A 115,343-nucleotide genomic window follows, 5' to 3' on the forward strand; every position below is an offset into this window, starting at 1 on the left:
ATTCATTTTGTTCTGCAAGTTGGTCTCGCGCGGACTTAAGTGAAAGGTGGTTCTTAATCCTTTGCTTTAAAATCGTCGGACAAATCGGTTTAGTGATGTAATCCACCGCGCCTAATGCTAACCCCGTGGTTTCGTTGACCTCTTGTGATTTAGCCGTTAAGAAGATAACAGGGATATCTTGGGTTTCTGGGCTGGCTTTCAACTGCTCACACATTTGGTAACCGTCGATATCAGGCATCATTACATCCAACAAAATAAGATCAGGCTTTCTTTTGCTGATAATTTTGAACGCCGTCTCCGCTTTGGTTGCGGCCTGCACTGTGTATTCATCAGATAAGATACTTTTGACGATATCAATAACCGTTGGTGTGTCGTCGACAGCTAATATGGTGGCTCGATTGACTTGATGCATACTTCTATCCCCCTTACACCTTCTCTTTATCCTGATGATTAAATCGAAGAGTCGCTTGTTTTATTAATGGCACGGCTGACTCAAAGTCATAGTTGTTGAGTGCTTGTGAAGCCTGTGCGGCTAACGCTGAATCGAATTTGCCATTTGAACTTGCCAATAGTTGGTCAAATGTTTCCACCGCAGCACTATCAAAATCGTCCATCTGAACGTAGAGTCGTTCAATAAGTTGCTGGCACAATACGTCATCGACTCCTTCCTGACTGACTGGCTGCGCGTCCTCGGCTAATGCAACCTGTATTGCGGCGATCATTTGGCAGACCCGTTGATCAATTTGATTCAATAATTCCTGCTCGCCAGCCCCTATTTCGCATCGACGTTGCTGCTGTTGAAGCGCTAGCGCATGTTCAAGTTGCTCTGCAGGTTTAACTAAATCAACAGCGCCAATATTGCCCGCAATTCCCTTTAGAGAATGGGCAGCAATCACCGCCAATTGAATCTCGCCATTGGCAACGGCATGAACCACACGTTGCACCACATCCGCTTCAGATGCCGCTACATTGGCGAGGGTCTTTTTATACGCTGCCACGTTGCCCCCCATACGCGCCAATGCGCTGGCAGTATCGAACCCTTCAATCCGTAACTCTGTCGTTGGCTCAGTGGCAATGTACTCCATCAGGCGCGGCGCATCCGAAACCACACCGGTTGGTTTAATCCAATTCGCCAATGCTTGGAATACTTGATTTGGGTTTATTGGTTTGGATAAATGCTCATTCATACCGGCAGTGAGGCACTTTTCACGATCTCCCGCCATCGCATTGGCAGTCATTGCGATAATAGGCAATGATTGTTGGTCATAGGTCTCACGGATTTTGATCGTCGCTTGATAGCCATCCATCACTGGCATTTGCACGTCCATCAATACAATATCGAACGTTTCACTCATGACTCTCTCAACCGCTTCCTGACCATTGTTTGCGGTCACTACTTCAACACCAATTAGATGCAGCAACTCCGTTGCAATTTGCTGATTGATCGCATTATCCTCGACTAAAAGTACTTTTGCGCCGGCGATTTCAGGGGCGATATTCAGATCAATCTTGTCACAAATTACCCGCTGACTGACGGCGTGATCTTTGGTTATCACACTTAGCAAAGTGTCCAATAACGTGGAAGCGCTGACTGGCTTAGTCAGACATGCGTCAATCTTGGTGCTTCCTGCTTGGCGAATTAGCTCATCTTTGTCATAGGCAGTTACGAGAATCATATAAGGCTTAGCGGTTAGCGCCTTGTTTTGTGCGACCTGACAAGCCAACTCTAAGCCGTCCATATTGGGCATCTTCCAGTCGGTTAGAACCACATCAAATGGGCGACTTTGCTGTTGGGCAAAGGTGATTTTCTCCAATGCCTCCTCCGCCGATGAAGCTAAAGCGGCATCAATTTTCAATGTGTGGCATAGGGTGTGCAAAATCTCACGGGCGGTGTCACTGTCATCGACAATCAATACTGAGATATTGCTAAGCTTTCGAGCAGCCTTGAGCGGCTCACTCTTTTGGTTCGAGCGTTCAAACTGCGCAGTGAAGCAAAAAGAACTGCCACTTCCTGTCTCACTCGTTACCCAGATTTCCCCCTCCATCAGTTCTACCAAGGTTCGAGAGATAGTCAGCCCCAAGCCCGTCCCACCATATTTACGCGTCGTTGATGCGTCTGCTTGGCTAAATGACTGGAATAGGCGTGATATCTGCTCTTGAGTCATGCCGATGCCCGTATCGCGTACGGTGAACTGAGCAAGCACTTGCTTATCAACAATGGAAACCAGCTCCGCTTTGACGACTATTTCGCCCTGCTCAGTAAACTTAACAGCGTTGTTAGTAAGGTTTAGTAGCACCTGACCTAACCTCAGAGGGTCGCCGACTAACTGAGTGGGTAGATCGGGATCAAGGTCAATCAAGAGCTCCAACCCCTTTTCTTGGCATTTATGCGCCACTAACTGCACCAAGTTATCGACACTCATCTGCAAATCAAAGTCGGTCTTTTCTAAGTCCAATTTACCTGCTTCAATTTTCGAGAAATCGAGAATATCGTTGATGATGCCGAGCAGGTTTTCAGCAGAGACTTGAATTTTGCCAACATAGTCAGCTTGTTGTGGATCTAATTTCGTTCGCATGGCTAAGTAGCTCATACCAATAATCGCATTCATCGGTGTGCGAATCTCATGACTCATATTGGCGAGAAAATCACTTTTGGCTTGCGTCGCTTCTTCCGCCTTTTTCTTCGCGAGTTTTAACTCTCGCTCTGCCACTTTACGCTCCGTCACATCACGCACAATCGCGGTGTAGAGTACCTTTCCAGCCAACTCTGACTCACTCACAGATATCTCAAGATCGACTGCATCCCCCGTGTTGCTGTAACCAACAAACTCACCAACCAAGTTATGCTGACTGAGGGAATTAGGAGTGTTTTGCTGATAATAGCGATGAAATGGCGGTGAAATCATTGAATCGATAACACTGCCGTTAGACAACACCTCTGCTGCACGGTAGCCAAATATCGATTCTGCTGCTGGGCTAAACTCAACTATCGTGCCTTGGCTGTCGACCACAATGATGCCATCGGAAGCATGATCGATAATATTCCGTGTCCGCTCGGAATGTATTTGCAGTTCAATTGTCCTTTGCTTGACTTGCCGTTCCAACTCAACTTGTGTCCGTGCTAATGCAGCGGTTGCTCGCGTACCAACCCGCATGGTGAAGACACTTGTACCCAGCATCAAAACCAATGCAACCGTTAGCATCGACCAAACCGTCATCTTGAAGGTACTCAAAAGTGAATACGCCTCTGCGACATCCATTTCTGCTGTGATACCAATATTAAGCACGTCATCCCACACCCATTTGCCAACAACCGGAACACCGCGATAGTCGTTATATCCTTGCAGGTTGCGCCCGGAATTACGCTCTGAAATACTTTGAGCCATCAAAGTCAGAGGCCAAGTTGGGTCGGCCGCTTGTGGCTCGGAAGATAAATCGATACCAGGGTCGGCAACGCGAATATTTAATGAAGAACGCTGTTGTTCACCTAGCAAACCAATCTGCTTAAGCTGCTGCTCAAAGCGGACGTTTGATAGCAACAAGCCGGATTTATCGATGGCATAAGTTTCACCACTCTTCCCAATAAAGCCCGCTGATAACACATTGGAAAAGAACCCTTGAAAGTCGACACGCTTAGTCAGCACAGCGATAGTCTTACCATCAGCATTAATCACTGGTACCGCAAAAAACATCGTTGGAGGGTTGGTTTCACCGTCATCTTGCAAAGTCACATCGGATTGAATTGGAGGCACAAACACTCTGCGACCATTGAGTGCGCTCGCCATTAAGTCTGGACGCTGACGCTCAATCAAGTTGACCGTACCAATGTTGGTATCTCGCCGTGACGAGACACTAATATGGTCAGGAGAAATGATAAAGTAACCAAAAGAGCCAGCAATGCCGGTTCTTGACTCAATAAATTCGCGGATCTGCTGCTGAATGGGTGAGCTCACCAAAGTTGAAGGTTTCCGTTCAACAGTGAGCAACTGTTCCACCATCGCCACTAATTGTGGGTTCTTACCCAACTGGCTCAAGCTGTTCAACTCAAGATCTACCCAATCCCCTATCCGTTTGTGTGCCGATTCCAGTACGGTCGATAGATTATGATTGATCGACTCGACGCTTTTGCGCTCGGCATAGCGGGTGACGATTAATGCCGTCGCAATTAGTACTCCACACAACACCACCTGCACAGCCAACATCGAACGTTTAAAGCTTTTATTGCCAAATTTTGCTGCCAGCAGTTTATCGTTGATTTTAAATACACGAGAAATCAACAACATTAATACCGCAGTAAGAATAACGGCGACCACAATAACGTACTTAAGTGACTCAACCAGGTTGAGTGGCGTTTTTGCTGGCAAAACAGGTGTCACCGCTTGCGCCCAATCATTTTTACTCAAAATGACGCCGCGCAAGTCCAGCGAATCTAAACCTTTTTGCACAATTGAGTGCAGTTCAGAAGCTTGACTGTTTGACCACAAATGGAGTGCCGAAGGTGACAAGACATCTTCATCGATGGCTCGCAAACCAGAAATTTTATGCTCAGCGAGCCAATTGAGTACGACCATTTCCGCATCAAGTACCGCATCCGCTCGACCATCGAGAACGGCGGTAATCGCCTCTTCAATACCAGCGGTCTCTAACACCTGTACATTTGGGTAGAGATCTTTAATTTTATCGATGGTGGTGTAACCCGCCGAAATTGCAATCGTCGCATCAGTAAGGTCGGCAACCCGAGTCAAGTCGCTTCGTTCATCCGGCACAAAATAGAGTTCTCGGATCAAAAAGTAAGGGGTCGAAAAATCGCCATAGGTCTTTCGCGCTTCGTTTTTGTAAGCATGAGGTAGAAGGTCAATTTGCCCCTTCTTAAACAAACTCAATAGATTTCGCCAGCTCCCCGTGACAATTTCTATCTTCATCCCTGTATCAAGAGCAATTTGCTTAACGATATCGCCAGACACACCAGCCAGTTCACCCTCACTATCGACATATAGCATTGGTGGCCAATCCTCAACGCCCACACGAACAACGTTCTCTTGCAGCCATTGTTGCTCTATTTGGGTTAGATTGAGAGGGTTTTGCTGTCGACGGTCCGCGACACGCTGCTCGATTCGTTTGGCTAGCGCCATCAATGCCGTCATATACCGCTCTTTATGCAAGTGGTATTCGGTTCCATTAATTTGCGCCATCGCTTGGTCAAGACGATTCGCTCTGACACTGTCAATCACGCGCATTTCTATCGCCACAAGCTCAAAATGCGCGGTCTCTAGTTCTCTGATCACGGGCCAGTCGCTTGAGTCCTGACTCGCGAGCAGCGCACCAATGAGTGCAGTTAACCGAGTTTCAGCATCAAGATATCGGTCACGCCATTTTTCATCTGCAGAAAAGGCGTAACTTAAGATCGATGATGTGAGTACCTCGTCGAGGTACTTAAGCTCTACTGCGATATTTTTTACTTGGTCTTGGGTCAAGTCACCACGTAGAGACGAAGGATTAGCTTCAAACTCATTCGCACTGCTCCCGCTCGATACTGAGCACATCAGCAGCATGAACGCCACGATCACGCTAATCCATTGTATGCGTGCTTTGCTTTGTATTTTAGTTGCACGCCTGCCTAGCCATAGCATTTACTCATCCTTTAACAGGTCACTATAAAAACTTAGGAGACGGTTGAAAATACAGCAAATTATTTCATAGCATTAATCTGCATAATCTCGAGCAGATCATTCAATACGACGGCAAGGTAATGGGCCATGTGGTGACAGGAAGGCATAAAAAAAGCAGCCACTTAATGGGCTGCTTTTTCAGTATTTACATCATCGAACGCTTAACGTTGACCTTTTTGAGGTTTGTTACGTGAAGCTTGAGCACCGGCTGCACTCTTTGGCTTACGACGTGAAGGATTGTTGCTACGACCTTTCGGCGCATTAACACGTTCTTCATGACGTTTAACCGCACGACGGATCTTTTGGCTACGAGAACGTTCACGCTTACGTGACGTTGCATCTTTACTCTCATCCAGCATGGTTTCACGTTCTGGGCGTAGTTCAACTAGCTCACGTAAGTAGTTCACTTCTTTCAGTGGCAATTCCATCCAACCACCACGCGGCAGTTTTTTATCGAGGTAAATGTCACCGTAGCGAACACGCTTTAGACGGCTAACTGTTGTCTCTTGTGATTCCCACAAACGACGAACTTCGCGGTTACGACCTTCGTTGATAGCAACGTAGAAAGTATGGTTCATACCTTCGCCACCAGCGTAAACTACGTCTTCAAAACGCGCCATACCGTCTTCTAGTTCCACACCACGTACTAGGTTCTTAACTTTTTGCTCTGTCACTTCACCAAATACGCGTACCAGGTACTCACGTTCTACTTGGCGACTTGGGTGCATTAAGCGGTTAGCTAACTCACCATCAGTCGTGAATAGCAGAAGACCTGAGGTGTTGGCATCTAGACGACCAACAGAGATCCAACGAGAACCACGGATTTTTGGCAGACGATCAAATACTGTGCGACGACCTTCAGGATCGTGACGGGTACACAGTTCACCTTCCGGTTTGTAGTATGCCAACACGCGACAAACCACTTCTTCTTGTGCCTTTACTGACACAACGTGGCCGTCGATACGAACAGTCGCGTTGTCATCTTCTAGACGCTCGCCTAGCTTTGCAACCATACCGTTCACACTTACTCGTCCCGCTTTAATCAACGCTTCCAATTCGCGTCGAGAACCGTGACCAGCACGTGCCAATACTTTCTGAAGTTTTTCGTTCATCTATCTACCTATGTGTCGTCTTCTCAGACGTCGAATGAAATAAGCGACCTAATTTCGCGGTCGCGTAATATAACAAACACTCAGGCTGAAATCACCAAATTTTAGCCGTTTAGTGACAAGGTTTTTACGACTCAAATGGGACTGGATCCCCTGAGCCAATACGAACAATTTTCGCTTCATCGTCACTAAAATCAACCACTGTCGTTGGCTGCTCGCCAAGGTAACCCCCATTAAGGATTACATCCACAGCGTGTTCTAACTTGTCACGGATATCTTCAGGATCCGATTCGGTAAAATCATTCCCCGGAAGAATCAAAGACGTTGACATTAATGGCTCGCCCAACGCTTCTAATAAATCTAGCGCAATACGGTTATCTGGTACACGAATACCGATGGTTTTACGCTTGGAGTTCATTAGACGACGTGGCACTTCTTTGGTTCCTTTAAAGATAAAGGTGTAAGGCCCCGGCGTGTTGTTTTTTAACAAACGGAATGCCGTGTTATCCACACGAGCATAGAGTGACAGCTCCGAAAGATCACGGCACAGCAACGTAAAGTTGTGTTTTTCATCCAAGCGACGGATCTGACAAATACGCTCTAACGCTTGTTTATTTTCAAGTTGGCAGCCAAGTGCATAACCAGAGTCAGTTGGATAAACAACCACCCCCCCGTTACGAATGATTGCTACCGCTTGACTGATCAAGCGAGCCTGTGGGTTTTCGGGATGCACATAAAAAAACTGGCTCATGGTAATTCCTCATTAATAGAGCTTAGCTCTCTGGAGTATCGGAATGTGAAGGCTCAATACCCCAATCTTTCCACACGGGTTCAACCCCTGACGGTAACCAGAGATTGCGTCCCAACTCCATCCAAGGGGATGGATAATGAAAGTCACTGCCTTGGGAGGCTAATAGTTTGTATTGTATAGCATAATCAGCCAAGTTGCGTCTTTCTTGTTGTCCTTGTTGTGGCTGGGCGACTTCCATAGCGTCACCTTTGGCCTCAACAAACGCAGAGATTAAGCGCTTAATCCATTTCGCGGTCAAGTCATATCGGCCGGGATGCGCCAATACGGCTTGTCCACCAGCGGCATGAATGGCCATTACCGCATCCGCCATTGAGCACCAGTTTGGTGGTACATAGCCGGGATTATTTCGCGTTAGGTACTTCTTGAACACCTGCTGCATGGTTTTGGCATAACCATTTTTTACCAACCACGCGGCAAAATGGGCGCGAGTAATTGGTGCATCACCAGCCAACTCTCTCACTTCTTCCAAAACACCTTCTCGAGTGGCTTTACTCAATCGAGTCGCTATCAGTTCGGCACGGACGATACGGTGCTGTTGTTGCTCTTCAATCAAAGTTTGTAACGCTGAGTTAGTCGGATCGATATTCAAACCAACGATATGGATGTCTTTGTTTTCCCACACCGTTGAGATTTCAATCCCGTCTATTATTCTCAGATTCAAATCTTGGTCAGCGACATACTGCTTCGCTACGGCAAGCGCATCTACCGTATCGTGGTCAGTAATGGCTAACACATCCAAATTAAAACTCACTGCGCGGTCAACCAGCTCTTGTGGAGTAAACCGACCATCTGACGCGGTCGTATGGCTGTGTAAATCAATTCGCATAATTTTTTCTTTAGGGTTGACAGTGAACAAAAATACTAGTTAACTAGTACGCAATTACAAACTAATTCGTAAGACACGCTATGTTACAAGAATTTAACCAAAAGCAGAAAACAAAAGTCGCACTGACTTCACCTGAGCGTGAAATGTCAGAGCTAGCTTGGTGGCGCACTTGGACAAGTTCTTGGTGGGCTAACGTGTACTTTTGATTTATCGCTAGACAGATAAATACTGAATCGCAAAGCCCGCTAATTTAGCGGGCTTTTTTGTTTTGTTGCACATCTCACGCCTAACTGTTTAAGGATTGAACGAATCAACGCCAACAAGGTTTGGGAGAATGTTAGCTTTATGCGAGACTGTGTGACAGGAAGTAATACAAGTTATGAAAAAGGAGGTCTTGTGAACAAGGCCATTACAATCAAGACACTAGCGAAAGTGGATGTGATCCATACTGACGTGCCGTATGCGGCGGATCCTACCCAGCTCTTTCACACGCTGTGCGAAGGGAAAACCGATAGTTTGCTGCTTGAGTCCGCAGAAATCGACTCGAAACAAAATCTCAAGAGCTTACTGGTGGTCGACTCGGCAGTGCGCATTGTCTGCCATGGTCATACGGTGACGATGACAGCTTTAACGGTGAACGGACAAGCCCTGCTTAAACACCTGACTCACAATATCAACGACAATATCGCTTTCACTTATTCAGTCGACACACTGCAACTCACATTTAATCAACCCAGCTCTACCCTAGATGAAGACTCGCGCTTACGTGAAGCCTCTTCTTTTGATGCGCTAAGACTGATCCAGCACAGCTTCGATCTGAGACATCAGGACAAACACGCTATTTTTATTGGCGGTCTATTTGCCTACGACCTTGTGGCAAACTTCGAACCGTTAGGTGAAGCGCCATCAACCAACCAGTGCCCAGACTACGTATTTTATGTCGCAGAGACATTGCTGGTCATTGACCATCAAACCCAAAGCTGTCAGTTACAGGCTACGCGCTTTGATGCAAAAAGTAGCGCAGCAGAAATTGAGAAACGCTTGGTGGATATCGCTCAAGCATGTGGAGAATTAAAAGCATTACCTAAGCCGAAAACCCATCCCACACTAGAGCCTGTACCTAGCATTTCCGACCAAGATTTTTGTCAAACCGTTCGAGACCTAAAACAGTTTGTCGTTCAAGGTGATGTGTTCCAAGTAGTGCCATCACGTCGTTTTACCCTGCCATGCCCCTCACCTCTTGCGGCATATAAAGAGCTAAAACGCAGTAACCCAAGCCCTTATATGTTTTACATGCAAGATGAACTCTTTACCTTGTTTGGCGCTTCACCAGAAAGCGCGCTGAAATATGAGACATCAACAAATCAAGTTGAGATTTACCCAATCGCGGGCACTCGTCGCCGTGGTAAACGTGCTAATGGTGACATTGACTTTGACTTAGATAGCCGTATCGAACTCGAACTTCGTGCTGACACTAAAGAAAATGCCGAGCATATGATGCTGGTTGATTTGGCCCGCAACGATGTCGCGCGCATATCAGCGGCGGGGACACGTCATGTGGCTGACTTGCTAAAAGTGGACCGCTATAGCCATGTGATGCATCTGGTATCCCGAGTTGTTGGGCAATTACGCGATGATCTTGATGCGCTGCACGCCTATCAAGCCTGTATGAACATGGGCACGCTTACTGGCGCACCTAAAATCCGTGCGATGCAACTTATCCGCGATGTCGAACAGGCCCGTCGAGGCAGCTATGGTGGCGCAGTTGGCTACCTAACTGGAGAAGGCACCTTAGATACTTGTATTGTGATTCGTTCCGCCTATGTTGAAAACGGCTTTGCTCAAGTACAAGCTGGCGCTGGCGTGGTTTTCGACTCCGATCCGCAAGCTGAGGCAGATGAAACTCGCGGCAAAGCGCAAGCGGTCATCTCAGCAATCCAAACCGCGCACGGGGAGTAATTGACTATGGCAAATATCGTATTCATCGACAACTTTGACTCGTTTACATATAACCTCGTGGATCAGTTTCGTTCCTTAGGTCATCAAGTCACTATCTATCGCAACCACATTGCAGCTGACACTATCGAACAGGCTGTCTTAGCACTCGATAATCCCCTGCTCTTGTTATCTCCAGGTCCCGGTGCACCCTCTGCTGCGGGCTGCATGCCTGAACTCATCCAGCGCTTAAAGGGCAAAGTACCAATGATTGGCATTTGTCTTGGTCACCAAGCGATTGTCGAAGCCTATGGCGGCACGGTCGCCGGAGCTGGAGAAATTGTTCATGGCAAAGTATCGATGATGGCGCATCAAAACCACACCATCTATCACGGACTACCTTCGCCATTAGCCATTGCACGATATCACTCGCTCGTTGCAACCAAAGTGCCCGATAGCCTAGCAGTGACCGCTGAAGTCGATGGTTTGGTTATGTCGGTGGTTCATGAGCAAGACAAAGTCTGCGGGTTTCAATTTCACCCCGAGTCAATTATGACCACCTATGGAGCGACACTACTTGCCAATGCTATTGAATGGGCATTAGAGCGAAAGAATGGATAAGGAAAAGATCATGGAACAGATTATTAATAAGCTTTATGACCAAGAGTCGCTCACCGAACAAGAAAGCCAGCAGCTTTTCGATATTATTATCCGCGGCGAACTCGACCCAATTCTGATGGCTTCAGCCTTAACGGCGTTGAAGATCAAAGGCGAAACGCCCGCGGAAATCGCTGGCGCAGCAAAAGCCTTACTCGACAATGCAAAGCCATTCCCGCGACCTGATTATGACTTCGCGGACATTGTTGGTACCGGTGGCGATGGGCACAATACAATCAACATTTCGACCACCGCCGCGTTTGTCGCCGCTGCCTGTGGACTCAAAGTCGCTAAGCACGGAAACCGTAGCGTCTCGAGCAAATCCGGCTCATCGGATCTTCTTGATTCATTCGGCATCAATTTGGCAATGAGCGCAGATGACACTCGCGAAGCGGTTGATGAACTCGGCGTTGCTTTCTTATTCGCGCCGCAATATCACGGCGGTGTGCGTCACGCGATGCCTGTACGTCAAACAATGAAAACTCGTACTATCTTCAATATCTTAGGCCCTTTGATTAACCCGGCTCGTCCTAATATCGAGTTGATGGGTGTCTACAGTGAAGAACTGGTTCGCCCAATTGCAGAGACCATGCTCAAGATGGGAATGAAACGCGCGGCAGTCGTACATGGCAGTGGGTTGGATGAAGTGGCGATTCACGGTGAAACCACTGTGGCTGAAATTAAAGACGGTCAAATTCACCAGTACACCTTATCTCCGGAAGATTTCGGTGTTGAACGCTTTCCTCTCGAGGCGATTAAAGGCGGCGATCCCGAAGAAAACAAATCCATTATCACTAACATTTTAACGGGCAGCGGCAGTGATGCACAATTAGGCGCGGTCGCGGTAAACGTCGCCCTGCTGATGCGTTTGTTTGGTCATGAAGATCTCAAAGCAAACACTCGTAAAGCGATTGAAGTGATGAATTCCGGTAAGGCGTTTACCTTAGTTGAGCAACTTGCAGCACGCGGTTAAGGGCAAATTATGACACAGACATCAGACAAACTTTCTCAGCATGTATCGAAACAAGAAGCGCAAATGGCGGAAGTGTTAGCCAAGATCGTAAAAGACAAATATCTTTGGGTTGATGCGCGAAAGCAAACGCAACCTTTGGCTGAATTCAAAGCACAGCTGCAACCGTCGGATCGCAGCTTCTACCAAGCGTTATCAGGTCAACAAACTGCGTTTATTCTTGAATGTAAAAAAGCCTCGCCGTCTAAAGGCTTAATCCGCGATGATTTCGATCTCGACTACATTGCTGCAACTTATGATCGTCACGCCAACGCAATTTCTGTACTTACTGACGAAAAGTATTTCCAAGGCAGTTTTGAGTTTTTGCCACAAGTACGCAAACAAGCTCGCCAGCCGATCTTGTGTAAAGATTTTATGGTTGATAGCTACCAAGTGTACCTCGCTCGTCACTACCAAGCGGACGCAATCTTATTGATGCTCTCGGTACTCAACGACGCGCAATATCAAGAGCTTGCTGAGGTCGCACACGCGCTAGAGATGGGCGTATTAACCGAAGTCAGTAACCAAGAAGAACTTGAGCGTGCGGTACAGTTAGGCGCAAAGGTGATTGGCATCAATAACCGCAATTTAAGAGATTTAAGTACGGATTTAACTCGCACTAAGCAACTTGCGCCTCTTATCCGCCAGCTTGCTCCAGATGCCACTATCATCTCTGAGTCAGGCATCTACACCCACCAGCAAGTCAGAGAGTTGGCTGAGTATGCCGACGGTTTTCTGATTGGCAGTTCATTAATGGCGGAGGAGAACCTTGAGCAAGCCGTTCGCAAAGTGACACTGGGGCAAAATAAAGTGTGTGGTTTAACCCATCCTGACGACGCAGCAAAAGCCTATCAATCGGGCGCGGTATATGGCGGTTTGATTTTCGTCGAAGCATCAAAACGCTACGTTAGCCCAGAGAATGCACGTCTAGTGATGAGCGGTGCGCCGCTTAACTATGTCGGGGTTTTCCAAAACCACCCAGTCGAAATTGTCGCCGAAATTGCTAGCCACTTAAATCTGTCCGCAGTACAGCTGCACGGCAGCGAGTCACAAGAATACGTTGACGTATTACGCATTCAATTACCGCAAGACATTCAGATTTGGAAAGCTTACGGCGTGAGCAACAAACAAATACAACGACTTTCACGCCATATCGACCGTCATTTACTTGATGCCCAAGTCGGTAGTCAAAGTGGTGGCACAGGAAAAGTGTTTGATTGGTCACTCATTGGTTGTACCAAGGAAGTGATGCTAGCGGGCGGTTTATCCGCAGAAAACGCTCAGCAAGCCAGCGCATTGGGCTGCCTAGGTTTAGACCTCAATTCTGGTGTTGAAAGCGCACCAGGTAAAAAAGATTCAACGAAGTTGCAACAAGCGTTTGCTGCAATTAGAGAGTATTAAGGAAGAAAGCAATGGCGAAATTAAATGCCTATTTTGGCGAGTACGGCGGTCAGTATGTTCCGCAAATATTAGTGCCTGCGCTAGAGCAACTAGAGCAAGCGTTTATTGATGCACAGCAAGACCCTGATTTTCGCAGTGAATTTATGTCTCTGCTGCAAGAATATGCGGGTCGCCCTACGGCGCTGACACTCACCCGTAATCTGACGAAGGGTACCAAAACCAAATTGTACCTGAAACGTGAAGACCTACTGCACGGTGGTGCGCACAAAACTAACCAAGTTTTAGGACAAGCGCTGCTAGCCAAGCGCATGGGTAAAAATGAGATCATCGCAGAAACTGGCGCTGGACAGCATGGCGTAGCAACGGCGCTAGCCTGTGCGCTACTGGGGCTAAAATGCCGCGTTTATATGGGCGCTAAAGATGTCGAACGTCAAAGCCCTAACGTGTTTCGCATGAAATTGATGGGCGCAGAAGTCATTCCCGTTCACTCAGGATCTGCCACCCTAAAAGACGCATGTAATGAAGCGTTGCGCGACTGGTCTGGTAGCTATGAAACCGCACATTACTTACTTGGCACAGCAGCGGGGCCTCACCCATTCCCAACGATTGTGCGCGATTTCCAACGCATGATCGGTGAAGAGACTAAAAACCAAATTCTCGCTCGTGAAGGCCGCCTTCCGGATGCCGTTATCGCTTGTGTTGGCGGTGGTTCAAACGCCATTGGTATGTTTGCTGATTTTATCGATGAAGAGCAGGTACGCCTTATTGGTGTTGAACCTGCCGGTAAAGGGATTGATACCGATCAACACGGGGCACCATTGAAACACGGCAAAACAGGCATTTTCTTCGGTATGAAAGCGCCGTTAATGCAAGATGCCAATGGTCAAGTCGAAGAATCATACTCGGTCTCGGCTGGTCTTGATTTCCCATCTGTAGGTCCGCAGCATGCGCACCTTAATGCGATTGGTCGAGCAGAATATGACAACGTGACCGATGATGAAGCCTTAGAAGCGTTCCAAGAACTGGCACGCAGCGAAGGGATCATTCCCGCTCTTGAGTCCTCTCACGCGTTAGCTCATGCCTTACGCATGGCGCGAGAAAACCCAGAAAAAGAGCAGCTACTGGTTGTAAACCTATCCGGTCGTGGTGACAAAGACATCTTTACTGTCCACGCCATTTTAGAAGAAAAAGGGGTGATGTAATGGACCGTTATCAATTGATGTTTGACCGTCTAGGCGAAAAGAAGCAAGGTGCATTTGTTCCGTTTGTGACCGTGTGCGATCCCAACCCAGAGCTCTCACTAGAGATTATGCGGACTTTGGTAAAATCAGGGGCCGATGCACTTGAGTTGGGGATGCCATTTTCCGACCCGTTAGCGGATGGTCCGACAATTCAAGGTGCCAATATTCGCGCGCTAGACTCAGGGGCAACTCCCGATATTTGCTTTGAGTTAATCAGCAAAATTCGCAGTGAGTTCCCTGAATTACCGATTGGTCTTTTGATGTACGCGAATCTTGTCTTTTCACGCGGCATCGAGAATTTTTATCAACGTTGCGCCAATGCAGGGGTTGATTCTGTGCTGATCGCTGATGTCCCAACCAACGAGAGTGCGGAGTTTGTCGCTGCGGCAGAAAAGTATGGCGTTCACCCAATCTTTATTGCGCCCCCAACCGCCAGTAATGAGACGCTAAAATCCGTTGCAGAGCTTGGTGGAGGTTACACCTACCTACTTTCACGCGCTGGGGTAACAGGGGCAGAGACGAAAGCCAACATGCCAGTTAACGATATGCTTGATCGTCTTAACCAATTTGACGCTCCACCCGCTTTACTTGGTTTTGGCATTTCTCAACCTGAGCAAGTGAAGCAAGCACTAGACGCTGGTGCTGCGGGGGCCATTTCAGGCTCCGCGGTGGTCAAGATCATTGAAAGCCATCAAACCGAGCCTGAACAACTGCTCACTAAACTTAGCCAGTTTATCGCGCAAATGAAGCAAGCTACTCATCGATAGTGGCAGAGAAATGCCTTTGAACCACTTTGTCAGTTAAAAAAAATCCAGCTCAAAGAGCTGGATTTTTTTGCAACCGTTAAACGATTATAGGAAATGGAACGTTGCGTTAAGTGTGAAGTTTTTAACGTCTTCTTTTTTCATTGAGAACACGCTGTAACTTGCACCTACTGACACAGGGCCTAGTAGGAAGTATTCTGCGCCCACGCCGTACATCACATCAACGTCATCTTCTTTGAAGTTGGTTCCTTTCAGCTCGTAAGAGTGAACCCCTGCTTTGGCGTAAAGGTGTAGTGGACCAAGATCAATACTTGGCTTCGCTGCAAAGTAAACTGATGAAGCTTCTAGGTCACGCACGACACCGTCATATTTTACGTTGTCGAAATCACCGAAGTTTTGGTAACCCGCTTCTAGGCCAATCAGAGGCAGAATACCTGTACCAACGTGAACGTTGTATGAGGTTGATGACTCACCGCCTAGATCAGCTTGACCTACACTCGCACCACCGTAAATCCATGAATCCGCAGAAGCTGTCGCTGATGCACCTAAAAGTGCCAAAGCGAGTAGTGTCTTTTTCATAATTACCCTTCTCTTATAATTTTATCAGTTCGGCAATAGATTGCCGGAACTCTGACAGTTGTCTATTTTTGGCTAAAATAAAGCAAATTACGTACCGCTGTGTAAGCCGTAAGTAAAAATAAACCCCACCAGCCCAAAAATGCTAGTGGGGTTAATAAGTTAGATTAATCAACAAGCATCAATAGCATTTTTAACGCGTTTATCTGATACCGGATATGGCGTTCCCAATTGCTGAGCAAACAAGCTAACTCGCAGTTCTTCAAGCATCCAACGTATTTCTTTGACGTTTTCTGGCACCGCCATCCCTTTCGGGATCTTGTTTAGTAGCTCTTTGTAATCGCTAGTGACTGACTCAACCTTTAGCATATGTAGACGATCTTTGTTCGGGTCAATCGGAAGTTTCTCCATCCGACGCTCAATCGCACGCATATAACGTAGAATGTCCGGCAAACGTTTCCAACCACACTCAGTCGCAAAACCTTTGAAAATCAAACCTTCTACCTGTGCTTTAATATCCGACAAGGCGAAAGCCATCGTGAAATCAATCTTGCCTTTAAGCTTTTTGTTGATGTTAAACGCAGTCGTTAGAATCGTCTCAACTTGCTGAGCGATATCAACCACAGTATCACCGAGTTCACCACGAACATGCTCTTTAAGTGCTTCAAACTTGTCAGCTTCCCAAACAAGTCCGCCCTGCTCTTCAATCAGTTTATCAACACCGCAAGCAATACAGTCATCAATCAAGTCCATGACCTTGCCATACGGGTTGAAATAAAGACCCAGCTTCGATTTGTTTGGTAGATTGGTGTGCAAGTATTTAATAGGCGAAGGCACGTTAAGTAACACTAAACGACGCTGGCCTGCACGCATCGCCGAGATTTGCTCTTGCTCGGTTTCATACAGTTTGATCTCGACACTGTCTTTGGCATCAACAATAGCTGGATAGGCTTTAACATCATACCCGCCACGTTTTTGCTGATACACTTTAGGCAACTCACCAAAGCTCCAGGTATGAAGCCCTTGTTGCTCGATATCGTCATCCGCGACTTTCGATAGCGTCTCTTGCACTTTATCTTTCAAGCTGTCTTTCAGCTCGTGCAGATCTTTGTGCTCTTTGAGCTTGCGATTGCGATGGTCAACCGCGCGGTACGTCACTTTCAAGTGCTCTGGCACCTGCTCAAGATTCCAATCTTCACGTAGCAGCTCGACACCTGTCATGCGACGCAGTTCTTTCTCTAACGCATCAAGCAACGGCATTTCTAATGGCGTGGCTCGCGCAAGAAACGCATCCGCATAGTTTGGCGCTGGCACAAAGTTTTTGCGCAAGGTTTTAGGTAGCGATTTGATCAAACTCACCACCAACTCATGGCGAAGGCCCGGGATCTGCCAGTCAAACCCAGCGGTTTCCACTTGGTTTAAGATCGGCAGTGGCAGATGCACCGTGACACCGTCACTGTCATCACCCGGTTCAAACTGGTAGCTCAGTTTGAGTTTGATGCCATTCTGGTACCAGAAATTCGGGTAATCTAAGTCAGTAACATGACTCGCATCCCCTCTGAACAACATCTCTTTTTCGAAATTAAGCAGTTCTGGGGTCGCTTTTGATGTCTTCTTCCACCATGTGTCGAAGTGCTTGCCAGACACCACTTCCGTGCCCACTCGCTGATCATAAAAGTCAAACAACTCGTCGTCATCGACCAAAATATCACGACGACGCGACTTATGCTCTAGCTCTTCCACTTCCTGTAAAAGCTTGCGGTTTTGCTTAAAGAAGGCATGCTTGGTTTCCCATTCACCTTCAACCAACGCACTGCGGATAAAGATCTCACGGCTGATGCTCGCATCAATGTTGCTGTAATTAACCAAGCGTTTAGGCACGATGGGTACCCCGTACAGCATCACTTTTTCATAGGCCATAACGGCGGCGCGTTTTTTCGACCAATGTGGCTCACTGTAGCTACGCTTAATCAGGTGCTTCGCCAGTGGTTCAATCCATTCCGGTTGAATTTTGGCGATAATCCGTCCCCACAAGCGAGAGGTTTCGACCAACTCAGCCGACATAATCCACTTCGGCTGTTTCTTAAACAGACCCGACGCTGGGAAAATGTGAAAACGGGCATTACGAGCGCCTTGATAGTCATTTTTCTCTTGGTCTTTGATACCAATATGCGATAGCAAACCAACCAAGATGGCACTGTGTACACCCTGATAACTAGCAGGCTCTGTGTTGAGCTTAAACTCCATCTCACGCATGGATTGGTGAATTTGGAAATACACATCTTGCCACTCACGCACGCGCAGGTAATTGAGATAATCTTGTTTACACTGTTTGCGGAATTGGTTGCCAGACAGTTGCTTCTGCTGCTTTTGAATGTAATCCCATAGATTCACAAACGTCAGAAAATCCGACTCTTCATGGAAGAAGCGACGATGTTTGTCATCCGATGATTGTTGTTTGTCACTTGGGCGTTCACGTGGGTCTTGAATCGACAAGGCTGAAGCAACAATCATCACTTCTTTGAGCGCACCGTATTTAGGCGACTCAAGTACCATGCGCGCTAAACGAGGGTCGATTGGCAAACGCGCCAACTGACGACCAACCGGAGTTAAACGCTTCTTCGGATCCTTCGCGTCTGAGTTGATTGCACCCAACTCTTCTAGCAGGCGCACACCATCAAGAATATTGCGTTTGTCTGGCGCTTCAACGAATGGGAAAGCTTCGATGTCTCCCAAGCCAAGAGCCGTCATCTGTAAGATAACCGAGGCTAAGTTGGTACGAAGAATTTCTGGGTCAGTAAACTCAGGACGAGAATTGAAATCTTCTTCTGAGTACAAACGAATACAGATACCTTCTTCAACACGACCACAACGACCTTTGCGTTGGTTAGCACTCGCTTGTGAGACAGGTTCAATCGGCAATCGCTGCACCTTAGTTCGGTAGCTGTAACGACTGATACGCGCCGTGCCCGGATCGATAACGTATTTTATGCCAGGTACCGTCAGAGACGTTTCGGCAACGTTGGTCGCTAGAACGATGCGACGTCCTGCGTGAGGTTGAAAAATCTTATTCTGCTCACCCGCAGACAAGCGCGCATAAAGCGGCACAATCTCGGTGCTCTTAAGGTTGCGTTTTGCCAACGCATCAGCGGTATCACGAATTTCTCGCTCACCGTTCATAAAGATCAGGATATCACCCAAACCTTCATCACACAGTTCATCAACCGCTTCAAAAATCCCTTCCAACTGATCACGATCATCATCCCCTTCTCCACTGAGTGGTCGATAACGCGTTTCAACCGGATAGGTACGGCCGGAAACTTCGATAATGGGCGCATCACTAAAGTGTTTAGAAAAACGCTCTGGATCGATGGTTGCTGAAGTAATGATCACTTTAAGATCAGGGCGACGAGGCAGCAGCTCTTTTAGATAGCCAAGAATAAAGTCGATATTCAGGCTACGCTCATGCGCTTCATCGATAATGATGGTGTCGTATTGGTTTAAGAAACGGTCGTGTTGAATTTCAGCCAGTAATATACCGTCTGTCATCAACTTAATTTGCGTGTTCTCAGAGATTTGATCGTTAAAACGAACCTTATAACCAACAAATTCACCGAGTTGAGTTTGCATCTCCTCGGCGATACGATTTGCCACCGAACGTGCTGCTAAACGACGCGGCTGAGTGTGGCCTATTAGACCAAACTTACCACGGCCTAACTCGGCACAGATTTTAGGAAGCTGAGTGGTTTTGCCCGAACCCGTTTCACCGGCAACGATGACAACTTGGTTCTCTTCAATGGCTTTGGCGATATCGTCTCTTTTCTGACTCACTGGCAGAATATCTGGGTAGTCGATAGTGATAGGCTGAGCAGCACGCTGCTCTACTTCCATCATCGACTTGGCGATATCCAAAGCAATTTCATCAAACACGGCATTGCGTGCCGTCTCTTTCTTAATTTTACTCGCACCTGCAATTCGTTTACTTAAACGAAAACGATCACGCAACATGCATTGTTGCAAAGCCTTGCGCAAAGACGCAGGCGTATTCGCTTGCGCATGCTGCTCTTTAGGCGCGTTGTTGTTCGGCTGTGACGAAGTCAAAGCGTGTCCTATTTTCTACTTTTCAAAACTGCGCGAATTGTATCACAAAAAAGCCCATCAACATGCTCTGCTGATGGGCGCTTAAGGAGATTAATTTACCGTTGGCTAAAAGTTAAACTGGACGTAGAGGGTATTGTAGTTACTGCCCCCTTTAATTCGCCCAAACTGAGACGATTGCTCAAAGATTGCGCTCCGGTGATGCAATGAGTATCCAACCCAAACATGTTTCCAGTCTGATTGGTTAAACAAGTCACCTACGTTCACATCCAAAGAGACATCCAAGTAGTTGAGCAAACGGCTTGGTGTGTAACCTTTGCGTTCCATTTCGCTGGCTTCAATATGGGTAATATTATCAATGTAAGACATCCCCTCCGCCACACCTAAACGCCAACGAGTTGGCCAATCAAAGTTCAAATATGCCTTAATTGCAGCAATGTACTCCGTGCTGTGATCTTGAACTTCAGAAGACCAGTGGTGTGCGATACCGGGCGTAAAATAAATATCAACCGGCCAACCAAACAGTTCATCAGTTAAAGGATGACCATAGAAGAGTGATGTCATTTGGTTGTTATACGGGTCTTTCTCACCAGAAAACGTCAGAATGTCGCCCATATTAGAAGGTGTGGCAAAACCGTGGGCAATGCGCAAATAACGCTTGTTGCTCAATTCGGACTTACGCGGTTTGGTTTTGTCGGTAAAGAAACCAAAGCCAACTAACACTTCACCTTCATATCGGTCATTGACCGCTTCGGTGTGGTAAGCATTGTGATCTAAACGTGTCACGCTGGTTGAACCAAGCAAATAGAGATTCGAAGTCACATGATAGCGTGCGCTCACGCCAACATTAACATCCACCCCTGCCCCTGTAGTTTGACCAGTAAAATTGCGAAATGCGTAGTACTGGCTGTTGAAGTCAGCATCTTTGTAACGCACTGTCACGCTGGGTTTCACGTCCCAATCACCAAACTCATACTCTGCGGTAGCACGTAAATTTGAGTGCAGACGGGTATCCTTGTCGGCCATCAACTCCCAGTCAAAGCGCCAAGTCTCATCCATTTGATAACTTAACTGTAAGCCAAAGTCGGCGGTATCACCTTGCTGAGCGTTTTGTACTGAAGCAGGTAAGTCAACAAAACGCATCCGAGTTAAGGCGTTGAGCTTTAACTTGTCGTCTTGCCATTTAGCGAGATGCGCGCCACCTTCAAGACCATCAACAAATACGTAGTCATTGCGAAAGTACATCATCGGCACAAAAGTCGATACCGTTTGATCGCCAGCTCCGGTTTGAAATGGTACCGTTGCGGTGCGATACATCGCGGCAATTCCCCAATCTTGTTCGGCTTGTGTTGCGTTTGCGCCGGTCGACAAAGCCATACTGGTGGTTAAAATTCCGGCAAAAACTGGGCGCGGATAGAAAATTGTCATTTTTTTATTCAAAATCGTTATGAATTTATTAGGATCAGCGACATTGTTCTTATAATTCACTGACGTTCGACGTTAATATAAGAACATACAACCTCTTATTGCAAAAAAAAGTGAAAGTTTCTGAACTGAAGAGTTTACTCAACACCCTACCCGACGAGCTAGATGTCGTCACTGGCGATGAATGGCTACCTGAACAACTTATCTCGACGAGCGTGGTCGACGATATGCTGCATCTTGAATTTGACAACGCCCCTGAAGAGGTTCAAGGCGAGGAAGCGCGTGGTTTTGTCGAACACGAAATCCAAATGATTCGCGATAAGTTCGAGTTAATTATTGCCGAAGCAAGCGATGCCAAGAGTAAAGCCGACGCTATTTTAGCGATCTTTTTAATGGGACATGAGCTAAGTAGCTGTGAAGTAATTGAAATCTTAGAGCAGACCGAGCACACTGAACAGACCGAGCCTCAACAACTTGAAGCGCCATTAACTGCCGACGTTGTTTAACGCTTTACTAAAATTTACTAACTTGAGTCACTCATGCGCGACAAGCAAACTTTGCCGCTAGTTTTAGCGGGTCCTATTTTACGAAAAAGCACCCAAGATGAACTGGTATTGTGGTTGGTGACCAGCGAACCGTTAATCGGCTCATTCCAACTCTATGCCGATACTGATGACGCGATAATTTTCGACGCGCCACTAGAAAGCTGTAAGCAAGTTGCGGTGGGAGAACGAGCTTATGTCGTGCTTGCCCAGTTTAAGGGCAAGTTCCCCGCCAATGTGGCGCTCAGTTATGAGTTTGACACCCAACATGGCAAACTGTCGCAACTGCAAACAGAGCTCCTCTATCAAGACGAGACTCGTCCAGTTTTTCGTATTTCTAACCAGGCCAATTACATTCTGCATGGTTCTTGTCGTAACCCGCATCACCCGTGCAAAGATGCCTTAGTCCAAGCCGACCTTAAGGTTGCTCAACAGACGTTGCAAGACAGACCCGATCTTTTGATGATGAGTGGCGATCAAATCTACGCAGATCATGTCGCCGGCCCAATGCTTGATGCCATCCACCAAGTTTGCCAATTGCTGGGTTTGCACAATGAGCACTTTGTTGATGCGCCATTCAATTCAAGCCAAGCTTTGTTTGAGCATCCATTTTGCTACTATCAACGGGATAAACTATTACCCAGTTATCAAGATCGCAACCATTGGCTCAACCGCCTTATTTTACCCAAGCACACGCCGATTTTTAGCTCTCGCGAGTGTGAAAACCATTTGATCACACTAAGCGAATTTATCGCGATGTATCTGCTGGTATGGTCACCTGCTCTATGGCGCTGTATCGATTCCTATCGCCTCGAGCAACAGCAGTTTACCCATGGTGGACAAGTCGTTTCAGCTAAGCATATTCAGCATTGGCATGACGAGAAGCGCGAGATTGAACAGTTTGTAAAAGGGCTGGTCAACTCTGCGCGTTTGATGGCGCATATTCCTACCTACATGATCTTCGATGATCATGACATCACTGACGATTGGAACCTCACCGTAGGTTGGGAAAAAGCCGCGTATGACCATTCCTTTGCGAAACGCATTATTGGCAATGGCTTGGTCGCCTATTGGCTTTGCCAAGGCTGGGGAAACGAACCAGACCGTTTTCCATCGGAGCTTTGGGATCTCCACCAAAATTACTTACAAGCAGCCACGGACACCCAATCTCATATCATCGCCCACGACGAACTGATTCAGTATCTCTATCGATTTGAACAGTGGCACTACACTATCCACAGTTCACCAAAAGTGGTGGTATTGGATACCCGTACTCGTCGCTGGCGCTCTGAATCTCGAATGAATAAGCCTTCCGGTTTGATGGATTGGGAAGCATTAATCGAATTCCAACAAGAGTTGATGAACCAAGATAAAGTCGTGGTTGTCTCGGCAGCACCGATGTTTGGTGTTAAGTTTATTGAGGCGCTGCAAAAAAGCATGACTTTACTCGGCCAACCGCTGCTAATCGATGCCGAAAACTGGATGGCACATCCCGGCAGTGCAAACACTCTGCTGAGTATTTTTACCCATACCAAAACACCGAGTAACTTTGTAATTTTGTCCGGTGATGTCCACTATTCCTTCGCCTACGACATCAAACTTAGATTTAGAAAATCTAGCCCTAATATTTACCAAATCACCTGCAGTGGCTTTAAGAATCAATTTCCTGAGCCTCTTTTGGCAGTTTGTGACCGCATCGATAGAGCCATTTACTCGCCGCGCTCACCATTAAACTACCTAACGAAACGTAAGCGCCTAAAGGTGTTTAAACGCGATCCCGACACTGTTGGCTCAAAACGTTTGGTTAACCGCAGCGCGATTGGCGAACTCAAGCTCGATGACCATGGCAAGCCTTGTGAAATCGCTATTTTAACTGGTGAAGGTGATACCGTTCGCTTTCCACCTATAGAAGAAAGCTTGTGATCTAAGTCAAATGCCACTATGTATAGAACTATAACGTTCAAATAGTGGCAAAGCCTATGCTCAACTCAATCACAAAAATGTTCAAACAACTGCTCGAAGGTAATGATCTCGGCCAACAGCACAAAGCGGATCCCAACTTGGCGATTGCCTGCTTACTGTGTGAGGTTGCTGGTGCAGACCACCAAGTTGACCCGCAGGAAGCGCTAGCCAAGCAGCAACTGGTTGGACGCCTGCTCAATTTAGACGCATCGCAAACAGAAGCACTGCTTAGCCGTGCTGAAACTCAAGCCAAGCAAGCAGCCTCTCTTTACGAGTTTACTTCTCAACTAAGAGAACTGAGCCAAGAGACTCGCTATGACCTTATCAAAGCGATGTGGGAAGTGGCGCACGCCGATGGTGAAATCGACCCACTCGAAGATGCCGTGATCCGCAAAACGGCTGAGTTATTGTATGTCGACCATAGTGAATTTATCCGCGCCAAACTCTCGGTGACAGAGAAAAAATAGTATAAAAAAAGCGAGCTTATGCTCGCTAATTTAATCAGTTTGCTTCAAAACATGGTCAAAGCCAGTTTCGCCAAGTTGTACGCATCAACGTACCCGGAGTGCTGGCGCCCTTCCCAGGCGATGTTTTTCGCTTCTTGCGCTGCCTTGTGACCAATGCGCTTATCTTTCAATCGATTTTGAATACGGTACAAAGTCGCCAGATTAATGTACTCATTAAAAGGCATCTCTAGCCCTTTCGCCTGACACTCTTGCGCAAGGACTCGATCATCTCGCCCCCAAGCTGCATAGATTTTGTTGGTGCCACCAAAGTTTTTAATCATCGACTTAAGGACTTCGCCAAGCGGTCTGCCTTGCTTCTCTATCTTCCGTGGCGTAATGCCTGTGAGCTCGGCACAAAACAGAGAGACTTCATCTTGCTCTGGCTTGACATAATACTGGGCGCGCTTGACGATTTCACCTTTGACTAGATCAATCTCTGCCAGACCAATTTCAATGATTTCGCCGGTTGTACCGACACCATTTTCATTCCAGCAGCACATTTCTAGATCGAAACAAACGATACGGTTGTGATTCATGACTCGCCCGATTAGGTTCTAACTAAAGCGCAAAATTCTACCGTAAACCTTAGCTTAACCCAAGCACCGCTATACAGGTTGACTGACTGTTCGTTGAGTTATTCAGCAATCGTCACGCGATTTCGCCCAGCTTTCTTACTGTTATACAGTTGAGTGTCTGCTAACTGCAATATCTGCTCCGCGTCTTCGTCACGGCGAATCGCCGCCCCAATACTCAAGGTACAAGTGACGCATTGCCCGTTTATCGTCACCATGTTCTCGCACATGGCTAGCCGAATTCGTTCTAGGTAACGCTTGAGTTCGTCCCGTTCAACCACAGAGCTTATAATGCAAAACTCGTCACCACCTAAGCGAACAAAGTCATCCCCTTGTTGTAAACAACCTTTAATGGTTTCTGCAACATGACACAGCATTTGGTCACCGCCAGGATGACCATAGAAATCGTTAAACAATTTGAACTTGTCAATGTCGAAGCCAATCAGTGAAAAGCGCTGATCATTGGCAATAATTTGTTCCATAAGTTCATTATAGGCGTGGCGACTTAATAACCCAGTCAATGGATCATGGTTAACTAAAAAACGCAGCTCTTCGGTACGAGTTTGCAGCAATGACTCGAGATGAGATTGCGCACGTACTTGCAAGAACACGATGTAACTCAGCAAGATGGCAATCACAAAACCGCCAGAAGTAATCGCAGCGAGTACAAGCTGATCGTTAACGGTAATGTCTTCTGTTAAACGAAAGCTGATCGACCACTTGCGATTCGGCAACTCTATGATTGTGTTGATTTCATAGCCATCAGACTGCTGCCAATTTTTACTTTCAAACAAAACAGGATCGTCGTCAGCTTCGAAGCCAAGATCAACCACTCTTACTTCCAACTGCGTTTTTGCCGCCGTTCGCGTCATCAAGCCGTTAAAGTAGTGGGAAGTACGAATGACCCCAATCACTACCCCTACCAACTCTTGGTTGTTGTGACGGTCAAACACCGGATGATAGACCAATATTCCGTCTTTCTTAATATCATGCCTCAGCCCGTCTTGCAGCAAGCGAACCTTATCAGACACTGTCACCTGATGGTGAACCCGCATGTTGTCGAGCATCAATTGGAAACGCATGCGAACATCATAAAAACCAAGCACTTTGTTATTGATGGGATTGACGGGATATATATCGCGGGCGACAAAAATGGGTTCATCGTTCGGCATGTGATAGCCGTAAGTCAGCGGTTGGTCTTTGGGAATGGTATAAATATCGAAATGGGGATGCAGTTGGCGCATCTCGGTCATAAACTTCGGCAACTCTTGCTTACTCACCTTCTGCATCCACTGCAAAGTAATCAAAGTCTGCGAAGACGCAATGACTTGGTCGGCAAAGGTACCAAACTGACTCCACTGCTGAGGATCTACCGAGTAAAAGAAATTTGCCCCAGTGCCAATTTGGTCCAAATCGTTATCAATAAACTCTTTCAAGATCTGAGTCTGACGCTCAGCAAGACTTTCAAATAAGCGTTTACCGTAATTGAGCTGCATCTGGTAAGAATAAAATGCGACAAAAAACGTGACTAGCATGGTCAATCCAAATACCACTGCACTGTACAACCATTTTCTATCTAGTTTTGTTTTCATTTAGCTCGTTTTTATTTTGCTCAAATTGCACGCCCTATAGTAACGCTTACTGCTTTAGGACTAAAACTTTTCTTGCACGCAATTCACCCGAACTAACTAAAATTTCAATTTTCTTACCTAACGACCGATTCCCTTGGTCAAAAACAAATCAACCAGTGCTGTCTATACTGTTTCTTATGCGTTTTCTGCAAGATTCCGCACTTGAATATGTTACCATCCACCCCAATTTACTTATGATTACTGGCGAATAGCCTAAGTATTGTTCAAGGCTAAACTTGAACTCTAACCTACAAAGAGAATTGTCATGACGTTCGATTTACAAATGATTCCTCAAACCTTCGATATGCTGCACGCGGGTCTTGCTGCATCTACTGTTCTATTGCTTCTCGTTGCGGTTTCGCGCAAATCCAAAGTGATTGAGAAAGTGGTCGAAAAACCGGTTGAGAAAATCGTTGAGGTTGAAAAACCAGTCGAAAAGATCGTTGAAGTAGAAAAAGTGGTCGAAGTTGAGAAAGTGATTGAAAAAATCGTGGAAGTGGAGTCAAAACTGACCACGGCAAACACAGACTCAGCGATGCAACTGCTTTCTCTAATGCAACAAGAGGCGCGTTTGATTGACTTCTTGAAAGAAGATCTTACTTCATTCTCAGATGAAGAAGTGGGTGCAGCGGCTCGCGTTATCCATACTGGCGGTCAAAAAGTACTGGCTGACTACGTTACGCTTGAGCATATCCGCAATGAAGAAGAAGAAACGCGCATTACGGTTGAAGAAGGTTTCAACCCACAACAAATTCGCCTAACGGGCAACGTAACAGGTCAAGCACCATTTAACGGCACTCTAGTACATAAAGGCTGGAAAGCATCAGAAATGAAGCTACCAAAACTGGCTGAAAACTATGACGCATCGGTTATCGCACCAGCTGAGGTGGAGTTGTAATGGAGCACCAACAAGCAACAACAGAACAAGCACACCCAGCATTTAGCGTTGGTATTGACTTGGGTACCACTCACTGTGTGATGTCTTTCTTAGACACACGCAATGAAGATGCGCACGTTGAAGTCATGGAGATCCCACAACTTACCGCGCCGGGCACGGTTGAAACACGCAGTCAACTTGGTTCATTTCTGTACCAACCACACGAGCATGAGATGAATGCTTCGTCGCGAGTGCTTCCTTGGTCAACAGAACCTAAAGCTTTGGTGGGCGCAATTGCACGTAACCTTGGCTCTAAGACGCCTATTCGCCTAATTGCCAGCGCAAAATCATGGCTTTGCCACGGTGGTGTTAACCGTCGTGATGCCTTTCTTCCTGCTGGCAGCCCTGAAGAAGTTGAAAAAGTCTCACCACTTCGAGCGACTGAGCTTTATCTTGAACACTTAACCGCTGCTTGGAATCACACTCATCCAAACTTCCCTCTTCAAGAGCAGGATGTGACGATTACAGTGCCTGCGTCATTTGACCCAGCCGCCCGTGATTTAACCGCAGAAGCAGCGCGTAATGTCGGTCTTGCTCACTTGACTCTGTTGGAAGAGCCTCAAGCGGCACTGTACAACTGGATTGATAACAGCGGTGACAAGTGGCGCGAACAAGTCACCGTTGGCGACATCGTTTTAGTCGTCGATATCGGTGGTGGTACCACTGACCTTTCTTTGGTTGAAGTCACCGAAGAAGATGGCAACCTAACGCTAAACCGCATTGCAGTAGGCGAACATATCCTACTCGGCGGTGACAACATGGATCTTGCCCTTGCCTACCGCCTAAAAATGAAGCTGGCGCAAGAAGGCAAAGAGCTACAACCATGGCAAGTGCAAGCCATGACGCACGCATGCCGTGATGCAAAAGAAGCACTGCTCAATGACGCAGAACTTCAATCGGTGCCGATTGTTGTTCCTAGCCGCGGCTCAAAACTGCTGGGTGCCACGTTGAAAACTGAACTGACTCAGCAAGAAGTTCAGCAAACATTGGTTGATGGCTTCTTCCCAATCGTCGCAATTACTGAACACCCAGTGCAACGCAACCGTGGCGCACTGACCCAAATGGGTCTGCCGTACGCACAGGATGCTGGCATTACCCGTCACATTGCGGCGTTCTTGTCTAAACAAGCCCATGCGCTCTCTGGCGATTCAGCACCTGCTCAGGAATATAACCCATTTGCGGGTATGCCGGGCATGGGCGCTGAAACCCCATCAGCAGACTTTATCAAACCTACTGCAATCTTGTTCAACGGTGGTGTACTCAAATCAACCCTGCTATCGAATCGCCTTGAAGAAACGATTGGTGAGTGGTTAATTGAGGGTGGCGCTGAGCTACCGAAACGCCTAACCGGAACTGACCTTGATCTTGCCGTGGCAAGCGGTGCATCTTACTACGGCTCTGTTCGTCGTGGGCAAGGTGTTCGAATTCGTGGCGGTATTGCATCTAGCTACTATGTCGGTATTGAAAGCGCAATGCCTGCGATTCCGGGTATGGCACCACCAATGGAAGCACTATGTGTCGCGCCATTTGGTATGGAAGAAGGCTCAAGCGTTGATGTACCAAGCCAAGAGTTTGGTTTGATTATTGGTCAGCCAGTGAACTTCCAGTTCTTTGGTTCAACAGTACGTCGTGACGACTCAGCTGGCACGCACCTTGATTACTGGGCACCGGAAGAGTTAGAAGAGTTGCCAGAGATTCAAGTGACTCTACCAGTATCAGAAGGACGTCGTGAAGGCGAAGTCGTTCCGGTCACGCTGGCTTCTCGCGTCACCGAGCTTGGCACACTCTATCTTGAAGCGATAGCGGCCGACAATGGTCAAAAATGGCATGTTGAGTTCGATGTGCGCGAAGACGCGAAGAACGATAACCAACAAGCATAACCGGATAACGGCACCTTCGCGGGTGCCGTTATTCTATTGCCGCTCTTTTCTCACTGTTCGAGTGACCTTGAGCGTCGAATAAGATGGCACTGGGTTGATTCCCGTCTCAGCGGCTAATCACTAGGGAATGACAACAACTATAATTCGTCATCACTTAAGCAGCATAAGGTTTTGTAATGGCATCTCCTCGTTTTCTCGTCGGTATTGACCTAGGCACCACCAACACTGTGGTTGCGTATTGCGAAATTACTGACAACCTACAGCAATCTGAAGTCTCTCTGTTCGATATCGATCAGTTAATTGGCGCAGGCGAAGTCGTGCGAAAACCGCTACTGCCTTCATTCCGTTACCACCCAGCGATGGGGCAAGTTTCTCCGAGCGACCTTACCCTACCTTGGCAAAACCAGCCTGTCGCAGGTGACATTGAGCATGTCATTATTGGTGAATGGGCCCGTGAGCTTGGCGCTAAAGTCGAAGGTCGCCAAGTTTCGAGTGCTAAAAGCTGGCTTTCGCATCAAGCGGTGGATCGTAACTCGGAAATTTTACCGTGGGCGGGCGCGACCGACGTAGATAAAGTATCTCCGGTTATCGCCAGTGCCAGTTACTTAAACCATATCCGCCAAGCGTGGAACTACCGCAATCCAAGTAATAAACTTGAAGACCAAGATGTGGTGGTCACCGTTCCCGCTTCATTTGACGAAACCGCTCGCAAGTTAACATTGGAAGCTGCCGCGTTGGCTGGTTTACACAAGATTGTCTTGCTTGAGGAGCCACAAGCCGTCTGCTATGACTGGTATGCACGCCACCAGCAAACCGCAGCGGATGAACTCAAGTCGTTACCACTTATTTTGGTGTGTGATGTTGGTGGTGGTACCACCGACTTAAGTTTGATTGAAGCGAAGTTTAAAGGCGAAGAGTTAGCACTTGATCGTATTGGTGTCGGTGAGCATTTAATGTTAGGGGGTGACAACCTTGATCTAGCGCTCGCACACCTAGCCGAAAGCCGCTTTAATCAAAGTAAAAAACTCAATGCCGCTAGCTTGACCAAGCTCATCCAGCAAACACGCAAAGCCAAAGAGAATTTACTTTCATCTAATGCCCCTGAGCAGGTCAAAATTACCATGCTTGGTAGTGGTTCTAAGTTGTTAGGTGGCACAAAGAGCATCGATCTCACTAAAGCGGAAGTGCATCAAATCGCCCTTGATGGTTTCTTCCCAATCAGCGAATTTGATCAACTACCAGATAAACGTCGCAGTGCCGTTGTTGAGTTTGGTTTGCCTTACGTCGCAGACCCGGCAGTAAGTAAACATGTGGCGGAGTTCCTAACCCAGCACCAACAGGTGTCACGAGCAGCATTAAACCTCGAAGACGAAAAACAACACGCGATTCCAGTTGGCTTATTGCTAAATGGTGGGGTATTTAACAGCGAGTTAATTACCGAGCGAGTCACTACCCTGCTAGAGAGTTGGCGTGGCGACAACATTACGGTTTTGGACAATCCACATCCCGATTGGTCTGTTGCCCTTGGAGCGGTGGCATTTGGTAAAGCAAGACGCGGAGCACAACTCAAAATTGGCGGCGGTGCGGCGCGCTCTTACTTCTTACACTTACAAGAGAAAAACAAATTAGGCAAAGCATTGTGCCTACTTGCAAAGGGCACAGAAGAAGGGCAAGAAATCCGTCTTAGCGGACGCCGTTTCTCACTCACTTTAGGTGAGCCAGTGCGCTTTAACCTGCTGACCTCCACCCATGATACGTTAAGCAACCAAACCGCAGTGCAAAACGGAATGATGGTCAATGTAGACCCAGACTTGTTTCAACCACTGCCGTCGTACATCTCTACACTTGATAGTGAAGGTGTTGAACTGCACGCAAACCAAAAAGAACGCGTAGAAGTCTTGCTGGCATGTCAACTCACCGAGGTTGGTACACTAAAAATGGAATGTGTCTCGACTCAAGATGAGAACAAGCGCTGGGCCCTTGAGTTTGAAGTTCGCAATCAACAAGCGGCTGACGAAGAGCTCAATCTTCATCCCCGCTTGGCTGAGTGTAAAGAACTGATCAGCCGAATCTATAGTGCCAATAAAAAGAGTGCGGACAGTAACGAGATAAAAACACTCGCCAAAGATCTAGAGAAACGATTGGGTCAACGGGATGAATGGGACTTTGTTACCCTTCGTCAGCTGTTTGACACCTTCGCGACTGGTCGTAAGCGCCGTCGTCGCTCTGAAGCGCACGAGAAAAACTGGCTGCGTTTAGCCGGCTTTGCCCTGCGCCCGGGATTTGGCGATGCTACTGATGGTTGGCGCATCGAACAAGTGTGGAGCCTCTATCAACAAAGCATCCAGTTTAAGAACCATCAAGGTTGGACGGATTGGTGGGTATTTTGGCGCCGCATTGCCGGTGGCCTAAATCAAGATCAGCAAGAAACCATCTTAGCGGATATTGCCAAATACCTTCACCCGGGGGCGATGAAAAACCCACAGTCAGCGAAAGCGGCACAAGAGATGGGGTATGAATCCATGGTGCGCTTATCGGCCTCGCTAGAACACCTTGATGTCGAGGATAAGGTACTACTCAGCAGTTGGTTCCTGAGCAAAGCTTTAAACCATAACCAGTTCCAACAAGCTCACTGGTGGGCATTGGGTCGATTGGCGTCGCGAACACCTTTATATGGCAGTCAACACAATGTGGTTAGCCGCGAGCAAGCGGAACAATGGTTACCCAAATTGCTTGAGCAAAATTGGCAAAAAGAGCCGATGATCGCCTTTGCGGCAGTGATGATTTGCCGTAAAACCGGCGACCGTTTGTTTGATATTTCCGACGACTACCGCCAACAAGTGCTAGAGAAACTTAAGCAAAGCAGAGTTCCAGACTCATGGTTAGAATTGGTAGCTGAAGTAAAAGCGCTATCAGCCAACGAATCTAAACGGATATTTGGTGACGCACTGCCAAGTGGACTAACGTTAGTCAATCATTAGGCAGATAGAGCCGCCTTTTGACAAAAGGTGGCTTTTGCTTGTTCATCAGGTAAGATGGCGAAGGATGAAAAAGAGACCGCATTGATGCACAAAACAAATCGACAACTGCTGATCGCCCTGTTTAGCGCGTTTTGTCTATTATGGCTAAGCGCCATCAATGCCGTACAAGCGAGCACTCAGCTCCAACTTGATGCTCCCCTCCCCGATATTACTTTGGTTGACGACACACCATTTCCTTGTCCAAAGGACGAGCCAGCGCATTCCTCTACCAAGCATCATGCCAAAATGGAACACCAAAATTGCTCCTCTGTCTGCGTGATGAAGTTACCATTTGAGCCGGTACAATACGCATTACAACTTGCACCCAGTTCCATTGCACCAATTGGGACGGATAGCATCGGTAAAGCTGTTAGCCGCATTCAAACCCTATTCCGCCCTCCAATTGAGCAGCCCCTGATTGACTCACTTCGTGCTTAGCGCACGCGATTTAAATATAAAGTTATAGATTAGGAACGATTTCAATGAACAAAATTTTTGCCCTTGTGGCATCGCTATTGATGGCATTTTCAGTCCAAGCGACCACTTTCACTGAAGGCGACTACTACACAGTCATCGACCAACCAAAAGCAAGCAAACCAACAGTCACTGAGTACTTCTCATTTTACTGCCCACACTGCTATCAATTTGAATCAATAGTTAAAAATCTAAAACCAGCTTTGGCTGATGATGTCACTTTCGAAAAAGTGCATGTTGGTTTTATGGGCGGTGAGATGGCCGAACCTATGGTCAAAGCCTACGCGACCATGCAACAGTTGCAGGTCGAAGACCATATGATCCCAAAAATGTTTGAACAAATTCATATCCTGCGCCAAGCACCACGCAACGAAGAAGAGCTGCGCAAAGTGTTCACCGACAATGGGGTCAGTGCCAGTGCCTTTGACCTAGCGTATAACAGTAAAGCCGTCGAGATGAGACTAAAAGAATACGATAAACGCTTTAAAAACAGCACATTGCGCGGCGTGCCAGCAATTGTAGTCAACAACAAGTACATCGTGGTTGCGAGTAAGATCAAAAGCTTTGACGAGTACAATCAACTTGTGAACTACCTACTCACCTTGTAACAACACAATTAAGTGAGCCAGGGCATTTTGCTCTGGCTTTTTTACGGATAACCAATATGAACTTAGAACACTTCGATGCCATCTACCAACGCGCAGCCGAGCGTAAAGGCGGCGAGTTAGCACTCGAGTCCATGCTGTCTACTCCGCTGACTCAGCAAGAACTCTTGTCGATTACCGATGATCGTTGGCTGTCAGCTTTTTCAATGAAAGTTTTTCAAAGTGGTATGAGCTGGAAAGTCGTCAGAAACAAATGGCCCAACTTTGAAGAACTGTTTTTTGGCTTTAAAATTGGGCCGCTACTTATGCTCTCGGATGAGCAGTGGGAAGCGAAGTCGATTGATAAGCGTATTATTCGCCACCACAGTAAAGTCATGTCGATTGCCGCCAATGCACAAATGATCTATGAAGCGGGAATCAAACATGGTTCATTCGCGCAGATGGTTGCCCAATGGCCAAGCGACGATATAACGGGGTTGTGGCTCTACCTTAAAAAGCATGGTCAACGACTTGGCGGAAACACTGGCCCTTATGCGTTGCGCCAAATGGGTGTCGATACCTTTATCTTGTCACAGGATGTCGAAGCTTACCTGCGCAGCTACAAAATCATTGAAGGTGGACGAGACACTAAGCGATCATTGGCTCAATGTAATCAGGCGTTTAGTTTTTGGCAGCAGCAAAGTGGCCGTAGCCTGACTCACATTAGCCAAATCATCGCCTTCAGTTGCGGTGATAATCGGATGTAAGTGGCTATTTTGCAGTAAGCTTTGCACTTTTTACCGCGTCAGTTCCAAATTAGCCACCTAGGTTTATTTTTCGTTCGCAATTACCCTGTATACTCAACATCGGTATCATTTAGTGTTGATGGATAAATGCGAACGAAACTAGCTTTACTGCTCCCCTTGATTGTGACGGCTTGCGCCTCAAGTGACAATCACCCACTTTACACCCAATCTCAGGTACAACCTGTCACTCAATATCACTCGTTTGATCAGTATGTTGATCTCACTAAGCAGCAACTCCTCGATAATCGCTATTTTCTAACCGACGATAAAACGGCCGAATTGCGTGCCAACATGCCAAGCGAGCTAAAACCCAACACTCAAGAAAGACCGCATAAAGGCGTACTACTTATCCATGGTTTAGGTGATTCACCCTACTCTTTTACGGATTTATCACGTTCGCTGCAGCAACAGGGCTTTTTGGTGAGAACGATACTTCTGCCTGGGCATGGCACACGCCCTGCCGATATGCTCGACGTTGATTCAGAACAATGGAATGAGTTGGTTCAAAAGCAAGTAGCACTGTTGAAACGCGAAGTCGATCAAGTGTATTTAGGTGGCTTTTCTACTGGCGGTAATCTCGCCTACTCTTACGCAGCAAAAGACAAGTCAATTAAGGGCTTGATGCTCTTTTCTCCCGGCTTTGTCTCTAATGAACCACTCACCTTCGCAACCCCTTGGCTAAGTTGGTTTAAACCTTGGTTAATTGAAGTCGAACCTAAGAACGTTACAAACTACACCCGTTATTTTATGGTACCAACCAATGGGTTTGCGCAATATTACAACACAACGAAGCAAGTGACAGAACTGCTCGAAGAACACCGTTTTGAACGCCCAGTGTTTATGGTACTCACCCAACACGACAGTGTATTAAACGCGCGAGCAATCAAAAGAATGTTCAATACTCAGTTTACTAACCCCAACAATCGATTGATTTGGTTTGGTTCACATCACTCGACCATTGAGGGAAAAACGCGTTATATCAATAGCTATGACAAATCCCTGCGGATTAGCAACATGTCTCACATGGGCGTACTCTTCTCTCCAGACAACCCTTACTATGGCATCAATGGTAGTGAACGTATTTGTCGTAACGGCTCAAACATGAGTGATGCCGAAATTCAGCGCTGCAAGGCTGGCGAGGAAGTTTGGTATAGCGCATGGGATGGAAAAGCCAATAGCAACATCCACGCACGATTAACCTTCAACCCTTGGTATGACCAAATGGTCGAAGATCTCAATGCCACTTTCTCACTGAACGTAGCAAAGAACTAGCAAAAACGGGCTATTAAGCCCGTTTTATCGTTGAGAATTACTCATAGTCAGACGCATAAGTCTCTTCGTAAGTGTGCGAGTACAGTTCGAACAGATTACCAAATGGGTCTTCCATGTAGATCATTTGTGCAGGTTTGCTGTCATCTTCTGGATGGTAACGCATAATATCCATACGAGCTTTACCACCAAACTCTTCGACACGCTTAATGACACCCTCAAAATCATCTGTTTGCAGACAGAAGTGGAAAATCCCTAAACGAGAGAAGTTCACCTCGTGACGCTCCTGACGTTCTTTCATTTCGAATAATTCGACACCGATACCATCTGTCGTGACGAGGTGAGCAATATTAAAGCCTTTAAACCCTTCACCAAAAACTGCGATACACATACGACCAATCGCAGTTTCGCGTTCTTCAATCACTTTGGTATTACCCATTACTACGCGTAAACCTAAAGCGTTGGTGTAAAATTCTACTGCTTTATCCATATCTCCGACCATGATACCTACATGATTCATTTTCATAATTCTGCTCCACAATGTGTTATTAGTGACTGAACTTGTTTCGATGTGGAGAGTATAGGGAGATCAATTAATCACATGAAATTATCATTTATTATTTAAACAATAATAAAACGTTATTAAATTAAAGTGTGCACTTAAGCAACTTGGACGGGCTTGGTTTAGCGGCCGCAATGAGAGGCAACTAAGTTGGGGTATTTGGCTGCAAGTGCAGCCAAGGTAACAGCACGCGTTTCGCGAGCGAAACGTTCAGGTTGGAAACGCTATCGATCTAGCTCTGACGGACGTCATCATAGATCGCGCAAGAGAGGTTGTAGTTGTGCTGTCTGGCGATTCTTTGTGAGTAAAACAGTTGGGGTAACTCGTAGATCACCAGTAAGCCAATGATAATTAGGGCATACATATTGCCCATAATTAAACCAATCACACTGACGATAAGGAGCACGAACTCGATAGCAAACAGCGAATATTTACCTAAATAGCAATGATGAATACCACCGAGGAAAAACCAGTTTAAGCTGGCATAGGTGTCGGGGTCTTTTAGCTCTTTTGTTTGACGGGCATAGAACGCTTTCTTCTGAGCCTCGGGGAGCGCATTAACTCGCTTTCTCAACTCTTCTTCTTTTTGCTCTAACTCTTCAATTGATTCGCGCAAACTCATTACGGTACCTCATCATGAATTTTCCCGACCAAGTCCGGTTGATTGCATCGCTTAATTCGAGCTAAACCAAGTCGCCAACCCTTAAGCGCGCCATATTTCGCAATACACTGCTTGGTGTACTCAGAGCACGTTGGCTCAAAGTTACACTCAATGTTCAACAATCGTTTAGAACCACCGCTCGCTTGGTAGCGGTGGATCAATTTTAGTGATAAATACTTTATCAAACTTAACGACCGAGCGTCACAATGACGGCTTCACGCTTCCAAAACAGCATGTAACGTTTTTGCTCAACAATTTGAAACACCACTTGCCAGCCGTCTTGAGCATACATGTTTAGCTCTGCTTCCATTTTCTGTAATGGTAGACCGCTTGCACCGAGTAAAAGAGTACCGCAACCACCTTCTACAATATGAACTACTTTATATTCTGTAAACTTTGTCATTTCCCTAACCAAATATTGCAATAAAAACAGGATGTTACAATATGAAACAAAGTGTAGCAATAACAGACAAGTAAAAAGTATCACAGAAAACAGTGACTTATATTCCACTAACTCATGTAACAAGCTTGACACAGAGAAGTGTATTGCAGGGATAACAATCAAGATAGTGCGCCACAGAAATGGGCGCGTAATTGCAGTATTGATCGATGGAGTAGAAGGAAGACTCAAGGTGCCAGATGTACCTTGAGCCTGTCGTGAGTAGCGAACCCGCTTACTTACCTTTTTTCATCATTGCAGCAAGGTCAGCAAATGGGTTGTGCGTTGCCGCTTTGTGCTCATCTTCACCGGGCTTTACTTCTGAGCCGTATCGTTCATGTTCAAGATATTTGCTGTGCTCATGGTCATGACAATAGAGACACAGTAGCTCCCAGTTACTTCCGTCTGCGGGATTGTTGGTATGATCGTGGTCTTTATGATGGACGGTCAGTTCACGTAGGTTTGAATATACGAACTCTCGTGCACAGCTGCCACATACCCAAGGGTATAATTTCAGCGCGCGCTCTCGATAGTCGCTCTCTTTGCGTTTATATGCGGCACTACTTCCGTAGAAATCTGAAGACATTGCTCTTGCCTCTCATTGTATTGATATGTGCCGATGCTAGCACAGCCGAAACCATGCAATCTTGCTTAATCACAACTTCCTTGATGTTGGTGGCACAAAAAAGCCGAAGTATGACAACTTCGGCTTTGTGATGTTGGCAGCAAATTACGCGCAGTAATGTTTTGCGATGTCTGCGCCCAAACGTGCGTTGTTGAGTACAAGTTGGATATTCGAATCCAAGCTATTGCCACCAGTAAGTTCACATACGCGAGCCAATAGGAATGGCGTTGATTCTTTACCAAATACGCCTTGCTCTTCCGCTTCTTTCAATGCAGTTTCAATTGCCGTGGTGATCACTTCTGGTGCCATAGCAAACTCTTCTGGAATTGGGTTCGCAACCACAACGCCACCTTTTAGGTTCATTTCCCATTTAGCTTTAAGCGCTAGAGCAATTTCGTCAGCGCGGTCAAAACGGTAGTCAATCGCGTGTTCACTTTCACGAGTGTAGAACGCAGGTAAGCTATCCGTTTGGTAGCCAATCACTGGTACACCTTGTGTTTCTAGGTATTCACGAGTCAAAGCAAGGTCAAGGATAGATTTTGCGCCAGCACACACAACCGCTACGTTGGTGTTCGCTAACTCTTGTAGATCTGCAGAGATATCAAACGTCTCTTGCGCGCCGCGGTGAACACCGCCAATACCGCCTGTCGCAAACACTTTAATCCCAGCCATTTCAGCAAGAATCATAGTCGCAGCAACTGTCGTCGCACCATCTTTCTTACCAGCAACAATAAATGGAATATCACGACGGCTGACTTTTGTTACCGCTGCGCCCGCTTGACCAAGATGACGAACTTGCTCCTCATCAAGACCAACTTTTAGGCGACCACCAATAATCGCGATAGTCGCAGGCACAGCACCTTGCTCACGAATAGTTTGCTCAACCAGCAATGCAGTTTCAACGTTACGAGGGTAAGGCATACCGTGGGAGATGATCGTGGACTCAAGTGCCACTACTGGACGGTTGTTTGCTAGTGCCTCAGCAACTTCTGGTTGAATATCTAGGTAGTTCTCTAACATCTTGAGGTTTCCTCTATTAAACGTTGTACTGCGTGTTCAGACATAGTTGAGTTAATTGTTTTTTCAGCCTTGAGTGCCAGACATGCTGCCGCAAGGGCAAAGTCAACACTGAGTGACCAAGACCAGTCGCTCATAAATCCATGAGCCAAACCAGCCATTAATGCGTCCCCTGCTCCAGTTACATTGTTAACCTGCGTCGCTGAAGGTGGGATAAATCTTTGTTCTGTTTCGTTGCTGGCAAACGCCCCTTGACTGCCCAAGCTAATTAACAATCGCTTCACCCCTTTCTGGTGCAGCGCATCGGCAACTTGAGGTAATTGATCAAGTGACTCAATCTTGATTCCAGAAAGCAGCTCGGCTTCGATTTTGTTTGGTTTAAGGGTATGAATACGATCCAAATAAGGTGCTAGCTTACGCGCTTTAACTGATGACACTGGGTCGACAAAAATCGGCTTATCACTATGGACACTAAACAAGTAATCCAGTGCGCTTTCAGACAAGTTGGCATCGATAACTAGCGCACCACAGCGGCTTAATACGCCATCACGAGCTGCGAGCGTTTCCGCGTTCAACTCTTCAATCAACCCCATATCATTAAGGGCGATTTGCATTTCACCATCAGGCCCATGAATGGATAGATAACTACTGGTCGTCGCACCTGTGATAATCAAACAGTGGTCGACACCTACGTTGGCAAGATTACACGCCTGTTTAAGTTGCTCGCCCCACTTATCATCACCCATTGCGCCAATAAACTGGACTTGGCTGCCTAAACGCCCCAAGTTGTCGGCAATATTTCTTCCGACTCCACCAGCGCTACTGGTCAATACTCCGGGGTTTGAATCGCCCAACACCAGCTCATCAATCGAGCGTCCACAAAGGTCCATGTTGGCTCCACCAATCACCACCGCATAACGCTCAGGCGCGATCACATAGCCTTTCCCTTGAATAAACCCTTTACGAGTCAGGTTCATAATATGACCTGCTACAGCGCTACGGCTTAGACCCAACTTATCCGCTAGCGTCTGCTGAGCAATCATTGGATCTAACTTAATCAGCGCCAGAATCTCATTCTCTCGCTCTGTCATGGTGACCTCATCAAATCGAGTGCATCTTGCGCACAACCAAACATTTGTTGGCAATATAAACTTGTGTTTATTTGATGCAAACGTTTGCGATTCAATTTGTGAAACTAACCACAGAAATCCTGCCAAATCGTTTTGTTTTATAAAATCAGGCAATGAGTTAACAGGCTTGTAACCCAACTGACCAAACTCAAGATGCGCAGGGTCGAAGCCCAAGGCCGACCATTTATCTTTCTCTACGACCACTTATCCATCGCAATCACCGTTTGTCACATCATCATGCAGCGTTTCCAATCGCTCCTTATTCTCAACAACATCAGATAGGAAAAAGGAATGCATCAATGAAAGCGAGTAAAACTCTCTGCGCCAGCGCGCTAATCACTGCCTTAGCGAGCTTTAACCTCCACGCCAATCCAACTCCAGAAATGTTGGCTAACTACAACCTCGCAGCGCAAGGTGATGAGGCATTAGTTGATACCGTTTATGAACAGTTACATGCACTGATTGAGCAGCAAGGCGCGAAGCCAGTGAGCTTGGTTTATCTCGGCAGTACAGAGACTCTGCGAGGACGGGACGCATTTCTTCCTTGGAACAAAATGAAGTTTACTGAACAAGGCTTGGCGACTATCGCCAAAGGGGTCGCGTTAATCGAAACACTGCCACAGGACACCAATCAACAACAACGTATCCAAGGACTTCCTGAAGCCCATCTCACTCAGGCAATGGCAGCGGTCACCTATACGTCTTTGCCCGATCTATTTAATCACTTCGAACGCGGTTATGACCTGTACCTCAACCTACTTGCGGATCCCAACTTCACTCAGCAGCCATTTGCCGCCACGGCTTGGGTCTACAAAAGTGGTATCGACGCAGCGCTGCGAGCCGACGATCTCGAACAAGCCAATCAATGGCTTGTAACAATGCAACAAACAGATGCCAGCAACCCGCAAACCCAGTCTGCGCAAGATTTGCTGGCCGAACAGAACTGAGGTAACAGCATGATTGTCTTTGATCACCTTCAGCGCCACTACCAACTTGGTGGACAAACCGTACCTGCGCTCGCCGATGTTTCAGGCCGAATAGAGGCCGGAGAAATGGTCGCGCTTTGCGGCCCTTCAGGTAGTGGTAAAAGCACCTTACTCAATATTCTTGGTCTGCTCGATATGCAGTATCAGGGAGAAGTATTGCTGCATGGTACTCCGTTACCAAAGCATGCCAAACAAAGTGCGCAACTTCGTCGCAGCCAACTTGGTTTTATTTTTCAACGTTTTAACCTCGTTCCCGTGATGAACGCGCTTGAAAATGTCGCCTACCCTCTACTGCTCAATGGCATGAGTAAACAACAACAAAGAAAACAAGCGCAACAGATGCTGGAAATGGTTGGATTGGGCGACTATATCCACCATCGCCCTGACAACCTGTCCGGTGGTCAGCAGCAGCGCGTCGCTATTGCGCGTGCTCTTGTTCATAAACCTTCTCTTGTCATAGCCGACGAACCGACAGCAAGCCTAGACAGCAACACGGCTAACTTGGTTGTCGATATCATGCGTCAACTCGGTCATGAACTGAACACAACATTTGTTGTGGCAACCCATGACGCCCGCATGGCATCACGCTGCGACCGAACCATTGAACTTCTCGATGGCAAACTTAATCCCTTTGACTCTCAGCATGAGGTGATTTCATGGGCAAGTTAATCAACCATATCGTTCCAGACTCAGTTCGCCTTGCATGGCTCAACCTAAGACGGAATCAACGCCGCACATCACTCTCTGTGCTTATTATCTCAATTACCGTGTTTGCCATGACCAGTACTGGCGGCTTTGGTTTGTACACATACAAAAGCCTGAAAGAGGCCACTGCGCGAGACATTGGTCATATGATCATTTCTACGCCGGGCTATTTTGAAAAAGAGGAAGAGGTACCACTAGCCAATGGCTTCAAACCATCAGCGACATTGATTCGTCAATTAATGGCATTCGACACCGTGCGAGGTGTACAACCCAGCGTTGAGTTTACCGGATTGATCTCCAACGGCAGTAAGTCCTCAATCTATATTGGACGAGGGGTTAATGATCGAGAGTTCGATATGAAAGGCCCTTTTATTGATGTAAAAGAAGGGCGAACGTTATCAAACATTCGCTCACCTCGTTATGATGTCACTGCACCTGAGGTTATGCTGGGTGTCGATCTTGCACGCAACCTCAGTGTCACCATAGGTGACTGGGTAACATTGCTCGCCACCACCACAGACGGTGCACTCAATGCATTTGATTTTAAAGTGCGCGGGATCTACTCAACCGGTGTACCTGAGATCGATAAACGTCAACTTTATATTCATATTGATAGTGCGCAAGAACTATTAAACAGTGACAAAGTCAGCACGATTTCTGTATTTCTGTTCGATCTGGAACAGACGGCCTCTGTACAGCAACACGTGAACCAACTCATCCGAAATAGTGAACAAGACCTACAAGTCACCCCTTGGCATCAACGGGCGTTTTACTACCAAAACGTCAAGAGCCTTTATGATCGCATCTTTGGCATTATTGGCAGCATCATGGCTTTAGTCGTTTTTGTTTCGCTGTTTAACACCATGACGATGTCTGTCACAGAGCGGACTCGTGAAATTGGCACACTAGCGGCGCTAGGAAGTTACCCCAACGAGATTATCGCCGGGTTTATGCGTGAGTCTGGGTTACTCGCCTTAATTGGTAGCCTGATTGGTATCACTGCCGCTGCGCTGTTGAGCGTATTTCTGATGGTGTTTGAGTTTAATATGCCCCCTCCCCCTGGCATGAACCAAGGCTATCCACTCACGATCTATTTCTCGTACCCACTGGCTATCTCTGCCGCTATTGGGGTGCTCTTGGTCTGCTTAACAGCCGCTTACTTTTCGGCGCGCAACGGCGTCAATAAACCTATCACGGAGGCACTTATCCATGTTTAATTATCTGTTTAAAGTTACCACAACGCTGCTACTGATGATTGGTGCCATTGGTTGCGCAAATGCCGCACTGAATCGCGAACAAGTCGACCAGCTTATTGCCCAAGCCGATGCCTACCGTCTGGACCAAGAATCGGCCAAAGTGGTTTCGTTCGTGTCGCTTTATAAAAATGGTCAACTGGATAAAACTCGCGAATACCATGTTTATTCGCGCCCAAACCGTCAGTCGCTCGTGGTGTTTAAATCCACAGTTGAAGCAGGACAAAAGATGTTGATGCTGCAAGATAACTTCTGGCTACAAATGCCCAAAAGTCGTCGTCCTATTCGAATCACTCCAATGCAGAAACTCCTTGGGGAAGCCTCTGTCGGCGATATCAGTTCATTAACGTGGAGCGAAGATTACCAAGGCACCTGGCAAGCAAGTGAAGAGGCTTTAGATGAAAACGGACTGAGCTACGCCACTGAACAGTTACAGTTGATGGCGAAAACAGGCAGTGCCAGCTATCAGAAAATCAATTTGTGGCTAGAAAAAGAGACCGGTTTTCCAGTTAAAGCCGATTTCTATCTGCGTTCTGGCAAGCTAGCAAAAAAAGCCTATTTCACTCGAGGTGTACGCGATGGTCAACTTGCGGTCACCGCCATGACGCTATTTGATGCAATTCAAGCACAGCAAAAAACCGTCATCGACTATCGCTCAGTCACCCCTTGGCATCTGGCGGATAAGTTTTATAACCCCAGCTATCTGGCACGCAACAAATCAGCGGAGCTCTAATCATGCGCAGCCTTCCACTTGCCATTGTGCTCAGCGCAATTGCCACCAAGGTGTCTGCCGATGAGCTGCAAATCAACTGGGATTGGGCGCTATCAGCGACTCATCATCAGCTTGCAGAGACCACACTACTTGAGGCAAAAAACAACTCCCATTCGCAGTTAGATGGGCTACTTGATGTCGCGATAAACTATGCCAATTGGAGCAGCCTACTGGCGCTGTATAGTCGCGACCTTTATCAGTCTGGCAGTCACTCGTGGTTTGATGAGACCGACAGTCGCGTCATTGTTCGTGAGTTAGCATGGCAAGGTTCCGTGGATTGGGGTGATCAAGTGGTCGATTTATCCTTCGGGAAGATTCGCCTCGATTACGGTGTAAGTTACGCTTATCGCCCACTGGATATGTTTAAGCCCTACCGACAAAACCCGATAGGTCTGAGCATTGAAGAAGGCGCGGTTGTCGCTTCCGCCTCATCATTTACAGCAACGGGTGAATGGACATTGCTCTATACCAACTCACATTGGACCGACAATCAAGTCAGCCAGTTTGAGATGTTGAATCAGCAGCATGGCGTTGGTATACGTCGCTTTGGCTTAGCTGGGGATGACGAATACCAATGGATTGCCTATTACGATGATGTTCGCCAAGGTGCTATTGGCGCGAGTTGGGTGACGGTGCCAACGTCAGCGTGGGAAATTCATAGCGAGCTATTATGGCAAAACAAAACGCCACAATACTCGCTGCCAAGCAACCACACTAAGCCCGTCACCAACACAGAGGCAGGCTCAGCATGGCAAGCCCTTGTAGGCTTCACCTATACCACACACAGTGGACATAGCTTTATTGGAGAATACTGGTTTGATGGCCGAGCATGGAGCGGCGCGGAGTGGCAACAAGCTCGCGTACAAGCAGAATATCTCAAGCGTTCAGTAGTCACTCAACCCTTGGCGGCGTCTTATGCGCAAGGGCTACAGCATGACAACCTCATGCAGCATACCTTGATGCTCCATTGGAGTTGGGATCCACAAACCTGGTTACAGTGGCAAGGTCGCACAAACTGGCAATGGCTTGAGAAAATCACACCCAAGTTTGATCTGCTCATTTCCCCTCAAGATGGCGGAGTCATTGCAACACAGTGGCTCACCTATCAATGGCTTGATAACGGCAACCAAAGCGTAGACTTGGAATTTACCGCACGATTTTTGACCGGCAATGACGATTCTGCTTACGCTCAAATCAATCAAAGCCATACACTTACCTTTATGATCAAAGGGAAATTCTAATGGACGTATCCAACACCATCCTCTGCCCAAGGTGGCGTAATTTTATCATTACCACCCTATTTTGCTTATTGGTCTCCGCGACAACCTACACTGTTTGGACTGATGCAATTTATGTCCATCTGATGATTAGTTTAGGGTTTGGTTACTCCGCATTGGGGGCATCCCTAATTATCAGCAGCGTTTTCCCCAAGATCAGCGGACTGGTAGAGACGATGATATCGTTGACCTGCTCTGTCGTTTTAGGTTCGATCAATGCTTGGTTTTGGTTAAACACCTACTTTGGCTCAAATCTTTCTGAGTTCCTACCCGTGGTAATGCTTGGCATCATCTTCTCTGGCATGTGCTTCTATTACTTTTACAACCGTGAGCAGATGGCAATTACCGATAAACTGGTTGAGGAGACAAAACGCAAGCAAGCAGAGCAAGAAAAGTCTCTGATTCAGAGCCAACTCATGCAGATGCAAAGCCAAATTGAACCGCATTTCCTATTCAATACGCTCGCCAATATTAGTGCGCTAATGAGCCACGATGTGCCCAAAGCGCGTACTATGCTGGACAAACTGACCGAGTTACTGCGCGCATCGCTGGCTAACTCACGCTTAACCGAAGCCACTGTCGAGGCGGAAGTTCGCCATACACGCGCCTACCTCGCCATTCAACAGATACGCCTTGGAGAACGATTGAGTTACACCATCAATGTCGCCCCGCATTTAGAACAGGCGATCATTCCCCCCATGCTGATTCAACCTCTGGTCGAAAACGCCATTGGGCACGGCATTGAACCTAAAGCCGAAGGCGGTAGTATCTCGGTGGAAATAGTCGCTCATGAGAACAAACTGGTTATTCGTGTCACAGATGACGGTGTGGGTTTTGCCGACACTCCAAGCAAAACTGGACATGGCGTGGGGTTAAGTAATATCAAACAAAGGGTTAAAGGTCTGTTTGGCCAGCAAGGTAGCGTTGCGATTACACAACCCAAGCAAGGTGGGTTTAGTGTTTCTATCTCAATGCCGTTAAAGGAGCATAACCAATGATGACGAACGCTATTACCGCAGTTATTGCCGATGACGAACCCCTTTTGCGCCATCATCTCAATAACAGCTTGGCAGATGTGTGGCCAGACCTAGAGATCGTCGCGATTTGCAGTGACGGCCAGCAAGCGCTCGATAACATCATTGCGCTAAAACCAGATATCGTCTTTCTCGATATTCGTATGCCAGAACTGGATGGAATGGCCGTAGCAAAAGCATTAAAGCAACATGAGAAAGCGCCACTAATTGTTTTTATTACTGCTTATGATGAGTATGCGATTCGCGCTTTTGAGCATAATGCCATCGACTATCTGCTCAAACCCCTCAATGACGAGCGCCTTGCCGCGTGCTGCGATAAAATTCAAACAAGACTCAAACAACACCAGCCTTCGAGCACACCAGAACTGAGCCATATACTCTCGCAGTTAACGCAACTCTCGCCAGCAAAAAGCTATTTGCAGTGGATCAAAGCAAGCCAAGGGGAAGATATTCACCTTATCGCCGTAGCAGACGTACTCTATTTCAAGGCCGAAGAAAAGTACGTTTCTGTTTATACGGAAGATAACTGTGAGTATTTGATTCGAACGCCTCTAAAAGAGCTGATGACTCAACTCGACCCGCAGCAATTCTGGAAGATTCATCGTTCAACGGTGGTACAAGTTAGTGCGATCGACAAAGTCAGTAAGGATTTTACCGGCAGGATGTTCGTAAAAATGCAGCACCACAAGCTGCCTGTCAGTCGCGCACAACAAGGGTTATTTAAAGGTATGTAGCCGAAAGTAATCATCCATTTTGTGATTTTTAACAACCCGAACACTGCACTCTCTCTGCATAAAAGATGGAATCTCTGCTTTCATTTGTCGACGTTATTTGTGCACTTACTCCAATAAACAGCGGTTTAATAGCATTGTTAAACCCCCAAACCACTTTCACTCATCGCAAAACGAAAGATTGCAGAATCGCAAAGTGCAAAATCAAACTTGTGATCTTGCTTTTATATTGATTTTACCCGCCTGACATAATAAGCATCGCAACCAATAGTAAGTCTAATGTGTGCATAGCAATTCATAAGTTTACCAACCATGTAAAAATAGCCAATGCTAGCGATAGCATCTGAGGACTCGTTATGAAAAAGACATTACTTAGCGCATTAATTTTGGCTGGGATACATTTCAATTCAGTTGCATCCGATCAAGCCAACTTTAAAGTTAACCCTTATTTGCAAAATCCAACCCCCACCAGCATGACTATCATGTGGGTAACCACTGACGACAAAGCTGGCGAACTCACGGTTTCGGCAGAAGGCTTTACGGAAACGCTAAAGTCAACACCGACAATAGCCAAAGAACTCGACTACTATCCTACCGAAGTTGAAAAATACTTTACCAATCAGGCGGAAACCCAAACACCTTATATCCACCGCATCACTATTGATAGATTGAAGCCTGGTACCCAATATCAATACGAAGTTGCACAAGGGAGTGAAAAGTACGCCGCTCACTTTACTACCGTGCCAAATAAGGATAGTAGCGTAAGGTTTGTCGTCTATTCAGATTCAGAAACAGAACCTGAATCAACCGGCAAAACTCGTCGCTGGTCAGAACCGTATGGGGACTTTGATCGCCAGTACTTGGTCGATCAAACCGTTGGCTATCAAGAAAATATTCGCGTTATGCTTGAACGTCAGCCTAACTTTATCGCTATCGCTGGTGATCTGGTTGAGTCTGGCAACGAGCAACGTGACTGGGATGAGTTTTGGCGTCACAACGCCGGTGAATACAACAACATCGCCTCTTATATCCCAATCCTGCCAGCACTCGGTAACCATGAAAACTACCCGGGGCCAGATGGCGGGATGAAAGAATACAATACCGAACTTGCTCTGCAGGCGATCGCTCGATACAAAGCCTATTTTGACGTTCCTGATAACGGCAGCAAAGTCGACGCATACAAAGATCGCTTCTATCGTGTCGACTACGGCCCTATCACATTTATTACTCTCGACACGTCTGATGGCAAAGAAGATAAAACAGACAAAGATACCAACTGGCGTCTCCCAGGCGTTAACGCCCCAGACTTTAACCCTGGTTCTGAGCAATATGAATGGTTGGAGAAACAACTCGCTGATGCACAGAAAAACAGTCAGTTTACCTTTGTTCAGTTCCATCATGTCCCATACTCAGTAGGCCCTCACGGATTCCCGACAGGTAATGGCGGTTTTGATAATGGTCAAGACAACCAGTCTGGCGTACCAGTGCGCATTTTAACCCCTCTATTTGCCAAATATGGTGTTGATGCGGTTTTCGCCGGACATGACGAGATGTACGAACACTCACTTGTTGAAGGTGTTCATTTCTACGATACCGGTACCGGCGGGGATGGTTTGCGTGGTCCTTACTTCGGTAAAGATGGTAAGTACAAAATTGACTTAGACAATCCATATCAACAATTCCTAGCTCATCTTGACGCACCAGAAGTATGGAAAGATAAACAACTCGTTAGCGGCGGTAAGCACTATGGCCATATGGAAGTCAACGTATTCCAAAACGACCAAGGAGTGTGGACGACAGAAATATCACCTGTGTATGTTTTCCCAATAATGGATAAAGAAGGCAAAGTCACCGGGTGGGAACGTCGTGTATATCAAGATGTTGTCACCTTAACTGCTCAGTAAACCCAATCGCTCTCCAAAATAGATAACGCCCCGCAATGCACAACACAATGCGGGGCGTTTTATATGAGTAATCGGCACTAGCTTAAAGGTCGAAGGTAGGCTAAGAAACGTTTTTCCGCGAACTTAAACGCCCACAGAATCAAGAACGTTAATGCCATATAGAACAGGCCTGCGGTTAGAAAAGATTCAAACGGCGCGTAGTAACGTGAGTTCACTAATCTTGCCGCCCCGGTCAAATCAAGAATCGTCACGATCCCCGCCACCGCACTACCATGCAGCATGAAGATCACTTCGTTACTGTACGCAGGTAGGGCCCTGCGCAATGCGCTTGGCAGTATAATTCGACGATAAGTCATAAAGGTACTCATGCCATATGCTTTGGCCGCTTCAACTTCCCCTTTGGGTAAACCGTTAATTGCGCCACGGATAATTTCAGCAGTGTAAGCCGATGTATTAAGTACAAAGGCGACCAGCGCGCAGAACCAAGCGTTTTCCCATAAAGTATCTTTCACTGGAAAGAACTGATCCATACCGTAGTAAATCAGGTAAAGCTGGACTAGCAGCGGTGTACCACGGAAAAAGTAGATGTATCCCCAACTTGGTAGCATCAAAAGATAGTTACGGCTATTGCGTGTAATTGCCAAAGGAATCGCGACCATTAGCCCAATAACCAGAGCCAAGCCGACTAACCAAAATGTGGTCCATAGGCCTTCAAGGTAGACAGGCATGCTTTCTATGATCAATGAAAAGTCCATCTGTTACCTCGCATGGATACTGAACTTACGTTCGACCAACTTAAGTAGGCCAGTTGAAACGCTGGTAAAAAATAGAAAGATGATTGCGACAGCCATATAAAAGGTAAACGGCATTTTCGTTGACCCTGCAGCCAAAGCACTCACCCGCACCATATCCTCTAAACCGATAATAGAAACCAATGCTGTCGTCTTTAATAACACTAACCAGTTATTGCCAAAGCCCGGCAAGGCATGGCGAACCATTTGCGGAAACAAAATGCGTCGAAACGCGAGGGCGGAGCTCATACCATAAGCTTTGGCAGCCTCAAGTTCCCCTTTATCCACGGCCATAATTGCGCCACGAAATGTTTCGGCCATATAGGCTCCAAAAATAAAGCCAATCGTCAACACGCCGGCAATAAATGGACTGACATCAATATAGTCTGGCAGATAAGAGACCCATTCATGATCAGGATTACTGGACGTAAACCATTCATTGAGCCACTCATTGATTGAATAGAGACTGTTGTTGAGAAGAATTTGCCCGCCGAAGAAAATCAACATCATCAACACTAAATCGGGTATACCCCGGATAATAGTGGTGTATAACGTTGCAATCGCCCTAGCCCAGCGATAAGGGGCAAGCTTAGCTAAAGCGCCCAACATTCCGAGCACGACGGCCAGCAAAAGTGATAGCAATGCCACTTCTATAGTGACAAGCGCGCCTTTTAAAATCGAGGCTTCATATCCTTGAAGATCCAGCATAGGTGAGTTCCTTTCCCTAAACTCAAACTCGACCGTTGGCGACTGCTAGGAACAAGCCAACGGTCGTCATCTATGATCTACTTACCGTAAACATCATAGTTGAAGTATTTTGCTGCAATCTCTTGGTAGATTCCTTTTTCACGCAGCGAAAGGATAGCGGCATCAAGTTTGGTCGTAAGATCTTTGTCTTGTTTACGCACTGCAATACCAAAACCTTCACCGAACCATTGTGGGTCAGTGAGAGAAGGACCTACAAACTCGTAGCCCTCGCCACCTTTCGCATTCAGAACACCTTCTTCAAGCGCTGAAGCGTCACCCAGTACCGCGGCGATGCGACCATTGGCGAGATCAAGGTACGCCTCGTCGAAAGAACCATAACGAACAATCTCAACTTTATCGTAATTGTCGGTTAGGTACTTGTCGTGCGTCGTCGCACGCTGCACACCGATCTTCACGCCATCTAGGTTGTCAAAGTCTAGACCCGCGCCTTTCTTGGCAATAAATTTGTTTGGAATCAGGGCATATTTACCCGTGAAGTCCACTTTCTTTTTACGCTCTTCGGTAATCGACATCGCGGCAATGATTGCGTCGTACTTGCGCGCTAGTAGAGATGGAATAATGCCATCCCAATCTTGAGGCACGATCTTACATTTCACGTCCATTTCTTTACACAGCGCATTGGCCATATCTACGTCAAAGCCTTTCAAAGAGCCGTCTGCTTCTGTCCAGCTAAAGGGAGGATAAGCGCCTTCAATACCAAAGCGAACTGTCTTCCAATCTTTCGCTTGAGCCATGCCTGTCACTGTTGTAGCTGCAAGTGCTGCTACTACTAACCACTTTTTCATTTCCATACTCCTGTGATTTATAGTGTTTATTTAATGTTGTGTTGTGCCGCCTTGTTTCAAATTGAACTCAGGCTGTTAATAAATAGATGATATAAACTGTTGCAATCGTTCTGATTCTGGTTGGGTAAACAACTTGGCCGGATCACCTTGCTCTTCCACCAAGCCTTGGTGCAGGAACATGACGTGATTGGAAACGTCGCGTGCGAAAGCCATTTCATGTGTAACCACCAGCATTGTGCGCCCTTCTTCGGCAAGGTCGCGCATAACACCTAGCACTTCACCAACCAGTTCGGGATCCAGTGCAGACGTCGGCTCGTCAAACAGCATCACCTCTGGATCAACCGCCAACGCCCTAGCGATAGCCGCTCTTTGTTGCTGACCACCAGACAAATGTCCCGGGTAATAATCTTTACGCTCGTACAATCCGACTTTTTTTAACAGTAACTCTGCATTTTCAATCGCTTGAGCTTTTGGCACACCTAGCACATGAACTGGGGCCTCGATCACATTTTCAAGCACAGTCAAATGAGACCAAAGATTAAACCCTTGGAATACCATCGCTAAACGCGAACGAATACGCTGAACTTGTTTTTCGTTGGCAGGAACCGCCTCACCTTGACGATTGGCTTTCATCTCAATCAACTCACCGTTAACCCAGATGTCGCCTTTTGTAGGAATTTCAAGAAGATTGATACAACGCAAGAAAGTGCTCTTGCCTGAACCAGATGAACCGATAATGGAAATCACATCGCCTTTATGCGCTTCTAAAGATATGCCTTTTAATACTTCGTTCTGCCCAAAGGTCTTGTGCAAGTTATTGATATTTAGCGCCGGTACATCTGTCATGCGCTGTTACTCCCTGTCGTGTTGTCTTAATCGTACACTTTGTGCCAAGTGCTTGATTGCATGGGCTCCTCCCAATTTCAATCAAACTAGCACTTAGCTTAAAAACATGCAACAAATTATTAACCTATTCATTTTCAATATATAACTACTTTATATGACTATTCATTCACTATTTAGTTATTACTTCTTAAATGCATGCATGTAATGACACTTAGAACAAAACAATTGGGACAAAAATTAACAAAAGAGACACACCTCAATCAGTTTGATTTTTATGGGGATATATTTCGTTAGTGTAAATTCAATTGAACACAGAGTTTATTTAACGTTACAAAATGAAATATAATTACAGCCATTAACACCACGGCAAGCTATTCCTTGCGCAGACTGGGTAGTTTTCTTTCACATTCTTTCATAAAGTGATCTAAATCAATCACTCTTAAGGGTTAGCACGTTAAACTCCCGACGGATAAAAGCATCAATAGAGACCTTTTGTCCGCTTCTTCGTCTATCTTAAAGCACATACGTTTCGTGCTGCTTGACGGGCAAAAAGGATTTCTTGTAAGAAGCTTTAAACAGACGTTTTTACGCAGTCGCTTAAACAACAACTAAAGAGCGACTTAAAATAAATCACTAACATTTAATATGAGGAATCTATGTCAGACGCAGTCAATAAGCCGCACTCTGATTCGGATATCGAAAACAAGAGCTATCGCGAGCTGCATCGTCCGTCATCGGAATTTGCATCACGTTCCGATTACCTAGATCACGAACTTCAAATCATGAAGCCACGCCGTTTTGGTTTAAACCTACCTGGTCGTGACTTCCGTTTCGAGCTTGAGGACTTAGTTCCAGCTCTAGCGGGTACCATCGGCATCATCGCGATGTACTCGGCAGTAATGATGTCTTGGGCAGAAGGTCTGACAGCTGCTTGGGACCACGTAAATCTTGGTAAAGATTTCGCGATTGAAGTTGCACGTGTAGAGATGCTAATCCCTGCATTACTTTTCTGTGTTCTTGCTTCAGGTTTTATTAACCCTAAAGCAAACCTTGCTGGTAACCATGGTCCGATGATTCCACTTATCGCGACTATCGCACTAGCAGGTGCTCACCCTCTTGCGCTTGCAATTCTTATCGGTGTATTCGGCCTGATCCTAAGTTTCTTAAAAGGTGGCTCGAAACTGGTTAACCTCACCTCTGAGGGTACCGCCGGTGGTCTACTAATATTCCTCGGTCTAACTGGTACGGTAAGTCAGATTACTTCTATCCAAGAATGGGCAGTTGGTCTTCAGTCTGACACTGTTGCTGCAGGTAGCATGGGTTATGTAGGTCTAGTAGTACTAGCAGTAACGATTGTTCTTTACGCATACCTTGCGAAAGTGAACAAACGCTGGCTAGCGATCCCTGTATGTGCGTTTACTGGTCTTGCAATTGCATTAGCATTTGGCGCAGGTTTCGATATTAAATTCGAAACAGAAATGGGTCTACCAAACCTAAACCCTATCTATTGGTGGGGCAGCACTGAAGAAGGTTGGATGCTAGGTCTACCAACTGTACAGCACTTTATTGCATCTCTACCATTTGCAATTCTTGCTGTAGCAATGTGGTCTCCTGACTTCCTAGGTCACCGTATCTTCCAAGAACTAAACTATCCTAAGAAGACTGAAAAAGTACTAATGGACGTTGATGACACTATGACTATGTGTTCATTCCGTCAAATGGTTGGTACTGCGGTTGGTGGTGGTAACATCACTTCTTCATGGGGTACATACATGATCCCAGCAGCAATCGCGAAACGCCCAATCCCAGCAGGTGCGATTCTTCTTGGTTCTCTATGTATTATTGTTGCGATTCTAGGTTTCCCAATGGACGTAGCGGTATGGCCACCAGTAATGCGTGTAGCACTACTAGTAGGTGTATCTCTTCCTCTACTTGAAGCTGGTATGCAGATGGTTAAAGACGCAAAAGACTCTCAAGCGGCTGGTATCTGTATCTTCGGTTCTGCGGTTGTTAACCCAGTACTAGCATGGGCACTAACCATGCTACTAGACAACAACGGTTTGATCGGTGACAAAGAGCGTGCTGCACGTCTAAGTTTTGTCGATAAAATCGTTATCCCAGTAGGCGTTCTAGTTATCTGTCTAGTTGCAATGCTTGCTGTTGGTATGCTTGAAGACCAATTCGGTATCCCTGCATTCCTATAATTTTTGAGCTATAAATGAAGGGGTCGCGTTTAACGCGCCCCTTTTTATCAAAATTTTTTAGTATTTGTTGATTTAGTTTAAGGTTTCAAAATTTTTTTAGTGTAACCTTGAAATTGAACTGGTAAGATTCCATATAAAGAGTAATGACAATTTTTATAGGTTTTTGATCGAATACAAACAACGATCAGTAAAGGCTATACATATTGTTATTTATATAAGAGTGTACTGTTCCTTGTGAAAGAGGATAGCTGACTCAGCAGCGAAACCAGTACGTGTTTTTACTACTAAAAAGGTAGGTATGTCATGGCAGAGCAATTTGCTAAAGCTTGGGAAGGTTTTGCACAGGGTGACTGGCAAAACGAAGTAAACGTACGTGATTTCATTCAGAAAAACTACACTCCGTACGAAGGCGATGAATCTTTCCTAGTTTCTGAAGGTACTGAAGCAACTAACAAGCTTTGGGCTAAGGTAATGGAAGGTATCAAAATTGAGAACTCAACTCACGCACCAGTTGATTTCGATACTGACCTTATCTCTACCATCACTGCTCACGATGCAGGCTACATCGAAAAAGATCTAGAGACTATCGTTGGTCTACAAACTGACGCTCCTCTAAAACGCGCTATCATCCCTAACGGTGGTATCCGCATGGTTGAAGGTTCTTGCAAAGCGTACAACCGCGAGCTAAGCCCTGAAATCTCTAAAATCTACACTGAATACCGCAAAACACACAACGCTGGTGTATTTGATATCTACACTCCTGATATCCTAGCTTGTCGTAAGTCTGGTGTTCTAACTGGTCTTCCAGATGCATACGGTCGTGGTCGTATCATCGGTGACTACCGTCGCGTTGCGCTATACGGTATCGACTTCCTAATGAAGGACAAACTGGCTCAATTCAAGTCTCTACAAGAGCGTTTTGAGAACGGTGAAGACCTTCAAATGACTATGCAGCTTCGCGAAGAAATCGCTGAGCAACACCGTGCTCTAGGCCAAATGAAACAAATGGCTGCGAAATACGGTTACGACATCTCAGCTCCTGCTGAAACTGCACAAGAAGCTATCCAATGGACTTACTTCGGCTACCTAGCTGCTGTTAAGTCTCAAAACGGTGCTGCAATGTCTCTAGGCCGTACTTCTACGTTCCTAGACATCTACATCGAGCGTGATATCGCTGCTGGTAAGATCACTGAAGAACAAGCTCAGGAAATGATCGACCACTTCGTAATGAAACTACGTATGGTTCGTTTCCTACGTACTCCTGAGTACGATGACCTATTCTCTGGCGACCCAATCTGGGCAACAGAATCTATGGGTGGTATGGGTCTTGACGGTCGTACACTTGTTACTCGTACGAACTTCCGTTTCCTAAACTCTCTATACACAATGGGTCCTTCTCCAGAGCCAAACATCACTGTACTTTGGTCTGAGCAACTACCTGACGGCTTCAAACGTTTCTGTGCTAAAGTATCTATCGATACTTCATCTATCCAGTACGAAAACGACGACCTAATGCGTCCAGACATGAACTCTGACGACTACGCAATCGCATGTTGTGTATCTCCAATGGTTGTTGGTAAGCAAATGCAGTTCTTCGGCGCTCGTGCAAACCTTGCAAAAACGATGCTTTACGCAATCAACGGTGGTGTTGATGAGAAGCTAAAAATGCAAGTTGGTCCAGTAATGCCTAAGATCACTTCAGAAGTACTAAACTTCGACGAAGTGTGGAGCAACCTAGACCACTTCATGGACTGGCTAGCTAAGCAATACGTTGCTGCACTAAACGCAATCCACTTCATGCACGACAAGTACAGCTACGAAGCTGCACTAATGGCTCTACATGACCGTGACGTTTTCCGCACAATGGCATGTGGTATCGCTGGTCTGTCTATCGCAGCTGACTCACTTTCTGCAATCAAGCACGCGAAAGTGAAACCAATCCGTGACGAAGATGGCATCGCTATCGACTTCGAAATCGAAGGCGACTACCCTAAATTTGGTAACAACGATGCTCGCGTAGATGACATTGCTTGTGAACTTGTTGAAGTGTTCATGAACAAGATCCGTAAGCTTAAGACTTACCGTGGTGCTGTTCCTACTCAGTCTATCCTAACTATCACTTCAAACGTGGTATACGGTAAGAAGACTGGTAACACTCCAGACGGTCGTCGCGCAGGCGCTCCATTCGCACCAGGTGCTAACCCAATGCACGGTCGCGATGAGAAAGGTGCTGTAGCTTCACTTACTTCTGTAGGTAAACTACCGTTTGCACACGCTAAAGATGGTATCTCATACACATTCTCTATCGTACCAAACGCTCTAGGTAAAGAAGAAGCTAGCCAACGTGCTAACCTTGCTGGTCTAATGGATGGTTACTTCCACCACGAAGCTGGCGTAGAAGGCGGTCAACACCTAAACGTGAACGTTCTTAACCGTGAAACTCTAGAAGACGCAGTTAAGCACCCTGAGAAATACCCTCAGCTAACAATCCGCGTTTCTGGTTACGCTGTACGCTTTAACTCTCTAACTGCAGAGCAACAAGCTGACGTAATCGCACGTACTTTCACTGAGTCTCTATAATCCTCAGTTGAATGAATAGATTGAAGCCTCGCATTTGCGAGGCTTTTTTTATACCTCTTTACTCACCATCAAATCCCATCTAATCGTCAAAACCTTGAAGTTTGGCAGTTACCCGCCCTGCTATTTCTCTGTATGCTGAACAAATGGAAGTTCAACATCATGGATTGGGAGCGCGTATGAAGACCCGAATGACTTTGCTTCTCAGCAGCCTCATAGCGTTCAATAGCCTTGCTGCAGAAAGCGCCACTTTTTCCCTAAGTATGGATAATGATGGACTGTTTGCTTATGACCAAGAGTACACCAATGGTTTGTTCGCTTCTTACACCACCAGCGAACTGCCATCACAACGCCGACTATCTTGGCTAAGTCTCTCTTCCCACTCGCTCGATAAATATGAGTTTGTCCTTGGGCAGAAAATGTATACACCCCGAGATCTCAGCGCTGAAGAGCCGTTAGCCAACCAACGACCTTATGCGGGTGTACTGCTTGGAGAAGTAAACTATATCTCGATTCTTCCTCAAAGAGTCGCTCGCACAAACTTCACCCTAGGAACTGTCGGTGAACACTCATTAGCCGCTAAAGCACAACGATTAGTCCACGATATTACTGATTCTGAATTTCCCAACGGTTGGGATAACCAAGTTGAAGAAGGCATTGTGGCCAACGTTGGCTACCTCAACCATCTCGCTTGGTATCGTTCCGCGCCTAGTAATGACAACCAATTTGAAGTTGCCAATATTTCAGAGGCCAATCTCGGCACTTTACGCAGCGACGTATCAAGTGGATTTATGTTTCGCTGGGGAGAAAACTTAACGAGCAGCTTTGGCTCAGCAAACATCGACAATGAAATGCCATTTCGTGCCAGTTTATTAGGAAGAGGAAAAGAAAGCTGGTTTGCCTATACAGGTGCAGAAATTCGTTATCGGTTTAATGATGTGACATTGGAAGGAGACCGGCCAGAAATTTTACACCCTGAACGTTACCCGATCACACTCGAAAAACTGCAGGCGACGGCGGTCGCCGGATTCGCATGGTATAACGAAAACTTTGGTGCCAGTCTCACCGCAGCCATTGGAACAATTGAATACCAAGAATCACAGGATAACTATCATGCTAACGCGTCGTTTTCCTTATTCTTTTTCCTCTAACCTCACGGCTAATTGTTAATCGTTATCAACAACATACAGCGTTTACAAATCTTGCCGTATTTATTGCCTTAGAAGCACGTATAACTCTATTTAATCGGGGTGATTTGTAATAAAATACCGTACAAATAATTGCTAAAGAGATGAGCTCATGTCAACAATTGGTCGTATTCATTCTTATGAATCATGTGGCACTGTCGATGGCCCTGGAATTCGCTTTATTGTCTTCCTTCAAGGCTGCTTAATGCGTTGTAAATATTGTCATAACCGCGATACGTGGGATACGCATGACGGAAAAGAAGTGACCGTTGAAGAGATCATTAATGAAGCAAAAAGCTACCGTCACTTTATGAATGCATCCGGTGGTGGCATCACCTGTTCGGGTGGTGAAGCGATGTTGCAACCAGAATTTGTTCGCGACTTGTTCAGCGCAGCTCAAGCAGAGGGTATCCACACCTGTCTAGATACCAACGGTTATATCCGTAAGCACACAGATGTGGTTGATGAAGTGCTTGAAGTCACGGATCTTGTTATGCTTGACCTTAAGCATATGAAAGATGAGATTCACCAGGATTTTATTGGTGTATCTAACCGTCGTGTGCTTGATTTCGCGCGCTACCTGCACAAAATCGGTCAAAAAACTTGGATTCGCTACGTGGTTGTACCTGGCTACACAGACGAAGAAGAAGCTGCGCACATGCTTGGCGAATTTATCAAAGATATGGACAACATTGAGAAAGTTGAACTGTTGCCATACCACAAACTCGGCGCGCACAAATGGGAAGCGCTAGGATTCGAATACCCTCTTGAAGGCGTGAACCCACCGCCAAAAGAAACCATGGAAAAGATCAAATCTATTCTTGAGCAGTACCACTCGAACGTTAAGTACTGATCGAATTCAGAAGGGGGATGACATCATCCCCCTTATCTATATTTGTAAAGTCTAAATCCACTCAATCCGATTCAAATCATTGAATTTTCACATCTTGATAATGGAAACGTCCTTTATCCAACGGCTGTTTATGCTCCGTTTTGGCGTTAAAGTCTAACTGCCCCAAATCGACGCGACGAATCGTGCTGTCGTGCATCGTTTTATAAAACAATAAACCATTACTTTGATCGATCACTGATGTCCATTGCGTTGCGCTGGGCAAGTCTGGAATATGAGATTTGTCGTTAAATTCACTACCAATCGGAATATCAAAGTTATTCAAAATATGAAACGCTTGTGCCACTGCCTGAGAAGAGCTACGAAGTTCAGGTGCCGTGTTGACATAGAATGCCGCTCTAACAAACCGCGATGGTGGCGAAATATCACCCGGTAACCCAACGAACGCTGAACCCACACCAAATGACTGTGCGGTCACCCCATTGATCTGCTGCTCACCACTGGTGCCAGGATGCAGATTGATGTAGTTGTTTAGATTGGTGACATGCCATGCGTAGTCTGGTGAGTTGGTCAGTACCTTAGCGCTATTTTTATGGATATGAATCTGACCATGATCCATAATCTCGATCACGATACTGTTGCCATTTTTGTCAGACACTCGCCAGTGTGCGGTGGGGCTTGGATTGCCCTGCTGATCAAAGTAAACCGTCACAATTTTAATCTGATTCAACGCGGCTTCTACTTGTTCAACGCTTTCAAACTGACTCAACATCCAACGAACAAAGTCCATATCGGTAATGTTGTTGGCCGTTTCATTTGGGTCATATTTCGCGAGTGAGCCATAGTTGCGGAAATAAAATAGCCCCGCACTCAGCCCCTTTTCATTCACCCCTTCCGCGATAAACTTGTCATCACTAACAGAAATACCGACAAAGCCATACTGACTCTTCCATTTTAAACCTTGCTTTTGATCTGGCAGGGTTGATGTGTAAGAGTAGTTTCTTGGTGAAATAATTAGCTTACTGTTTAAGTCGCTGTGCCCCCACTCGATCGTTCTCGCTTGAATGTAGTCGTGGTCGGTCGTGGAGAGTGAAATGCCTGTACAGGCATTGGCAGAAAAGTTGAAGCATGCTGCGAAAGCTAATGCCAATATCGATTTTTTCATAGTTAAACCATACTTGATGTTATCGATGCGATGCCTGCCCATAGAGTGAGTAGGCGAGCCTTGTAAACTTTACGCCTCTCAGAGCGTATACTCAAGCGACTTCAAGAGGCAGAATTCAGAGCATGGTCACTGGTTCTAATACAAGGAAAACTGCGACGCGGAAAAGGAACTTAGCGCGTGGTGAGGACAAAGAAATAGGAAGGACAACGTGCAACTCAGCTACCTTTGGATGTGGGGATTTGCCCTAATCGCTTTGGTTCCGTGTATCAGTGATGCGCGAACCATTTTCATCCCAAAGCTAAAAAGTGAGCCCAGTTTTCAACATTTAACCTGCGCGGTTTGTTTCTCACTCTTTTTGCTCTGGTCTGCTGAAGCAGGCATAAAGCCGGGCTTAGACATCCATTTTCTCGCCCTAACGAGTCTGTGCTTGATGTACGGTTGGCGAGTCGCTTATCTACTATGTGTGCCCATCGCCTTATCTCTCGCGCTTTTTGGCACGTTAACCCTTGAAGCGATGGGGCAATATCTACTGCTTTCGTGTTTAATTCCCCTCTTAACCAGTTACGTCGTTTTTCTGTTGAGTTATCGCTATCTGCCGCGCAATATCTTCGTCTATATCTTTGTTGCAGGCTTTTTTAACGGTGCTATCACCGGTAGCGTGCATATCCTGAGCACCAGCTTTTTCCATCTTGTGATGGATTCTCATGACTGGGCGACAATTGTTGACAACTATCTTGTATTTATTGTGCTATTAGCATTTCCTGAAGGACTACTAAATGGTATGGCTGTCGCCGTATTGAGTGTGTTTAAGCCCGAGTGGTTGCGCACATTTTCCGACCGAGATTACATCTATAATCACTATCACAAAAAATAAGTAAAAAGTTTTCATTTTTGCTCATAAACATGTGTTGAGATCATGTTTCAAGCCACAACAACAAGCTAACCTAAGCACATTAAAGATGTACTAGATTTAAAGAGGTCACCTAATGGAAATGACAAACGCTCAACGTTTGATTCTGTCGAACCAGTACTACCTGATGTCACAGATGGATCCAGAAAACGCTCAAAAATACAAACGCTTACAGACTATCGTTGAACGTGGCTATGTATTGCAAATGCATGAGTTGAGCAAAGAATTCGGCTGTATTGAAGAGAACGAATGCCGCGAAATCATCGACATTATGGAGATGTATCACGCGATGCAAGAGTCTAACAATATGCTAGAAGAGCACGAGCGCAAAGACGTTGACCAACGCCGCCTGCAATTCCTTGGTTTTGATTGCGGCACCGAATGTAAGTTGGTTCATTATGTGCGCTTCCTTGTTGACTCTGAAGGCTTATATCCTCAGTTCGATAAAGGCGATCACCACTTTAACGCACAAATGCCGATGTTAGATAAATATCGTCGCATGCTTGCAACATGGCGTAACTGTCCACGTCAATACCACCTATGTGCTAACGAGTTAAAACAGATTTTCAACGCGTAACAGTCAAGCTAAGTAGATAAAATCTCAGCAAAGGCTTCTGATAATTCAGAAGCCTTTTCTATAAGCGTTAAACCCTAACTCTGCTTCTTCATAAGCAACTCAAGTGGCTAAGACGTATCTAAAACAAATACACAGCCGTCACGGTTGCAGTCGTGTTAACGCCCGATTCTATGATTGGGCTCTTTTCAAGATCCCCCTCAAGGTTGGTATAGCGCACACCGCCCCCAAGCCTTAAATTAGGCGTCACATGCATATAAGCTGAGAGGCCGATAAAGTACTGTCCATCCTTATCGGCATCAAAAGCCTCTAACCCACTTCGTTGAGCTTCTTCTTTGCTTACACCATAAAGATGGTTATTGATCTTATCGCTGTTATAGGCGTAACCCAGACTTGGCGTGAACCCCCAACCGTTACGACGAATAGGTAAGCGCCACGCGGCCTCAGCATAGAGACCGTTGTGTTTACCGCCAATATCCGTGCCTGCTGTAGTTTCAAATAGACCAACCATAGTCAACAACTGATAACTCACCCCACCAAACACCGTTGACTCTCGTTCATCAAGTAAGCGTATTGAAGCATTGTCAGAATCATCAGGCTTTAGCGTTCTTGGGTCATAAACGGCGCGAAAAACAAAATTGTGAGTAGACCCGAGAGGGTTGAGACGATAACCCGCACTAAACCCGCGCATAAAAAAGTGTTCACCTTCATAACCGACAATCGGTATCACGGTTTGATTTGAAGGCGTATCTTTGTATACCGCTGGAGAATAGGATGCCCCTACCCCCAAAGACCACTGATTGATGCGCGCATCCGCGGGACTCGACAGCCCTAACGGCAACAGCAAACCAAATAACAACCACTTATAGTTCACGATTAATTCCATTTGTCAAAATGATAAAAAACCAATTATAAGGTACGCTATATTGTTTATCAATGAGTATACCTCAGCGAATTTCTCACTTTAAACCACACCAAGTTTTTGAAAATTCTGGCGGATGAATCTCTCCTTCGCGCCAGTCCGTATAAAAGGTTGTCTGCAGACACAAGGTGAGTTGAGTAGAGACAAAGCAAAGATAATTTTGCAAATAAACACATATTTTTTAAGCAAAAGTAGAAATCCACACTAGTCTTAATTAATGAGGGATCCGTTGTTTTTTGCGAGTTATTTGTCAGTTTGACAGGTTCAGAGGGGAAATCATTATGAGCATTTTCGACCATTTCCAAGCGCGCTATGAAGCGTCCAAGGATGAGGAATTATCTTTACAAGATTTCTTAGCACTGTGTAAGGATGACAAGAGCGCTTATGCGAATGCCGCAGAGCGACTGTTGATGGCTATTGGGGAACCAGAGGTGATAGACACCGCTCAAGACCCACACCTCAGCCGGATTTTTTCAAACCGCGTCATTTCACGTTATGAAACATTCAAAGACTTTTACGGCATGGAAGAAGCGATTGAGCAAATCGTCTCGTACCTCAAACATGCCGCGCAAGGTTTAGAAGAACGTAAGCAAATTCTTTATTTGCTTGGCCCTGTTGGTGGCGGTAAGTCATCCTTGGCTGAAAAATTGAAAGCTTTAATGCAACAACAACCAATCTACGTTTTGTCCGCTAACGGCGAACGTAGTCCGGTCAACGACCATCCATTCTGTCTATTTGATATGGCTGAAGATGGCGAACTTCTCAAGCAAGAATACGGCATAGAGAAGCGTTATCTGCGCTCAATTATGTCGCCTTGGGCAGCAAAACGTCTCCATGAGTTTGGTGGCGATATTTCCAAGTTTAAAGTCGTCAAAGTACGACCTTCAATTCTTGACCAACTAGCGGTTGCCAAAACAGAGCCAGGTGATGAAAACAACCAAGATATTTCATCACTGGTCGGTAAGGTCGACATCCGTATGTTAGAACACTACTCTCAAGACGATCCAGACGCATACAGCTACTCTGGTGCACTATGTAAAGCCAACCAAGGCTTGATGGAATTCGTCGAGATGTTTAAAGCGCCTATCAAAGTTTTGCACCCACTGCTTACTGCAACTCAGGAAGGCAACTACAATGGTACGGAAGGGCTTTCTGCGTTACCGTTTGATGGCATGATCCTCGCTCACTCCAATGAGTCAGAGTGGCAGACATTCCGCAACAACAAGAACAATGAAGCATTCCTAGACCGTGTGTATATTGTCAAAGTGCCTTACTGCTTGCGTGTTTCTGAAGAGGTGAAAATCTATCAGAAACTACTCGACCACTCTGAGTTGTCGAAAGCGCCATGCTCACCAAGTACACTCGACTTGCTGGCACAGTTCAGCATCCTGTCGCGCTTAAAAGAGCCAGAGAACTCGTCTATTTTCTCTAAAATGCGTGTTTACGATGGCGAAACGCTGAAAGATACTGATCCAAAAGCGAAGAGTTACCAAGAGTATCGCGACTATGCAGGGGTTGATGAAGGTATGTCGGGTCTCTCTACCCGATTCGCGTTCAAAATCCTATCAAGAGTCTTCAACTTTGATCAAAGTGAAGTGGCAGCCAACCCTGTTCACCTATTCTATGTGATTGAGCAGCAAGTGGAACGCGAGCAGTTCCCGCAAGATGTTGCTGACAAGTATCTAGAGTTCTTGAAAGGCTACCTAGTTCCACGCTATGTCGAATTTATCGGCAAAGAAATTCAAACCGCTTACTTAGAGTCTTACTCAGAGTACGGTCAAAACATCTTTGATCGATATGTCACCTATGCCGACTTCTGGATTCAAGATCAAGAATATCGCGATCCAGAAACCGGTCAGTTGTTTGACCGCTCAGCGCTCAACAATGAGCTTGAGAAGATTGAGAAAACAGCGGGCATTAGTAATCCAAAAGATTTCCGTAATGAAATCGTTAATTTTGTCTTACGCGCTCGTGCTAACAATAACGGTCAAAACCCTGTTTGGACCAGCTATGAGAAACTACGCACTGTGATTGAGAAGAAAATGTTCTCTAACACAGAGGAGCTTCTTCCAGTTATCTCCTTCAACGCGAAAACCTCTTCTGAGGATCAGAAGAAGCACGACGACTTTGTCGCGCGTATGATGGAGAAAGGCTATACAGAGAAACAAGTGCGCTTGTTGTCTGAATGGTACTTACGCGTACGTAAATCATCTTAGTAGCAGCTAACTAAATCCCTCTTTTTACCGAGGGGTTGCCCATGGAGTACCTACCAGAGCCTTGTGCTCTGGTAGGAGATTGGAAGCGATTAAACACATATGCCAGCGTATATGTTGCGAATAAGGGGTGACTCATGGCGCAATTTATCGACCGACGACTGAATGGCAAAAACAAAAGTGCCGTCAATAGGCAGCGCTTTATTCGTCGCCATAAAGAAAAGATCAAGGAATCCGTAGCTGATGCGGTCAATCGCCGCTCTATCACCAACACCGAAACGGGTGAAGATGTTTCGATTCCACACAAAGACATCAATGAGCCTATTTTTCATCAGGGACAAGGGGGCGTAAAAGAGCGTGTCCACCCTGGCAATGATCAATTTATTCAAGGTGACAAAATCGAACGTCCGAAAGGCGGTGGCGGCGGAGGTGGTGGCACCGGCGAAGGCGACGCGAGCGCGGATGGCGAAGGCCAAGATGAGTTCGTGTTCCAGATCTCAAAGGATGAGTATTTAGATATTCTGTTTGAAGATCTTGCACTACCGAACCTTGAAAAAACGCAAATAAACAAAATTACTGAATGGAAAACCCACCGAGCAGGCTATCAGACTGCGGGGGTTCCAGCGAACATCGCCATCGTGAAATCTCTCCAACAATCGCTTGCTCGACGAACTGCAATGACTGCAGGTAAGCGTCGCATGATGCACGAGCTGGAAGAAGAGCTACAACGCATTCAAAACCAAGAACCAGCCCAGTTGATTGAAGAGCGTCGTCTTAAAGAGGAAATTTCCTCACTTCGCAAAAAAATTGATAGCGTACCGTTTATCGACACATTTGATCTTCGCTTTAAAAACTATGAACGCCGCCCTATCCCATCCAGTCAGGCTGTTATGTTCTGCTTAATGGATGTCTCAGGGTCAATGGATCAAGCAACAAAAGACATTGCTAAACGCTTCTACGTTCTACTCTATTTATTCTTAACCCGCACCTATCAAAACGTCGAAGTGGTGTTTATTCGTCACCATACCCAAGCCAAAGAAGTCGACGAACACGAGTTTTTCTACTCACAAGAGACAGGTGGCACCATCGTTTCGAGCGCACTCAAACTGATGAACGAGATCGTTGCCGACCGCTATCCTGTCGGGCAATGGAACATTTATGCCGCACAAGCCTCCGATGGGGATAACTGGGCAGACGACTCGCCCCGTTGTCGAGAATTACTGCAGGAAAAACTGTTGCCGAAATGCCAATACTATTCCTACATTGAGATCACGCGACGCTCCCACCAAACCCTTTGGCACGAGTATGAAAAACTTGAGAATGGGTACTCTAACTTTGCCATGAAGAACATTCGTAGCGTTGATGACATCTTCCCTGTGTTCCGGGAGTTGTTTAAGAAAGAAAACGCATAGGGAGGCACCATGACAACAAAATCTGAGACCAAACCAAATAGTAAGCTGTTGCCAGATGGTCCCGACTGGACATTTGCTCTGCTTGAGCGCTATCACGTCGAAATCAAACGGGTGGCAGAACATTACAAACTCGACACTTACCCCAACCAGATTGAGGTGATTACGTCTGAGCAAATGATGGACGCGTACTCAAGTATCGGTATGCCAATTAACTACAATCACTGGTCGTTTGGTAAAAAGTTCATACAGACAGAGCAAGGGTACAAACATGGTCAAATGGGGTTGGCGTACGAGATTGTGATCAACTCCAATCCCTGTATTGCCTATTTGATGGAAGAGAACACCGTCACAATGCAGGCGCTGGTGATGGCTCACGCGTGTTATGGCCACAACTCTTTTTTCAAAGGTAACTACCTTTTCCAAGCATGGACCGATGCAGGTTCGATTATCGATTACCTCTTGTTTGCAAAGAAATATATCGCTGAGTGTGAAGAGAAATACGGCGTAACAGAGGTCGAAGAGTTGCTCGATTCATGCCATGCGTTAATGAACTACGGTGTCGACCGCTACAAACGCCCAGAGAAAATATCGATCGCAGAAGAAAAAAGCCGTCAAGAAGAGCGCGAAGCCTACCTACAATCTCAGGTTAACGATTTATGGCGCACCGTTCCTAAATCAGCCGACAAAGAAGAGAGTGAAAAGGTCCGTTTTCCTAGCGAACCGCAAGAAAATATCCTCTACTTTATCGAAAAACACGCGCCGCTTCTCGAGTCTTGGCAACGTGAAATTGTGCGCATCGTGCGTAAAATCAGCCAGTACTTCTATCCGCAAAAGCAGACCCAAGTCATGAATGAGGGCTGGGCAACGTACTGGCATTACACCATCTTGAACCATTTATATGATGAAGGCGTTGTATCAGAGCGTTTCATCTTAGAATTTCTCCACAGCCACACCAGTGTGGTGGCGCAACCAGCCTATAACAGCCCTTATTTTAGTGGCATTAACCCTTATGCACTTGGCTTTGCCATGTTCCGCGATATCCGCAGAATTTGTGAAGAACCAACCGACGAGGACAAAGAGTGGTTCCCTGAGCTTGCGGGAAGTGATTGGCTAGAAGCGGTCCATTTCGCGATGCACAATTTCAAAGATGAAAGTTTCATTAGTCAGTATTTGTCACCAAAGCTGATTCGTGACTTCAAACTGTTTTCCATTGTCGATGACGATAGAAAAAACTATATCGAAGTGAGCCATATTCACGATGATATGGGCTATCGCGCGATTCGAGAAAAGTTAGCGGCGCAATATAACCTCAGCAACCTTGAACCTAACATTCAAGTGTTTAACGTCGATGTGCGCGGTGATCGTTCAATGACGTTGCAGTATGTCCCCCATGACCGAATCCCTCTACACGAAGGCTACAATGAGGTGTTGAAGCATTTATACCGTCTATGGGGCTTCGATGTTATTTTGGAAGAGGTGAAAGAGTCGGGCCGACGTGAAATCATCGGCACTTGCCCGCAACGTAACAACTACGATTCTGGGATCTAGTGTTAGCAACGCGCTAGAGACTTGATGTGTAAGCTTAGGTTCATCTCCCTCCCCCCGAGGCGATGAACCTTTTTTGTGTTAACGTTTTGCAATTACTTGCTATCGCCGTAACGCTCTAAGTAAAGAACCGTCGCAGCCGTACGCGATGGCACCACCAGCTTTTTAAGCAAGCTTTTCATATGTACCTTGACCGTCGATTCTGAAATAAACAGATTATCTGCAATCTGTTTGTTTCTTAGTCCTTTCGCAACCTGACGCAGTATCTGCATTTCTCGGTCGGTTAAAGTGTCAAACACATCGTCTTGATTCTCACGCTCGGCAAGATATTGCGCCACTTCTTTGCTGTAGGCTTTATCACCGTTCAGGCTGTTTTTGAGCACTTCAATCAGCTCATCTGGCTCAGTATCTTTCAGCAGATAACCATCTGCACCTGCTTTAACTAACGCGTCAATATCCGCCGCACTGTCAGAGACAGTCAGGATCACGATATTGGCATCGCAGTTGTCTGCTCGGAGTGCATTTAGCGTGTCTAAGCCAGACATGCCTTTCATATTAAGATCAAGCAAAATTAAGTCAGGCTCGACCTCATGGTTCTTAGCCACAGCTTCTGCACCAGACGAAGCTTCAGCGATGACTTCGAATTCATCTTCGAAGCTCAGTAATTGACTCAACCCCCGACGCATCAACGGGTGATCATCAACAAGCATTACTCTACATTGTGTCAAAGTCGTTATCCTTTATTCTTGGATATTTTAGTTCTATCTCACAGCCTATTTGGCTGCCGGAGTGAATTGTTAGTTGACCATTTAAGCGACTCGCTCGCTCATGCATGATCGACAAACCATAATGGTTGATTTTGCTTTCTTGGCTTTCGATACCAACCCCGTCATCTCTTACGGTAATGGTGACATTATCATCCTGTTCGCTGCAAACTATCTCAATTTTAGTCGCATTTGCATGCTTGATCGCATTGATCGTGGCTTCACGGATCAGTTGTAGTAAATGCACCTGCTCATGTGCATCGAGTTCTATTGATGACAGCTCATTGTTAAGCACAATCGTTGCAGGCGTTTGTTCTTGCAGTTGGCACAGCATCTCTTTAAGCGAGGTGCCAAAATTCCCTTCTTTGATCGATAGTCTAAACGTAGTCAATAATTCCCGAAGCTGAGTATAAGCACCTGATAAAGCGGAATCCAAATCACTCACTATGGCATTCGACTTGTCGAGATCTGGACTCTGTTCAAGCTTTTTCATCAAGCGTTTGAGTAACGAAACTTGGATTTTCAAATACGAGAGTGATTGGGCTAACGAGTCATGCAGTTCACGAGCTATCGTTGCCCGCTCTTCCAATAGTAATAACTGTTCTGACTGACGTTGCGCTTGGTTGTAGTACACTGCTCGCGAGAGAATGCGTACAAAGTTATCAATCAAATCTTGGTCTGGACAGGGAAGATACCAGTTCCAATAGAGCTTACCTAACTCCTGACCATCAAGAGTCAACGTTTGGCTGGCAAGGTTATGTTCTTCTAACTCACCTTTACCGAGTACCATCGGTTTTTCTGCATCAGCACCAATTTCGAGTTTGACCGCTTTTACCCCCTCTATACTCGCAATTTGCTGCAAGATAGCCGCAAAGTTGTCGGAAGTAATTCGAGAAGCAGTCAACTCACTGGAAGACTTGTACAACACTTGTAGCGATTGATTAGCATGTTGCAGCTTGTGAGTTTTCTCGTTCACGGCCTTTTCAAGCCCATGGTACAACTCGCCTAACTCTTTCGCAGTAGTGTTAAACGTTCGAGTGAGAATTCCCATTTCGTTATCGCTGACGACATTGAGCTCAATATCAAACGAACGAGATTTGATCTGTTCACTTGCGACCACTAAAGCACGCAGTGGGTGGACAATTTCACGGCGCACAAACAGCACGACAAAGACGCTGGTAACTAAGATACCACCAAGCCCAATCAAACCGACCCACGCCAATTCAACCAACTTCCTTTCCGAGAAACCTTGCAGCTTAAATACAAAAGCATCGATTTGAGAGACAAACGAAGGGACTAACATTAAGTACTGAGAGCGCTGCTCGCTCTGCAAGACTTCTTTAAGTTCATACCAACGCATAATCAGTTGGTAGTAGTCATGGGTAATGTCGTCCGGTACATCCCAGTTTTGCAACGCCTTCATTGAAGGCGAATAGATAGAACGCTCAAATAAGAAGATATGTGAAGAAAAATCACTCGATTGTGACTGAATATCATGAGCCAGCCGATAACTTTGCATCCGCATCGATCCAGCGACGTTGAGCGCTTCAGCATCATTCAAACTGGAAGCTAATAGTACAAATGCATAGCCTATCGTAGCAACAGACAATAGCACGATCAGCGACAATGCTTTCGCAATCGTTCCTGTTACTGACTTTTTAATACTTTTTAACAACCGAACCTCGATTCTGCATAGCCCAAAATTGCTTGCGGCTTTTCCTATTAAGATTAGCGCCTACGCCAATATGTGATCAAACCCAATTGAATTAGTTGATCTAAAACAACATCCATCCCTAAATACCCCCTTTGAGGTATTTATACAAATGTGACAAATCCTACAATTTATTTATTGATAAATGAAAGGTTGTGAATGGTATTTATTACTTATTTCAACTTTGGTGTGGATACCCTCTGAATGGTTGATCTGTCTAGACGACGACTTTTTACCCGCAAAGCGGCACGTAACGATACCTTACGTTTGCCTTGGCTGAATGCGCCTGAACGATTTATTGATCAGTGCACTCAATGTGAAGAATGTCTCAAGGCATGTGATACACAAATCATCGTTAAAGGTGATGGCGGATTCCCCCAAGTCGACTTCAGTATCGACGAATGCACATTCTGTTACCAATGTGCCAGTGCCTGTCCAGAGCCTCTATTCGCCGCAGAACAGAATGAACCTTGGCAAGCCAAAGCCGTGATCAACGACCAATGTCTAGCGCAGCAAAACGTGGAGTGTCGTTCTTGTGGCGAGATGTGCGACAGCATGGCAATTCAGTTTCGTCTCGAAGTGGGCCGAGTTGCCCAACCTAAGCTAGAGACAAACCAATGCAACGGGTGCGGCGCATGCGTGTCCGTTTGCCCTACTTCATCTATCAATGTGAGCAATCACGTCGCGTAAAGCGCAGCAAAAAAGAGAGCAGCCAATGCCCCGAAATGAAGTCCATATATCGAGTTTAATTGTCCACGTTGTGCCAGAGCACCTCAACGACGTGAAAATGCAGATAGAGCAACTTGATACAACAGAGATTTATGGTGACAGCCCCGAAGGCAAGATAGTCGTGGTACTCGAGACAGAAAGCCACGGATTTATTACTGACATCATTGAAAAAATCAACAATTTTGCGCACGTCGTTAGTACCGTCATGGTCTACCACCAAATCGAGACTGAACTGGACGATGAGCAATCAAACACTGGATCACAGCAATCCCAAGTAGAGGGTGAAGTATGAAAATGACAAGACGTGCGTTTGTGAAAGCAAACGCAGCTGCATCAGCAGCAGCAGTTGCAGGGATAACACTACCTGCCTCTGCTACTAACCTGATTGCCAGCTCAGACCAAACAAAAATTACTTGGGACAAAGCACCTTGCCGCTTTTGTGGTACTGGCTGTTCAGTGCTGGTCGGCACACAAAACGGTAAAGTAGTTGCCACACAAGGCGACCCAGAAGCACCTGTAAACAAGGGCCTAAACTGTATCAAGGGCTACTTCCTGTCAAAAATCATGTATGGTCACGACCGTCTTACTCAACCTTTGCTACGCATGAAAGATGGTAAGTATCACAAGGATGGTGAGTTTGCTCCTGTCTCTTGGGATGTGGCATTTGACACAATGGCTGAGAAATGGAAAGCCTCCCTTGAGAAAAAGGGACCGACAAGTGTAGGTATGTTTGGCTCTGGCCAATGGACCGTCATGGAAGGTTACGCGGCATCAAAACTAATGAAAGCCGGTTTTCGTTCTAACAATATCGACCCTAATGCTCGACACTGTATGGCGTCTGCGGTGGTTGGCTTTATGCGTGCCTTTGGTATCGATGAACCTATGGGTTGTTATGACGACTTTGAAAACGCTGACGCCTTCGTACTATGGGGCTCAAACATGGCTGAGATGCACCCAGTGCTATGGACACGCATTGCAGATCGCCGTTTAAGCCACCCTCATGTAAAAGTTAATGTGCTATCAACCTACTACCACCGTTCATTTGAACTGGCAGACCACGGTTACATTTTCACGCCACAATCTGACTTAGCTATCGCTAACTTTATCGCAAACTACATCATTGAAAACGATGCGGTTAACTGGGATTTTGTTAACAAGCACACCAACTTCACTCAAGCGGATGTAGATATCGGCTACGGTCTACGTGACGATGACCCATTACAGGTAAAAGCAAAGAACCCGAACTCAGGAAAACTGTCCGGTATCTCATTTGAAGAGTACAAAAAGTCAGTTGCTCCTTACACCGTAGAAAAAGCTTCTGAACTTTCTGGGGTTGAACCGGAGAAGTTGATTGAACTTGCCAAGCAATACGCCGACCCAAATATCAAGGTAATGTCGCTTTGGACCATGGGGATGAACCAGCACACGCGCGGCGTGTGGATGAACAACTTGGTATACAACATCCACTTGTTAACGGGCAAAATTGCCACTCCTGGGAACAGCCCATTCTCCTTAACGGGCCAGCCTTCGGCGTGTGGTACTGCACGTGAAGTGGGAACCTTTGCTCACCGTCTACCGGCAGATATGGTGGTTGCCAATCCTAAGCACCGCGAAATTGCTGAGAAGATCTGGAAACTGCCTGAAGGAACCATTCCGCCAAAACCTGGTTTTCATGCTGTGCTGCAAGACCGTATGCTGCACGATGGCGTTCTGAACTGTTATTGGGTGCAGTGTAACAACAACCTGCAAGCAGGGCCGAACATCAATACAGAGCGTCTACCGGGTTACCGTAACCCTGACAACTTTATTGTCGTCTCAGACCCATACCCAACCGCGACCGCACAAGCCGCCGACCTTATCTTGCCAACCGCAATGTGGATCGAGAAAGAAGGCGCATACGGCAACGCAGAGCGACGCACTCAAGCATGGTATCAACAAGTTGAAACCGTCGGTGAGGCAAAATCGGATTTATGGCAGCTTATGGAGTTCGCGAAACGCTTCAAAATTGAAGAAGTTTGGCCAGAAGAGTTACTCGCAAAAGCGCCTGAATATCGAGGTAAGACAATGTTCGACGTGTTGTACCGTAATGGTCATGTCGACAAGTTCCCTGTTGAAGAAGCTCGTGAGCTCAACGACGATGCACATCACTTTGGTTTCTACGTGCAAAAAGGCCTGTTCGAAGAGTACGCCACCTTTGGTCGCGGACACGGGCATGATTTGGCTCCATACGATGTTTACCACACTGTTCGCGGCCTGCGTTGGCCGGTTGTTGATGGTAAAGAAACGCAATGGCGCTTTAAAGAAGGCTCCGATCCATATGCGAAAGAAGGTTCTGGCTGGGACTTCTATGGCAACAAAGATGGTAAAGCGAAAATTATCTCTGCCCCATACGAAGCGCCACCAGAAGTGCCAGATAGCGAGTTCGATATGTGGCTATGTACCGGTCGCGTATTAGAGCACTGGCATACCGGCACCATGACTCGTCGTGTACCTGAGCTATATAAAGCGGTGCCTGACGCGGTGTGCTACATGCACCCAGATGATGCGAAGGCTCGCAACGTCCGCCGTGGCGAGGAAGTACTACTTTCCAACAAACGTGGTGAAGTACGTGTTCGTGTAGAAACCCGTGGCCGAAATAAGCCGCCGCAAGGACTTGTATTTGTGCCGTTCTTTGATGCGCGAATTCTGATTAACAAGCTGATCTTAGATGCGACAGACCCATTGTCTAAGCAGACTGACTTTAAGAAGTGCCCAGTCAAAATCACCAAGATTGCTTAAGCCTTTAAATGGTCGTGCATTGCGCGACCACTATCAGAATTTAGCCACAAGGCGGAGAAGTTAGAAATGAAAAAATTAATGCTTGCCCTATTCGCAATCGGCGCCGTTATCAGCGGCAGTGTGTTTGCAGAATTAGATAACCCAGGTGGCACTGGTGGTTTGGATTCACTACGTGGTGAGACGTTGTTGGAAGATACTCGTCCAGCGGACGCTTTTAAGGATTTTCCGAAAGAGCATGCTGTGGACAGTAGCTATGTCTACCAGCCACCATTGATTCCACATGCAATTCGTAACTATGAAGTATCACTCAATGCCAACAAGTGTCTTGCTTGCCATAGTTGGAAAAATGCCAAAGAGATGGGTGCAACAAAAATCAGCGTAACCCACTATGTTAACCGCGAAGACGCTGTCCTAGCGGATATGTCCCCACGACGTTACTTCTGCCTTCAGTGCCACGTTCCTCAAACCGAAGCAGCACCGTTGGTAGGAAATGATTTCGAACGTGTTCAATCACTTAAGTAGTGCGAACACACGATTAACGAGGTTAATGTATGAAATTATTGAAAGCGTTTTGGAAGCGACTAACTCGCCCAAGTAAAGCTGCCGTTGGTGTGGTGCTGTTTATGGGCTTTGCTGGTGGTCTTCTATTCTGGGGCGCCTTTAACACCGGAATGGAAGCAACCAACACCGAAGAGTTTTGCTCAGGGTGTCACGCACCAATTGTTGCCGAGATCAAGCCAACGATTCACTACTCCAACCGTTCAGGCGTACGAGCTATCTGTTCTGATTGTCACGTACCCCATGAGTGGACAGATAAAATCGTACGTAAGGTTCAAGCATCGAAAGAGCTATTTGCCCACTACGTACTAAAAACGATCGACACGCCAGAGAAGTTTGCCGAGCGCCGTGGTCATTTGGCAGAGCGTGAATGGGCAAGGATGAAGAAGAATGATTCGTTAGAGTGTCGTAACTGTCACGAGTTCGAATACATGGATTTCTCTGAACAAGGCTCACGCAGCGCACAACAGCACTCGACCGCGTTAGCTAGCGGCGAAAAAACCTGTATTGATTGCCATAAAGGTATCTCTCACCATCTTCCTGATATGGAAGGCGTTGAAGGTTGGCAGTAAGGAGTAAGGAATGAGTACACTCGAATCGGTAATTTGGCACATCCTAGGTTACAGCGCGATGCCCGTTATTATTCTGTCAGGCTTTGCTGTTGTTGCCGCAATCTGTATCTGGATCCTTTCCATGGGGAAAGATAAAGAGCTAGAGTAGGACCAATAAGTTGTCGACTGACTTTTTGGTTAATGCCTATCTACTTTAGTGATTTAAAAACGCCAGCCTTCAAGGCTGGCGTTTTTTTATTACCATACTAGCGAGATAAAATCTGACGCACGGCTTCGAGGTCTTCTGGCGTATCCACTCCCGCGGCTGGTGCTTCTTTAGCCACAGCAACATGAATTTTCTCACCATACCAAAGCACACGCAGTTGCTCTAAGCATTCAATCTTTTCTAACGCGCTTGGCGCCCAGTTGATGTAGGTATTGATAAAACCTGCACGGTACGCGTAGATACCGATATGACGCAACAAGGGTTGGACAATACTCTTACCATTGGCAAAATTATCGCGATCCCAAGGAATCGTGGCACGACTAAAGTACATGGCATACCCGTCTTTATCCGTGAGTACTTTCACGGCATTCGGGTTAAACACTTCAGCTTCATCACTGATCTCAACCGCCAGCGTTGCCATCGGCGCTTGGCTGTTTGCCAAGTTATCCGCCACTTGCGAGATGATCGCCGGTGGGATTAATGGCTCATCGCCCTGTACGTTAACGATTATGTGGTCGTCCGGAATACCCATAACCTTAACCACTTCAGCCAATCGCTCTGTACCTGACTCATGGTTAGGCGAAGTCATACAAACCGTGGCACCAAATGCTTGCGCCGCTTGCTCGACTCGCTGGTCATCCGTGGCGATAATCACATTGTCAGCGCCCGCTTGAAGCGCTTGCTCATACACCCACTGAATCATAGGTTTACCAGCAATATCTGCCAAAGGCTTACCCGGCAATCGAGTGGATTGATAACGCGCTGGAATGACAACCGTAAATGACATTATCTGCCCTCATCCATACTCATGGTGCGCGCTTCTTGTTCAAGCAGCACTGGAATACCTTCTTTAATTGGATAAGCAAGGCGGTCTGCCTTACAAATCAACTCTTGTTTGTCTTTATCATATGTCAGTTTGCTTTTGCACACTGGGCACGCGACGATTTCAAGCAGACGGTGATCCATAATTTTCCTTTGTTTGTTTGATTCGTTCTAAGATTCGATGCTCATCTTGTTGTGAAAAACTCGCAGATACCGGTAGATACCACCAATTATCTTGCGCGTAGTCCGAACATTTCACCGCATCTTTTTCAGTCATGATTAAATGTGTACCACGAGCGGCAAGTTCCACCAACTGCGATACTTGAAAATCTTGGTGATCAGCAAATCCTTGGCAATGAACTAAGTCAGCGCCTAGGTGCTCTAGAGTATGGAAGAATCGTGGCGGATGCCCAATTCCAGCCATTGCAACTAATGCTTTTAGTTGACTAACAGGTATCTGCTTACCCGTCTTAACATTCACTGCAAGGCTTGGCTGCAACGTCATCACCGCTTCACCACTGTGGGCATGGCCACCATTGGTAATAATAAAATCGACTTCGGCGAGTCTCTCGATTCCCTCACGCAGAGGACCTAGTGGAATGAGCTGTTGATTACCAAAGCGACGTTTACCGTCCACCACCGCGAACTCGATGTCTCGCTCCAGGGCATAATGTTGTAAACCATCGTCAGTAATAATGATATCTACGCCCAAGGGTAATAACGCTTGCACCGCATTAGCCCGGACAGGGTCAACGGCCACTGGTGCATTGGTGCGCTTAAAAATCAGTTTGGGTTCATCACCACAATGAGACGTGGTAGTGGTGTTATCCACGATCAACGGATAGCTTGGTGCTTTCGCGCCATAGCCTCGCGATACCACGCCAGGCGTAAAGCCCAGTTCTTGTAGCTTTTCCACCAACCAGATGACCACTGGGGTTTTACCATTACCACCGGCAGTAATGTTGCCGACGACAATCACTGGTACTGGAGCTCGATAGGTTGATTTATTACCTTGTTGATAACCTTGGCGACGTGAACGACTGATTCGTCCAAATAACTTACTGAGTGGCCACAAAAGCGGCCACAATAGGTATTTTAACCAATGGTTCTCAAACCAGATTTTTTCCACCACGACTAGCTACCAAATTGAATGCGGTGCAACTGAGAGTACGCACCATCTTTCAGAGCGATAAGCTCCTGATGCGTGCCACGTTCAATGATTTGACCTTCATCAACCACAAGAATTTGGCTCGCCTTTTCAATGGTGGACAGACGGTGAGCAATCACCAACACCGTTTTATTCTTCTGCAACTCGTCCAACGCAGCTTGAATCGCTTTTTCTGACTCAGTATCAAGCGCCGAAGTTGCCTCATCCAAAATTAAGACAGGTGCATCACGAAGCAAAGCACGTGCAATTGCGATACGTTGACGCTGACCACCGGATAAGCTGGCACCATTTTCACCAATCAAGGTATCTAAGCCATCTTCCATGTTGTCGATGAAATCCATCGCATGTGCAAGACGGGCGGCACGTTCAATCTCCTCACGGGTATACTTCTCCGTCGCCGCATACGCGATGTTGTTGGCGATAGTGTCATTGAACAGGTGTACATTTTGAGAAACCAAAGCAAAGTGACTGCGCAAGTTTGCAAGGGTGTAATCTCTTACATCATGTCCATCAAGAGAAATCGAGCCTGAATCGACATCGTAGAAACGAGTAAATAGATTAGCGATGGTACTCTTACCCGAGCCAGAGCGTCCCACCAAGGCAACGGTCTTACCTTGTGGAATAGTAAAGTTCACATTGGCAAGTGCTGGTTTTTCTTTACCTTCATAGGTAAATGTCACGTCTTTAACTTCAACCACACCACGAACGCTTGAACTCTCGAACTTACCAGAGTCTTGCTCTGTCTCAAGATCCATCAGTGCAAATAGGGTTTGGCTCGCAGCCATACCTCGTTGGAAGTCTGAAGTCACGTTGGTCAGCGCTTTAAGGGGACGCATCAAACCAAACATCGCAGAGAAAACCACCGTAAACGTACCCGGAGTCAATGTTTCGCGAATCGAGTCCACGCTGGCTAAGAACAGCACGGTCACCAGCGCAACTGATGCAATCAATTGAATCACTGGGTTAGCAATAGCTTGAGCGGCAACCAGTTTCATCGACTGTTGACGCATCTTATTGCTCACCGAGTTAAAGCGCTCACGTTCAACATCTTGACCACCGTAACTCAACACAACCTTGTGTCCCTTAAGCATTTGCTCGGCAGATGAAGTCACATGCCCCATTGCATCTTGCATGTTGCGCGACACTTTTCTAAAACGCTTAGAAACATAACTGATTGCCCATGCCACAATTGGCGCGACAACAAACAGTACCAATGAGAGTTCCCAGCTGTTCCAGAACATCAATGCCAACAAGCCAATAATGCTCGCACCTTCACGAACAATACTGACTAAAGCACGGCTTGTTGCGCCTGCAACCTGTTCTGAATCGTAGGTAATACGAGAAAGTAGCCCACCGGTTGACTCTTTATCGAAGTACGCCACGGGCATGTGCATAAACTGATTGAAAATGCTGCGACGCATTTCCATAACAACATTGCCAGAGACCCAACTCAAGCAGTAGGTCGAGACAAATCCACTTAATCCACGCACTATCATCATGCCGAAAATAATCATAGGCAGAATGCGCAAAAAGTTAGACTCCGCGTTACCAAACCCTTCATCCAGCAACGGTTTTAATAGTGATACCATGTAAGTATCAGCGACAGCATTAATAACAAGCGCGACAACAGCCACGGATAAACCGAGTTTATAGACACGAATGTATACCCATAAACGTCGAAAGGTTTGCCACGTGGTTTCATCTTGATTAAGAGACATAGAATTGCTTTATTCTTTTTTACAATAATCTTTCTATTCTACTCGCTTACGCAGCATCTGCCTATACCAAGGCTCGCCTTTCACTGAGCGCATGGTGGTTATGTGTAAATTTTGCCCACCGCGGTCACTGGAGAACCGACCGTTCACCTGCCCTGCCTGACCGGTATCGAACCAAACGGCACCTTGTCGCAGATAGCGCTGGCGTACACTTTCGTTAGGTAAATTCCAGCGACCACGAAACGCATTTGAAGCAATCGCGATATCGGCATCGACCGCAGAAACAAACTTGCTCATCGACGAAGTTTTACTGCCATGATGAGGAACGATCACGACCTCACTGCGCAGCGCCTCAGGCTCTCTAACCAACATCCACTCTGCGATTGCTTCAATATCTCCGGTCAAAAGTACACTGCCTTTTTGCTCCGCAGATGAAATACGTACCACACATGAATGAGGGTTGTACGCTCGTCTCACCATTTGAGGTGGCCATAACACCTCAAAGGTTAATCCCTGCCAGTGCCAATGCTCACCACGTATGCAAGGCAATACTGGCTGTGTTGCTCTCACGCGTTGCTGGCTGGTGATAAGCTTTGCATTCGGATAATACGCGAGTAACTCATCCACCCCTCCCGCATGGTCACTATCAAAATGGCTGATAATAATCGTGTCTAAACTTAAACCTTGCGCATGCAAATAAGGCACAATCACACTTTGGGCATAGCTGCCTTTCGCCCATCGCATACCTGTGTCATACACCACTGCCTGTTGATTTTTCTCTATCACTACCGATAAACCATGCCCTACATCCAGTACAGTGAACCGCCACCCGTCATTTCGCGACTGAGAAGCAAAGTGAAACAGTGTGACACACACTAGTAGCGACACTGTTTTGGGATTCAACAGTCGCCGTATTAGCCACAATGCCATCAATGCGGTCAGCAACTTCGTCATTGATAATGACATCGGCAGCCAAAAATGTTGGCTTGAAGGAAGAGCCATACTAAGCGGGGTTAAGCAGAAGTCAGCCAGGGCAAACATCGCATCGCCAACGAGAGGAAGGTAACTTAACGCAACGCCAGATAACGTAATAGGAATCACCACGTAACTAAACCAAGGTACAAATAACGCGTTGTAGAAAAAACTCCCGAAACCAAAACCATGAAAAAGCAGCACGATAGCCGGAGCCATCAAGATAATCAGCCCCACTTGGATAAACAGTAATCGCTGCCAAGTTACGCGCCAATGCTGCGAGATAGAAAGCAAAAGAAACACCGCCGCGACTGCCAGAGCTGAAAGATAAAAACCACTCGAATAAGCCGCAAACGGGTCAAAAGCCAACACTGCCGCCACCATCAGTAACCACTTATAGCGATAACTGGAGTGAACACCCAAGGCACGAAACAGCAGCAAAATCACTAGCAAGACCAGTGCTCGCTGAGTCGGTATCGAAAAACCCGCTAACCACGCATACCCTGTGGCAAAAGCCAACGCGAGTAGCGGCGCTGCCCATATCCAACGCACACCTAAACGAAACAGGCAAAATGCCACCCACCAACCAAAGCCAAACGCAATCCCCACATGCAAACCTGAAATGGCAATAAGATGACTTAAGCCACTGTGCTGTAAACGTTGCCAATCAACCGCAGAAAGATAATGTCGCTCACCAAAACCTAATGCCAGCAATAACCCTTGTTGAGAAAGGTCGCGGGTTAACCATACGGCTTTATCAAATAACTTCTGCCTCAAAGAAGAGTGGCTGTGCACTCGCCATGAGTATTTCGTTTTAATTGACGCCCTGCCAACCACTCGCTGACCAATCGCATACTTTTCTTGGTCAAATCCAACTTGATTGAGTGTGCCAATGATCGGCTTAAGTGACACCGTCGCCACCACGCGGTCACCTAACTCTAAGGATATGGGAGCGGTTAGGTAGATCCGCGGGCGATAAAGTGCGGAGATTTCTTCGCCATTAATTGATCTGACGACGGCTATCCCTTGAAAGCCATGACTTATTGGCTTAAAAAGGCTGTCAACTTCAGCAATTATGGTAGAATCCAATCCGGCGTTGAACAGGGTGTTCATTTGATGGTGGACTCGATTTCCGCTCACTGTAATGAATAGTAAAGCGACAATCAGCCCACACCCCCATCTTAGCCATCTAAACTTTAAGCAAAGCAAGAGCCAAACAAGGCAAGGAACTGACCAAAACCACTCTGGTATCGCGAACCAGTGGGGAGTGGTTATGATGAGTATTGCGAACGACGACAACGTCCAATAATTTACAAAGAGAGTCATATCCCCTTATGCCAAGAAAATTTATAAAACGCTTTATGCCTGACCATGAGGTAATCAAACGTCAAAAGGCACTAAAGGTTTTTGGCAACGTGCTTTACAATCCAAACCTCTGGTGTTTAAACCGACGCTCAGCCGCCGGCGCCTTTGCAGTAGGTTTGTTTATGGCCTTTGTTCCACTACCTAGCCAGATGATTATGGCGGCTGGACTGGCGATTGTGTGCGGTGTAAACCTACCACTTTCTGTCGCACTGGTTTGGGTTAGCAATCCAATCACTATGCCGGTGCTTTTTTACTTTGCCTACAAAGTGGGCGCTTGGGTTATGCATGTGCCCCCACAGCATTTCCATTTTGAACTCTCATGGGAGTTCATCTTGCACCAAATGAATACCATTGGTCCCCCATTCCTACTTGGCTGTATGATCTGCGGCGTCACATTAGCAATGGTAGGGTATTTCGGTATTAAAGGACTTTGGCGTTATTCGGTTGTTCGCAGTTGGCAACAACGACGCTCGCGTTTTTCACGATAATGGCTTGTCATCATTCACGCTAATGCGGTTGATGAAGTTATGTGTCCGCTCGCGAGATAACGTAAACAGCCTGAGCATCAAGCATTAAAAAAGGACCTTTCGGTCCTTTTTTATTTGCCTAAGCATAGAGTACTACTTCGCGCTCAACACCGCTGCGGGGTTTAACTGACTCGCTCGTGAGGCTGGATACCAAGTTGCCAGCAAACTCAAGACGATTGCCGTCACCGACACCAGTAGAACGTCCGAGAACACCACTTGAGATGGCAGAAAATCGACAAAATAGATGTCACCAGAAAGAAACTGATGGTCGAGCAGCTTCTCTAGCCCTTTAATCAAACTGGTTAAGTTCAATGCCACCAGCACGCCAATCACACTTCCGGCTAAACTGCCGAACACGCCAGAAAAGACGCCTTGCCAAACAAAAATTCGCTTAACCAGACCATCTGTCGCACCCATCGTACGTAAAATTGCAATCTCCGCCGCACGGTCTTTTACCGCCATCATCAATGTCGAGACAATGTTAAAGCTTGCCACACCAATAACTAACACCATCACCAAGTACATAATGGTGCGCACTAACTGAATATCTCGGTACAAAAAGCCATACTTTTGCTGCCAACTGCGCAAATACACATACTCGTTTAGTGTGTTGCCGACTTCCCGCACGATTTGGCGTGCATCAAGCACATCACTCACTTTAACCGCCACGCCTGTGACGCCATCACCCAATTTGGCATAGGCTTGCGCGTCTTGAAGTGGCACTAACGCCAAATTGTGATCAATTTGCCCGTTTAACTTGAGCAGTCCCGCGACTTGCACACGTACCCTTTTTGGCGTTTGCACTTGGCGAGTGTTGCCCGCAGAGGGGATCATCAACGTCAAGTAATCCCCCTGTTTGACGTTAAGCAAATCAGCCACGCCTTGACCAAGAATGACTTGTTTTTCACCAGCACGAAAATGCTGCCAACTGTCCCCATCAATAAACTGCGCAAGGTTAGACACCGAGGACTCTTTGCTTGGGTCGACACCCTTCACTTCAATCGCTTTTAGTTGTTGCCCGCGCTCCGCCAGTGCGGTTAACTTAATGTACGGCGCTGCCGCTTCAATCTTAGGATGTTGTTCAACCTGCTCAACAATGCCTTGCCAGTTTTGAATCGGTCCACGAACCCCTTCAAACTCGCCGTGAGCGATCACTGACAATACGCGGTCTTTCAGTTCGCGCTCAAAGCCATTCATCGCCGACAAACCGATGATGATCACTGCAACACCAACCGCAATGCCAATGGTTGATGACAATGAAATAAACGACACCATCTTGTTTCGCTGCTTCGCGCGACTAAATCGTCCACCAATAAAAAGTGAAAGTGATGAAAACACTAAGCCTCCTCCACGTTCACTAACAAGCCATCTTGCATGTGTAACTGACGGTCCATTTTTGCCGCAAGTTCACCATCATGGGTGACCACCAAGAAAGCCGTACCTGATTCGCGGTTAAGCTCACGCATCAAATCGTATATCGCCAATGCGGTTTTATGATCAAGGTTACCCGTTGGTTCGTCGGCCAGCACCAAATCTGGGCTATTGACTAGAGCACGAGCGATTGCAACACGCTGGCGCTCACCACCGGACAACTCCGATGGTCGATGATCAACACGATGTGATAGACCCACTTTTTCCAACAGAGCCTGTGCTTTCGCTTTCGCCTCCGCTACTTTCATCCCACCGATGAGCAACGGCATAGCGACATTTTCTAAAGCGCTAAAGTCCGCTAAAAGATGGTGAAATTGGTAAACAAAACCTAGATGGCGATTGCGCAGTTTTGCCTGTTTGTTCGAACTCAACTTTGCCAGTTCTTGCTCTAAGAACGTCACGCTGCCAGAGCTTGCATCATCCAACGCACCGAGTACATGGAGTAAGGTGCTTTTACCCGAACCTGAGGTACCGATTATCGACACCAACTCACCACGTTTAAGGTCGAAACTCACCCCTTTTAGCACCTGAGTCTCCAGCGCGCCCTCATGATAGGTTTTGGTCACATCACGACACTGTAGTAAATCACTCATATCTTAATGCCTCAGCAGGTTTTACAGACGATGCTCGATAAGAAGGAAACAGGGTTGCCAATAGACTGAGCATCACAGCCAATGTGACGACAACCAAAATTTGAATCGGGTTAATGACCACAGGTAATGAACCACCGACGGAGAATAGTGCGATACCCGCACTCTCGAGCAAGGCGTTAAGATTACTCGCCAGCGCCACACCTAAAACGCCACCAATACATGCGCCAACAATGCCGCTGCTCGCGCCTTGTACCATAAAAATAGTCATCACTTGACGGTCACTCATGCCCTGAGTTTTAAGGATCGCCACTTCCGACTGCTTCTCCATCACCACCATAATGAGTGCCGAAATGATATTAAACGCGGCTACGCCAACAATTAAACCAAGCATCAAGCCCATCATGTTTTTCTCCATGCGAACCGCTTGGAAAAGTTCACCTCGTTGATCGCGCCAATCTTGCCACTGCCACCCATCTGGTAGCGGCTGTTGACTCAACTCACTCACCACAAATGGATCATTAAAAAACAGGCGCCAGCCGGTCATCGTTTGCGAGTTAAGGCGCATCAAGCGCGCAGCGTCATCAATGTGAGTCAACATCAACTGTCCATCCACATCAGAGCCCGTATTGTAAATACCTGCGACAGTAAAAATACGCTGACTAGGAATACGACCTAATGGCGTAAACTGGCTAGCACTCGTGACCATTAAACGCACTTTATCACCCGGTCCAATATCCATTGAACGGGCCAAGGTACTACCGACAAAGACTTGATAAGAACCTGATTTAAGGTTTGCAAGGCGACCCGCGATGATATGATTTTCAATCGGATCGTGTTCATTGGGTTGAATGCCGATCAATAAGCCCGCACTGAGTTGTTTAGCGCTTTGGATCACCGCTTCACTCTGGACAATTGGCTCTGGCTTTCCGGCTTGAGAAAGCGTTTGGATAAACTCAGGGGCCTGTTCACTGCGCGGTGTTTTACCGTCATGTTGTGAGACAATCGCTTGAGGAAGAACCCCTAATATCCGACCTTTTAACTGCGATTCGAAACCATTCATAACCGACAGAACAGTGATCAGCGACATCACGCCAATGGTGATGCCTGCTGTCGACATATAAGAAACAAATCGGCTGAACCTATCACCGGATCGCCCACGTAGATAACGCAAGCCGATATAAATCGACACTGGATGAAACATAAATAAAACCAAAACCCTTTAATGGCGAATACTGTAACGGTAAATTTGCACGCCTGATAGCCCTAATTTGCCATTTCTAAGTTAAAATAAGTAATTAACAATGACATACCTTGATTAGTTGCTGCGTATGACGATAATCAGAGCATCAAATAGAAGGAAAAGTTCATGTCTGACCAAGAATACTTTACTGTTCATCATCCCATGACCGTCAATGTCGAGCCCTTGGCTGACGATTTTTCTTACCCTACTTTTACTCAGTTTGAGCAGCAAATTCCCGCGCCTTTTTTAGTGGCTAGCGAGTTTAGTTCGTTAGACCAACTGAACGACGCTGCTCGTGCTGAACTTAAAACGAATGACTTTAGAAACGTCATTACGTTACTTGATACGCAAAATGCAAAACTGAATCTTCTGCTAACCTTTATGTTGTCGCAGCAAGATGATCCAAACTTTCGTCACCAAACTCTTAGTTTTGGCGCAAGTCAGTTTAGTTACCAAAATAGTCAACCTTTGCCGATTGGACAAAAGGTACGTGTGAAGTTGTTTCTTGACCATCCCGCGGCGGCTATTTACTGCTATGGCTCGGTTTTTAGCTGCGTCAATGAAGAAGAACAGCATACGATTACAGTAAAATATGATCTATTACGCGACCTAGACCAAGACTTGTTAATTAAGGCTGCCCTCTATCAACAACAAAAGCTACTCCGCCAACGCTCACTGAATCGCGAAAAATAAAATACTCATGTCAAAACCATCACTACTCAATCTTGTTAATCCGCAAGGTGCCGGGGATAAAAAACTAGTCGGTAACCTCACTGGCTCATCACTCGCCTTAGCGATTGCTGAACTGGCTGAGCAACACAAGGGGCATACGCTACTAGCGACCCCTGATCCACAAACGGCCCTCAAACTGCAGCAAGAACTTGAGCAGTTTTCACACCAAAGCGTCACCCTGTTTCCAGATTGGGAAACGCTGCCTTATGACAACTTTTCTCCGCATCAAGAAATCATATCTGACCGTATTGCGCGTCTCTACCAGTTGCCAACACAAAATGAAGGCATCACGATTGTACCGGTGAGTACACTATTGCAACGCCAATCGCCACGCAACTTCTTGATGCAACATACCTTAATGGTCAAAGTCGGCGATCTTTATTCACTCGAAAAACTGCGCATGCAGCTGGAAAAATCCGGCTATCGCCACGCTGATCAAGTGTTTGGACCGGGCGAATATGCCAGTCGTGGTTCGATTATCGATCTGTTTCCTATGGGTTCGAGCGACCCTTACCGAATTGACTTCTTCGATGATGAGATCGACACCATTCGCACCTTTGACCCAGAAAATCAGCGTTCAATTGACGATGTGAAGGAGATTCGCCTACTGCCGGCTCACGAATTCCCAACCAGCGAATCAGCGATTGAGGACTTTCGTATCCGTTGGCGTCAACGCTTCGAAGCGCGCCGTGAGCCTGAGTCGGTTTACATGCAAGTCAGTAAAGGAACATGGCCTGCAGGTATTGAGTACTGGCAGCCACTGTTCTTCGAGCAAACTGAAACCCTATTTGACTACATCTCTGACAACACTCAACTGGTCACCGTTGGCAATATTGAAGCAGCGATTGATACTTTTTTGCACGATGTTGACTACCGCTATGACCAACGCAAGGTCGACCCGCTGCGCCCACTGTTGCCACCTGACGAACTGTGGTTAAAAAAGGACGAGCTATTTACCCACTTCAAGCAACTGCCACAAGCCCAGTTGTCTGTCGAGCCAGTGAGTGAAAAGCAGGGGCGAAGCAACCCAAACCTTGCTGCGTTGCCAGATATTAAAGTTCAACATCAAAACAAAGAGCCATTAGCAGCACTACGCCAATTTAGTGAAAGCTATCAGGGCCGTATTATTTTCTCAGTCGAGTCGGAAGGTCGACGAGAAGCGTTGCTGGAGCTGTTGCAACGCATCAAACTCCGCCCTGTCGAATGCGATAGCTTTTGCCAAGCATTGGAGCACAAAGATAAATTCACTCTCATCCTTGGTGCGGCAGAACATGGTTTCCTATATGGCGACCAACAGATCGCGTTTATCTGTGAAAGCGATATTCTTGGCGACCGAGTCATTCAGCGCCGTCGTAAAGATCGTAAAGTCACCAATAGCGATGCCGTTATTCGCAACCTTGCAGAGTTGAAACCCGGTCAGCCCGTAGTACACATTGACCACGGCATTGGCCGCTATCTTGGGTTACAAACCTTAGAAGCGGGCGGCATGACAACCGAATACGTCACCCTTGAATACCAAAATGAAGCCAAGTTGTACGTCCCGGTTGCGTCACTGAACTTAATCAGTCGTTACTCAGGGGGAGCGGAAGAAAGTGCCCCACTCCACAAACTGGGTGGTGAAGCGTGGACCAAAGCCCGCCGTAAAGCCGCGGAAAAAGTGCGTGATGTTGCAGCAGAACTACTTGATGTTTATGCCAAACGTGAGCTAAAACCGGGTTACAAGTTTGCCCTTGATCGCGGCCAATATGCGACATTCAAATCAGGCTTCCCGTTTGAAGAGACCGATGACCAATCCATGGCCATCAACGCGGTTCTCTCTGATATGTGCCAAGCGAAAGCGATGGACCGCTTGGTTTGTGGTGATGTCGGTTTTGGTAAAACGGAAGTCGCCATGCGTGCGGCGTTTGTTGCGACCGATAATGGTAAACAGGTGGCGGTGTTAGTACCCACTACACTACTGGCACAACAGCACTTTGAAAACTTCCGTGACCGCTTTGCTAATCTGCCGATTCGAGTTGAAGTCTTATCGCGCTTTAAGACGGCAAAAGAGCAAAAGCTAGTGTTACAAGATATCGCGGATGGTAAGGTGGATTTAGTCGTTGGCACTCACAAACTGCTTTCGAGTGATATCCAGTTTAAAGATCTCGGCTTATTGATTGTCGATGAGGAGCACCGTTTTGGTGTTCGACAAAAAGAAAAAATGAAGGCGATGCGTGCCGATGTCGATATTCTCACTCTCACCGCAACGCCTATCCCACGTACGCTCAATATGGCGATGAGCGGAATGCGAGATCTCTCAATTATCGCGACTCCTCCTGCGCGTCGTTTGGCGATTAAAACCTTTGTGCGTCAACACGAAGATGCAGTGGTACGCGAAGCGATTCTGCGTGAAATTATGCGCGGTGGTCAGGTCTATTTCTTACATAACCAAGTCGATAGCATTGAGAAAGTCGCAGCCGATCTCGAAAAACTGGTACCAGAAGCGCGTATTACCGTTGCCCATGGGCAAATGCGTGAACGTGAACTGGAAAAAGTGATGAACGACTTTTACCACCAGCGCTTTAATCTGCTGGTGTGTACCACCATCATTGAAACCGGTATCGATGTTCCGACTGCCAACACCATTATTATGGATAGAGCTGACAACTTAGGTCTGGCGCAACTGCACCAATTACGTGGACGTGTTGGACGTTCACATCATCAAGCCTATGCGTATCTGCTGACTCCTCACCCTAAGGCGATGACCAAGGATGCGATAAAACGACTAGACGCCATTGCCTCACTTGAAGATTTGGGCGCAGGCTTTACACTGGCTACTCACGACCTTGAAATTCGGGGGGCTGGTGAACTACTGGGGGATGAGCAAAGTGGTCAAATTCAGTCAGTAGGCTTTACCCTGTATATGGAGATGTTAGAGCAAGCAGTCGAAGCGTTAAAAGAAGGCAAAGAACCGTCACTTGATGACTTGCTGCGCGAGCAAACCGAAGTCGAAATGCGCATTCCGGCCCTACTGCCAGAAGACTACATTCCAGACGTCAACACACGCCTGTCGATGTATAAGCAAATTGCCAGTGTGAGTGACAAAGAGGAGTTAGATAACCTCAAAGTCGAATTAATTGACCGTTTTGGCTTGTTACCTGACGCGACCAAAAACTTACTGGCTGTCGCGCAATTGAAACTGTCAGCCGCTAAACTGAAAGTGAAGAAAATTGAAGCGCACGATAAGGGCGGATATATTGAGTTCTATCCTGATGCTGACATTAATCCTGTGTACTTAGTTACACTGTTGCAATCTCAGCCGAAAAAATTTGCGATGGAAGGACCAACCAAATTTAAGTTTACGCTACCTTTGGTCGATAGAAGACAAAGAATTCAGTTTGTTACTGACATGCTGGCAGAATTCCAGCAAAATCTATTACCAAAGCAAAACTAAAACCAAACTGCTTGAGGTTGTAGGTAGTCGACACGCACCACCGCGACGTCAAGTAGCAAAAAGTATAAATATCTCGGGACAAAAGAACCCGTATATGGAGATGTAATGAAAAAGCTGATCCCACTGCTTCTCTTCTTCGTTGCGCTGCCAAGTTGGGCACAGCGACAATTTGATATCGAAGTGATCATTTTTAAACGTGCAGTGGATGCAGAGCAAGTGACCGAATCATGGCCTGATACTCTGCCACAAATCAACCTAGACAAAGTTGGTAGCTTTGGTGACGCCAATTACCGTGCGCGTAAGGGGGTACAAATGTTGCCTCGCTCTAGCTATCAACTCGATAGCGAAGCACAAAAATTGCGTAACCACGCTGGCTTCCAAGTATTAATGCACACAGCTTGGCGTCAGGGTGATAAAGGCCGTTTGTCTGCACCAGTCTTTCGCATTACTGGCGGAAAAGATTACTCAGGCCAGTTCAATCGTGATGGTTCACCTGTTGGAAGCCACAATGAGTCGGTTATCGACGGTGTGAGCGAGCAAACTATTCCAGGGCCGCTATTTGAACTCGATGGCAAGTTGCAGGTGTATGTGGAACATTATCTTTATGCCGATTTGCAGCTCGACTTGAAAGAACCAAGTGTGCGTGATGTTATTTTGGAAGATCGACAAGTGGAGATTGGCGAGGAGTCTTCTTTAAATGACGGGGATACCGTTCAAGCAGGACTGATGACAGATGTGACTCCAACCGTACATCGTGAAGAGTTCCTCAAAAGCTACCGTATGGACCAAAAACGTCGTATGCGCAGTAGCGAAACGCATTTCCTTGACCACCCATTAATGGGCATGATCATCCAAGTGCGCCGCGTCAACTAACCACGCCAGTTTTGAGACTTAACGCCCAGCCCTGTGCTGGGCGTTTGTCTATCTACGCTATATACTCAAAGTTCAGTAAATGATTGTTAGTAGATAAAATGAGCCCCGATTATCAAATCATTACGCCAGAGTTTACCTTACGCCTGATCGACGCCGAGCAGAGTGAAGTATTACGCCAACTGGTGATCGCCTCGCCTAGTTTGCACCAATGGGTAGAATGGTGCCACGACCAGTTTAGCCAAGAAGAAGCCGATAGATTCGTGCTTGCAACCCGACTCAATTGGGTCAAGTCCGATGCTTATGGGTTTGGTATTTTTAATCGTGACGACAATTGTCTGATCGGCATGGTTGCTATCAACGAGCTTTACCACACCTTTAATATGGCCAGTTTAGGTTATTGGATTGCTGACCAATATCAACACCAAGGTTACGGCCGCAAAGCCCTTACTGCATTGTGTGAGTTTTGCTTTGAAGTGCTTAAGCTGACTCGCTTAGAAATTGTCTGCGACCCCGCCAACCAACCTAGCCAACAGCTCGCGTTAGCCTGTGGTGCTCAATTTGAAACCTTAGCCGCCAATCGATTCTTGTTTAATGGCAAGCCCAAGTCGGGGGCTGTCTACTCAATTATCCCCGGTTAACTGAGCTATTTTTAGCTGCCGAGAGCCCGGTGGTGTTCGATGCGCCAATGAATAGAGCGCTGGTATAACTGCTTGGATGTCAGGATTGGGAGATTTGGCCTTGTTGAACTAACCAGTCAACACTTAGCCACTAGTGATAAACCGGAGCGGATGCTCCGGTTTCACTGAAAGAAGAGCGATTAGTGTAGTTTTAGATTTGGTCGCAGTACGCGGTTGATACGCCCCATTAAAACGATAAGCGCGGTTTTAAACACACCGTGCAACGCCATTTGGTGCATACGGTACAGTGAAATGTACACCACACGAGCAATGCGCCCTTCAATCATCATTGAGCCTTTGGTCAAGTTGCCCATCAAGCTGCCCACCGTAGAAAAGCGACTCAAAGAGACCAGTGAGCCATTATCTTGATAAACATAAGGCTTCAACTCACGACCTGTTAGCATCGCAACGATATTACCAAATGCACGGCTCGCCATCTGGTGCGCAGCTTGAGCACGAGGAGGAACAAACGAACCATCCGCTTGAGTGCATTGCGCTAAATCGCCAATCACGAAAATGCTATCGTCACGAGTCGTTTGCAAGGTATCCTTAACCACAAGTTGGTTAATTCGGTTGCTCTCCAAACCACCAATATCTTTCATAAAGTCAGGTGCCTTGATGCCTGCAGCCCAAACCATAATTTGTGCTGGGATCTTCTCACCATCTTTGGTCGTTAGGCCATCTTTATCCGCTTGAGTCACCATAGTGGCAGTACGAACATTGACACCCAGTTTAGTCAGTTCTTGATGAGCCGCACCTGAGATTCGAGGCGGTAATGCAGGTAAAATACGCTCACCAGCTTCAATCAAGTTTACATTCAGTTTGCTAGAATCTAGGTCACCAAAACCGTATGTACGTAGCTCTTTTACCGCATTGTGCAGTTCCGCTGAAAGCTCCACACCCGTCGCACCAGCACCTACAATAGCGATATCGACAGTGCCGTGGCCATTCTTCGCATGCAACTTCAAGAACTCGTTGTTCATATTGGTACGGAAGCGATGAGCTTGTTCTGGGCTATCGAGGAAGATGCAGTTTTCACGCACACCTGGAGTATTGAAGTCATTTGATGTCGAGCCAATCGCCAGTACCAATACGTCGTACTCTAGCTCTCGAGTTGGCATCAGCAACTCGCCTTGCTCATCTTTAAGCTCGGCCAACTTGATCACTTTACGCTCGCGATCGATATCTTCCAAACTACCGAGTTGAAAATCGAAATGATGGTTCTTCGCGTGCGCACGGTAGCTCAGTGCGTCAACGCCTTCATCCAATGAACCTGTCGCAACTTCATGCAGCAAAGGCTTCCACAAATGGCTCGCCTTACGGTCAACTAACGTAATGCTTGCGCGACCTTTACGACCAAGAGTTCGACCCAATTTAGTTGCAAGCTCAAGACCGCCTGCGCCGCCACCTACTACGATAATTCGTGTCATAGCAACTGTCCTCTAAAATATCAAAACGAAAAATTATCTGCGCCAAAATGGTTCAATACTTGCCATTTTGGTCTCAGCCCGCTGCGCAGACTGATTAAATTTTTTAGGCTTCGCACTGCAAATGCGACAGAGGTTCTCTCTATGAACTACACGACTGGATTTAAGCTCGCACCGAGCGAGATGACATTCAAACACAAAAAATCAGTGCTAGAACGCATATTTTGGGTAAGTTTTTCACTCACTCTCAATTTTTTTTGATATTTATCAAATAATTTTTATGTGACTCATTATATAGAGCAAATCTGACGACGCAACTAGAGATTGCAATAAACTCATTAGAAAATGTATGGGATTATGTAATCAAAGATTTAATTTCTCACTTTTGCTGTATAAAAAAACGGCACCTTTGCGGTGCCGTTTCTAAAACAGTGCTTAGGCAGTGATTAATCACCTTGTTTGAATGCCTTCATCTTTTGTAAGTGCTGAGAAATCTTCTTGAACTTATGCGGTTCATTCTCATCCCAAATAATCGTGTAGTAAGCTTCAAGTTCACTCGCTGACTGCTGATTGTCGACAACCTCATCTTCTTTAGACAAAATCACCAAGCAACGCTCGCGGTTTTTGTTGCGAAACTCTTCCACACATTTGGTGGCGATATCTTCATACTCTTCAGGGCGATCAATGCGACCTTGCATATTACGCTCTGGGTGCAAATTCGGGTTAAAAATAACCTGTTTAATACCGCATAAAAAACCAATGCGCTCAGACCAATAGCCCCCAAGCCCTACCCCGCAAATGATTGGGTTAGGATCGTCCGACTGCTCGACCACTTTATGCACTTCTTTTAAAAGGTGCTGCATATCATGCTTTGGATGCAGGGTACTGTAGTTGATGAATCTGACGTCATCATCAATAAATTGAAGTTGAAGAACCTTCTCGTGGTTACCCGGGCTGGTACTATCAAATCCGTGTAAGTAGATAATCATATTTATTCCCCGATTTAACTGCAGGCTTATTGAATGAACTAACCAATTCGCAACAAGCTCAATTTAATCTAACACGAAAGCTAGGGTTTTAAAGGGCTAGAAGAAACAATATGTTGTTCGAAGATTGAAACAGTGATCTCACGTGCAAAACTGTTGTTTCAATTGCTCCGCTTGTTGGTAGTAATACTCATCTCCCCATAACTGAAAAGCCAGTAAGTACCACAACATCGCCATCATATTGGCTCTTGGACGCCAAGCTCTCACGCCTTCAAACCAGTCATCAATACCCTCAATCTGTCTCATTTGACAGTATTGGTGAATTGCTTCCATTTCATCGACATCAGCGACATCAATGCTGAGCGTCAAATCCAATCTTGGGTCACCAATCGTCGCGTACTCCCAATCAATGATCTGAATTCCGGCCTCAGACGCCACCATGTTATAGCCCGCAAGATCAAAATGGCATAAGGTCGCCGTCACCTCAGCCAAGCTAGGGGCATTACGCCAATCACGGTAAATTGTTTGGTATTCTTCACTTTTTAGTTCGGGCTTTAACTGTATCCAATAGTGGTCGACCCGTGCAGTGAAATTAAACGGTGCGACGGGGATGCGAGTCGTTGGCACGTTATGCACCGCCACGAGCGCTTCAAGCAGTTGTTCAAACGACAGAGAGTCGGCTAATGAGGCACCTTCTAACCATTCAACAAGCAAGCCTTTGTCATTGATTGACACGGGTTTGGGGCTAAGACCACTGTCTTGGATCGATGAGAGGATTTGAAACTCTTGAAAACGAGAAATTGAAAAGGCTTGGGTGATAGGAGTCGTCGGTCGCCACACATAGGCGCGTCCATTTGATTCAACAATTTTCCAACAACGGTTGGTCAGGCCCCCTGTTAAGGTCTGTGCATAATCAGGGGGCACAGTAAAGAAACGCTCCAATGACACCAATGAACTATCTAACTGACATGCTTCACGCCAAGACATTCGCGCCATGTAACGCTCCTTCTACTTTTTATAGGCCAAGAAAGCTCTTAGATTGCTGTTTACGGATTTCTGTCTCGTCAGCCCATTCGATTAGGCCCGTTTCAAGATCCATCAAACGCATCGTCATTTTGTAGTAAACGTCTTTGTCACTACCTGCAGATTTGGCAATACTTGAAAGGTTGCCGTAAAGCATGTATTGCGCGCCTACCATCTTACCGAACTGAATCGCGTTGCTTTGATTCGCAAGCTCATCGTTGTTCTGGAAGTTTAGTTGCTCACGCACCGCTTCTACACGACCCATGTCAACAAAACGGAATTTACCAGAGTTGAGCATTTTGGTGCTGATTGAATCGGTGATGGACTCAGTATCAATGTGTTCACTGGTTTTGTTCTTGATGCGCTCAACAAACACGATTGGACGAGAATCACGAGTAATCGCCGCAACCGAACCCGATTTCAACATGCTGTCGACCATTTCACCGGCAATCGTTTGTAGATCCGTCGAACCAAAGTCGATCGTGGTTGTTTCTACCGCTTGCGCGTCACCGTAACTGACTTGATTTGAACAGCCACCCAATGCAACAGCAAGACCAAGTAGTGCAATAACACTCTTATTCATTCTATGTTCCTTAGTATTTATTTGGTTTGACCAAGCTCGTGCAAACTTAGTTCCTCACCGAGTATTAATCATTATTATTTCGAATTTGAACTCTAAATTGAGTCGCTTCAGGGCTTACGGATATTTCCGATATAGAAACCGTTTCTTCACCGCGAATAATCAAACGGCGCCAATTGCCTAACTTACTCACTTCTAACCCTTGATCGTCATACCAGTAAAAACGGTAGAGCAAATCATGGTCTGAGCTAATATTACTGGTCAAGCTAACGATACCTTGCGTATGTCCATCCACCACCGCGGTGGTAATGTCATTCACGGCTAAACTGCGTGACATGGAGTCGTTCGCAAACAGCACTTTTTGCGTATCGCCATCGATTCTTAATCCAGAGGTGTTTGTCGCACATCCTGCAATGGCAAACATTGATAAGATCACTAATACGAATTTCTTCATCACAATCTTCCTAGTTGCTTATGCCACACCGTAGCATTGTTTCCTTGACGAGATAACCATACCAACGCGGTGTTCCCTTCAGAAACACTAAACTGATATGACCGTCCCCCGATATCCAAACGTTGTTGTCCTGCTTCAACCATCATGCTGCTCGAACGCACAGCCGCTGGTAGCGTTTGCCAACTACGTGTATCTGGCTGCTCAGTGAGCGTGTTCCAGACATTGAATAATAAGTTACCAACATCGTCTTTGCTGGCCGCTTCTTTACGAATCCGATCTTTGGCAACCACTCGCAGTGCTTGACGTAAAATAATACTCGGCATTCGTTCAGAGAGATCTTGCTGCGCCATAAGATTCACATCCGCTAAGAGCTCGCTCTGAACAGTTGAATTGTTTAGCCGCAATGGCGGTAAGGTCACATTTTGGCTCGGCGCATAATAAGGCAAGGCTAGAGAATACAACGCGCCGTTTCCACGACTGTCATAAAGGGGTAAAGATAACCGCCAATCTTGCATCGCTTCAACGGTGTCCTGCTCCTGAATAATGATCACCCTCGCCTTGCCAACCTGATTAGCTTGGGCTTTGCCATATCGCTTTTGCAGCAAACGCAGATCATCACTCATGCCCAAGCGACGCGCAGTTCGCATTGTGCTGTCAATTACCGCGCGGTTATCAGGCATCACTGCCAACGCGCGACGATAGTCAACATACGCACTATTGAGATCACCATCAGTCTCATACAACAATGCCGACAAATACATGAGGTAAGCATTTTGAACCGCTTGTAGCTTCTTGCCCGCATCAGGATACTTTGCCAACACACTACCTAAGTTTGGTGTTAGTCCCTGAGACTCCATCTCTGATTGAGCGTTTTCTAGCTGTCTTTCTCGCTCAGCGCGAGCACGTTCTTGCACCTGATTAGCGCGACGCATTTCGACTAACGCATCATCTAACTTGTTCTCTTTGACGTAGTTTAGCCCTAAGTATAGATGGAGAAACCCAAGCTCATAATCCGCAGGATAATAGATGTTAAGGTTATCATTGACCGCCAAAGAGCCAATACTGGTCGCGGTATCGGTAATCGAAACTGTGGCTTTGTCTTGCTCTCGACGTATCGCCTGATCACTCAACTCAAAAGAGGACTGACTCTGCTGTGCATTGTTGTTCAGTAGGTAGACCCTACCTTTCTCGAAATTATCCAGAATATCGCCAGCAATATCGTCAGGAAGCGCTTGTTCAGCTGCGGCATAATCGCCCCGTTTTACCGCTTGGTAAACTTCTTGGTTCTGCGCACTATAGTGACTAAACAAATTCCCAGCAGAAAAGTTAGCGCAAGCCGTCAGTTGCAAAGCACTCATGGATAGCACGATGAATCGAATCGCTTTATTCAAGCCGTACTCCGTCATTTTTGGTATTTAGTAAAAAGCACAACCGCTGGATTGTGCTTTTATGTCATCTTATATAGACCCGCAAAGATCAGGTTTAGTTCATTAGCAATGGACCCAATGGTGCGCCGCCCACTAGATGCATATGAATATGGTACACTTCTTGTCCACCATGGGCGTTACAGTTCACAATCAAACGGTAACCGTCCTCAGCAATGCCTTCCTCTTGAGCGATTTTTTTCGCGACAGTAAACATGCGTCCCATTGCGAGTTCATCATCCACTTCAACATCGTTGACGGTTGGGATCAATTTATTCGGAATGATAAGAATATGTTTTGGCGCACGTGGGTTAATATCACGAAACGCAGTGACAAGATCATCTTGGTACACTACGTCGGCAGGGATTTCTTTACGAATAATTTTACTAAAAATAGTCTCTTCAGCCATGCTGAACTCCATGAATAATTAACCAAACTTACTGCTATAGCAAATTAACCGCAATCTGACTGTTTCAACATCGGTTATTCCGCTCTATACCTAAATGGCTTCAAGGTTCGTGATTAATAGCATTGTCCCTAGTTCCAGAACAAGAAAACAACACCTTGAGGTTACTTAGGTATATATGACGAGTATGCGTCATGCGTCACTAAATCACAATTAAAAACAGCGACAGCTAAGATTGACGAAATCTAATTTGCAAAGTAGTCAAATTATTTTTGTCTTGTGCGTCATAAAACCTGTGTCTCTTTATCAAAACAACTGTCTAATATCTGATAATTTTTAATGAAAATTATCAAAACAAGGAGAGATCTATGAAGGGCTCGGTGATCAGACGCATGTACGCTGGCTTTACATTGATCATATTAATGTTCGCGGTGTCGACTTTTATGGCACTGAGGAGCATGGAACAAATTCATGCCAACTTCGCTAGTGTCACCAACACCTCGCTGCCGTTAGTGTCATTATCCAACCGCACCAATGTTGCGTTGCTTTCTGCCGATAAGCTATTCAAAGATTACCTGACTACGCAAAGTTTTGAGCGTATGGACGCTATCCGAGCTCAATTTGTCGAAGCAGAGAAGCACTACGGGGATACGTTGCAACAACTTGAATCCGCCAGTGCCAATGACCCCTCACTATTGGCGCGTTTTGATGAGGTCAAGCAGATCGAGCAACGCTACTTTACCGAAGCGAAAGATGCGATGGATAACTATCGCAATATGTTCGAAGCACAAGAGCAAGTTCAACTTTCCACTCGCCAGTTTCAACGCTTGCACTCCCAACTGAGCACGGGCATGAAAGAATATGTCGATACACAAGACAATATCGCCGTAAAACTGATGTCGAAAAGCTATTTTGAGAAACTCAATGATGCAGAGGTAATTACCTCCGACGCATTAGCAAGTAGCGACCCGGAAATAGTGGCGCAAGCTGTTACCAAAAACAAAAAAGCCGTTACCCATCTTAACTACGCCTATCGCGGCTTGGCTGTGCAGATGCCTTCTCTAAAAGAAAAGTTTGATGCACCAGTTGCCCAATTTACCATCGATATCGGTCAAAAAGGCGGAGTACTCGACCAACATGACAACTATCTGAATGCCCGCAAAGCCTTGTATGAAAACATCGCGAACTTGACACAAGAAGTGGACAAGTCTCGAGCACTACTTGACTCTTTTAGCGCTAGTGCCCAAGAGAGCCTAAACAGTTCATTAAGTGATGCAGGCGCAGTTTATGACTCCGGATTTGTTCGTGCTATTTTCTTGTGTGTCGGCGTGGTTGCGCTGGCTGCCGGGATTGGTTATCACATTGCACAAAGTGTACGTAGCCCACTCCATCGCATTCTAAAAACGCTCGAAGCTCTTAGCCAAGGCGATATGACACAGCGCATTGATATTAAGTACAAAAATGAGTTCAGCCGTGTTAGCGGACATATCAATACGCTAGCAGACAACCTCCACAATATTTTGCTGCAATTGAATCAGGCATCTGACGATTTAACCCAAACGGCCAACACCAACCAACACACTCTCACGGGGGCGCAGAGCCAGCTCGATCAACAACGTCAACAAACCGCGAGTGTCGCGACCGCGATGAATGAAATGAGCCAGTCGGTTGAAGAAGTGGCGCAAAGTGCGCAAAACTCATTGCAAATGGTTGAGCAAGTTTCGATGGCGTCAGACCAAGGTCGTCAAATAATGAGTGCCAGTATTACCACCATCAACCACTTGGAAATGCGCTTAACGGAATCTGTAGATGCGGTAAAACAGTTGCAAAATATGAGTGGTCAAATCGGCTCTATTCTCGATGTGATTCGCAATATCGCTGAGCAAACTAACCTGCTCGCGCTTAACGCAGCTATCGAAGCCGCTCGTGCTGGAGAACAAGGCCGTGGTTTTGCCGTGGTAGCCGATGAGGTGCGCGTGCTGGCCCAACGAACCACGGAGTCTACGACAGAAATCGAAAGCATGATTGGCGAGCTGCAAAGTAGCTCTAGCTCAGCAAGCAACGTTATCCAAAGCTGCATGCAAGACATGACATTAACCGTTGACCAAGCATCTGATGCCAACAGTGCAATGGAAGAAATTCAGTCATTGATTATTCAAATCAGCGATATGGCGGGGCATATTTCGAGTGCATGTACCGAGCAAAACAGCACCACCACAACCATTGCACAAAGCGTCGAAGAGATAAATGAGATTGCAGACTCGAGCTATCGTGCAATGACTGACATCGCCGAAGCCAGCAGTACCCTCACTCGCTTAGCTAGCCAACAAGGGGATTTGGTCCATCAGTTTAGGTTATAAATGTCAATTTCCTGCTAAATAATTGAACAAGGGCGATTAAAATGACTAATCGCCCTTGTTTTTTATAGACCTTAACATTATATGGGTATTAAGGCTTGCTAGTTGATTCACCTTAGTACCCCGTTTTGCAAGCCAACGATGAGGAACAACTATGACAATTCATGTTGGCATAATCGATCAAGACCCTATTCGCTTGGTCACACCATTATTAGATAATCGAACCATTAGTCACCATATCGTGTTTATTGGTATCGATGCGCAAAAAGAAATGTACGAGCGTCTCCACAGTGTTTTAGCCAAACGCCAAATCACTTCCGAATTTTTTGAAATCCCCAATGTAGCGAACACCTCCCGTATCAAGCAGACCGTTATCCAACTTGCTGATGAGCTCAAGTCACGTGGTGAAGGCGTTAAGCTGAATGCCAGTTGTGGTTTGCGTCACCGATTGCTTTCGGTATACGAAGTTTTCCGTAGCTATCATTGGCCTATTTTTGTCGTAGAACCAAACAGCGACCGCCTTTGCTGGCTTTACCCTGAAGGCAAAGAAGACACTCAAGTTGAAGACTTGATTACCATTGATGACTATCTGACCATCTTTGGTGCGCGTGGTGAGTTTTCTGAGCAGAACGTGCCAACTCAGCTTGATCAAAAACTCTATGAACTGGGCGAGCGCTGGGCCAGCAACGCACTGGAGTTAGGCCCTGGTCTTGCAACCCTAAACTACCTCGCAACAACATGTCGCAAAGAGCAAAAGCTCGACGTCGAACTGTCTGAAAAGCAACAAGGCTACCGCGAGCTCAACATGCTACTGTCGGATTTAGTCGAAACTGAAATCGCCACCTATGAAAATGGGCTACTGACATTCGCGAGTGAAGAAGCGCGTCGTTTTTCTAACGGCGAATGGCTAGAAACTCTAGTTCACAGCACGGTGCGCCAAATTCAACAAGATATGCCAACCATTCAAGATCACTCTTTGAATGTACAGGTATATCGCCAATTGGGTGAACGTGAAGTGCGCAATGAACTAGACGTGGCTTCTGTGGTCAATAACAAGCTACACATCATTGAATGTAAAACCAAAGGGATGCGTGATGACGGCGACGACACCCTGTACAAGCTCGAATCGCTGCGCGACCTACTCGGTGGTCTACAAGCTCGCGCGATGCTGGTGAGCTTCCGTCCGTTACGTTATAACGATATTACGCGTGCCGAGGATCTAGGTTTAGCACTCATTGGTCCTGACGAGCTAAAAGATCTCAAAACCCACCTTACCCAGTGGTTTGCAGAAGCAGGTGGTTCAGAGGATTGCTCGGACTGCTAACCTCACATCACTTCCGTTGATTACCTAGCCTCACCCCGGTGGGGCTTTTTTGATTTTGATCTCTGTCAAACGTACACCATTCCCCTCACTGTGGCGATGTACTTTTTACATCACACTGTTAGCATGTTGACTCTTTCATCAATAATAAGCATGGACATGACAGTCAACGTTGAGCAAACCTTACTCGATATCGCCCTTAATCTCAGCACTAGCCTTGCGAGTGAAGAGCAATATCAACACATTGTCGAAGGCATTAGCCAAGTATTCCCTTGTGATGCTGCCGCCCTATTTATTCTTGATGAGCAAGGATTCTTAACACCCGTCGCTGTTAAAGGCGTCTCTCACTCAATATTAGGTCGACGTTTTTTCCCAAGCGCTCACCCACGCCTGCAACAAATTATGCAAAGTCGCTCACCGGTTCGTTTCGATGCCAACTGCCCGTTGCCCGACCCTTTTGATGGCGTGATGCTCACGGCTGATCAAACTATCGACGTACACGACTGTCTGGGTTGTAGCCTCTATGTCGAAGGGCAGTTGGTGGGCGTACTCACTATGGATGCACTCAATGTCGGCGCGTTTGACGACTTAGACACCATGATGGTCGATACCTTTACCGCCTTGACTGCGGCAACCCTGCGCAATATTGCTCAGCTCAAAGCGCTAAAAGCACAAAACCGTAAGCATCGCTCCGTCACCCAGACCCTTATCCAGCAAGCACGAACTCAACAAGGCGAAATGGTCGGATTTAGCCCACAGTTTGAAAAGCTCAAACAGAATATTGCTACTGTCGCTAAATCAGATTTCGCCGTGCTGGTATCTGGAGAAACAGGAACAGGGAAAGAGTTGGTCGCGCATAATCTCCACGCACAATCTCATCGCGCGGATAAACCCATGATCTATGTTAACTGCGCAGCCTTGCCTGAAGGGCTAGCAGAAAGTGAACTGTTCGGCCATGTCAAAGGAGCATTTACTGGTGCTAACAGCCATCGCTCCGGCAAATTTGAACTGGCGGATGGTGGTACGATTTTCCTCGATGAAATTGGCGAATTACCACTGATATTGCAAGCCAAGTTGCTGCGAGTGATACAGCAAGGCGAGTTGCAGCGCGTTGGTAGTGATCAACACCTGACTGTCAATGTGCGAATTATCGCAGCCACCAACCGTAAGCTCGAAGAAGAGGTCGAACAGGGACGCTTTCGTGCCGACCTGTTTCACCGACTCAACGTCTTTCCGATTTATGTCCCGCCGCTAAGGGAGAGAGAGGGTGATATTGCGGTGCTCTCTGGCTATCTGCTGGAGAAAATGCGCACCCAATTTAATGCACCTAACTTACATGTCCATCCAAAGGCACTGCAAGTACTAGAGAGCCAAGACTGGCAGGGTAACATCCGACAACTTGAACATAGCTTAACCCGCGCGGCTTTGCATGCCATTCAACACGAGCAAATGACGATTCAACTGCATCACTTTGATGATATTAAACCGTCAGATGATGTTAAAAATACATCTCGATATTTCCCGCTCGACAGCCAACCAATGCGTACGCTCGTCGAGTTATATCAAAAGGATTTGATCACACATGCATTGGAGTGTTCGAACAAAACATGGGCACAAGCAGCTGATTTTCTTCAAATGGATCGCGGAAACCTCTATCGAATGGGCAAAAAACTTGGCATTCAATAAACCGCTAAGTAAGACTCACGTTGTAATAAATACATCAAACTCGATGTGCTTATTACAACACCCATGTGACAATATCGAACTAATATCCAATAAAATCAATTAGATAACAGTTGGCACGCTCCGTGCTCTTACAGCGTTATTAAAACAACATTGCCTTACTTAGGCTCCCTAGCGTTGATCGCAACAAGGGAGACCAAGGACGCAAGATAACGACTAAGAGTAAACTGGAGAATCACTATGTTCTGTATTCAATGTGAGCAGACAATTCAAACCCCAACCATTAAAGGCTGTTCATTCACGCAAGGGATGTGTGGTAAAACATCGGAAGTGTCTGACTTACAAGACGTTCTAGTTTACACACTACAAGGCGTTTCTTACTGGGCACAACAGGCTCGAGAGTTTGAGATCATCGATACAGAGATCGACAATTGGGCGCCACGCGCGTTCTTTGCAACTCTCACCAATGTTAACTTCGATCCTGAGCGTATTCTTGAGTTCACTCAGCAAGCTGCAACCTATAAAGCACAGCTAAAACAACAAACTTTCGCCGCAGCGACACTCAACAATGTCACGCTTGAGGCTGCCCCTCAAGTCGCTGAATTTGAGCTTCCAGCCACGGCTCAAGAAGTATTGGCATTTGCTCCACAAGCAGCGGTCAACCGCGGTAAAGATGCGGTCAATGAAGATGTAATGGGTCTTCGCCTGCTATGTCTATATGGTTTGAAAGGCGCTGCGGCCTATATGGAGCATGCCCGCGTACTTGGACAAACCGACGCTGAGATCCATGGACAGTTCCACAAAATCATGGCATGGCTGGGTACCGAGCCAACAGACCTCAATGCATTGCTTGAATGTTCTATGGAAATTGGCTTAATGAACTACAAAGTGATGGAGATGCTCGACCTTGGCGAAACGACCACTTTTGGTCACCCAGCGCCGACCGCAGTAAATGTAAAACCAGTAAAAGGTAAATGTATCTTGGTTTCTGGTCACGACTTACATGATTTGGAAAAAATCCTGCAGCAAACCGAAGGCAAAGGCATCAATGTTTACACCAATGGTGAGATGCTGCCAGCGCACGGCTATCCAGAACTCAACAAGTACCCACATCTGGTGGGCAACTACGGCAGCGCTTGGCAAAACCAGCAGAAAGAATTTGCCAATTTCCCTGGCGCAATCGTGATGACATCAAACTGCCTGCTCAACCCAAATGTTGGTCAGTACGCCGATCGCTTATTCACTCGCAGTATCGTGGGTTGGCCTGGTGTCAGTCACATTGAAGGCGACGATTTCTCTGCCGCTATCGACGCAGCGCTCGCTCAACCTGGTTTTCAGCACGATGAAATCGAACAGATGATCACTGTCGGCTTTGGTCGCAATGCTCTGATGAACGCCGCTCCTGCGGTCATAGACCAAGTGAAACAAGGCAATATCCGTCATTTCTTCCTAGTTGGTGGCTGTGACGGTGATAAAGCTGAGCGTAGTTACTACACAGACTTCACTGCGAATGCGCCAGAAGATACGCTGATCTTGACGCTGGCCTGCGGTAAATTCCGTTTTAACAAAAATCAGTTTGGTGACATCAATGGCATCCCTCGTCTGCTTGATGTTGGCCAATGTAATGATGCCTACTCAGCAATTCAACTGGCGTTAGCACTAGCAAAAGAGTTCGATTGCGATATCAATGAACTGCCACTGACATTAGTACTGTCTTGGTTTGAGCAAAAAGCGATTGTGATTCTATTGACGCTGTTCGCTTTGGGTGTCAAAGGCATCTACACAGGTCCAACTGCACCTGCTTTCTTGACCGATAACCTACTGGCAATTATTCAAGAGAAGTTCGACATGCGCGCAATTAGCGATGTCGAAAGTGATATGCAAGCCATCCTAGGCTAATCATACTCCTCTGCCATAGTCACTCGCGGACAAATGGCAGAGGATCTTGCTACCTGATTCTGAGATATACCATGTCTACTTCCATCAATGCTGCTCATCAACAGCAAAGCCTGCCAGCGACACTTCGTTGTATTGATAAGTGGTTTGAAACTAAGGACTGCGTTTCGATTCTCCTCAGCGCAGAGAATCCTTCCCCATTCAAATTCAAGCCTGGTCAGTTTGTCACCATCGGTGTCGAGGTTGAGGGCAAAGCTGAATATCGCGCTTATTCGATCAGTTCACTCCCTAATGAGCAGTCACTGCAACTGACTATCAAACGCGTCGACGGTGGTAAAGTGTCGAATTATATGGTTGACCACCTGACGATTGGCGACAGCTTAGAATGCTTACCTGTTGCTGGAGAATTCAACAACATCGATTACCCACCACAAAGTATTGATGGTCAAAAAAAAGTACTGCTGATTAGTGCAGGCTGTGGGATTACCCCAGTCTTCTCGATGGCAAGGTCTTGGCTGGCACAATCAGACGGTGTTGATATCTGTTTTCTCCATATTGCCCGCAATATCGAGCAAACCATCTACTTTGAGCAACTGGAAAAAATGCATCAGCAGGAACAGATGTTCGATCTTAAACTGCTATTGAAAGACGCACAGTCGAGTGGATATCCGCAAGGCCGCTTAACCGCTGAGTTGCTTGAGACCTTGGTTCCGGACTTCGCCACACGCACGGTTTACTTGTGCGGACCGAGTCAGTTTATGCTCGATGTAGTGAGTTATCTTGAACGGCTTGATTTTGACATGGCAAACTTTCATCAAGAAAGTTTTACGCCTACTGAATCCGAAACGATTGAAGATACATCGGCAAGCTCCGACTCAGTAAGCATCGAACTGCCCGCATTTGGTCAAAACCTGCAAGTGAGTAAAGGGACGGTGCTTGCTGACGCACTTGAGCAAGGTGGTGTTCCTATTATTATCGCTTGCCGCAGTGGGATCTGTGGTTCTTGCAAGTGTAAAGTGAAGGTTGGACAGGTAGAGAGCAGCAACCATTCACCATTGAGTGAAGAAGAAATCGCCCAAGGTTATGTGCTCGCTTGTTCATCAACCATCGAAAGTAACGTCACCATCGAACTTTAAACGGAAAAAAACGCCTATCTTGTGATAGGCGTTTTTCTAATATTCGGCAATGACTCAACTCAGTTAGCTATCATCTTCGGTAAAGTTGGTTGGCAGGGTTGTTTTCATTTGCTGCCAAATTTGTCCACTCTCAATACCGTAGTGGCGTACCAACACAGGGATGCTTTCACGGTTGCCTGATTCACACACTTCTAAAAGGTCACGGTAGAACTGCAGCGCTAATTCTCGCGCTTCAGGATTAGAGAAGTAGTAACTACCAACGCGATCGTACAACTTACGCAAACCATTAAAAATAAGACCGTAGATCTGATTACCTGAATGAAACGCCAAACGTTGGAACAACATGTAGTCGTAGAAATTAAACGTTTTTGCGATCAAAATCTCTTCGCGTTTAATCGGATCTTTCTCACCATCATCTTTAATTTGCTGGGTAATCTTCTCAGCATATGGTGAAGACTGCATAAAGTGATCCCACGAATCAGAATTTTGCAGCGATTCACACGAATCGATCACATTTTTGATTGTTCGCTCTGAGTTCTCTTTATTTGCTTTAAATGCATAGCGCATAAAAATCGGACTGATATTTGTACGTGCTGCAAGCAAATCTTCAACGATAGAAGTCGCGTTATCTGCATCAAGTGTCATTAAGGTATCAAGAATATGTAAACCAGATGTTTCCATAAATTGATTAACCTTGGTTGGCTTTCCATGCTGAATAGTCAGCCAGCCATCTCGTGCCAAACGTTGAAGTACTTCACGTAATGTCGTACGCGTCACACCGATAAGCTCAGAAAGCTCACGCTCAGCAGGAAGAATAGAACCTGGAGGGAAGCGCCCTTTCCAAATACTCTCAATAATGTATTTTTCTGCAAATCCTGCAGGGCTCTTTGCCTTTATGACCATTAAATTGCGTCCAATATTGTATTATATACGGGTTCAGAATCACTCATCATACCACTACTTATTACCTATCGGAAACAAACTGATAGTAAACTTCTCGCAAAATAAAAATAGAGTAATAACACTAATTTTATTCTTAAATAGATGGGGGTAACCAGAGCAAAAAAAGCCTCAAAAAACACAAAAACCAAACCGTTTTTGCAATCAAAGTTCCCGTCATTGCGCTATCAAACAAGCAATCTTATTTTCCAAAACACACAACTTTTGTAGGCTCATTGTACCAGAAATGTAACAGATAATTGTTTTATTCTTCGCTTTCGCTTTGTATGAGAATCAAAATGGAACTTTTTACAACTCTTATGTTATGTTTACGTAACTTTGATCGCGTTTTGAGGAGAAAAGCACCAAGTCTTTTATCAATAGAGCGTTATTCATTGACTCTATGGTGCTGGATAGTAGAGTAGCGAGCAAAGATATAAAGGAGTGCTTGTCATTCTCAAGGAGTGACTTGGCAAAGCGCATGACAATTACGGAATGTTGTTTTACTGAGTTACTGTTGATTCGGATATTTATTCATTTTTCCGATATAAGGATTTCATACGCAAGCAGTGTTTAGTAGTAACAATAAATAGAGTAGTTGTATTATGCCAATGTCTCTTGGAAATGCGTTTATCAAGAATTTTCTTGGTAAGGCGCCAGACTGGTACAAAGTCTTAATCATCGCTTTTCTCATCATCAACCCAATTGTTTTCTTCTTGGTTGACCCATTCGTAGCGGGCTGGTTGTTAGTCGCTGAATTCATTTTCACTCTAGCGATGGCACTAAAGTGTTATCCACTTCAGCCTGGTGGTCTTTTAGCAATCGAAGCTATTGCTATCGGTATGACGACTCCCGGCCAAGTTAAGCATGAGCTTGTAGCCAACATCGAAGTGCTATTGTTGCTGGTGTTTATGGTCGCTGGCATCTACTTTATGAAACAGCTGTTGCTGTTTATTTTTACCAAAATCCTGCTTGGCATCCGCTCTAAAGTTCTGCTTTCGATGGCATTCTGTTTTGCGGCAGCATTCCTTTCTGCGTTCCTAGACGCATTAACGGTTATCGCGGTTGTTATCAGCGTGGCGGTAGGTTTCTATGCGATCTACCACAAAGTGGCATCTGGCAACCCAATCGGCGATCATGACCACAACAACGACGAAACCATCTCTGAACTGACTCGTGATGACTTAGAGAACTACCGAGCGTTCCTACGTTCACTTCTCATGCACGCGGGTGTAGGTACTGCGCTAGGTGGCGTAACAACTATGGTTGGTGAACCGCAAAACCTTATCATTGCAGACCAAGCTGGTTGGCTGTTTGGTGAGTTCTTACTCCGTATGGCACCGGTCACCTTACCTGTATTCATCTGCGGTATGATGACTTGTATGTTGGTGGAGAAGTTTAAAGTATTTGGCTATGGCGCAGAACTCCCTGACACCGTGCGTCAAATCCTTGTTGAGTTCGACACTGAAGAGCGTAAAAGTCGCACCAATCAAGACGTAGCTAAACTATGGATCCAAGGCGCGATTGCAGTATGGCTTATCGCAGCACTTGCACTTCACTTAGCAGCTGTTGGTCTAATTGGCCTGTCGGTTATTATCCTTGCGACTGCGTTTACGGGTGTGATCGAAGAGCACTCGATGGGCAAAGCATTTGAAGAGGCGTTACCGTTTACAGCCCTTCTCTCTGTATTCTTTGCTATCGTCGCTGTAATCATTGACCAAGAGCTATTTAAGCCGGTTATTGACGCGGTACTAGCGGTAGAAGATAAAGGCATGCAATTGGCGATGTTCTACGTTGCAAATGGCCTGTTGTCGATGGTATCGGATAACGTGTTCGTTGGTACTGTTTACATTAACGAAGTTAAATCAGCCCTCATTGATGGCGTGATCACACGCGATCAGTTCGACTTGCTAGCGGTGGCAATTAACACGGGTACTAACCTACCTTCAGTCGCCACTCCTAACGGTCAAGCGGCATTCTTGTTCCTGCTAACTTCAGCACTTGCACCGCTTATTCGCCTATCCTACGGTCGCATGGTGATCATGGCTCTGCCATACACTATCGTCCTTTCTGTCGTGGGTTTAGCGGGTATTGTGTTCTTCCTAGAGCCAATGACAGCTTGGTTCTATGATGCAGGCTGGATTAGCCACCATGTTGGCGCGGCAGTCGAAGCCGTTTCAGGTGGACACTAATATTTCTACTTGATTAGGAAACTAATCCAAGATAAAAAGCTCTGAATAGTCAGAGCTTTTTTTATTTCTGAACAAGGACCGAATTTTGAACTTTCTAGCAACACTAAAAAGCTTTTCGCAAAGCCGTCTTTCATGGGCTATCTTACTTGGCTTCATCGTCTTCTTTGAAACTTGTGCCCTATTTTTCCAACACGTGATGGAGTTGCCACCCTGCGTTATGTGTATATACGAACGCGTCGCGATGATGGGGATTGCGGGAGCGGCGATTATCGGTTTGATAGCACCGCAAAACCTTATCATTCGCTGGATTGGTTTAGGCGCATGGGGTTACAGTGCTTATCGCGGCTTAGAGCTCTCATTGCAACATGTCGATTACCAGTTTAACCCCTCTCCATTTGCCACTTGTGATCTATTTGTCCAGTTCCCTGACTGGGCTCCGCTCAATCAATGGGCACCTTGGATGTTTGAAGCTTATGGCGACTGCTCAAAAATCGTATGGCAGTTCCTAACGCTGTCTATGCCGCAATGGTTAGTGGTTATCTTTGCCGCCAACCTCGTCGCTTTAGCGGTTATCGTAGTGGCTCAATTGGCCAAAAGTAAGTAACCACTGAATTAGAACGATTAGGTGAGATACTTGTGCAAACAAAAAGGGTTGGCTTAAAGCCAACCCTTCCTACATTAGGTAGCTAACATAGTTTGCTATTAAACGTTAAATCCATTCTCGGTAAGAAATGCTTTGACTGTGTCTTTATTTAGTACTTTCATTATTTTATGAATTTTCCAACACATATATGACATCACGGCTAGTAATGGTATGCCGATAAAAATAAAAGACAGGAAGAGACTAGGGATAACACCCCATATCAGCATTTTTCTAAAGCTTTTTTCCATCCCACTCAAGGCTTGATTGATATCTTCCATATCAACCACTCGTTTACCATCTGCGACTAAGCCAAGGATTACCTTCTCTCCCGCATCACAATACGTGTAAAGCTCAACGTCACTACCCAACTTAAGAAATGAATTGGTGGTATTGAAAGTAGCGATATTTTTAACCATGTGGAAATTGTCATCGCCATCGAGAAGTTTGATGTAGCTATACTTTTGACCAAATTTGCTAAGTTCACTTTGACCTAAGCCATCAAGCTTACCTTTAAATACTTTAAACTCAGCCATTAACATTTACCCGCAGCTTTCATCAAACCATTACAACTTGCGCCCGTCGGCATTCCCTTACCATCGGTAGGTGAGCATACCGCGTCACTGGTCACAACCACACCACCAGTGTAGTAACATTGGAATCGTCTCTTTTTATAGATTGCATCGAACTCCACTTTCATAAGGTCAGCAGTTCTGTGCTCAATTTTGACTTGATCTGCGCTAGTACCTAGTGCAAATGCTGCTTTTCTTTGAATTGAGTAATCATCTCGTGTGTTGTTATCGATGACACTACATCCTGATAACGACAATAGACCCAACATTATTATTATTTTTTTCATTTCAAGCATTCCTTAAGCCACTGAATTTGCGCGCGATTATCCCAAAACAATGAGGAATTGGACACTACAAAAACAACCGAAATACGTGCGAATTTTCCTACATTGAGTCATCAATCAATAGCAACCAAAGCTGAACTGAGTCGCGAGATATCGGCGTTCATTGAAAACCGCCATAATGGAAGGTTAAGTCAAACAGAGAGAAAGCCTGTCTTAATGAAAAATGAGGGGGGCTAAAAATACGTCAGTTAGGGCGCAAGCCTATACTGTGACTGGGTTAACAGATTCCATCCCACTCACGCTCTTTGCGGTTTTTTGCTCCAGATCACACCTTGCTAGATTTTTCAATAGTTCTGTAAACTTTATTTACACGCTGGTGCTATTATTTCCATTAAATTATAGCCAAATCCCTTATAAATCAATAACTTAAAAGTTGGCACGCTCGTTGCTATCTAATAAGGGAATTCAATAAAATAATAGGAAACAAAAGATGAACCTACATAACAAAGGCTACAACACTAAAATCATTCACGCTGGTCAACACCCTGATGAGACTTCAGGCGCACTTGCTACTCCAATTGTACAAACCTCTACGTTTGTTTTTGATAGCGCACAACAAGGTGCAGCGCGTTTCGCATTAGAAGAGCCTGGTTATATTTATACTCGTATCGGTAACCCAACCCAAGCTGCATTGGAAGAAAAACTAGCAGTGCTAGAAGACGGCGAAGCAGCACTTGCTACTGCGTCTGGTATCTCGGCAATCTCGACTACGCTACTGACTCTTTGTGGCCAAGGTGACCATATTGTATCTTCTGGTGCAATCTACGGTTGTACTCACGCATTGCTATCACACAGCTTGCCTAAGTTTGGTATTGACGTAGATTTCGTTGATGCATCTGTTGTTGCAAATATCAAAGAAGCAATCAAACCAAATACTAAAGTTATTTACATTGAAACACCAGCAAACCCAACACTGTCTATCATGGACATCGAAGCGTGTGCAAAACTTGCGCATGAAAACGGCGCTTTGCTAGTAGTAGATAACACATTTATGTCTCCTTACTGCCAGAACCCTCTCAAACTGGGTGCTGATATCGTAGTACACAGCTTAACTAAGTACATCAATGGTCACGGCGACGTGGTTGCTGGGGTTATCGTTGGTAAGCAAGACTTCATCAATCAAGCTCGTCTAGTTGGTGTGAAAGATATCACTGGTGGTGTTATTAGCCCATTCAACGCATGGCTAACACTACGCGGTTTGAAAACCTTAGCTGTTCGTATGGAACGTCACTGCTCAAATGCAATGAAGGTTGCTGAGTTCTTAGAACAACACCCAGCTGTGACTAAGGTTTACTACCCTGGTTTAGCAACTCACAAAAATCACGAGCTAGCGAAGAAGCAAATGTCTAACTTTGGTGGCGTGATCAGTTTTGAGATTAATGGCGGCGTTGAAGCTGGTCAAACACTGATGAACTCTGTTGAGCTTTGTATGCTAGCGGTTAGCCTTGGCGACACTGAGACTTTGATTCAACACCCTGCATCAATGACTCACTCTCCTATGTCACCAGAGCAAAGAATGGCAGCAGGTATTGCTGATGGCCTAGTTCGAATCTCTGTTGGTCTTGAAGACGCAGAGGATATCATCGCCGACCTTGATCAAGCGTTTAAGAAAGCAATTTTCTAAACTCGATTAACGTCCCCCTATTAGTGCGAGCAAACATGCCAGCCTAATAGGGGGCAGTTGGATACTCATAACAAGAACAAAATAGACAAGTACATTTTACTAATGTTTATACGGAGTAGTTCATGTCCTCTATTACCGCTACAAGTCAATTAGAAAAACATCAATACAAAAAAATCCCTCTCACCGGCTACGACGCAGGCTGGATATTACTAAACATAGGTATGGCTATCGGAGCCGGCACTGTAGTCGTCCCAGTGCAAATCGGACTCAAAGGGATCTGGGTATTTATTGCCGCTTTCTTGATCGCCTACCCCGCTACCTACATGTTGCAAAACCTCTACCTAAAAACGTTATCTGAAAGTGATTTATGCGAGGATTACTCGAATATCATCTCCCAGTACCTCGGTAAAAACTGGGGTATGGCACTCGGGATAATGTATTTCATCATGCTCGTACACGGCATGTTTATTTATTCCACAGCGATTATTTATGATAGTGCCTCCTATCTCACCACATTTGGCGTAACAGATAGCGTACTATCGGAATCGGTCCTCTACACCATTGCTGTCCTATCCGCACTCATATTTATTGCCTCGCGCGGAGAACAGTTACTCTTTAAGATCTCTGGACCAATGGTGGTAGTAAAAGTCAGTATCATCGTACTGCTAGGTGTTGTTATGATTCCTCACTGGGACTTCAATAACATTAAAGCTTTCCCTAGTATGGCCGACTTTTCTCGTGATGTGCTATTAACAATACCTTTTGCTTTCTTCTCTGCAGTATTTATCCAAATTCTTAACCCAATGAATATTGCCTATAGAAAAAGAGAAGAAGATAAAGAAGTAGCAACTTTCAAAGCAATTCGTGTTCATCGTATTTCTTTTATCATCTTAATCAGCATCATCATTTTCTTCTCTTTCTCGTTCTCTTTCTCAATTAGCTACGAACAAGCACTTGAAGCATTCAACTCAAATATTTCAGCCCTAGCGATGGCCGCGAAAGTTATCCCAGGCAAACTGGTTCACATTATGACAGTTTTGCTTAACGTCTCTGCCGTGGTGACAGCATTCTTTGGTATCTATTTAGGTTTCCAAGAGGCGGTTAAAGGTATTCTGGTTAATATTATTCAGCGCTTTATTCCAGAAGATCAAATCAACCACCAAATGCTTAGCGTTGGTACGTATCTCTTTATCGTTACACTACTGACTTTCTGGGTTTCTCTCGGTTTCTCTGTGGTTATCTTCTTCCACATTGCGAGTCCACTGTACGGGATTGTTTCGTGTTTAATCCCATGCTATCTGGTTTACCGAGTTAACAAACTGCACAAGTTCCAAGGTCTACAGGCAAAATGCGTATTGCTATTTGGTTTGCTGCTAGTGATCTCACCATTCTTCAAGTTCTTTGAATAGGTTTAGACCCTAACAGCGCAAGAGTAATCGCAGCGCAGTGATGTCCGGCAAGGCTCCCCCCCTGTCGGACAGCAATTAACCGTGGGGCACTCAAAACTATTACCCTCAGCCTATAGTTTGGGTGCCCCATGATTTCTTCTGGTTATCATCTCCATCAAATGTCACTTACCGATTAACCAGCCACACTGCTTTAGAGCTGCCATCAGGCAGATTAACGCCCCCTTACGATCACTGAGCAGATGCACATGACTAAGCTATCCATAAAAGCCAAACTCACCCTCGCGTTCATTCTAGTCATCGCCATAATGACCGCTATCCAAACCACCATTACAGGAAATCAAATCTCGGAAGAAACAACTCGTTCCATTAATCAGTATGCCAATACGGTGTTAGAAAGTAGCACCCTGCGCATGGAGCAATGGATAAGTGATAAAATCGATGTTGCAGAAGTCTCTACTCAAGCTTTTAAATACCCGAACATGGAAGAATCGTATTTAGCGATGATGACGCAAGCAGGCCAGTTTAGAGTGGTCTACGCCGCCGTTGATGATGGTCGCTACTTACTCGGCGCAGACGTTGAGGTTCCAAAGGGGTTCAATCCAAAAACTCGCGCTTGGTATATAGAGGCGAAGAAAAGCGACGGACCCCATCTGACACAACCGTATATGGATGCCTCATCAAACCAACTGGTGGTGACGATTGCCAAAGCTTTTTCCGTTGACGGAGCATCTGGTGTTCTCGCTGCCGATGTAGAGATAAGTCGCTTAGTGAACAATGCTGTTGATTTAAAAGAACCAGGAGTCATGGCATTTATCACCAATAGCAAGGGCATGATTGTCGCTCATCCTGACCAAAGCCTCACATTGAAGAGCATTAGTAACATCACCTCCGAACTAACCGCAGAGAAAATCGCCGAACTGGCGCGCAACTCGGTGCTCGTTGACGCAACTGTCGCCAATCGAGAAGTATTACTCACCTCGCAAAAGGTCGCCAATACTGACTGGTTTTATACTATTTTGGTCGATAAAGAGCATGTATTTGCCGCTCATAGCACGCTCATCGCTCAATCGATAGGTATGGGTATTGTTCAAGTACTGATCATTGCCTCAATCGCATTTATGATTGTGAAAAAAGCCCTGCTACCTCTGACACAACTAACAGAGTCGATGAAGGATCTCGCGCAAGGGAATGGCGATTTAACCAAACGTATCGAGGTGAACACCAAAGACGAAATTGGTCAACTGGCCGATCAGGTCAACGCATTCATTGGCAAGCTACAAGGTATTGTAAAAGACATTGCCGGCTCATCACAAAACATCGGCAGCCAGTCCGAAATCAGTACCAACTTAACTGTTCAACTCAGCGATGCGTTAACTGCGCAGCAAAATGAAGTCTCACAAATCGCGACTGCGGTTCATGAAATGTCAGCTGCAGCAGAAGAAGTCGCAACAAACGCTCGCCATACTGCAGACTCCGCGTTGAGTTCAACCGAACATTGTGACCAAGGTAAGCGAGTCATCAAACGAAACCAAGATTCAATTACCAATCTTGCGCAGCAACTCGATAGCGCAGCGAAAACCGTCGGAGATCTGGAGAAAAACGCTCAAGACATCAACACCATCATCTCGACTATTAGCAATATCTCTGAACAAACCAATCTATTAGCCCTTAATGCCGCTATTGAAGCAGCACGGGCCGGAGAACAAGGCAGAGGGTTTGCCGTTGTTGCAGATGAAGTACGGGTGCTATCGCAACGAACACACAGCTCAACAGTTGAAATTAGAGAGATGATTGAGAATCTGCAACAAAACAGTTCCGCTGCGGTTGAGTCAATGACAAGAAGTCGCGATCTCGCCTCCTCTAGTGTTGAAGATGCCAATGACGCAACCACCGCGTTGGAGAAAATTACCCTCTCAATCCAAGAAATATCCGAGATGGCCTCCCAGATATCGAATGCCGCTTCTGAACAGAGAACCGTCACCGATGAGGTCAGTGTCAACATTCAGCAAGTGAGTGATATTTCAACCCACCTCTCCGATGAATCCGCCAAATCTCGCCGCTTGTCAGAAGATCTAAGGCAAATTGCCCTGTGTCTTAACGAGCAAGTCAATCAATTCAAACACTAATCAAAGGGCGCACATACAGCGCCCTATTTTATCCTGCACACCAAGAGTCATGTTTGTGTTTTTTCTACTCACCTATCCAATCGCATTAATAAAACGATAATTGATAGCCCATTGTGATCTATCCTCAAGCATTTCTGCTTAAATCTCGCTTATCTAATTATAAGGCTGCATCCACATACCACAGTCAAAAGTGTCGTAATGATCAAAAAATGCAGATAGTTGTGGTCATTAAAACTCCAATATCAGGTGATTGAGCACGTTGCTTTTTTTGCGACAAAGCCCCCAAACTTGATGAGGAAATGCCAAGAAAATTTAGACCATTTATCGTATTTATGAAAATTAGATGTAACTAAGGCTATTCATGATTTATGTTAGATTATTATAAATGAT

The 115,343-nt window shown here is 46.1% G+C and carries 98 protein-coding genes and 1 other annotated feature (1 of these 99 running past the window's edge); of the genes, 55 read left to right on the top strand and 43 right to left on the bottom strand.

The window, feature by feature from the left end; genetic code table 11:
• From GZK95_RS08675 to rnm, 5 genes are all read right to left on the bottom strand, one after another.
• Positions 1-412, bottom strand: the beginning of a protein-coding gene (locus GZK95_RS08675; protein ID WP_075707778.1) for an HD domain-containing phosphohydrolase. 734 nt of this gene lie to the left of the window's left edge; 412 of the gene's 1,146 nt are visible here — the first part of the coding sequence; it begins with the start codon at positions 410-412; its stop codon lies beyond the left edge, outside the window.
• A gap of 13 nt (positions 413-425) precedes the next feature.
• Entirely contained in the window at positions 426-5,630 is a 5,205-nt protein-coding gene (locus tag GZK95_RS08680) for a response regulator (protein ID WP_075714662.1), read from the bottom strand.
• A 200-nt stretch (positions 5,631-5,830) separates the two neighbouring features.
• Positions 5,831-6,781: a 23S rRNA pseudouridine(2605) synthase RluB gene (gene rluB / locus GZK95_RS08685; RefSeq protein WP_075707782.1), complete on the bottom strand. Its 951-nt coding sequence runs from the start codon at positions 6,779-6,781 to the stop codon at positions 5,831-5,833.
• A gap of 124 nt (positions 6,782-6,905) precedes the next feature.
• Positions 6,906-7,529 (bottom strand): L-threonylcarbamoyladenylate synthase, encoded by a 624-nt coding sequence (locus GZK95_RS08690; protein ID WP_075707785.1) that lies wholly within the window; start codon positions 7,527-7,529, stop codon positions 6,906-6,908.
• Between the two features lie 22 nt (positions 7,530-7,551).
• Positions 7,552-8,415, bottom strand: a complete 864-nt coding sequence (rnm, locus tag GZK95_RS08695; RefSeq protein WP_075714664.1) for an RNase RNM — start codon at positions 8,413-8,415, stop codon at positions 7,552-7,554.
• A gap of 80 nt (positions 8,416-8,495) precedes the next feature.
• On the opposite strand from rnm, the gene GZK95_RS08700 reads away from it, so the two are divergent.
• The 7 genes from GZK95_RS08700 to trpA all read left to right on the top strand — a co-directional run bounded on the left by GZK95_RS08700 (position 8,496) and on the right by trpA (position 15,425).
• The gene (locus tag GZK95_RS08700; protein ID WP_075651236.1) at positions 8,496-8,621 is read left to right on the top strand and encodes a Trp operon leader peptide; all 126 of its coding nucleotides are present in this window, start codon (positions 8,496-8,498) and stop codon (positions 8,619-8,621) included.
• Positions 8,568-8,682, top strand: a sequence feature (Trp leader region). Its footprint overlaps the gene before it by 54 nt.
• Before the next feature lie 129 nt (positions 8,683-8,811).
• Entirely contained in the window at positions 8,812-10,374 is a 1,563-nt protein-coding gene (locus GZK95_RS08705; protein ID WP_075714666.1) for an anthranilate synthase component 1, read from the top strand.
• 6 nt (positions 10,375-10,380) lie between these two features.
• On the top strand, positions 10,381-10,971 hold the full coding sequence (locus tag GZK95_RS08710) for an aminodeoxychorismate/anthranilate synthase component II (RefSeq protein WP_075707791.1): 591 nt from the start codon (positions 10,381-10,383) through the stop codon (positions 10,969-10,971).
• 10 nt (positions 10,972-10,981) lie between these two features.
• Entirely contained in the window at positions 10,982-11,980 is a 999-nt protein-coding gene (trpD, locus tag GZK95_RS08715) for an anthranilate phosphoribosyltransferase (RefSeq protein WP_075714680.1), read from the top strand.
• A gap of 9 nt (positions 11,981-11,989) precedes the next feature.
• Entirely contained in the window at positions 11,990-13,417 is a 1,428-nt protein-coding gene (trpCF, locus tag GZK95_RS08720) for a bifunctional indole-3-glycerol-phosphate synthase TrpC/phosphoribosylanthranilate isomerase TrpF (protein WP_075707795.1), read from the top strand.
• Positions 13,418-13,428: 11 nt separating this feature from the next.
• Complete coding sequence (gene trpB / locus GZK95_RS08725) at positions 13,429-14,619, top strand: tryptophan synthase subunit beta (protein ID WP_075707797.1); 1,191 nt, start codon at positions 13,429-13,431, stop codon at positions 14,617-14,619.
• Positions 14,619-15,425 (top strand): tryptophan synthase subunit alpha, encoded by an 807-nt coding sequence (gene trpA, locus GZK95_RS08730; RefSeq protein ID WP_075714682.1) that lies wholly within the window; start codon positions 14,619-14,621, stop codon positions 15,423-15,425. Before trpB ends, trpA begins: the two co-directional genes overlap by 1 nt.
• Positions 15,426-15,509: 84 nt before the next feature.
• Here trpA and GZK95_RS08735 read toward each other — a convergent pair whose 3' ends face one another.
• The 3 genes from GZK95_RS08735 to GZK95_RS08745 all read right to left on the bottom strand — a co-directional run bounded on the left by GZK95_RS08735 (position 15,510) and on the right by GZK95_RS08745 (position 21,473).
• On the bottom strand, positions 15,510-16,001 hold the full coding sequence (locus GZK95_RS08735) for an outer membrane beta-barrel protein (RefSeq protein ID WP_075714684.1): 492 nt from the start codon (positions 15,999-16,001) through the stop codon (positions 15,510-15,512).
• 168 nt (positions 16,002-16,169) lie between these two features.
• Positions 16,170-20,099: an ATP-dependent RNA helicase HrpA gene (gene hrpA / locus GZK95_RS08740; protein WP_075714686.1), complete on the bottom strand. Its 3,930-nt coding sequence runs from the start codon at positions 20,097-20,099 to the stop codon at positions 16,170-16,172.
• 105 nt (positions 20,100-20,204) lie between these two features.
• Entirely contained in the window at positions 20,205-21,473 is a 1,269-nt protein-coding gene (locus tag GZK95_RS08745) for a MipA/OmpV family protein (RefSeq protein ID WP_225624008.1), read from the bottom strand.
• A 161-nt stretch (positions 21,474-21,634) separates the two neighbouring features.
• On the opposite strand from GZK95_RS08745, the gene GZK95_RS08750 reads away from it, so the two are divergent.
• From GZK95_RS08750 to GZK95_RS08760, 3 genes are read left to right on the top strand one after another with little or no spacing between them, the layout of a single operon-like run.
• Positions 21,635-22,027, top strand: a complete 393-nt coding sequence (locus GZK95_RS08750) for a VC1380 family protein (RefSeq protein ID WP_318630700.1) — start codon at positions 21,635-21,637, stop codon at positions 22,025-22,027.
• A gap of 33 nt (positions 22,028-22,060) precedes the next feature.
• Positions 22,061-23,986, top strand: coding sequence for a metallophosphoesterase family protein (locus tag GZK95_RS08755; protein ID WP_075714692.1), 1,926 nt, complete (start codon positions 22,061-22,063; stop codon positions 23,984-23,986).
• Positions 23,987-24,042: 56 nt separating this feature from the next.
• The gene (locus tag GZK95_RS08760) at positions 24,043-24,492 is read left to right on the top strand and encodes a tellurite resistance TerB family protein (protein WP_075714694.1); all 450 of its coding nucleotides are present in this window, start codon (positions 24,043-24,045) and stop codon (positions 24,490-24,492) included.
• A gap of 44 nt (positions 24,493-24,536) precedes the next feature.
• Here the strand turns inward: GZK95_RS08760 and GZK95_RS08765 are convergent, their stop codons facing one another.
• Positions 24,537-25,067 (bottom strand): 3'-5' exonuclease, encoded by a 531-nt coding sequence (locus GZK95_RS08765; protein ID WP_075714696.1) that lies wholly within the window; start codon positions 25,065-25,067, stop codon positions 24,537-24,539.
• Between the two features lie 98 nt (positions 25,068-25,165).
• Positions 25,166-26,695: a sensor domain-containing diguanylate cyclase gene (locus GZK95_RS08770; protein WP_075707815.1), complete on the bottom strand. Its 1,530-nt coding sequence runs from the start codon at positions 26,693-26,695 to the stop codon at positions 25,166-25,168.
• Between the two features lie 304 nt (positions 26,696-26,999).
• Between GZK95_RS08770 and GZK95_RS08775 the strand changes: the two genes are divergently transcribed.
• The 7 genes from GZK95_RS08775 (at position 27,000) to GZK95_RS08805 (ending at position 35,707) form a co-directional block, all read left to right on the top strand.
• Positions 27,000-27,632 (top strand): DUF2760 domain-containing protein, encoded by a 633-nt coding sequence (locus GZK95_RS08775; RefSeq protein ID WP_075714698.1) that lies wholly within the window; start codon positions 27,000-27,002, stop codon positions 27,630-27,632.
• Positions 27,632-29,551, top strand: a complete 1,920-nt coding sequence (locus tag GZK95_RS08780; RefSeq protein WP_075707827.1) for an Hsp70 family protein — start codon at positions 27,632-27,634, stop codon at positions 29,549-29,551. The genes GZK95_RS08775 and GZK95_RS08780 overlap by 1 nt, the downstream gene beginning before the upstream one ends.
• 176 nt (positions 29,552-29,727) lie before the next feature.
• Complete coding sequence (locus GZK95_RS08785; RefSeq protein ID WP_075714700.1) at positions 29,728-32,532, top strand: Hsp70 family protein; 2,805 nt, start codon at positions 29,728-29,730, stop codon at positions 32,530-32,532.
• 54 nt (positions 32,533-32,586) lie between these two features.
• Positions 32,587-33,009, top strand: coding sequence for a hypothetical protein (locus GZK95_RS08790; protein WP_225623985.1), 423 nt, complete (start codon positions 32,587-32,589; stop codon positions 33,007-33,009).
• 44 nt (positions 33,010-33,053) lie between these two features.
• The gene (locus GZK95_RS08795) at positions 33,054-33,653 is read left to right on the top strand and encodes a thiol:disulfide interchange protein DsbA/DsbL (RefSeq protein ID WP_075714702.1); all 600 of its coding nucleotides are present in this window, start codon (positions 33,054-33,056) and stop codon (positions 33,651-33,653) included.
• A gap of 56 nt (positions 33,654-33,709) precedes the next feature.
• Entirely contained in the window at positions 33,710-34,396 is a 687-nt protein-coding gene (locus tag GZK95_RS08800; protein WP_075707833.1) for a DNA-3-methyladenine glycosylase I, read from the top strand.
• A 126-nt stretch (positions 34,397-34,522) separates the two neighbouring features.
• Positions 34,523-35,707: an alpha/beta hydrolase gene (locus tag GZK95_RS08805; protein WP_075714704.1), complete on the top strand. Its 1,185-nt coding sequence runs from the start codon at positions 34,523-34,525 to the stop codon at positions 35,705-35,707.
• 37 nt (positions 35,708-35,744) lie between these two features.
• Here the strand turns inward: GZK95_RS08805 and GZK95_RS08810 are convergent, their stop codons facing one another.
• The 7 genes from GZK95_RS08810 to GZK95_RS08840 all read right to left on the bottom strand — a co-directional run bounded on the left by GZK95_RS08810 (position 35,745) and on the right by GZK95_RS08840 (position 40,099).
• The gene (locus tag GZK95_RS08810) at positions 35,745-36,230 is read right to left on the bottom strand and encodes a VOC family protein (RefSeq protein WP_075707837.1); all 486 of its coding nucleotides are present in this window, start codon (positions 36,228-36,230) and stop codon (positions 35,745-35,747) included.
• Between the two features lie 268 nt (positions 36,231-36,498).
• Positions 36,499-36,888 carry a hypothetical protein gene (locus GZK95_RS08815; RefSeq protein WP_075707839.1) on the bottom strand — a complete coding sequence of 130 codons (390 nt, stop codon included), beginning with the start codon at positions 36,886-36,888 and terminating at the stop codon, positions 36,499-36,501.
• Positions 36,888-37,112 carry a membrane protein insertion efficiency factor YidD gene (yidD, locus tag GZK95_RS08820; protein ID WP_075707841.1) on the bottom strand — a complete coding sequence of 75 codons (225 nt, stop codon included), beginning with the start codon at positions 37,110-37,112 and terminating at the stop codon, positions 36,888-36,890. Before yidD ends, GZK95_RS08815 begins: the two co-directional genes overlap by 1 nt.
• Before the next feature lie 2 nt (positions 37,113-37,114).
• Complete coding sequence (locus GZK95_RS08825; RefSeq protein WP_075707843.1) at positions 37,115-37,330, bottom strand: DUF4177 domain-containing protein; 216 nt, start codon at positions 37,328-37,330, stop codon at positions 37,115-37,117.
• A gap of 271 nt (positions 37,331-37,601) precedes the next feature.
• Entirely contained in the window at positions 37,602-37,952 is a 351-nt protein-coding gene (locus GZK95_RS08830) for a YajD family HNH nuclease (protein WP_075707845.1), read from the bottom strand.
• 144 nt (positions 37,953-38,096) lie between these two features.
• Positions 38,097-39,011: a pseudouridine-5'-phosphate glycosidase gene (locus GZK95_RS08835; protein ID WP_075707847.1), complete on the bottom strand. Its 915-nt coding sequence runs from the start codon at positions 39,009-39,011 to the stop codon at positions 38,097-38,099.
• Positions 39,005-40,099: a PfkB family carbohydrate kinase gene (locus GZK95_RS08840; RefSeq protein ID WP_075714719.1), complete on the bottom strand. Its 1,095-nt coding sequence runs from the start codon at positions 40,097-40,099 to the stop codon at positions 39,005-39,007. Before GZK95_RS08840 ends, GZK95_RS08835 begins: the two co-directional genes overlap by 7 nt.
• A 338-nt stretch (positions 40,100-40,437) precedes the next feature.
• Between GZK95_RS08840 and GZK95_RS08845 the strand changes: the two genes are divergently transcribed.
• The 8 genes from GZK95_RS08845 to GZK95_RS08880 all read left to right on the top strand — a co-directional run bounded on the left by GZK95_RS08845 (position 40,438) and on the right by GZK95_RS08880 (position 48,800).
• Positions 40,438-41,085, top strand: coding sequence for a hypothetical protein (locus tag GZK95_RS08845; protein WP_075714706.1), 648 nt, complete (start codon positions 40,438-40,440; stop codon positions 41,083-41,085).
• A 9-nt stretch (positions 41,086-41,094) separates the two neighbouring features.
• Positions 41,095-41,793 (top strand): ABC transporter ATP-binding protein, encoded by a 699-nt coding sequence (locus GZK95_RS08850; RefSeq protein ID WP_075714708.1) that lies wholly within the window; start codon positions 41,095-41,097, stop codon positions 41,791-41,793.
• Positions 41,781-43,046, top strand: coding sequence for an ABC transporter permease (locus tag GZK95_RS08855; RefSeq protein WP_075707855.1), 1,266 nt, complete (start codon positions 41,781-41,783; stop codon positions 43,044-43,046). Before GZK95_RS08850 ends, GZK95_RS08855 begins: the two co-directional genes overlap by 13 nt.
• Complete coding sequence (locus GZK95_RS08860; RefSeq protein ID WP_075714710.1) at positions 43,039-43,815, top strand: outer membrane lipoprotein-sorting protein; 777 nt, start codon at positions 43,039-43,041, stop codon at positions 43,813-43,815. Before GZK95_RS08855 ends, GZK95_RS08860 begins: the two co-directional genes overlap by 8 nt.
• A 2-nt stretch (positions 43,816-43,817) precedes the next feature.
• Positions 43,818-45,095, top strand: coding sequence for a hypothetical protein (locus GZK95_RS08865; RefSeq protein WP_075714712.1), 1,278 nt, complete (start codon positions 43,818-43,820; stop codon positions 45,093-45,095).
• Complete coding sequence (locus GZK95_RS08870; protein WP_075714713.1) at positions 45,095-46,129, top strand: sensor histidine kinase; 1,035 nt, start codon at positions 45,095-45,097, stop codon at positions 46,127-46,129. The genes GZK95_RS08865 and GZK95_RS08870 overlap by 1 nt, the downstream gene beginning before the upstream one ends.
• A complete protein-coding gene (locus GZK95_RS08875; RefSeq protein ID WP_075708625.1) occupies positions 46,129-46,899 on the top strand; it encodes a LytR/AlgR family response regulator transcription factor in 771 nt (256 codons plus the stop codon). The genes GZK95_RS08870 and GZK95_RS08875 overlap by 1 nt, the downstream gene beginning before the upstream one ends.
• A 353-nt stretch (positions 46,900-47,252) precedes the next feature.
• Complete coding sequence (locus GZK95_RS08880) at positions 47,253-48,800, top strand: purple acid phosphatase family protein (protein WP_075714715.1); 1,548 nt, start codon at positions 47,253-47,255, stop codon at positions 48,798-48,800.
• Positions 48,801-48,877: 77 nt separating this feature from the next.
• Here the strand turns inward: GZK95_RS08880 and GZK95_RS08885 are convergent, their stop codons facing one another.
• From GZK95_RS08885 to GZK95_RS08900, 4 genes are all read right to left on the bottom strand, one after another.
• Positions 48,878-49,555: an ABC transporter permease gene (locus tag GZK95_RS08885; RefSeq protein WP_075707865.1), complete on the bottom strand. Its 678-nt coding sequence runs from the start codon at positions 49,553-49,555 to the stop codon at positions 48,878-48,880.
• Positions 49,556-49,558: 3 nt separating this feature from the next.
• Positions 49,559-50,299 (bottom strand): ABC transporter permease, encoded by a 741-nt coding sequence (locus tag GZK95_RS08890; RefSeq protein ID WP_075707867.1) that lies wholly within the window; start codon positions 50,297-50,299, stop codon positions 49,559-49,561.
• A 77-nt stretch (positions 50,300-50,376) separates the two neighbouring features.
• Positions 50,377-51,144 (bottom strand): ABC transporter substrate-binding protein, encoded by a 768-nt coding sequence (locus tag GZK95_RS08895; RefSeq protein ID WP_075707869.1) that lies wholly within the window; start codon positions 51,142-51,144, stop codon positions 50,377-50,379.
• A 75-nt stretch (positions 51,145-51,219) separates the two neighbouring features.
• Positions 51,220-51,990 (bottom strand): ABC transporter ATP-binding protein, encoded by a 771-nt coding sequence (locus tag GZK95_RS08900; RefSeq protein WP_075707871.1) that lies wholly within the window; start codon positions 51,988-51,990, stop codon positions 51,220-51,222.
• 656 nt (positions 51,991-52,646) lie between these two features.
• Between GZK95_RS08900 and GZK95_RS08905 the strand changes: the two genes are divergently transcribed.
• The 4 genes from GZK95_RS08905 (at position 52,647) to pflA (ending at position 58,811) form a co-directional block, all read left to right on the top strand.
• Positions 52,647-54,194, top strand: a complete 1,548-nt coding sequence (locus GZK95_RS08905) for a DUF3360 family protein (protein ID WP_075707873.1) — start codon at positions 52,647-52,649, stop codon at positions 54,192-54,194.
• Between the two features lie 303 nt (positions 54,195-54,497).
• Complete coding sequence (pflB, locus tag GZK95_RS08910; RefSeq protein ID WP_075707875.1) at positions 54,498-56,774, top strand: formate C-acetyltransferase; 2,277 nt, start codon at positions 54,498-54,500, stop codon at positions 56,772-56,774.
• A 176-nt stretch (positions 56,775-56,950) separates the two neighbouring features.
• Entirely contained in the window at positions 56,951-57,922 is a 972-nt protein-coding gene (locus GZK95_RS08915; RefSeq protein ID WP_075716552.1) for a lipid A deacylase LpxR family protein, read from the top strand.
• Between the two features lie 148 nt (positions 57,923-58,070).
• On the top strand, positions 58,071-58,811 hold the full coding sequence (gene pflA, locus GZK95_RS08920) for a pyruvate formate lyase 1-activating protein (RefSeq protein WP_075707879.1): 741 nt from the start codon (positions 58,071-58,073) through the stop codon (positions 58,809-58,811).
• A 76-nt stretch (positions 58,812-58,887) separates the two neighbouring features.
• On the opposite strand, the gene GZK95_RS08925 is transcribed toward pflA, so the two are convergent.
• On the bottom strand, positions 58,888-59,973 hold the full coding sequence (locus tag GZK95_RS08925; protein WP_075707881.1) for a linear amide C-N hydrolase: 1,086 nt from the start codon (positions 59,971-59,973) through the stop codon (positions 58,888-58,890).
• 208 nt (positions 59,974-60,181) lie between these two features.
• Between GZK95_RS08925 and GZK95_RS08930 the strand changes: the two genes are divergently transcribed.
• Together GZK95_RS08930 and GZK95_RS08935 are read left to right on the top strand one after the other, a co-directional pair.
• Complete coding sequence (locus GZK95_RS08930) at positions 60,182-60,847, top strand: energy-coupling factor ABC transporter permease (protein WP_332059000.1); 666 nt, start codon at positions 60,182-60,184, stop codon at positions 60,845-60,847.
• 112 nt (positions 60,848-60,959) lie between these two features.
• Positions 60,960-61,460 (top strand): YfbU family protein, encoded by a 501-nt coding sequence (locus tag GZK95_RS08935; protein ID WP_075707883.1) that lies wholly within the window; start codon positions 60,960-60,962, stop codon positions 61,458-61,460.
• A 118-nt stretch (positions 61,461-61,578) separates the two neighbouring features.
• On the opposite strand, the gene GZK95_RS08940 is transcribed toward GZK95_RS08935, so the two are convergent.
• Positions 61,579-62,343: a MipA/OmpV family protein gene (locus tag GZK95_RS08940; RefSeq protein WP_075716553.1), complete on the bottom strand. Its 765-nt coding sequence runs from the start codon at positions 62,341-62,343 to the stop codon at positions 61,579-61,581.
• Positions 62,344-62,660: 317 nt separating this feature from the next.
• On the opposite strand from GZK95_RS08940, the gene GZK95_RS08945 reads away from it, so the two are divergent.
• The 3 genes from GZK95_RS08945 (at position 62,661) to GZK95_RS08955 (ending at position 67,552) form a co-directional block, all read left to right on the top strand.
• Entirely contained in the window at positions 62,661-64,595 is a 1,935-nt protein-coding gene (locus tag GZK95_RS08945) for a PrkA family serine protein kinase (RefSeq protein ID WP_075707887.1), read from the top strand.
• A gap of 134 nt (positions 64,596-64,729) precedes the next feature.
• The gene (locus GZK95_RS08950) at positions 64,730-66,004 is read left to right on the top strand and encodes a YeaH/YhbH family protein (RefSeq protein WP_075707889.1); all 1,275 of its coding nucleotides are present in this window, start codon (positions 64,730-64,732) and stop codon (positions 66,002-66,004) included.
• A gap of 9 nt (positions 66,005-66,013) precedes the next feature.
• Complete coding sequence (locus GZK95_RS08955) at positions 66,014-67,552, top strand: SpoVR family protein (protein ID WP_075707891.1); 1,539 nt, start codon at positions 66,014-66,016, stop codon at positions 67,550-67,552.
• Positions 67,553-67,644: 92 nt separating this feature from the next.
• Here GZK95_RS08955 and GZK95_RS08960 read toward each other — a convergent pair whose 3' ends face one another.
• Positions 67,645-68,277, bottom strand: coding sequence for a response regulator (locus GZK95_RS08960; RefSeq protein WP_075707893.1), 633 nt, complete (start codon positions 68,275-68,277; stop codon positions 67,645-67,647).
• A complete protein-coding gene (gene narQ / locus GZK95_RS08965; RefSeq protein ID WP_075716554.1) occupies positions 68,264-69,988 on the bottom strand; it encodes a nitrate/nitrite two-component system sensor histidine kinase NarQ in 1,725 nt (574 codons plus the stop codon). The genes GZK95_RS08960 and narQ overlap by 14 nt, the downstream gene beginning before the upstream one ends.
• 240 nt (positions 69,989-70,228) lie before the next feature.
• Between narQ and napF the strand changes: the two genes are divergently transcribed.
• The 6 genes from napF to GZK95_RS08995 all read left to right on the top strand — a co-directional run bounded on the left by napF (position 70,229) and on the right by GZK95_RS08995 (position 74,809).
• The gene (gene napF, locus GZK95_RS08970; protein ID WP_075715670.1) at positions 70,229-70,714 is read left to right on the top strand and encodes a ferredoxin-type protein NapF; all 486 of its coding nucleotides are present in this window, start codon (positions 70,229-70,231) and stop codon (positions 70,712-70,714) included.
• Between the two features lie 25 nt (positions 70,715-70,739).
• Positions 70,740-71,045, top strand: coding sequence for a chaperone NapD (locus tag GZK95_RS08975; RefSeq protein ID WP_075707899.1), 306 nt, complete (start codon positions 70,740-70,742; stop codon positions 71,043-71,045).
• Complete coding sequence (gene napA / locus GZK95_RS08980; RefSeq protein ID WP_075715669.1) at positions 71,042-73,531, top strand: periplasmic nitrate reductase subunit alpha; 2,490 nt, start codon at positions 71,042-71,044, stop codon at positions 73,529-73,531. Before GZK95_RS08975 ends, napA begins: the two co-directional genes overlap by 4 nt.
• 66 nt (positions 73,532-73,597) lie before the next feature.
• A complete protein-coding gene (locus tag GZK95_RS08985) occupies positions 73,598-74,053 on the top strand; it encodes a nitrate reductase cytochrome c-type subunit (protein WP_075707903.1) in 456 nt (151 codons plus the stop codon).
• Between the two features lie 29 nt (positions 74,054-74,082).
• Positions 74,083-74,661, top strand: a complete 579-nt coding sequence (locus GZK95_RS08990; RefSeq protein ID WP_075707905.1) for a NapC/NirT family cytochrome c — start codon at positions 74,083-74,085, stop codon at positions 74,659-74,661.
• A 10-nt stretch (positions 74,662-74,671) separates the two neighbouring features.
• A complete protein-coding gene (locus tag GZK95_RS08995) occupies positions 74,672-74,809 on the top strand; it encodes a TIGR02808 family protein (RefSeq protein ID WP_075648628.1) in 138 nt (45 codons plus the stop codon).
• Positions 74,810-74,906: 97 nt separating this feature from the next.
• Here the strand turns inward: GZK95_RS08995 and kdsB are convergent, their stop codons facing one another.
• The 5 genes from kdsB to GZK95_RS09020 are packed head-to-tail and all read right to left on the bottom strand — an operon-like array spanning position 74,907 to position 80,869.
• Positions 74,907-75,653 carry a 3-deoxy-manno-octulosonate cytidylyltransferase gene (gene kdsB / locus GZK95_RS09000; RefSeq protein ID WP_075707907.1) on the bottom strand — a complete coding sequence of 249 codons (747 nt, stop codon included), beginning with the start codon at positions 75,651-75,653 and terminating at the stop codon, positions 74,907-74,909.
• A complete protein-coding gene (locus GZK95_RS09005; RefSeq protein WP_075707909.1) occupies positions 75,653-75,832 on the bottom strand; it encodes a Trm112 family protein in 180 nt (59 codons plus the stop codon). Before GZK95_RS09005 ends, kdsB begins: the two co-directional genes overlap by 1 nt.
• Positions 75,813-76,820, bottom strand: coding sequence for a tetraacyldisaccharide 4'-kinase (gene lpxK, locus GZK95_RS09010; RefSeq protein ID WP_075715668.1), 1,008 nt, complete (start codon positions 76,818-76,820; stop codon positions 75,813-75,815). The genes GZK95_RS09005 and lpxK overlap by 20 nt, the downstream gene beginning before the upstream one ends.
• 2 nt (positions 76,821-76,822) lie before the next feature.
• On the bottom strand, positions 76,823-78,574 hold the full coding sequence (msbA, locus tag GZK95_RS09015) for a lipid A ABC transporter ATP-binding protein/permease MsbA (RefSeq protein WP_075715667.1): 1,752 nt from the start codon (positions 78,572-78,574) through the stop codon (positions 76,823-76,825).
• 33 nt (positions 78,575-78,607) lie between these two features.
• On the bottom strand, positions 78,608-80,869 hold the full coding sequence (locus GZK95_RS09020; RefSeq protein WP_075715666.1) for a DNA internalization-related competence protein ComEC/Rec2: 2,262 nt from the start codon (positions 80,867-80,869) through the stop codon (positions 78,608-78,610).
• An 8-nt stretch (positions 80,870-80,877) separates the two neighbouring features.
• Here GZK95_RS09020 and GZK95_RS09025 point away from each other — a divergent pair, with 8 nt between their 5' ends.
• The gene (locus tag GZK95_RS09025) at positions 80,878-81,396 is read left to right on the top strand and encodes a DUF2062 domain-containing protein (protein ID WP_075715665.1); all 519 of its coding nucleotides are present in this window, start codon (positions 80,878-80,880) and stop codon (positions 81,394-81,396) included.
• A 132-nt stretch (positions 81,397-81,528) separates the two neighbouring features.
• On the opposite strand, the gene lolE is transcribed toward GZK95_RS09025, so the two are convergent.
• Genes lolE through lolC form a run of 3 tightly spaced genes read right to left on the bottom strand, consistent with a single transcriptional unit; the run spans position 81,529 to position 84,660 of the window.
• The gene (lolE, locus tag GZK95_RS09030) at positions 81,529-82,773 is read right to left on the bottom strand and encodes a lipoprotein-releasing ABC transporter permease subunit LolE (protein WP_075707919.1); all 1,245 of its coding nucleotides are present in this window, start codon (positions 82,771-82,773) and stop codon (positions 81,529-81,531) included.
• Entirely contained in the window at positions 82,773-83,459 is a 687-nt protein-coding gene (gene lolD, locus GZK95_RS09035; protein ID WP_075715664.1) for a lipoprotein-releasing ABC transporter ATP-binding protein LolD, read from the bottom strand. Before lolD ends, lolE begins: the two co-directional genes overlap by 1 nt.
• Complete coding sequence (gene lolC / locus GZK95_RS09040) at positions 83,452-84,660, bottom strand: lipoprotein-releasing ABC transporter permease subunit LolC (protein WP_075707923.1); 1,209 nt, start codon at positions 84,658-84,660, stop codon at positions 83,452-83,454. The genes lolD and lolC overlap by 8 nt, the downstream gene beginning before the upstream one ends.
• Before the next feature lie 165 nt (positions 84,661-84,825).
• On the opposite strand from lolC, the gene GZK95_RS09045 reads away from it, so the two are divergent.
• From GZK95_RS09045 to GZK95_RS09060, 4 genes are all read left to right on the top strand, one after another.
• Positions 84,826-85,392 (top strand): PilZ domain-containing protein, encoded by a 567-nt coding sequence (locus GZK95_RS09045; protein ID WP_075707925.1) that lies wholly within the window; start codon positions 84,826-84,828, stop codon positions 85,390-85,392.
• 7 nt (positions 85,393-85,399) lie between these two features.
• Positions 85,400-88,864, top strand: a complete 3,465-nt coding sequence (gene mfd / locus GZK95_RS09050) for a transcription-repair coupling factor (protein WP_075715663.1) — start codon at positions 85,400-85,402, stop codon at positions 88,862-88,864.
• Between the two features lie 105 nt (positions 88,865-88,969).
• Positions 88,970-89,737, top strand: coding sequence for a peptidoglycan binding protein CsiV (locus tag GZK95_RS09055; protein WP_075715662.1), 768 nt, complete (start codon positions 88,970-88,972; stop codon positions 89,735-89,737).
• Positions 89,738-89,835: 98 nt separating this feature from the next.
• The gene (locus tag GZK95_RS09060) at positions 89,836-90,375 is read left to right on the top strand and encodes a GNAT family N-acetyltransferase (protein WP_075715661.1); all 540 of its coding nucleotides are present in this window, start codon (positions 89,836-89,838) and stop codon (positions 90,373-90,375) included.
• Between the two features lie 179 nt (positions 90,376-90,554).
• Here the strand turns inward: GZK95_RS09060 and GZK95_RS09065 are convergent, their stop codons facing one another.
• The 7 genes from GZK95_RS09065 to hinT all read right to left on the bottom strand — a co-directional run bounded on the left by GZK95_RS09065 (position 90,555) and on the right by hinT (position 96,717).
• Complete coding sequence (locus GZK95_RS09065; RefSeq protein WP_075715660.1) at positions 90,555-91,844, bottom strand: NAD(P)/FAD-dependent oxidoreductase; 1,290 nt, start codon at positions 91,842-91,844, stop codon at positions 90,555-90,557.
• 443 nt (positions 91,845-92,287) lie between these two features.
• The gene (gene ycfP, locus GZK95_RS09070; protein WP_075715659.1) at positions 92,288-92,830 is read right to left on the bottom strand and encodes an alpha/beta hydrolase YcfP; all 543 of its coding nucleotides are present in this window, start codon (positions 92,828-92,830) and stop codon (positions 92,288-92,290) included.
• 138 nt (positions 92,831-92,968) lie between these two features.
• The gene (locus GZK95_RS09075; protein WP_075707937.1) at positions 92,969-93,823 is read right to left on the bottom strand and encodes a phosphotransferase; all 855 of its coding nucleotides are present in this window, start codon (positions 93,821-93,823) and stop codon (positions 92,969-92,971) included.
• Between the two features lie 19 nt (positions 93,824-93,842).
• On the bottom strand, positions 93,843-94,433 hold the full coding sequence (gene lpoB / locus GZK95_RS09080; RefSeq protein ID WP_075707939.1) for a penicillin-binding protein activator LpoB: 591 nt from the start codon (positions 94,431-94,433) through the stop codon (positions 93,843-93,845).
• Between the two features lie 64 nt (positions 94,434-94,497).
• Complete coding sequence (locus tag GZK95_RS09085) at positions 94,498-94,884, bottom strand: YcfL family protein (RefSeq protein ID WP_075707941.1); 387 nt, start codon at positions 94,882-94,884, stop codon at positions 94,498-94,500.
• Entirely contained in the window at positions 94,884-96,275 is a 1,392-nt protein-coding gene (locus GZK95_RS09090) for a COG3014 family protein (protein ID WP_075715658.1), read from the bottom strand. The genes GZK95_RS09085 and GZK95_RS09090 overlap by 1 nt, the downstream gene beginning before the upstream one ends.
• A gap of 91 nt (positions 96,276-96,366) precedes the next feature.
• Positions 96,367-96,717, bottom strand: a complete 351-nt coding sequence (hinT, locus tag GZK95_RS09095; RefSeq protein ID WP_075707945.1) for a purine nucleoside phosphoramidase — start codon at positions 96,715-96,717, stop codon at positions 96,367-96,369.
• Positions 96,718-97,082: 365 nt separating this feature from the next.
• Between hinT and GZK95_RS09100 the strand changes: the two genes are divergently transcribed.
• The 5 genes from GZK95_RS09100 (at position 97,083) to GZK95_RS09120 (ending at position 105,107) form a co-directional block, all read left to right on the top strand.
• Complete coding sequence (locus GZK95_RS09100) at positions 97,083-99,074, top strand: methyl-accepting chemotaxis protein (RefSeq protein WP_075715657.1); 1,992 nt, start codon at positions 97,083-97,085, stop codon at positions 99,072-99,074.
• 151 nt (positions 99,075-99,225) lie between these two features.
• Positions 99,226-100,395, top strand: coding sequence for a DUF1887 family protein (locus GZK95_RS09105; protein WP_075707949.1), 1,170 nt, complete (start codon positions 99,226-99,228; stop codon positions 100,393-100,395).
• Positions 100,396-100,551: 156 nt separating this feature from the next.
• Positions 100,552-102,078 carry a nitric oxide reductase transcriptional regulator NorR gene (gene norR, locus GZK95_RS09110; protein ID WP_075707951.1) on the top strand — a complete coding sequence of 509 codons (1,527 nt, stop codon included), beginning with the start codon at positions 100,552-100,554 and terminating at the stop codon, positions 102,076-102,078.
• A 237-nt stretch (positions 102,079-102,315) separates the two neighbouring features.
• Entirely contained in the window at positions 102,316-103,974 is a 1,659-nt protein-coding gene (gene hcp / locus GZK95_RS09115; RefSeq protein WP_075715656.1) for a hydroxylamine reductase, read from the top strand.
• Positions 103,975-104,045: 71 nt separating this feature from the next.
• Positions 104,046-105,107 carry a hybrid-cluster NAD(P)-dependent oxidoreductase gene (locus tag GZK95_RS09120; protein WP_075715655.1) on the top strand — a complete coding sequence of 354 codons (1,062 nt, stop codon included), beginning with the start codon at positions 104,046-104,048 and terminating at the stop codon, positions 105,105-105,107.
• A 63-nt stretch (positions 105,108-105,170) separates the two neighbouring features.
• Here GZK95_RS09120 and fadR read toward each other — a convergent pair whose 3' ends face one another.
• Entirely contained in the window at positions 105,171-106,010 is an 840-nt protein-coding gene (gene fadR / locus GZK95_RS09125) for a fatty acid metabolism transcriptional regulator FadR (protein ID WP_075707957.1), read from the bottom strand.
• Positions 106,011-106,651: 641 nt separating this feature from the next.
• Between fadR and nhaB the strand changes: the two genes are divergently transcribed.
• Positions 106,652-108,238, top strand: a complete 1,587-nt coding sequence (gene nhaB, locus GZK95_RS09130) for a Na(+)/H(+) antiporter NhaB (RefSeq protein WP_075714010.1) — start codon at positions 106,652-106,654, stop codon at positions 108,236-108,238.
• Between the two features lie 85 nt (positions 108,239-108,323).
• Positions 108,324-108,842, top strand: coding sequence for a disulfide bond formation protein DsbB (gene dsbB, locus GZK95_RS09135; RefSeq protein ID WP_075707961.1), 519 nt, complete (start codon positions 108,324-108,326; stop codon positions 108,840-108,842).
• Positions 108,843-108,940: 98 nt separating this feature from the next.
• Here the strand turns inward: dsbB and GZK95_RS09140 are convergent, their stop codons facing one another.
• Both GZK95_RS09140 and GZK95_RS09145 read right to left on the bottom strand, forming a co-directional pair.
• Positions 108,941-109,414, bottom strand: coding sequence for a hypothetical protein (locus GZK95_RS09140; protein WP_139315030.1), 474 nt, complete (start codon positions 109,412-109,414; stop codon positions 108,941-108,943).
• Positions 109,414-109,737, bottom strand: coding sequence for a hypothetical protein (locus tag GZK95_RS09145; protein ID WP_075714014.1), 324 nt, complete (start codon positions 109,735-109,737; stop codon positions 109,414-109,416). The genes GZK95_RS09140 and GZK95_RS09145 overlap by 1 nt, the downstream gene beginning before the upstream one ends.
• A 487-nt stretch (positions 109,738-110,224) precedes the next feature.
• On the opposite strand from GZK95_RS09145, the gene megL reads away from it, so the two are divergent.
• The 3 genes from megL to GZK95_RS09160 all read left to right on the top strand — a co-directional run bounded on the left by megL (position 110,225) and on the right by GZK95_RS09160 (position 114,953).
• Positions 110,225-111,418, top strand: a complete 1,194-nt coding sequence (megL, locus tag GZK95_RS09150) for a methionine gamma-lyase (RefSeq protein ID WP_075707963.1) — start codon at positions 110,225-110,227, stop codon at positions 111,416-111,418.
• A gap of 122 nt (positions 111,419-111,540) precedes the next feature.
• Positions 111,541-112,827 carry an amino acid permease gene (locus GZK95_RS09155; RefSeq protein WP_075713877.1) on the top strand — a complete coding sequence of 429 codons (1,287 nt, stop codon included), beginning with the start codon at positions 111,541-111,543 and terminating at the stop codon, positions 112,825-112,827.
• 245 nt (positions 112,828-113,072) lie between these two features.
• Positions 113,073-114,953, top strand: a complete 1,881-nt coding sequence (locus tag GZK95_RS09160) for a methyl-accepting chemotaxis protein (RefSeq protein ID WP_075713879.1) — start codon at positions 113,073-113,075, stop codon at positions 114,951-114,953.
• The last annotated feature ends 390 nt before the right edge of the window (positions 114,954-115,343 follow it).

The sequence above is a fragment of the Vibrio panuliri genome (genome assembly GCF_009938205.1).
In the GTDB taxonomy this organism is placed as follows: Bacteria; Pseudomonadota; Gammaproteobacteria; order Enterobacterales; family Vibrionaceae; genus Vibrio; species Vibrio panuliri.

Excerpts from the sequence above, each read along its gene's own strand:
- GZK95_RS08680 (WP_075714662.1), bottom strand. The coding sequence starts at position 5,630 with ATGCTATGGCTAGGCAGGCGTGCAACTAAAATACAAAGCAAAGCACGC.
- rluB (WP_075707782.1), bottom strand. The coding sequence starts at position 6,781 with ATGAACGAAAAACTTCAGAAAGTATTGGCACGTGCTGGTCACGGTTCT.
- GZK95_RS08690 (WP_075707785.1), bottom strand. The coding sequence starts at position 7,529 with ATGAGCCAGTTTTTTTATGTGCATCCCGAAAACCCACAGGCTCGCTTG.
- rnm (WP_075714664.1), bottom strand. The coding sequence starts at position 8,415 with ATGCGAATTGATTTACACAGCCATACGACCGCGTCAGATGGTCGGTTT.
- GZK95_RS08700 (WP_075651236.1), top strand. The coding sequence starts at position 8,496 with ATGTTACAAGAATTTAACCAAAAGCAGAAAACAAAAGTCGCACTGACT.
- GZK95_RS08710 (WP_075707791.1), top strand. The coding sequence starts at position 10,381 with ATGGCAAATATCGTATTCATCGACAACTTTGACTCGTTTACATATAAC.
- trpD (WP_075714680.1), top strand. The coding sequence starts at position 10,982 with ATGGAACAGATTATTAATAAGCTTTATGACCAAGAGTCGCTCACCGAA.
- trpCF (WP_075707795.1), top strand. The coding sequence starts at position 11,990 with ATGACACAGACATCAGACAAACTTTCTCAGCATGTATCGAAACAAGAA.
- trpB (WP_075707797.1), top strand. The coding sequence starts at position 13,429 with ATGGCGAAATTAAATGCCTATTTTGGCGAGTACGGCGGTCAGTATGTT.
- trpA (WP_075714682.1), top strand. The coding sequence starts at position 14,619 with ATGGACCGTTATCAATTGATGTTTGACCGTCTAGGCGAAAAGAAGCAA.
- GZK95_RS08735 (WP_075714684.1), bottom strand. The coding sequence starts at position 16,001 with ATGAAAAAGACACTACTCGCTTTGGCACTTTTAGGTGCATCAGCGACA.
- GZK95_RS08745 (WP_225624008.1), bottom strand. The coding sequence starts at position 21,473 with ATGGCTTTGTCGACCGGCGCAAACGCAACACAAGCCGAACAAGATTGG.
- GZK95_RS08755 (WP_075714692.1), top strand. The coding sequence starts at position 22,061 with ATGCGCGACAAGCAAACTTTGCCGCTAGTTTTAGCGGGTCCTATTTTA.
- GZK95_RS08760 (WP_075714694.1), top strand. The coding sequence starts at position 24,043 with ATGCTCAACTCAATCACAAAAATGTTCAAACAACTGCTCGAAGGTAAT.
- GZK95_RS08765 (WP_075714696.1), bottom strand. The coding sequence starts at position 25,067 with ATGAATCACAACCGTATCGTTTGTTTCGATCTAGAAATGTGCTGCTGG.
- GZK95_RS08770 (WP_075707815.1), bottom strand. The coding sequence starts at position 26,695 with ATGAAAACAAAACTAGATAGAAAATGGTTGTACAGTGCAGTGGTATTT.
- GZK95_RS08775 (WP_075714698.1), top strand. The coding sequence starts at position 27,000 with ATGACGTTCGATTTACAAATGATTCCTCAAACCTTCGATATGCTGCAC.
- GZK95_RS08780 (WP_075707827.1), top strand. The coding sequence starts at position 27,632 with ATGGAGCACCAACAAGCAACAACAGAACAAGCACACCCAGCATTTAGC.
- GZK95_RS08785 (WP_075714700.1), top strand. The coding sequence starts at position 29,728 with ATGGCATCTCCTCGTTTTCTCGTCGGTATTGACCTAGGCACCACCAAC.
- GZK95_RS08790 (WP_225623985.1), top strand. The coding sequence starts at position 32,587 with ATGGCGAAGGATGAAAAAGAGACCGCATTGATGCACAAAACAAATCGA.
- GZK95_RS08795 (WP_075714702.1), top strand. The coding sequence starts at position 33,054 with ATGAACAAAATTTTTGCCCTTGTGGCATCGCTATTGATGGCATTTTCA.
- GZK95_RS08800 (WP_075707833.1), top strand. The coding sequence starts at position 33,710 with ATGAACTTAGAACACTTCGATGCCATCTACCAACGCGCAGCCGAGCGT.
- GZK95_RS08805 (WP_075714704.1), top strand. The coding sequence starts at position 34,523 with ATGCGAACGAAACTAGCTTTACTGCTCCCCTTGATTGTGACGGCTTGC.
- GZK95_RS08810 (WP_075707837.1), bottom strand. The coding sequence starts at position 36,230 with ATGAAAATGAATCATGTAGGTATCATGGTCGGAGATATGGATAAAGCA.
- GZK95_RS08815 (WP_075707839.1), bottom strand. The coding sequence starts at position 36,888 with ATGAGTTTGCGCGAATCAATTGAAGAGTTAGAGCAAAAAGAAGAAGAG.
- GZK95_RS08825 (WP_075707843.1), bottom strand. The coding sequence starts at position 37,330 with ATGACAAAGTTTACAGAATATAAAGTAGTTCATATTGTAGAAGGTGGT.
- GZK95_RS08830 (WP_075707845.1), bottom strand. The coding sequence starts at position 37,952 with ATGTCTTCAGATTTCTACGGAAGTAGTGCCGCATATAAACGCAAAGAG.
- GZK95_RS08835 (WP_075707847.1), bottom strand. The coding sequence starts at position 39,011 with ATGTTAGAGAACTACCTAGATATTCAACCAGAAGTTGCTGAGGCACTA.
- GZK95_RS08840 (WP_075714719.1), bottom strand. The coding sequence starts at position 40,099 with ATGACAGAGCGAGAGAATGAGATTCTGGCGCTGATTAAGTTAGATCCA.
- GZK95_RS08845 (WP_075714706.1), top strand. The coding sequence starts at position 40,438 with ATGAAAGCGAGTAAAACTCTCTGCGCCAGCGCGCTAATCACTGCCTTA.
- GZK95_RS08850 (WP_075714708.1), top strand. The coding sequence starts at position 41,095 with ATGATTGTCTTTGATCACCTTCAGCGCCACTACCAACTTGGTGGACAA.
- GZK95_RS08855 (WP_075707855.1), top strand. The coding sequence starts at position 41,781 with ATGGGCAAGTTAATCAACCATATCGTTCCAGACTCAGTTCGCCTTGCA.
- GZK95_RS08860 (WP_075714710.1), top strand. The coding sequence starts at position 43,039 with ATGTTTAATTATCTGTTTAAAGTTACCACAACGCTGCTACTGATGATT.
- GZK95_RS08865 (WP_075714712.1), top strand. The coding sequence starts at position 43,818 with ATGCGCAGCCTTCCACTTGCCATTGTGCTCAGCGCAATTGCCACCAAG.
- GZK95_RS08870 (WP_075714713.1), top strand. The coding sequence starts at position 45,095 with ATGGACGTATCCAACACCATCCTCTGCCCAAGGTGGCGTAATTTTATC.
- GZK95_RS08875 (WP_075708625.1), top strand. The coding sequence starts at position 46,129 with ATGACGAACGCTATTACCGCAGTTATTGCCGATGACGAACCCCTTTTG.
- GZK95_RS08880 (WP_075714715.1), top strand. The coding sequence starts at position 47,253 with ATGAAAAAGACATTACTTAGCGCATTAATTTTGGCTGGGATACATTTC.
- GZK95_RS08885 (WP_075707865.1), bottom strand. The coding sequence starts at position 49,555 with ATGGACTTTTCATTGATCATAGAAAGCATGCCTGTCTACCTTGAAGGC.
- GZK95_RS08890 (WP_075707867.1), bottom strand. The coding sequence starts at position 50,299 with ATGCTGGATCTTCAAGGATATGAAGCCTCGATTTTAAAAGGCGCGCTT.
- GZK95_RS08895 (WP_075707869.1), bottom strand. The coding sequence starts at position 51,144 with ATGAAAAAGTGGTTAGTAGTAGCAGCACTTGCAGCTACAACAGTGACA.
- GZK95_RS08900 (WP_075707871.1), bottom strand. The coding sequence starts at position 51,990 with ATGACAGATGTACCGGCGCTAAATATCAATAACTTGCACAAGACCTTT.
- GZK95_RS08905 (WP_075707873.1), top strand. The coding sequence starts at position 52,647 with ATGTCAGACGCAGTCAATAAGCCGCACTCTGATTCGGATATCGAAAAC.
- pflB (WP_075707875.1), top strand. The coding sequence starts at position 54,498 with ATGGCAGAGCAATTTGCTAAAGCTTGGGAAGGTTTTGCACAGGGTGAC.
- GZK95_RS08915 (WP_075716552.1), top strand. The coding sequence starts at position 56,951 with ATGAAGACCCGAATGACTTTGCTTCTCAGCAGCCTCATAGCGTTCAAT.
- pflA (WP_075707879.1), top strand. The coding sequence starts at position 58,071 with ATGTCAACAATTGGTCGTATTCATTCTTATGAATCATGTGGCACTGTC.
- GZK95_RS08925 (WP_075707881.1), bottom strand. The coding sequence starts at position 59,973 with ATGAAAAAATCGATATTGGCATTAGCTTTCGCAGCATGCTTCAACTTT.
- GZK95_RS08935 (WP_075707883.1), top strand. The coding sequence starts at position 60,960 with ATGGAAATGACAAACGCTCAACGTTTGATTCTGTCGAACCAGTACTAC.
- GZK95_RS08940 (WP_075716553.1), bottom strand. The coding sequence starts at position 62,343 with ATGGAATTAATCGTGAACTATAAGTGGTTGTTATTTGGTTTGCTGTTG.
- GZK95_RS08945 (WP_075707887.1), top strand. The coding sequence starts at position 62,661 with ATGAGCATTTTCGACCATTTCCAAGCGCGCTATGAAGCGTCCAAGGAT.
- GZK95_RS08950 (WP_075707889.1), top strand. The coding sequence starts at position 64,730 with ATGGCGCAATTTATCGACCGACGACTGAATGGCAAAAACAAAAGTGCC.
- GZK95_RS08955 (WP_075707891.1), top strand. The coding sequence starts at position 66,014 with ATGACAACAAAATCTGAGACCAAACCAAATAGTAAGCTGTTGCCAGAT.
- napF (WP_075715670.1), top strand. The coding sequence starts at position 70,229 with ATGGTTGATCTGTCTAGACGACGACTTTTTACCCGCAAAGCGGCACGT.
- GZK95_RS08975 (WP_075707899.1), top strand. The coding sequence starts at position 70,740 with ATGCCCCGAAATGAAGTCCATATATCGAGTTTAATTGTCCACGTTGTG.
- napA (WP_075715669.1), top strand. The coding sequence starts at position 71,042 with ATGAAAATGACAAGACGTGCGTTTGTGAAAGCAAACGCAGCTGCATCA.
- GZK95_RS08985 (WP_075707903.1), top strand. The coding sequence starts at position 73,598 with ATGAAAAAATTAATGCTTGCCCTATTCGCAATCGGCGCCGTTATCAGC.
- GZK95_RS08990 (WP_075707905.1), top strand. The coding sequence starts at position 74,083 with ATGAAATTATTGAAAGCGTTTTGGAAGCGACTAACTCGCCCAAGTAAA.
- GZK95_RS08995 (WP_075648628.1), top strand. The coding sequence starts at position 74,672 with ATGAGTACACTCGAATCGGTAATTTGGCACATCCTAGGTTACAGCGCG.
- kdsB (WP_075707907.1), bottom strand. The coding sequence starts at position 75,653 with ATGTCATTTACGGTTGTCATTCCAGCGCGTTATCAATCCACTCGATTG.
- GZK95_RS09005 (WP_075707909.1), bottom strand. The coding sequence starts at position 75,832 with ATGGATCACCGTCTGCTTGAAATCGTCGCGTGCCCAGTGTGCAAAAGC.
- msbA (WP_075715667.1), bottom strand. The coding sequence starts at position 78,574 with ATGTCTCTTAATCAAGATGAAACCACGTGGCAAACCTTTCGACGTTTA.
- GZK95_RS09020 (WP_075715666.1), bottom strand. The coding sequence starts at position 80,869 with ATGACTCTCTTTGTAAATTATTGGACGTTGTCGTCGTTCGCAATACTC.
- GZK95_RS09025 (WP_075715665.1), top strand. The coding sequence starts at position 80,878 with ATGCCAAGAAAATTTATAAAACGCTTTATGCCTGACCATGAGGTAATC.
- lolD (WP_075715664.1), bottom strand. The coding sequence starts at position 83,459 with ATGAGTGATTTACTACAGTGTCGTGATGTGACCAAAACCTATCATGAG.
- lolC (WP_075707923.1), bottom strand. The coding sequence starts at position 84,660 with ATGTTTCATCCAGTGTCGATTTATATCGGCTTGCGTTATCTACGTGGG.
- GZK95_RS09045 (WP_075707925.1), top strand. The coding sequence starts at position 84,826 with ATGTCTGACCAAGAATACTTTACTGTTCATCATCCCATGACCGTCAAT.
- mfd (WP_075715663.1), top strand. The coding sequence starts at position 85,400 with ATGTCAAAACCATCACTACTCAATCTTGTTAATCCGCAAGGTGCCGGG.
- GZK95_RS09055 (WP_075715662.1), top strand. The coding sequence starts at position 88,970 with ATGAAAAAGCTGATCCCACTGCTTCTCTTCTTCGTTGCGCTGCCAAGT.
- GZK95_RS09060 (WP_075715661.1), top strand. The coding sequence starts at position 89,836 with ATGAGCCCCGATTATCAAATCATTACGCCAGAGTTTACCTTACGCCTG.
- GZK95_RS09065 (WP_075715660.1), bottom strand. The coding sequence starts at position 91,844 with ATGACACGAATTATCGTAGTAGGTGGCGGCGCAGGCGGTCTTGAGCTT.
- ycfP (WP_075715659.1), bottom strand. The coding sequence starts at position 92,830 with ATGATTATCTACTTACACGGATTTGATAGTACCAGCCCGGGTAACCAC.
- GZK95_RS09075 (WP_075707937.1), bottom strand. The coding sequence starts at position 93,823 with ATGGCGCGAATGTCTTGGCGTGAAGCATGTCAGTTAGATAGTTCATTG.
- lpoB (WP_075707939.1), bottom strand. The coding sequence starts at position 94,433 with ATGAATAAGAGTGTTATTGCACTACTTGGTCTTGCTGTTGCATTGGGT.
- GZK95_RS09085 (WP_075707941.1), bottom strand. The coding sequence starts at position 94,884 with ATGAAGAAATTCGTATTAGTGATCTTATCAATGTTTGCCATTGCAGGA.
- hinT (WP_075707945.1), bottom strand. The coding sequence starts at position 96,717 with ATGGCTGAAGAGACTATTTTTAGTAAAATTATTCGTAAAGAAATCCCT.
- GZK95_RS09100 (WP_075715657.1), top strand. The coding sequence starts at position 97,083 with ATGAAGGGCTCGGTGATCAGACGCATGTACGCTGGCTTTACATTGATC.
- GZK95_RS09105 (WP_075707949.1), top strand. The coding sequence starts at position 99,226 with ATGACAATTCATGTTGGCATAATCGATCAAGACCCTATTCGCTTGGTC.
- norR (WP_075707951.1), top strand. The coding sequence starts at position 100,552 with ATGACAGTCAACGTTGAGCAAACCTTACTCGATATCGCCCTTAATCTC.
- hcp (WP_075715656.1), top strand. The coding sequence starts at position 102,316 with ATGTTCTGTATTCAATGTGAGCAGACAATTCAAACCCCAACCATTAAA.
- GZK95_RS09120 (WP_075715655.1), top strand. The coding sequence starts at position 104,046 with ATGTCTACTTCCATCAATGCTGCTCATCAACAGCAAAGCCTGCCAGCG.
- fadR (WP_075707957.1), bottom strand. The coding sequence starts at position 106,010 with ATGGTCATAAAGGCAAAGAGCCCTGCAGGATTTGCAGAAAAATACATT.
- nhaB (WP_075714010.1), top strand. The coding sequence starts at position 106,652 with ATGCCAATGTCTCTTGGAAATGCGTTTATCAAGAATTTTCTTGGTAAG.
- GZK95_RS09140 (WP_139315030.1), bottom strand. The coding sequence starts at position 109,414 with ATGGCTGAGTTTAAAGTATTTAAAGGTAAGCTTGATGGCTTAGGTCAA.
- GZK95_RS09145 (WP_075714014.1), bottom strand. The coding sequence starts at position 109,737 with ATGAAAAAAATAATAATAATGTTGGGTCTATTGTCGTTATCAGGATGT.
- megL (WP_075707963.1), top strand. The coding sequence starts at position 110,225 with ATGAACCTACATAACAAAGGCTACAACACTAAAATCATTCACGCTGGT.
- GZK95_RS09155 (WP_075713877.1), top strand. The coding sequence starts at position 111,541 with ATGTCCTCTATTACCGCTACAAGTCAATTAGAAAAACATCAATACAAA.
- GZK95_RS09160 (WP_075713879.1), top strand. The coding sequence starts at position 113,073 with ATGACTAAGCTATCCATAAAAGCCAAACTCACCCTCGCGTTCATTCTA.